This window comes from Rhodobacteraceae bacterium LMO-JJ12 (assembly GCA_021555075.1).
GTDB lineage: Bacteria > Pseudomonadota > Alphaproteobacteria > Rhodobacterales > Rhodobacteraceae > JAKGBX01.
Window position 1 is genome coordinate 1,603,612 of sequence record JAKGBX010000001.1, and the last position, 114,241, is coordinate 1,717,852.

Consider the following 114,241-nt stretch of genomic DNA (forward strand, 5'->3'; position numbering starts at 1 on the left):
TATGCGCAATCTCGCCAAGAAAGACGGCCTTGAAGCCGCTGCCTCTAAGGCTGGCGTTTCGGTGCGTATTTTGCAGCTCGACGTGCAGGACGCTGCCTCCGTTAATGCCGCTGTGGACACCGTCATCGACGCAGAGGGCCGCATCGACACGCTGGTCAACAATGCGGGCGCGGGTTTTGTACGCACGACCGAGCAAGCTAGCGAAGACGAAATTGACTGGGTGATGGACGTGAACTTTATGGGCGTAGTGCGGTGCACCAAGGCGGTCATACCCCATATGCGCAAAGCGCGCTCTGGCCATGTCATCACGATATCCTCCGTTGGTGGTTTGGTCGGGCAGCCGTTCAACGAGATCTATTGCGCCGCCAAATTCGCCGTTGAGGGATATTCCGAGGCGTTGGCGTCTTATGTTACGCCAAATTTCGGGATCAACTTTACCACCGTTGAACCCGGCGGCATCCAGTCCGAATTCGCCAACAACGTGTTGAAACAGGTGGAGGACACTGGCGGCATGCTGGAGGACGAGTATTTGCCCATCCTGCAAAAATACATCGGCGGCGCTCAGAACCGTCAGGGCGGGGAGGACATCTACCAGACTGCCGACGAAGTTGCCGCAGTGGTGATGCAGTGTATGGAAGCTGAAACCCCGCCGATCCGCACCCGCACGTCAAAATGGGGCGAGGACTTTACCCGTCTCAAGACCGGGCTTGATCCGAAGGGCGAACGGCAGCAAGCAGCGGTGATAGAACAGTTTCTGAGCTGAAGTGGCCCCTATAGGAGCTGGCCCAAAGACAGAGCCGAACAACGAGACCAGCCTTTCGGACAGAGCGCAGCGAAAGGGCGCTTTGTCCGCATACCCGACCGCCACTCCTCCCCTACCAACGCAGAATTCTGCGTTGGCAGCTTTCCAGCCACGGGGGTGTTTCAGCGTATCCATCAGAGAGACCTGCGGTGCGATACCCTCAATTCAAGCCCAAAAGCTGCGGAATTGGTGGGGTGGGTGGCCGTATTTCTTGCGGAAGCGCCGCGCGAGGTGGCTGGAGGTGGAAAAGCCGGTGGCGACGGCGATTTGCATCACGCTCATGTTGGTTTCGCGCAGAAGGGCAAAGGCGCGTGACAGGCGGATGTCGAGATAGCAATTCATCGGGCTTTGACGCATGTAGCGTTTGAAAAGCCGCTCAAGCTGACGGCGCGAAACGGCAAGTTCTTCGCAGAGTTGTTCGATGGATCGCGGCTCTTCGATTTCTTTGTGCATCAGGGTGAGGGCCGAGAGCAGATGCGGGTTGCGCGAGCCGATGGCGATGGAATGGGCGGATTTCTGGGGAGAGGAGGCGCCGATCGAGCGCATGTGCAGGCACATGTCGGCAACCAGGATGGCAAGCTCGGGGCCGTGGGATTTCTCGATCAGGGCCAGCATCATGTCGATGGCAGCATTGCCGCCACCGCAGGTCAGGATGGGGCCGTCGATTTCGAAAAGGTTGGGGGTGGGGGTGAGCATCGGGAAATGCTCGCAAAACCCGTCCTGATTTTCCCAGTGCAGGGTGAAACGGCGATTGCGCAGCAAACCGGCTTCGGCCAGCGCATAGCTGCCGGTGCAAATACCGCCGAGGTGACGCCCGAAGCGGTTCTCGCGTCTGATCCAGGCCAACACGCCGGGCGAGGCGGCGCGTTCCGGCTCGACCCCGGAGCAGACAAAGCCGATTGCCTCGGCCGGGAGGGCGCTGAGGGCTTGATCGGGGGTCACGCTCAGCCCGTTCGAGCAGACGACGGGGGCGTTGTCTTCGGTCATTGTGAACCAGCGATAGAGTTGTTGGCCGGTGAGTTGATTGGCGATGCGCAACGGTTCAATGGCGGCGGCCAGTGCCAGCATCGTGACCTTGGGGAGCAACAGGAAGTGAAATTCCTGAGGCGGGCCGGCGTAACCGATTTCGAGATGCGCCGATCCGCCTTTTTCAATGAAGCTGCGCGATGGCATTGTGATCTCCGAATATTGGGTGCGTTCCGCCGGGTGATCGGGTGGATTGATGAGCGGGCGTCGCGAAGCACATTGAGAATGGCGCATTCTAAGCGTTAATCAGCCCTGAGGAAGGTGCCAGATCAGAAAGCGGCATGTAATGCGACATTTGCGGCGGTTTATTCATTGGACGGAATAATCCTGAGGCGGGCGAAATCAACCGCACGCCCTTGCGGCTCCCGGAGCGCATGACTAAGACTCCCTTAGCAACTCGGCGTTATTGATCAGATTGAAGCAGCAGGCAGGACCAGATGAAAGATCCGTTGGACATATATATGAACACGCTCGTGCCCATGGTGGTCGAGCAGACCAGCCGCGGCGAACGCGCCTATGACATTTTCTCGCGCCTTTTGAAGGAGCGGATCATTTTCCTTTCGGGGCCGGTGCATGATGGTATGTCGAGCCTTATCGTGGCGCAGCTCTTGCACCTTGAGGCAGAGAATCCGAGCAAGGAAATCTCGATGTACATCAACTCGCCCGGTGGCGTGGTGACAAGCGGGCTGTCGATCTATGACACGATGCAATACATCAAGCCGAAGGTTTCGACGCTTGTTGTCGGTCAGGCCGCCTCGATGGGGTCGCTTTTGCTGACGGCGGGTGAGCCGGGGATGCGGTTCAGCTTGCCCAACAGCCGGATCATGGTGCACCAGCCGAGCGGCGGGTATCAGGGGCAGGCGACGGATATCATGATTCACGCTGAAGAGACGTTGAAACTGAAAAAGCGGCTCAACGAAATTTATGTGAAACATACGGGCCGCAAGCTCAAAGAAGTGGAAAATGCGCTGGAACGCGACAATTTCATGGACCCGGTCGAGGCCAAGGCCTGGGGCCTGATCGACGAGATCGTGGAAAGCCGCGCCAAGGGCGACGAGGACTGAGAGCATGTCGCCCCGTCATCAAGCGGGGCGGCGTTTTTGAGATTGTGACCTGCTTTGGCATGGCATAAGCTTGGCGTCACACGGGAAAGATACTCCAGGGGCTCGCCGCTGGGTGAGCGCGAGACAGGCCTGAAAGGACGATCATGTCGACAAATTCCGGCAACGGTGACAGCAAAAACACACTTTATTGCAGCTTTTGCGGTAAAAGCCAGCATGAGGTGCGCAAGCTGATTGCGGGGCCGACCGTGTTCATATGCGACGAATGTGTCGAGTTGTGCATGGATATCATTCGCGAGGAAACCAAGAGCGCCGGGCTGAAATCCAGCGAAGGCGTACCCACGCCGATGGATATCTGCGAAGTCCTTGACGACTATGTGATCGGTCAGGCGATGGCCAAGAGGGTTCTCTCGGTCGCGGTGCATAACCACTACAAGCGGCTTAATCATTCGCAAAAGGGTTCGGACATCGAGCTGGCGAAATCCAACATTCTGCTGATCGGTCCGACCGGCTGTGGCAAGACGTTGCTGGCGCAGACGCTGGCGCGGATTCTGGACGTGCCGTTTACCATGGCGGATGCGACCACACTGACCGAGGCGGGGTATGTTGGCGAGGATGTGGAAAATATCATCCTCAAGCTGCTGCAATCGAGCGAATACAACGTCGATCGCGCACAGCGCGGCATCGTCTATATCGACGAGGTCGACAAGATCACCCGCAAGAGCGAAAATCCCAGCATCACCCGCGATGTGAGCGGAGAAGGTGTGCAGCAGGCTTTGCTGAAGCTGATGGAGGGCACTGTGGCCTCTGTTCCGCCGCAGGGCGGGCGCAAGCATCCGCAGCAGGAATTCCTTCAGGTGGATACGACCAACATCCTGTTCATCTGTGGCGGTGCCTTTTCGGGGCTCGACAAGATTATCGCGCAGCGCGGCAAGGGGTCGGCCATGGGCTTTGGCGCCGATGTGCGCGAACAGGATGCGCGCGGCGTCGGCGAAGTGTTCAAGGATCTTGAGCCGGAAGACCTTTTGAAATTCGGGCTGATCCCGGAATTTGTCGGGCGTCTGCCGGTGATCGCGACGCTGGAAGATCTGGATGAGGATGCGCTTGTCACCATTCTGACCAAGCCGAAAAACGCGCTGATCAAGCAGTATCAGCGCCTGTTCGAGCTGGAAGATGCCAAGCTGACGTTCACGGATGATGCGCTGAGCGCGATTGCCAAGCGGGCAATTGAACGCAAGACCGGCGCGCGCGGTCTGCGATCGATCCTTGAAGAGGTGCTTTTGGATACGATGTTTGAATTGCCCGGCATGGAGAACGTCGAAGAGGTGGTGGTGAACGAGGAAGCGGTTGTGCATGCCGAAGCCAGACCGCTTATCATTTATGCCGAAGCCAAGAAGACCAAAGAAGGTGCCAGCGCGGGCTGAGACGCCGACTAAATGAACCGAGAATAATGAGAGGGCGACCTGTGAGGGCCGCCCTTTTTTCTGGCTTGGCGGTGTTGGTCTTTGAAGCGCATAATATTGCAGGCATTAAGCGCAGGCATGCCGTCCGGCAGTTTTGCGCAAATCCCAACAGCCCCGCGCGATTCCCTATTCGCGGCGCTGGACCTTTGGCACGGGATGGGGCATAGGAAAGGAAATAGCGGAGGCACGCCATGGGCATTCTCAAATCCATTCTGCGCGCGGTTACCTGGTGGGACGGCAGCACACTCAACACCCAGCTCTACACCTGGCGCAAAGGTGTGAAGGTTGGCGAAGATGAGCAGGGCAATGTCTTTTATCGCTCGCGTCAGGGTGATCGGCGCTGGGTGATCTATAACGGCGAAACCGAAGCCACACGGATCAGCGCCGATTGGCATGGCTGGCTGCATCATACATTTGACGAGATGCCCTCCGAGACGCCGCTTGTGCACAAGGCCTGGGAAAAGCCGCATCGCGAAAATCCGACCGGCTCGTTGCTGGCCTATGCTCCTGCGGGGTCGATCCGCATGGGCGAGCCCAAGAAACGCAGCGATTACGAGGCGTGGACGCCTGAATAGGGGCGGACAGTTATGGGCGAAAACACCACAGAAGTACTGGTTGGCGGGGCGGTTTTGGCCGCAGCACTTGGATTCGTGATCTATGCGGGGCAGGCGACGGGCTTTGGCGCCACTTCGGGCGGATATGGGTTGAATGCGTCTTTCCGCTCGGTCGAGGGTGTGACCGTGGGCACGGATGTGCGGCTGGCGGGTGTGAAGATCGGCACGGTGACCGGTGTGGAGTTGAATTCCGAGACATTCCGCGCCGATACGACATTCTCGGTGCTTCAAGGAATTCAGATCCCCGATGACAGCGCGGTCGTGGTCTCCTCCGAGGGGCTTCTGGGTGGTAATTTCGTGGAAATCTTCCCTGGTGGGTCGCCGTTTTACTATGAGCCGGGAAGCGAGATCGAGGATACCCAGGGATCGGTTTCTCTGATCAACCTGCTGCTGAAATATGTTGGCAGTGGTGGGGCGGAGGACGCCGGAGCGACGCAATGACGCGCCTCTTGGCCCTAATTGCGGCGCTGGTTGTGGCTGGTGTTCAGGCGCAGGCCGAGGATGTGGTTGTGGGCCGGGGCGCGATTTTGCGCGGACTCGACAGGATCACGGGCGACGTCGCTGACATCACGCTGATGAATGGCGATGTGGTGCGGATGGGGCGGTTGATGATCGCGCTGGGGGAATGCCGCTATCCCGAAAGCAACCCAACGGGCGAGGCCTATGCCTATCTCGCGATTGGCGAAGATTCGGAAGAAGAGCCTGTGTTTACCGGTTGGATGATCGCTTCGTCACCGGCGCTCAACGCGATGCAGCATCGCCGTTATGACGTTTGGGTGCTGCGCTGTATTATCGAGTGAGTGTCTAAACAGAGCGACGTTTCTAGCAGGCGACCAGTGCTGCAAAGCGCTTCCTCAAGGCGGTGGTGATAGGCCGCCCGGGAGATTTCGATCGCGCCGAGACTGGCCAGATGCGGCGTGATGAATTGAGTATCAAAGAGCGTAAACCCGGCGCGGCGTAGATGATCGACCAGATGGGCCAGCGCGAGTTTTGAGCCATCGCGGCGCAGGCTGACCATGCTTTCCCCGAAAAACGCGGCGCCAAGGGTGAGGCCGAAAACCGCGCCCCAGAGCGCGCCGTCATCGCCTCGTATCTCGAAGGAATGGGCGCGTCCCGTGGTGTTGAGCAGGCCGTAAAGGCGCGTCAGTTCCGGGTTGATCCAGGTTTCGTCACGCGCCGCACACGCCTGAACGACACCCTTGAAATCTTGATTTATAACAGGGTGGTATCCGCCGGACTTCATCTTTCGCATGAGCGATCGAGAGAGATGAAAACCATCCAGCGGGAAGATGCCGCGGCGTTTCGGGTCGACCCAGAAAAGTTCGGGATCGTCGCGGTGCTCGGCCATCGGGAAGATGCCGCGGGCATAGCCGTGCAACAGCAGTTCCGGCGTCAGGCGCATGGCACAAGAAGTCGCCCGGCGCCGACCTGCATCAGGCCGCGCCCAACTTGGCCTCGAGCCAGCGTTCGAGCCAATGGATGTTATAGTTGCCGTCGAGGATGTCTTGTTCTTCCAGCAGGGCGGCAAAGAGCGGCACCGTGGTATCCACCCCGTCAACGATCAGCTCGCCAAGGGCGCGGTTGAGCCGCGCCAGAGCCTCGGGGCGATCACGGCCATGCACGATCAGCTTGCCGATGAGCGAATCGTAATAGGGCGGGATCGAGTAGCCGTCATAAAGCGCGCTATCCATGCGCACGCCAAGGCCGCCGGGCGCATGGTATTGGGTGATGCGGCCGGGACAGGGCGAGAAATTCGGCAGCTTCTCGGCGTTGATGCGCACTTCGATGGCGTGGCCGTTGATGCTGAGATCATCCTGGGTGAACGACATCGGCAGGCCTTCGGCGACGCGAATTTGTTCGCGCACCAGATCGACGCCGAAAATCGCTTCGGTCACGGGATGTTCGACCTGAAGGCGGGTGTTCATTTCGATGAAGAAAAATTCACCATCCTCATAGAGAAATTCGATAGTGCCGGCACCGATATAGTTGATCCGGGCCACGGCATCGGCGCAGATCTTGCCGATGCGGTCGCGCTCTTCGGCGCTGATTGCGGGGCCGGGGGCTTCTTCGAACACCTTCTGGTGGCGGCGTTGCAGAGAGCAGTCACGCTCGCCCAGATGCACGGCGCTGCCCTTGCCGTCGCCAAACACCTGAATCTCGATATGGCGCGGTTTTTGCAGGTATTTCTCGATGTAGACTTCATCGTTGCCGAAGTTCGATTTGCCCTCGGCGCGGGCGGTCATGAAGGCGCGCTCCATGTCAGCGGCGGTTTGGGCCACTTTCATGCCCTTGCCGCCGCCACCGGCGGTTGCCTTGATGATGACGGGATAGCCCATCTCTTCGCCAAGGCGTTTGGCCTCGGCCAGATCGGCGACGCCGCCCTCGGAGCCGGGCACGCAAGGCACGCCGAGCGCCTTCATCGTGTCCTTGGCCGTGATCTTGTCGCCCATGATGCGGATATGTTCGGCGGTGGGGCCGATGAAAGTGAGGCCGTGATCTTCGAGCACCTGCACGAAATTGGCATTCTCGGAAAGGAAGCCATAGCCGGGATGGATCGCCTGTGCGCCCGTGATCTCGCAAGCCGCAATGATTGCGGGGATCGACAGATAGCTCTCGGAGCTGGGTGCGGGACCGATGCAGACCGATTCATCAGCCATGCGCACATGCATCGCGTCGGTGTCGGCAGTGGAATGCACGGCGACGGAACGAATGCCCATTTCGCGGGCAGCGCGGATCACCCGGAGGGCAATTTCGCCGCGATTGGCAATCAGGATTTTATCAATCATTGTCAGGGCCTTGTTGATCTGGGCCTTTGAGGGCAAAGCTTATTCGATGATCGCCAGCGGGGTGCCATATTCGACGGCATCGCCATCGGCCACCAGGATACGCTTGACGGTGCCGGCGCGGGGCGCGGGAATGTGGTTCATCGTTTTCATGGCCTCGACAATCAAAAGCGTGTCACCCTCGGCAACCTGGGTGCCGACGCTGATAAACGCGGGCGCGCCCGGTTCGGCCTGAAGATAGACGGTGCCGACCATTGGCGAGGCAACGGCGCCGGGGTGGCTGGCAGGATCTTCGGCTGTGCTGGCGGCGGGTGCGCTATCGGAGGGCGCGAAAGCGGGAGCGGCGGGCGTTGGGGCTGCGGGCGCTGTCTGAACCTGGGTCACCACTTCGGCGCGACGGCTGACGCGGACATTCAGGCTGTCATCATCGCCATATTCGCGCTTCACGCTCAGCTCGGTAAGATCGTTGTCGTTCAGGATTTCGGCCAGCGCCTTGATGAATGCTACGTCTGCGTCATTGCTGTTGGTCTGTTTCGTCATGTTCATCCTCGACCGGTCTGGCCCCGCATCGAATGGGGCGTCATGTGTTTGAGCGCCTTATAGGGCAAGGCGGCGTGGCTGAAAAGCGGGATCGCTTTGCTATCAAAATGGTGCTTCGTGCGGCGGATTGCGAGGGGAAAGTCACGCTCAGAGCGGCACGCCTGACAGCTTGGCCACCAGTTCGGACAATTTGCGGGCGCCAAATTTCTGCAACAGGCGGGCGCGGTAAACCTCGACCGTGCGGTAAGAGAGGCCGAGATCGCGGCCGATTTCCTTGGACGTGAGGCCGCGACAGGTGAGAATCGCAACATCACGCTCGCGTGGGGTGAGCGCAACGAGGGGCCGCTCGTGAGACAGATCGGAGAACGACCAGATGCCATGAGCGAAGGGGGTGTCGGGGGTAAGCGAGCGACCCTGCACCCGACACCAGAACAGCTCGCCGGAGAGGCGCCGCATGATGCGTTCGTCTTTGTAGTGGCCCGTCTGTTGCATCACGGCGAGACCGCGCGCGCCGATACTCTCGAACTCGCCCATGCTTGGATAGAGTTTGGCCATCGGGGTGCCGAGGAATGCGGCAGGCGAATCGCCGAAAATCTCACCAAATTGCAGGTTACAGCGCTGAATGATCCGGTCTTCCAGAACGGCAAGACCGATTGGCGCGTGAGTGAAAGCTAAGCTGGTGACGTTCATGGGGCGCAGTTTCGGCTCTTTCGGGGGCGATGCCAAGGCTTGCGTAGTACTGCGTAATTGCCCGATGCGGCGGCGAATGCTTTGATAATGTCATGGGTACGGGGAGTGAGGCATGAATATCGGCTTGTGGTTGCAGCGGATCGCGCAAGTGCGCGGGGAAAGCCCGGCGCTTTTCCTTGGTCGCGAGAAAGTGGCGGATTATGCCGGGTTTTATGACACTGCGATGCGGATGGCGGCGGGGCTGACCAGGCGCGGGATTGCGCCGGGGGATCGGGTGGCGATTTTCATGAAGAATCTGCCGGAGTATCTGATCGTGCAGTATGGCGTGTGGCTGGCGGGGGCCGTGGTGGTGCCGATCAATGCCAAGCTGCATGGCCGCGAGGCGGCCTGGATCATTGAGAATGCCGGGGTCGGGCTGACCCTGTCTTCGCCGGGATTGGCGGAGTCATTGGGCGAGGCGGGCGTGACGGGGGAGGTGATTTGTGTATCCTCGCCCGCATACGGCGCGCTGAAGGCGGGCGAGCCGCTGGCTCTGCCGGTGGCGCGCGCGGCGCAGGATCTGGCTTGGCTGTTTTATACTTCGGGGACAACGGGGCGGCCCAAGGGCGTGATGATCACGCATCGGATGCTGGGCGCGATGGCACTCAGCTACTTTGTGGATGTGGATAGCGTGAGCGGTGAGGATTGTGCGATCTATGCCGCGCCGCTGAGCCATGGTGCGGGGATCTACAATCTGATGCATGTGATGAAAGGCGCGCGCCATGTCTGTCCGCCCTCGGGAGGATTTGACGCGGCGGAAATATTCGATCTGGCGCGGCATTTCGGGCGGGCGCATATGTTTGCCGCGCCAACCATGGTGAAACGGCTGGTTGACGCGGCCAAGGAAAGTGGGACGCGCGGCGAAGGGCTGCGGAGCGTGATCTATGGCGGTGGGCCGATGTATATTGCCGATATTGTCGAGGCGGTGGATCTTTTCGGGCCGATCTTTGTGCAGATCTATGGGCAGGGCGAGAGTCCGATGGCGATCACCGCACTGAGCCGGGACGATGTGGCAGATCGCAGCCATCCGAGATGGCGCGCGCGGTTGGGGTCTGTCGGGCGGGCGCAATCGGTGGTCGAGGTGCAGATCGGTGATGAGAACGGCCACCCGGTTGCGCCGGATCAGCCGGGCGAGATCATGGTGCGCGGCGACACGGTGATGCCGGGCTATTGGCAGAACCCGGAGGCGAGCGCCAAGGCGCTGGTGGATGGCTGGTTGATGACCGGAGATATCGGTTCGATGGACAGCGACGGCTATGTGACCATGCGGGACCGCTCGAAGGATATGATCATCTCGGGCGGGACCAACATCTATCCCCGCGAGGTCGAGGAAGTTCTGTTGGAACATGATGATATCGAGGAGGCGAGCGTGGTCGGGCGGGCGCATCCCGAGTGGGGCGAGGATGTGGTGGCCTTCGTGGTGTTGCGCGCGGGAGGCGCGCTGAACGAGGCGGCACTGGACCGGCATTGCCTCGACAATATTGCGCGGTTCAAGCGGCCCAAGGCCTATTTTGCGCTCGAGTCGTTGCCCAAGAACAATTACGGCAAGGTATTGAAGACCGAGCTGCGAGAGATGCTAAAGGAGAAGGCAAGTGATTGACCTTAAAGGGAAAGCGGCGCTGGTGACGGGCTCGGTGCAGGGCATCGGGCTGGCCGTGGCCGAGGCATTGGCCGGGGCGGGCGCGCGCATTGCGGTGCATGGGTTGGCGAGCGCAAAGGAAGCGGCGCAGGTCTGTGCAGGGTTGAAGGCGAAAGGCGCGCCCGAGGCTGTGTTCTTCGCAGGAGACCTGCGCGATCCCGACGCGATCGAGGCGATGTTGGCAGAGGTCGCGGCGTGGGGACCGGTGGATATTCTGGTCAACAATGCCGGGATCCAGCGCACTGCGCCGCTGGACGCGGTAACGCGCGACATTTGGGATTCGATCATCGCGGTGAACCTGTCGGCGGCCTTTCACACGATGCACGCGATCATGCCGGGCATGGCGACGCGCGGCTTTGGCCGGGTGATTAATATTGCGTCGGTGCATGGGATCGTGGCCAGCAAGAACAAGGTGCCTTATGTGGCGTCGAAATTCGGGCTGGTGGGGATGAGCAAGGTGGCGGCGCTGGAATATGCCGATGCAGGGAGCAGAGAGACGGGCGGTGTGACGGTGAACTGTATCGCGCCGGGCTGGACCGAGACGGCGATCATTGCGCCACAGGTGGCCGAGCGGGCAGAGGCCTTTGGCGGCGACCGCGACAGGGGCATTGCGGATCTGTTGAGTGAAAAGCAACCCAGCAAGCGGATGAGCGATCCTGCCGAGATCGGGGCGCTGGTGCTGTGGCTCTGTGCCGACGTGGCGCATAACATCACAGGCACCGTGATTCCGGTTGATGGCGGGTGGACCGCGCAGTAGAGCGCAGCTCCTCGCACAGTGGGGAGCGGTGAATCAGGGGCGTTTGGAGTTCATTTCGTCTTGGATATCGGCCAGTTCTTGTTGCAGGCGCAACTCGTGAAGCAGAATCGCCGTCATCGGTTGGGCATGAGCCGGGTCTGGCCGGTTCAAAGCGGTGGGCGCGGATGCGTCGGTTTGCGGCGCTGGGTCGGATGACCCCGGCGCGAACGGCGCGGTAGACTCGCGCGCTGGTTGCTGCGCGCGTGGAAATTCGGGCATGATCCGCGTTTCGTCGCTGGTCTGCACCTGTGCAATGGCGTGCGTGGTTTCAACCGGGGCAGCGGCGGCCGCTGTGGTGACGCCTTGAATATCCTGAGCTTTTTGAGCACCAGATCGCGCCGCATGTGCGCCTTGGCTGGTATGTGGCGAGCCACGCGCAAGCGTGCCAGCGCCTGTCGGTTCAATTGGAAACATCCCCTCGGCCCCTCTATTCGGGAGCCCCCACCACGCAAGAGCATGGCGGCAGGACGTTAACGGCGGGTTAACGTGGTCAGGCGGAATGAATTGCATTTGAACGGTTTTTAATCAGCCCGAAAGGGAATGACCCCGGATGGAGTGGGCCATCCGGGGTCATTCGTGGTTCAGTCATGCCGCTATTGGCATCGGCCGTGCATCAGGGGCAGGGGCCGGTGCGATAGGTGCCGTCACCGTTGGAATAGGCGCAATCGCCGGTCTGTTGGTTGCGCGCGACCATCACGCCAGCGGCGGCGCCGCCAAGGGTTGTCAGAACGGTCCAGTTGGTGTTGGCGCCGAGTGCCTTGGCAGTGATCAGGCCAACCGTGCCGCCGACAAGTGCGCCGCCGAGATCGTTTTGTTCCGATGTCGACATGCAGCCGGACAGGCCAAAGCTTGCTGCCAGGGCCAAGGGGATAAGGGGTTTGAACATTATTACCTCCAGTTCAGTTTGCGCCCACGATAGGCCCCGTTTTGGGAACGGAAAGGCCCGTTTTGATGTTACGCGGCGTGGAGGCGGTTTTCCGCCTGCGCCGCGCCGCAAGACGCGATTGTAGGCAGACAACGCGCCAGCGCTGCTTGTGTTCCTTCCTGCGCGAAAAAGCCGCGGATCAGCCGCCTTCGCGGTTTGCAATCAGGTCTTCAACCACCGACGGATCGGCGAGTGTCGAGGTATCACCCAGAGCGCCGTAGTCGTTCTCGGCGATCTTGCGTAAGATTCGGCGCATGATCTTGCCGGAGCGGGTTTTCGGCAGGCCCGGCGCCCATTGAATCGCATCGGGAGAGGCGATGGGGCCGATCTCTTTGCGCACCCAGTTGCGCAGCTCGATCTTGAGGTCGTCGGTATATTCCTCGCCCGCCATCAGGGTGACATAGCAATAGATGCCCTGGCCCTTGATATCATGCGGGAATCCAACCACGGCGGCCTCGGAGACTGCGGGGTGGGCGACCAGCGCGCTTTCGACTTCGGCAGTCCCCATCCGGTGGCCCGAGACGTTGATCACATCATCGACCCGACCGGTTATCCAATAGTCGCCGTCACCATCGCGTTTGCAGCCATCGCCGGCGAAATAGTAGCCTTTGTAATCGGAGAAATAGGTTTTCACGAAGCGGTCGTGATCGCCGAAGATCGTACGCATCTGGCCGGGCCAGCTGTCCTTGATGCAGAGCACGCCCTCGGCGGGGTTGCCTTCGATTTCGATGCCGGTCGTGGCGTCGAGAACAACGGGCTGCACCCCGAAATAGGGCTTCATGGCCGCGCCGGGTTTGGTGGCGTGGGCGCCGGGCAGGGGGGTCATCATGTGGCCGCCGGTTTCGGTCTGCCACCAGGTATCGACAATCGGACGGGTGCCCTTGCCGACAACTTCGTTGTACCAGTTCCATGCCTCGGGGTTGATCGGTTCGCCGACGGTGCCGAGCACCTTGATCGACGAGAGGTCATGTTTTTCAACCGGCTCGGAGCCATGCGACATCAGGGCGCGCAGGGCTGTCGGAGCGGTGTAGAACTGATTGACCTTGTGCTTTTCACACACGGCCCAGAAGCGGCTTACATCCGGGTAGGTCGGCACGCCCTCGAACATCAGGGTGGTGGCGCCATTGGCCAGCGGACCATACACGATATAGCTGTGGCCTGTGACCCAGCCGACATCGGCGGTGCACCAGAAGACATCGCCATCGTGATAGTCAAACGTATGTTCGTGGGTCATCGCGGCATAAAGCAGATAGCCGCCGGTGGTGTGCTGCACGCCTTTCGGCGCGCCGGTGGAGCCGGAGGTGTAGAGGATGAAGAGCGGGTCTTCGGCATTCATCACCTCGGGCGCGCATTCGCTCGAAGCATCGGCCATGCGTGCCTTATAGGAATGGTCGCGCCCCTCTGTCATCGGGGTGTCGGCGCCGGTGCGTTCGACCACCAGGACCTGGGTATCACCGCAGATTGCAAGCGCCTTGTCGACATTGGACTTGAGGGGGGTGGCGCGCCCACCACGCGGCGCTTCGTCGGCGGTGACGATGAGTGCTGCTTCGCAGCCCCCCACGCGCGCCGCCAGAGCCTCGGGCGAGAACCCTGCAAAGACGATGGAGTGCACCGCACCGATGCGCGCACAGGCCAGCATGGCATAGGCCGCTTCGGGGATCATCGGCATGTAGAGCACGACGCGGTCGCCCTTGGAGATGCCGAGATCCTTCATCACATTGGCCAGCTTGTTCACCTGCTGGGACATTTCGCGATAAGTGATATTCTTGGAAACGTTGGGATCATCGCTTTCCCAGATGATCGCGGTCTGATCGCCGCGTGTCTCAAGGTGGCGGTCGATGCAATTGGCCGCGACATTCAACGTGCCATCCTCGAACCATTTGATCGAGACATCGGGGTAGGCGAATGTGGTGTTCTTGATCTTGGTCGGGGCTTTGATCCAGTTGAGCCGCTCGGCCTGCTTTGCCCAGAAACCTTCGGGGTTCTTGATCGAATCCTCGTACATCGTGCGATAGGTGTCGCGGTCGATATGGGCGTTCTTTACGAAATCGTCGGTTGGGGCGTAGGTTTTGATTTCACTCATGGGTCGGCCTTATCAGTTGAATGTCGCGGGCCAGATTAGGCACCCGCCCCGCGACATTCAACATCAGAAGAAAGGCGGGTGCCCCGGTTCAGACAGCGGATCGGAAAGCGTGATGGTCTACAACACTTTTCATCTGTGCGGTTCACTTTCCTGGTTGTCCTGATCCGCCTAAAGCGTTTCTACTTAAGCCTGAGACAGGGTTAAGTGGAAACGCAGCGCAACGTATCCATCTTGCGGGCGTTCCGAGACAAACTTGTGATTCAAGTTTATCTCGAAACGCTTTAGATCGCCAAGTATTCGGCGCGAAGAGTTTCGTTTTCAAGTACTTCGGCGGCAGAGCCGTCAAACACGATGCTGCCGGATTCAAGGATGACCGCGCGGTCGGCAAGTTCCAGCGCGCGCACGGCGTTCTGTTCGACAATCACCGTGGTCATCCCCTGTTCCTTGATCAGGCGCAGGGTTTTTTCGATTTCGTCGACGATCACGGGTGCCAGCCCCTCGTAGGGTTCGTCAAGCAACAACACCTTGATGTCGCGCGCCAGGGCACGGCCGATCGCAAGCATCTGTTGTTCGCCGCCCGAAAGGGTGACGCCTTCTTGCTTGCGACGTTCGCCAAGGCGCGGGAAGAGTTCGTAAATCCGTTCCAGCGACCAGCCAATGGGCGGGGCGATCTGGGCGAGTTGGATGTTTTCCTCGACGGTGAGACCGGGAATGATGCTGCGATCTTCCGGCACGAGGCCAATGCCCGCCTGCGCCGCCTCATAGCTTTTCATGCTGTGCAGCGGTTGGTGATCGAGCCAGATTTCGCCGTTGGTAACCTGCGGCGAATCCATTCGGGCGATTGAGCGCAGGGTTGAGGTTTTGCCCGCGCCGTTACGCCCCAGAAGGGCAAGGATTTCGCCTTCGTGCACGTTGAAGCTGATGTTTTGAACGATGTAGCTTTCGCCGTAATAGCTCTCCATGTTCCACACGGAGAGATAGGCCGGGGCGGTTTCGGCGTAGTTGTGGCCTTTGGAAAAGTCGGGTTTGACATTCATGGCTCGGGCTCTCCTTACGCGGCTTCGCCAAGATACGCTTCGCGCACCTTGGGATGGCCCTTGATGTTTTCGGGACTGTCTTCGACCAGCGGCGAACCCTGGGCCAGAACGGTGATCCGGTCCGCCAGAGAGAACACCACATGCATGTCGTGTTCGATGATCGCGATGGTGATGTCGCGCTCGTCCTTGATCTGCTTGAGGAGGTCGATCGTGTTGTTGGTGTCGGCGCGCGCCATGCCGGCCGTCGGCTCGTCAAGCAGCAAGAGGCGAGGCTCCTGCGCGAGGCACATGGCGATTTCGAGCCGCCGTTTGTTGCCACGCGACATTGAGGCGGAATGATCGTTGCGCTGATCGGCCATACCCATTTCCTCGAGCATGCGTTCGGCCTTTTCGACGATGTCCTTCTCGTTATGCATGTTGCCAATGGCATGCATGCGGAACGCCCCGTCGCGCTTGGCGAAACAGGGAATCATCATGTTTTCCAGCACCGTCAGATCGCCAAAAATCTCGGGCGTCTGGAACACGCGCGAAATACCCATCTGGTTGATCTCATAGGGCGTGCGGCCCAGCACCGATTGGCCGTCAAACATGACAGAACCGGTATCGGGGATAAGCTTGCCCACGAAACAGTTGAGCAGGGTGGATTTGCCCGCGCCGTTCGGGCCGATGATCGCGTGGCAGGTGTTTTCCGCCACGCTCAGGTTCACGTCGCCCAGGGCCTGAAGGCCACCAAAGCGCTTGTTGACGTTCTTGACTTCAAGAATACTCATGAGAGCGCTCCTTATTCCGCAGGTTTGGTTTTGGCGGCGTCAGTGTCGTCAGCCGGTTTCTTGCGACGCAAACGTGCCGCGATTTTCTGACCACCTTCGACAAGTCCGCCTGGCAGGAAGATGATGACCAGCATGAACAGCGCACCAAGCGTCAGATGCCAGCCTTCGCCGGTGAACTTGGAGATCACCCAGACCAGTGTTTCCTGGAGCCAGTGGGGCAGGAAGGCAAACCAGCTTTCCAGCAGTGTCTCGTTCATCTTGGAAAAGACGTTTTCGAGATACTTGATGGCACCCGCGCCCAGGATCGGGCCGATCAATGTGCCTGCACCGCCGAGAATGGCCATGATGACCACTTCGCCAGAGGCGGTCCATTGCATGCGCTCGGCACCGGCAAGCGGGTCCATTGCCGCCAGAAGGCCACCAGCGAGCCCGGCATACATGCCCGAAATCACGAAGGCCGCGAGCGTGTAGGGTTTGGGGTTGAGGCCGGTATAGCTCATCCGGGTCTGGTTGGATTTGATCGCGCGCAGCATCATGCCGAAGGGCGAGCGGAAGATGCGGATCGAGAGATAGAAGCTGAGAAGCATCAGGATCGCGCAGAGATAATAGCCGACCGGGAAGGTAAATTCCCAGGGGCCGACATCGACCACCGCGCGTGAGCGCATTTCCAGCCCGAAGAGATGTGGCACAGTGGGGCCGTTGCCGAGCAGGATTTGCGGATCGTCGTTATAGACCTGCAACCCGGTTTCACCATTGGTCAGCGGCGTGAGCACCGAATAGGCCAGCCGGAACGACATTTCGGCAAAGGCGAGAGTGAGGATCGAGAAGTAGATCCCTGAACGGCGCAGAGATATCCAGCCGATCACCACCGAAAACAGACCGGCCACGATGATCGAAAGCAGGATCGCGGGCACAATGTTGTAGTTCAGAAGCTTGAACATCCAGACCGCGGCATAGGAACCGACACCGAGAAAGGCGGCGTGTCCGAAGCTGAGATAGCCGGTAAGGCCAAACAGGATGTTGAACCCGATTGCGAAGATCCCGAAGATCACGAAACGCTGCATCAGGTCAGGATAGCCGCTGTTGAAGAAGGCCATCTTGGAGTCTGCAGGGAAGATATTGAAGATAACCGGGGCCGCCAGAGCGAGTATGGCCACGATGATCAGGAGGGTGGTGTCTTTGCGGTTGAGACCGAGCATGGGTTAGTCCTCCATCACGCCTTTTTTGCCCAGCAGGCCACGGGGCCGTGCGAGCAAAATGACAATGGCCACGAGATAAATGATGATCTGGTCGATCCCGGGCAACAGGTTCTTGACAACGTTCATCGAGGCGAAGCTTTCAAGAATGCCGAGCAGGAAACCGGCGGCGACAGCACCGGGCAACGACCCCATGCCGCCGACGACCACCACCACGAAACTTAGCACGAGGAAATCCATCCCCATGTGATAGTTGGGCGAGTTGATCGGGGCATACATCACCCCCGCAACACCGGCCACGGCGGCGGCAAGGCCGAACATGAAGGTGAAGCGTTTGTCGATGTTGATGCCCAAGAGGCCTACGGTTTCACGATCTGCCATGCCGGCGCGCACCACCATGCCGAAGGTGGTAAATTGCAGGAAGGCGAAAACCGCACCGATAATGACGGCCGAGAAGGCGAAATAGACCATACGCCAGTAAGGGTAGATGATGACGTTGGGATCAAAGCCGAGCATGACGCCGAAATCGAAGCTGCCCTTGAAGGCCTCGGGGGCGGGCGACTGGATCGGGTTGGCGCCGAAATAGCTGCGGATCAATTCCTGCAACACGATGGCAAGGCCGAAGGTGACGAGGATCTGATCAGCGTGGGGACGCTTGTAGAAGTGCTTGATCAACCCGCGTTCCATTATGAAACCGATCGCAACCATCACCGGGATGGCCAGCAAAATGGCAAGCGGCACCGACCAGTCGATGATGGCCGATCCCGTTTCCGGGCCGAACCAGCTTTCCAGATAGGGAGTTTGAACTTTGAGCGGATTGCCGAGGAAGTCTTTCTGGGTCGGGTCTTCGGTCACGAAGGATGTGCCGAGAATGCGTTGTAGCGCGACCGCGCAGAAGGCGCCGATCATGAACAGCGCGCCATGCGCGAAATTCACCACGCCAAGGGTGCCGAAAATCAGCGTCAGACCCAGCGCGATCAGCGCATAGGCCGAGCCTTTGTCGAGTCCGTTCAGAAGTTGCAGGATGATTGCGTCCATTGTCCCCACCTGTAAATGGATGAAAAGAGCCGCGAGGGGTCGCGCTCTGTCGGGTGGTTGGCTTGTAGGGCGGGGTTTTCCCGCCCTACGTAGGCATCAGGGGCTTACGCGCCCGAGTTGCACTTGCCGAGATCTCCACCAGCGAACATTGGGTGATCGGGGGCATATTCGACCTGAGCACGCGGCGTCACTTCGACGATTTCCAGCGTGTCATATTCGTTGGTCGGGTTTTCTTTACCCTTCATGACCAGCACGTCTTTGAAGCACTGGTGATCGTCGGCGCGATAAAGTGTCGGGCCGTTGCCAAGACCGTCGAACTCGAAGCCTTCGAGCGCTGCGGCGACGCCGCAAGGATCGAATGTGCCGGCACGTTCGCAGGCATCGGCATAGAGCATGACTTGCGCATAGCAGGTCTGGGCCGAGTTTGACGGCGGACGGCCGTATTTCTCGCCGAAGGACTTAACGAAGGCTTTGGAGCCTTCATCCTGCAACTGCCAGTTCCAGTTCATCGAACCGAACACGCCTTGCACGTTGGCGCCAGCACCGGCGGCCATCAGCTCGGAGTAGAGCGGTACGACGATTTCGAACTGCTTGCCGTTGACCATCTTGTCACGCAGGCCGAACTGAACCGCGTTGGTCAGCGAGTTCACCATGTTCCCGCCGTAGTGGTTCAGAACCAGCACATCGGCACCCGAGTTCAGAACGGGGGCGATGTAGGACGAGAAGTCGGTGCTTGCCAGCGGCGTCAGCACGTTGTTGACGGTTTCCCAGCCCATGGCTTCGGTTGCAGCCTGAATCGACTCCTGCTGGGTCCAGCCCCAGGTGTAGTCGGCGGTCAGGTGATAGGCGCGGCGGTCATTGCCATATTCCTTGGCCAGCACCGGTGCCAGAGCGGCACCCGACATGTAGGCATTGAAGAAGTGACGGAAGCCGTTGGCCTTCTTGTCCTTGCCAGTGGTGTCGTTGGAGTGGGTGAGGCCGGCCATGAAGATCACGCCAGCTTCCTGGCAGAGACCTTGAACAGCCACGGCCACGCCGGAGGACGAGCCGCCGTTGATCATGACAGCGCCGTCTTTTTCGATCATCGACTTGGCCGATGCGCGTGCCGCATCCGATTTGGTCTGGGTATCGCCGGTTACAAACTGGACCTTTTTGCCCAGAATACCGTTGCCCTTCAGCGCTTTCGAGCTGAACGTGTTCATCATGCCGCTGTCGCCCTCACCGTTGAGGTGTTGGACCGCGAGTTCCTGTGCGCGCAGCTCGTCAAGACCTTCTTCGGCATAAGGGCCGGTTTGGGGCACATTGAAGCCGAGGGTCACAGTGCCGCCGGTGGGTTCATTGGTGTAGGCGCGCGCAGAGCTGGCCGTAAAGATCGTCGGCAGCGCCACACCCGCACCGGCGATAGCGCCGGTTTTGAGCATGCCGCGACGCGTGAAATTGGATTTCGTCATCGAGTTCCTCCCGTTACATTCGAGTGTGGGGGGACCTCCTCTTATGCCTCCCCACGGGCACAATTGTGCAAAGCCAGTATCCGGCCATTTATGAAAACCATGCAACAACAGCTTGGGCCTCAACGATAATTTTGTAAAAAACTAGACAAGGTGACGTTGGGTCTAGTAAAGAAAGTTATATTGCAGCGCAGAAACATGTTGAAAATGGGGAATAATTTCAATGTCGCAATCAAGGCTGGCGGGGAGCCGTATTCGTGAAAGACGGCTGTTGCAGCAGATGCGACAGTCGGATTTGGCCGAGCGGGTTGGAATCTCGCCCTCCTATCTCAATTTGATCGAGCACAACCGACGCAGAATCGGCGGGAAGTTGCTCATCAACATCGCGGGGGCGCTGAATGTCGAACCTTCGCTTCTGGCTGAGGGCGCTGAGGCGGCGCTGATCGAGCGGCTGCGCCAAGCGGCGGCAGAGGCAGGCGAAGAGGGCGCCGAGCTTGAACAGGTGGAAGAATATGCCGGGCGTTTTCCGGGCTGGGCGCGCCTGATGGTGGCGCAGCGACGCCGCATTGCGGGGTTGGAGCGCGCGGTTGAGACATTGAACGACCGGCTGACTCATGATCCGCATCTGGCGGCGACGCTGCATGAGGTACTTGATACCGCGACTGCGATCCGCTCGACCGCGTCGATCCTTGTGGAAACCCGCGAAATCGAACCGGAATGGCGCGACCGCTTTCATCGCAACATCAACGAGGATGCGCAGCGGCTGGCAGATGGGGCGCGATCACTCGCCGGGTTTCTGGATGCTGCGGATGAGGGCGAGGGCGAGCCTGGGTCGCCCCAGGATGAAGTTGAGGCGTTCTTCACGGCAAGGCGCGGGCATTTTCAACAGTTGGAAGCGGAATCCGGCAAGGCGACGCTGGCAATTCCAAGCGACATAGTCGCGCAGGCGCCAGAACTGATTTCAGCGAGCGCACAAGTGCAGGCGTTGAGTGCGCTTAACCGCTATCAAGGGGATGCGAAAGCGATGCCTCTGAAGGAGGTGCAGGAGGTGGTTGCCGCGTCGGGGCCTGATCCGCTGATGTTGGTGGCGCATTTTGGGGTCAGTCTGGGCCGTGCCTTGCGTCGGATTGCCAGCCTGCCGGATATTCAGGCGGGGTTGGTGATCTGTGATGGATCGGGCACCATCACGTTTCGCCAACCTGTTGAGGGATTCGTCTTGCCGCGGTATGGGTCGGCCTGTCCGCTTTGGCCTCTGTTTCGCGCGTTGAGCCGGCCTATGGTTCCCCTGTTTGACTATCTGCACCAGCCAAGCCGCATTGACGAACCAACGCAACGTCGCGATTTTGCTGCCTTCGCGGTGGCCGAACCCTGTGGTGCGCCCGGTCTCAACCGCGAGCCGCTTTACGAGGCGCATATGCTCCTTTTGCCGCAAAATGGCGTGGTGCGAGAAGCCAGCGCGGCGGTGGGCGCGAATTGCCGGATCTGCGCTGTGTCGGCCTGTCCGTCGCGGCGCGAACCGTCGATCATGTCCGATGGGTTTTGACTTGGGCGTCGTGATTGGAGATAACGAAGGAAGGTGAGGTCAGGAGGGGCCGATCCAGGGGAGGAAATATACGCATGGGCAAACATGTCCTGTTGATTGAGGACGAGCCAAACATCATCGAGGCGATCAGTTTTATTCTGTCGCGGGATGGTTGGAAGGTGGACACCCATTCCAATGGCCAGACGGCGATTGAGACGGTGCGCGCGAAACGCCCGGACCTTGTGATTTTGGATGTGATGCTGCCGGGGATGAGCGGCTATGACATTCTGCGCGGGCTACGTGACACGGGTGATACTGTGGATTTGCCGGTCTTGATGCTAACTGCGCGAGGCCAGACCAAGGATCGCGAGATGGCCGAAAAGATTGGCGCCAATCGATTCATGACCAAGCCGTTCTCCAATGCCGAGGTGCTCGACGCTGTGCGCGCGCTGGTGAGCGGGTGAGTCGGTGAAGGGCGTGCCGCCCAGATCCAGCGAGGAGCGCGAGCCTGACATCGCAGCTGACCCGTCGGCGCGCGGGGCGCGTTCCGGGGTCTATTCTGCCGGGCGGTCGACAGAGCGACCGGCGCGGACAGGCCCGATCTTTCTGGAACGGTCCAACTATCGCTATCGTCGGCTGACTGATGCCGTTCGGTTCTTGCCTGTCATGGGCGCAATACTCTGGATGGTGCCGCTTTTGTGGACCCGCGGGGAAACCATGAATTCGGCGGCGTTGCTCTATGTCTTCGGCATTTGGCTGGTGTTGGTGGTGGTGGCGGCGTTGCTGGCGCGGGGGTTAGGCCCGGCGGGCTGGAGCGACGAACCGACCGACCCCCGGTTGGGGCAGCGCGCGGAGATCTCGCCCGGCGCTCCCAAAGCCGAGTCGCTTGGCACCAGGGGGGGCTGATGACAGCGCTCAACAGTCTTGTCGCGGTTTGCCTGACCTACGTAGTATTTCTTTTCCTGGTGGCCTTCATGGCGGATCGGGCCGCAATGCGCGGACGCGCGCGCTGGCTACGCTCGCCTGTGGTTTATACGCTGTCGCTGTCGATCTATTGCACCGCCTGGACGTTTTACGGTGCAGTGGGATATGCGGCGCGCTCGGGCCTTGAATATGTCACCATCTATATCGGCCCGACCCTTGTGATGGTGGGCTGGTGGTGGGGGTTGCGCAAGTTGGTGCGGGTCGGTCGTGCGCAACGCGTAACCTCGATTGCTGACCTGATTTCAAGTCGCTATGGAAAATCGACATGGCTGGCTGTGATGGTGACGACGATGGCCGTGCTGGGCTCGACGCCCTACATAGCACTTCAGTTGCAATCGGTGACGATCTCTTTCGCGGCCTTCGCCCAGTCCGGGAATCAGGCTGAGATGGCGCTCACAGCGAATGATATTCAGTCGACCGGCCTGTGGGTGGCGGCAGGGCTGGCGCTGTTTACCGTGCTGTTCGGTACCCGCAACCTTGATGCCAACGAACGCCACAGCGGCGTGGTGATGGCAATTGCGCTTGAGGCGGTGGTCAAGCTTTTTGCGCTGATGGCGGTCGGGGTTTTCGTCGTCTGGGGGCTGGGCGGTGGTGTGAATGAAACGCTGGCACGGATTGACCAGAGCGAGATTGGCCAATGGGAGGTTGCAGGCGGGCGCTGGGCCGGGCTGATCTTTTTGTCGGCGGCGGCGTTTTTGACCCTGCCACGCATGTTTCAGGTTCTGGTGGTGGAAAACGAGGATGAGGGCCACCTCAGGCTCGCGAGTTGGATGTTTCCCACCTACATGATGCTGATGAGCCTTTTTGTGCTGCCGATTGCGGTGATGGGGCTCGACCTTCTTCCCGCAGGATCGAACCCGGATCTGTTCGTTCTGACTGTTCCGCTGTCGCAGGGGCAGACCGGGCTGGCGATGCTGTCGTTCCTGGGCGGCTTCTCATCGGCCACGTCGATGGTGATCGTGGCGTCGATTGCGCTTTCTACCATGGTGTCGAACCATATTGTCGTGCCGATCTGGCTGCGGCTCGCGCATGGCGGGGCGATGGTTTCGGGCGATGTGCGCTCGCTCGTGTTGTTGTCGCGGCGGCTCTCGATTGCCGGGGTGTTGCTGCTTGGCTATCTCTATTATCGGTTTTCCGGCGGTGGTGCGGCGCTGGCGGCGATCGGGTTGATTTCCTTTGCCGGTGTGGCGCAGTTTTTGCCGGCCATGCTGGGCGGGCTCTATTGGCGCGGTGCGACGCGGGCCGGGGCGCTGATGGGGCTGGCTGTGGGCTTTGCCGTCTGGGCCTGGTCGATGCTGCTGCCGAGTTTTGGCATCGGGGTGGTGCTGAGCGAGGCGGTATGGATGCACGGCCCGTTCGGCATCGGATGGCTGCGCCCTCAGGCGCTGTTCGGGATCTCGGGGCTTGATCCGCTGGTGCATGCAATCCTGTGGTCGATGCTGCTGAACACGTTGGTTTTCGTAGTCGTTTCGCTGATGGCCTTTCCGTCGCCGCTGGAACGGTTGCAGGGGGCGCAATTCGTCGACGTGTTTCAACATTCGGCCCGGCGCCAGAGCTGGACCGGGGGCATGGCGCAGAGCGAGGATCTGCTGATCATGGCGCAGCGCATCATTGGACCCGGCGAGGCGCAGGCGCTGTTTCAGCGTGAGGCGCAACGCCATGGGCTGGCGGGATATCTGCCCGAACCCAGCCCTGATTTTCTCAACGTGCTGGAACGCGAACTGAGCGGATCGGTGGGCGCGGCGACGGCACATGCCATGGTGGGCCAGATCGTTGGCGGCGCGAGCGTCACGGTGGAAGACCTGATGGCGGTGGCCGATGAGACCGCGCAGATGATGGAATACTCCAGCCAGCTGGAGGCGAAATCGGACGAGTTAAGCCGCACCGCGCGGCAATTGCGCGAAGCCAACGAGAAGCTGACCCAGCTTAGTGTGCAAAAGGACGCGTTTTTGAGCCAGATCAGCCATGAACTCAGAACGCCGATGACCTCGATCCGTGCATTTTCGGAAATTCTGCGTGATACCAGAGGATTGGCAGAGGAAGAGAAGGGGAAATACTCTTCGATCATCCATGATGAAACGCTCCGTTTGACCCGCCTTCTGGACGATCTTCTCGATCTGAGCGTGTTGGAAAACGGGCAGGTCACCATGAATGTGCGACGCGGCAGCCTGTTGGGCGTAATTGATCACGCGGTGGCGGCGTCGGGGACCGGGCGGGGGCTGACGATCCGGCGCAATCGCGAGGCCGAGGCGGCGATGATCGAGACCGATCTCGACCGATTGGCGCAGGTGTTCATCAACCTGATCGCCAACGCGCAGAAATATTGCGATGCCGACGTTCCCGAGTTGACCGTTCTGATCAACCGGGGGGAATCCGGGCTTACCGTTGATTTCATCGACAATGGCAGCGGTGTTCCGAGGGATGCGCAAGGGATTGTTTTTGAAAAGTTCTTTCGCGTCAACGACCAGAAGGCCGGCGGTGCCGGGCTTGGTCTGGCGATCTGCCGTGAGATCATGGCGCGCCTGGGCGGCTCGATTTCCTACCTTCCGGGGCAGGGTGGCGCTGCGTTCCGTGTGAGCCTGCCCGAGAACGCGATGCGGGCTGTGCAATAGGGATGGTTGCGCCCTTTGCGCCCAGAGGCGCACAGATGAGACAGGCATATCTGCATGATGCAAAGGTTGGAGGGGGTGGTTCTTATGACCTTCCAACTGCTGAATGATATTGGCGCGATTGTCGTCCGAATGCGCGTTTTAAGCTGCGGCGATAAGGAATTGGAAACCTTTTGTCATCTAAGCTGATCCAACAGACCCGCAGAAGGCGGTGGCGGAGGCTATGGGCGAAACCGATCGATCAGACGTATTGCGGCGCAAGGCGCGCAGCGGGCGAGACGTGCATCAGGCGAGAGTGATGTCGCCGCAAAGGGCGTTGCGCCTTGCGATGGCGCGTGCCGCGGATGAACTTTTCGAGTTGGCATTGTCGGTAAACATGATCCAGCTTGAAAAGGTGACGCAGGCCGAGGCGGTGGCGGGGTTTCGCGATGATACCCTGTTGATGGTTCTTGACGGGCCGGACGGTGCGATAGGCGCGGCTTCGGTCGAGGTGTCGATCCTTGCCGGATTGATCGAAATGCAGACCATGGGGCAGGTCCTGTCGGGTGAGGCCGGTTCGCGCGCGCCGACGCAGACGGATGCGGCGCTGGTTGCGCCTTTGCTCGATGCGAGCCTTGAGGGGTTTACCGAGAATCTCGGCGGCGAGGCCGAGGCGCGTTGGGCAGACGGGGTGCGTTTTGGCGCACGTGTGGAAAGCGCGCGGATGCTGTCTCTGCTGGTCGAGGCGGCAGATTTCCATCTTTTCCGCTTGAATGTCACGTTGGGCGAAGAGGCCAGGGAGGGCGAGATCATGATCGCGCTTCCGGTGCTTTTGCCAGTCGAGCCAGAAGGGCCTTGTGAGGATGCGGCGACGTGTGAGGGAAAGCTGATGTTGGGGCAGGGCGCCCTGTTGAGTGCCGAGGCACCGCTCAACGCGGTTTTGCATCGGATCAGACTGCCGCTGGCCGAGGTATCAAAGCTGAAACCAGGCCATCAGCTTTTGGTCCCGCGCGAGGCGCTGAACGATACGCGGCTTGAGGCGGGACCGAAAAGTGTGGTGCGCAAATGTCGTCTGGGACAGATCAACAGCTTTCGTGCTGTGCGGTTGATCTCGGGCGCTGAAACCGTGCGACAAGGTAACGAGAACGACCCCCAGATGGAGGAGACGGATTGGGAGCACAGTGGTCTGGTTTCTTCGACAGGTTCGCCGGGGCGACTGAGCGATGTTTCGGGTGCGCAGAAGACGCGGAGTGTGGGCGCTGTGGCAGGGACCAAGCCCGCGTTGCCTTTACCGGATGAGTCGCATGTAACTGGCAAAACCGGTGCGATTGTCGATCAGTCTGATGCCTTGCCCGACCTGGCTGACCTGCCGGATTTGGGAGACTTGGGCGATCTGGTGGATCTGCCTGAGTTGGCGCTGGATGAATAGGGCTGGAAGGGCTGTAGCGCGAGAAGATTGAGCTTCAGCCCCAGTGCGGGGCGCTCGCCGGATTTGACGGCGACCTCGGGGGGAATGTCACCTGGGTGTTTGCTGCAGGGGTGTCCGATGCTGGGTCTGATCCGGCATTCGATTTTGAAGGGGCATCGAGGGCGCGAGTCAGGCGGTGATCTTTTGTGACAGATAGGGCGACAGCCCGCTGACGTCATACCCGGCTGCGGATGCAGCGGCGATGATGCTGTCGGGGTCCATCTCGCCTGCCTGGCCCAGTGCCCAAGCATTGGTGCAGCGCGTGCCGGTGCGGCAATAAGCCAGCACCGGTGCCTCGGCCGCGGCGATCATATCGCGCAGTTGCACGATGACTTGCGGTGTCATGGTGCTGCCATCGAAGGGAAGGTCGAGAAAGGTGATGCCTTCCTTTTCGAGCGCCACGCGCAGTTGCGCCGCATGAAGTTCAGGCGGGTTTTCGCCATCAGGGCGATTGCAGATCACGGTGCGAAACCCGGCGGCTGCGATCGCCGACGCGTCTTGTGGGGTGATCTGGGGGGCGACCGAGAGGTCCGCGGTAAGTTTGCGTATATCCATGAGGCACGGATTTAGAGCGCCGGGCGCAGTCTGTCCAGCGTTTCGATTTGCAAGAGACGCGCCGATCAGAGCTTGTTGACCGGCACTTTGAGGAAAACGTCACCCTTGTCATCGGGCGGCGGCATCTGGCCTGCACGCATGTTGACCTGCAACGAGGGCAAGATCAGCTTTGGCATGCCAAGCTTGGCATCGCGGGCATCACGCATGGCGGTAAACTCTTCCTTGGACGTGCCGCCGCCGATATGGATGTTCTTGGCCTTTTCCTCGCCCACCGTGGTTTCCCATGCGAATTCATCGCGACCGGGTGCCTTGTAGTCATGGCAGACGAAAATCCGGGTTTCATCGGGCAGAGCGAGAATTTTCTGCATCGAATCATAGAGTGTTGCCGAGGAGCCGCCGGGAAAATCGCAGCGCGCGGTGCCGTAGTCTGGCATGAAAAGCGTATCGCCGACAAACGCAGAATCGCCGGCAACATAGGTGAGGCAGGCTGGTGTGTGGCCCGGCGTATGCAGGATATCGACGCGCAATTGCCCGATCATCACGCTGTCGCCTTCGACAAAGAGTCGGTCGAATTGTGAGCCGTCGCGTTGGAATTCGCTGCCTTCGTTGAACACCTTGCCGAAGGTATCCTGAACCACGGTGATCCGCTCACCGATACCGATCTGGCCGCCGAGGCGCTCTTGAATGTAGGGCGCGGCCGACAGGTGATCGGCATGGACATGGGTTTCGAGCAGCCACTCAAGGGTCAAGCCTTCGGCCTGGATATGGGCGATGATCGCATCGGCCGAGGCGGTGTCGGTGCGCCCTGAGGCGTAATCGAAATCGAGCACGGAATCGATGATTGCACAGGATGTACCACCCGGATCGCGCAGAACATAAGAAACGGTGTTTGTGGCTTCGTCAAAGAAGGCGGTGACACTTGGCGTCATTTTGGCAGTCCTCTCTGAGGTGATCGTTTGGCTCTGGTTGCTAGAGTCTGACATATGTTGTCTGCTGCATGTGTTTCAACCCCGCCGCGCGGAGACCTGACATTTGACCTGTATCAAGGCTGCAACAGCTTAGCTGTGAAACCATCCGAGTGCTGAATGGGAGAAACCGAATGAAACAGATCGCTGAGCGCCGCGCCCAACTTCTCAATCGGCTCGCTGAACTGGATGAGCGGTTACACGATATCGAAAACGAATTCGACACCCACCAGTCGAAAGACTGGGAGGAGATGGCGACAGAACGTGAAGATGAAGAGGTTCTCGAAGGGCTCGGGCTGCGGGGGCAGGAGGAAATCACCCGCATTCGCGCCGCGCTCAAACGGATGCGCGACGGGGAATATGGTGCCTGTACGGTCTGTGGAGACGAAATTTCCGAGGCCCGGCTCGATGTTGTGCCCGATACGCCATTCTGCAAGTCCTGCGCTGCCAAACTCTGATGCAGGACCATTTGGTTTGCGCTGGCTGAGCGACCGGGCGCAAATCCGGCGCAAGGCACAGGGCCGAAAACCATGATGAGAGGGAGAAGACCATGACAGAAGACGAGTTTGCACTGGCGTTTGATGCACTTTGCTGCCGGATCGAGGCCGCCCCGGAGGAGCGTCGGCATCTTTTCCAGAGTGATCTGCATGCTTTGGTTGAACGGGCACTGCGGGGGGGTATGGCATTGCCTCCGAAGGTGCGGGAACTGGACGAGCAGTTGACCGAGGCCGCAATCGAGGCGCAGTTTGACAATATGCCGGTGTGATCGGGTCAGGTTGACCCATCACGTTGGCCTGATGCCGCTCGGTTCGAGCACTTGCGCAGCACCCGACTTTGACCGACACTTGATTCCAAGGACATGTGATGTGTTTTTTGGTTGAGGCGGGCCGGGTTGGCGGACGGAATTTTATATCAGATAGACGATGGCATTGCCGTATTGTCGGTGCCTGCCGGGGCGGATGGTGCGCCCGGGGCGCTTGGTCTTGCGACGCGGTGCGCGCTTGTCGATGCTCTGGGCCAGGCCGAACACGACAACGCAGTGACGGGCATTGTGATCACCGGGTCGGGGCATGGGTTTCCCGGACCGATCCCGATGGAGGAAATCGCCCGCGGCGAGGCGACGCCGACGCTGGCAGAGGTTTGTGGGCAAATTGCCCAATCCACCAAGCCGATTGTGGCGGCGGTGCGGGGTGAAGTGTACGATGGTGGGTTTGAGTTGGCATTGGCAGCGCAGGCGCGGCTGGCTGTGGCGGGCACGCGATTGCGTCTTGGTAATATCCGCATGGGGCTGATCCCTGGCGCCGGTGGCACGCAACGCTTGCCAAGGCTGATTGGTGCGGGCATTGCGCTTGACCTGATGCTTGGCGGGCGGGTTATTGGCGTCGAATCCGGTGCGTTGCGAGGGCTGTTTCGCAAGGTTGTTGGCAAGAACGTGGTGGGCGAGGCGGTTCAGGCGGCGCGTGCAATGCAGGGTGATCCGGTGTCGGATGCGGCGCCCGGGTTCGCCGACCCGGTCGGCTATCAGGCCGATCTGGCCGAGCGCCGTGCGAAGGCGGGGCAACTGCCACCCGAAGCTGTGGCGCTTTTTGACCTGGTCGAGGCAGCGCAGCTCTTGCCGATCGAGGCAGGGTTGGCGATGGAAGATGTGCGCCGCGCCGATCTGTGGGGCAGCGTGCGGGCGAAAGGGTTGGTCCATACCGTCGCTCTGGAGAACCGGCAGGCGCGCATGGCGACCATTGCGCTTCCTGAGCGTGTTACCGTGCTGGGCGACGGACCTCTGGCTTTCGGTTTGGTGCAGCGGTTGTTGGCGGCGGGGTTCTCTGTGCATCTGGCCGAACGGCGCGAAGGGGGCGCTGCGCAACTGATCCGCCAGATTGGTGTGGCGTTTCAGTCCGAGGTGGATCGCGGCAGGCTGGCGCAGGATCTGGTGCGGAGCCGGATGCGTGATCTCGTGGGCGGAGAATCGTCGGGGTATCTGCGACAGGCAGAATTTGTCATCGAGGCTTGCGAAGCGGGCAGCGCGGCGGTGCCTGCTTTGGTCGACCTTGTGGAGGGCGCGACCGGGCCTCAGGTGCCGGTTGTGATAACTTCGGGTATGACATTGGCGGCGGGAGATCACGCGGCGCGGCTTGGCGGTCGTATCTTGGGGCTTGCCCTGCATGCGGCGGCGCAGCAACCGGGCTTGGCCGAATTGGTTGCGCCTGATGGCGAGGCCGACGCGGTGGCGCAGGCAGCGGCTTTGATGCATCGGATGGAGCGACAGGTAGTGCGCTGCCTGCCGGAAAACGGCCTGATCGTCGGGCGGTTGAAGGCTGCGATGCTGGGCGCGGCGATCTGGTGTGTGCGACAGGGGGCTACGCCTGATGCGGTGGACCGGGCGCTGGGCTGGCCGAGGGGAGCGTTTCAGATGGCCGATGCCGAAGGTCTGCCGCGCCAGCGTGCAAGGTTCGAGACGCTGGGCATGGACCGGGTGTATGGCGGGTTTGTCGAGGCGTTTCTGGCGCAGGGCTATGAGGGTCGTGTAACCGGGCGCGGCGTGTTGAGCTATGGTGAACACGGCGCGGTGGGGGATTATGACGCCACGGCGAGCGCTATCGTTGACCGTTGGCGGAGGCCCGCGGCGGATGCGGCGCTGACGTCCGAGGCCATCCGGCGGCGGGTATGGTCGGCGCTGTTGAGTGCGGGGGTGCAGTTGATCGAGCGGGGCGTCGTGCACGATGCAGGCGATATTGATCTGGCGGCGCTGGTGGTGTTGGGTCTGCCGCGTGCCTCCGGGGGGCCGATGAAGGCGGCAGAGCTGCGCGGGCTATTGCTGGTGAAGGGCGAGCTTGGGCGCTGGCAATCCGAAGAGCCAGCGCTTTGGCAGCAGTCGGAACTGCTGAGCGAGATGGTGAAAAACGGGCACGGATTCGGGCTTTAGGGCGGATTGCCTCAGCGCAACACGATGCCGATCACCACCATCATCAGCCCGATAGCGGAGATGAAAAGCGCAGCGAGGTTGATGGGCAGTAGTTTTTGAATGCGGGCCTTGAGGGCTTCATCATCCGAGGTTTCGCGGCGCGCAGAGGCCACTTTTACGCCGACAAAGAGCAGCCCGGCAACGCCGAGAAGCGTGATTACTGCGCCGCTCCAGATCAGAAATTGCATGCGAAACCTCCGTAGCAGATGACGTCTGAGCGCCCGGCTATCGTATGAGCGCTCAAAGGGCAAGCCGCGCGCAGGCGGCGGAGCGCCGCGCCCTGGCCTGTGTTTGAGACTTGCGAGCCGGGGGACGGGGCGCTAGTTGAGGGGATCAGTCAAACAGAGTCATGCAGGAGGCCAGCAACATGGACAGCGACACCGATACCAGCGGTATTGAAACGGGCGGGCCGGATGCAAGCTATCGCGTCACGGCGGGGGAGTTGCGCCAGTTTGTGGAGCGCTACGAGCGGTTGGAAGCCGAGAAGAAAGACATCGCCGAGCAACAAAAAGAGGTGATGGCCGAAGCCAAGGGGCGTGGTTATGACACCCGCGTGCTGCGCAAGGTTATCGCTCTGCGCAAACGCGACGCCGACGATATCGCCGAGGAAGAGGCGGTGTTGGAGATGTATAAAGAGGCCTTGGGGATGTGATTGCTGTGGGCCGGGGTGAACCCCGACCTACGAAAGCCCGCGAGAGGAGTCAGGGTGCGATGAAATTCACCCCGGGAATACGGGCAATTTCAAAGACATCCTCGTCATAGGCCTCGGTGAGTTCCTCGACCAGCTCTTCGCTCCAGCCTTCGACATCAAGCTCTTCCTCGATAGCTTCGGGGCGCGCGAACTTATCCAGAAACGCCACCATGACCCGGCGTTTCTGAATTTCGGTCATTACGGGATGCTTGGCCAGATAGGCGCGGAAGCGTTTCATGCCTTCGCGTGTCATGATCTCGGACAAGAGATCAAACCCGCCCTTGATCTTGGTGCCTGGATTAAGCCCGGCCATTTCGCGAATAATCTGCCCCCAGATCAGTGGCGAATCCTCGTTGCACCAGACAGTGATAGGGATATCGGGATGAGCATTGCGCAGCCGCAAGATCAACTCGGACCAGAAAAGATCACGCGGATCAGTGCCTTGCAGCAATTCCAGCAGATCACTGGCCGCTGCTTTTTCGTATAGCGCGGGCAGAAAGGTGGCAGGATTGCGGATCGAGAGAAAAAGCTCGATCTGGTCTCCTGCAAACAGCCGCTTGAATTCGTTTAGACGACTGTCGGCTTTTTGATAGAAAGTCGCGCCGCGCACGGCGAAGGTGGCCATGCAGAACAGGTTGCGTTCTGACAATAGCATTCTGTCGGCAGTTTCGCCGTCCAGAATAGTTTCGATCAGAAGATCGCGCGCATCGGGGGCCGGATCGGATTTTTCCAGCGCCTGAACCGTCTTGCGCAACAGACGCCGATAGCGCCCGGGCGGCGGCACCGCAGTGCCAATTTCGGCGAATTCGCCCCGATTTTTCAGAAGGCACTTTAGAATGCGGTCTTCATCGGTACAATGTGCGCCCGCGTGAAGAACAACCTGCATGTTTTTGCCCTGCTTCGGATTTGCTTGCGTATTGCGGTGCAGTATAAGCCCTTTTCCGGGCTAGGAAACCGCATTAAGCAAGGGCGCGGAACGATGGCGAGCATCCGAGGGCGAAAATGAGCGATCATACAGCGATAGGGCAGACGCCACGTGAGCGACCAAGACGAGCCGCCCGGTTTGATCCGTGGTCCGTTGGGGCAGTCTTGATTGCTTTGATTGTGCTGGCTCCAATCGTCGCCGTTCTTGGCATCGCTTTGTTCCCAAAGGATAATATTTGGCCTCACCTATTGTCGACCACTCTGCCGCGCTACATGCGCAACACGCTTGTCCTGATGGGTTCGGTGGGGCTTCTGACGGCGATGGTAGGCACAGGAGCGGCCTGGATCGTGGCACGTTACCGCTTCCCGATGTCGCGCTGGATTGAATGGCTGTTGCTCTTGCCGCTGGCAGTACCGGGCTATGTCGGTGCCTATGCATTGGTCGAGTTGTTGGAATATGCCGGGCCAGTGCAGGGTGGGATGCGGGCAATTTTCGGCTGGCAGAACGCGCGCGACTACTGGTTTCCCGAAATCCGCTCGATGGGGGCGGCGATTTTGGTGCTGTCGGCGTCGCTCTATCCTTATGTTTACTTGCTGAGCCGGGCGGCATTTCGCGAGCAATCGGGCAGCTCGGAAGAGGTGGCGATGTCGCTGGGGGCAGGGGCGTTCTCGCGCTTCCGCCGCGTCGGTCTGCCGCTGGCGCGACCTGCCATTGCCGCCGGTGTGGCGATTGTGATGATGGAGACGGTGAATGATTTCGGTACGGTCGATTTCTTTGCGGTCCAAACCCTGACTACGGGCATTTTCAGCGTCTGGCTTGAAAGCAACAATGCGGGCGGTGCGGCACAGATCGCCAGCGTTGTGCTGGCCCTCGTGATCCTGTTGGTAACGTTGGAAAAGCTGTCGCGCCGTAAGGTGCGCTTCTTTAATCTGTCACGTCAGCATCGCCCGGTCGAGCGCAAGCGGCTTTCGGGCTGGGCCGGGGCGCTGGCGCTGGGGCTGTGTTTGGTGCCGTTCTCTTTCGGCTTCATTTTGCCTGCCGGGGTGATTGCAACGCATGCGCTCAAACACCCCGAAGCGTGGAGCGATCGTGGGCTTCTGGATGCGCTGTGGAATACCGTGAGTATTGGCGGAATCGCGGCGTTTCTGACCGTTCTGGCCGGTGTTTTCATGGTTTATGGTGCACGGCTCTCCGGGCGTGGGCTGCCCCGGATGCTGATGCCGATCACGACAATCGGTTATGCCGCGCCGGGCGCGGTTTTGGCGGTGGGCATCCTGATCCCCTTGGCGGTTTTGGATCACTGGGCCGCTGATGGCATCGAGGCGCTGACCGGCAGGGATATCGGGTTGATCATGACCGGCACGGGTTTCGCGCTGGTGCTGGCTTACGGCGTGCGGTTCTTTGCTATCGCCCAGGGGGCAGCGGACGCGGCGATGGGGCGGGTGTCACCCTCATTGCCACATGCGGCGCGTTCGTTGGGGCGCACCCAGGGGCAGACGCTGGCCGAGGTCTACTACCCGCTCATTCGCGGCTCGGTCGCTTCGGCGCTGTTGCTGGTGTTTGTCGATTGCGTCAAGGAGTTGCCGGCGACTCTGCTTTTGCGGCCACCCTTTGGTTTTGACACGCTGGCCACACGGGTCCATGAGCAGGCCAGCCTTGAAAACCTGGCGGGGGCTGCGCCGGGTGCCGTGCTGATCATCGGTGTCGGTCTGGTGGCTGTGGCACTTCTGGCACGGGCCAACAGATGAGAAGTGGATTCACGCTTGCAAGGTCGCGGCGCGCCGCTTAAACCGACGCCCGAGTGCCCCTATAGCTCAGCTGGTAGAGCAACTGATTTGTAATCAGTAGGTCCGCGGTTCGAGTCCGTGTGGGGGCACCATTTAACCACTTGAAAGTTAATGGAAAAATCATGATCTCCGTTCTCGGCGTTACGATATTTTCAAACGTTTTTCAAACGTGGGCGTGATTTCAAACTCATTGATTCTGTTAACGCTTTGGTAACCTCAATTGGTGGACGATTGATGAAGAAGTTCGTTTAATCGTTTCGCCTCAGAGGCTTGCCAATCGCGACCATGTTGCAGACGTTCGAAAATACGCGACCATATGCTCAACCCCTCTCGCCCATCGAAGCCAAGGGTAAACGCTATGCGCTGCCGCCGGACTTTGTGAACGGCCTCGCCGTCTTGCGACCACTGTTATCGACTAAGGGTCAACGGCTCGATACGCAAGTTCACTTACTCAAGGGCAGGCGATGCGCGATCCTTGGAAATAGTGCGAAACCGCGACAGGTCCAAGACGGGACGCTGCTCTCTCCGAGTGGCGTGGTCTCGGCGCGGCGTAGGGATAGCCTTACTGTACTCGAAGAGACGAGTTCGAATTCATCTGACAGTACCCTGTGGCGGGCGTAGGATATTTTGCTCACCAAAAAATTACCTATCAGTGAGCCGTTCGTCGAGTTGACGTGACGATGCCTCTTTAGGTTAGCAACTGTTAAGTGGCCATTTTCGGATTTCATTCCATGAGACTGCGCACGCGTGACGCATAGGCGTGTTCGCTGTAGTTGCAAACCGCGGAGACGGGGAGGGAAGCGGCGGTTTTTCTTGTTGAAATACAGCCCGGGCGCGGTTGTGAGGATGTTGCGGTGCTTCGTTTGGGTCGAGAACCGGAGCTATACAAACGTCGGTTCCCTCGAAAAGAGCACACCACTCGTCGCGCGACTTGCTAAGGAAAATTTCTGCGAATTCCTTGCGGCGCTTGGGCCAAACCGTCTTGTCGTTGCGATCGGGATAGAAATCCTCTGGCAGGCCAAGCAGCGATCGGAACTGGTCAAAAAATTGCGGCTCAAGTGGCGCCAGCGAGATCCAGCGCGCATCGGCGCATTCATAGACCCCATAGTAGGGCGCACCACCATCAAGCCGGTTTGACTGACGTTCAACGTCCCAGTCGCCCTTGTTCATCTTGTCATAGAACATGGTCATCAACAGGGCTGAGCCATCGCATATGGCGGCGTCGATGACATCGCCTTGTCCGGTACGGGTTGCGGCCAATAGCCCGGCCAGCATTCCCGCAACGAGAAACATTGCGCCCCCACCATAATCCCCAAGCAGATTGAGCGGAGCAACGGGCTTTCTGCCCGCTTCGCCGGTGGACCAGAGTGCGCCGGAAAGGGCAATGTAGTTGATGTCATGCCCTGCCGATTGCGCCAATGGACCATATTGGCCCCAACCTGTCATCCGGCCATAGACCAGACGCGGATTGAGCTTGTGGCATTCAGTGGGGCCAAGTGAAAGGCGTTCCATCACGCCGGGACGAAACCCTTCGATCAGCCCGTCTGCCTTTGAGATCAGCTCTAGTGCCGCGGTCACACCTTCGGAAGACTTCAGGTCAAGTTCTAGTATTCGCCGTCCTCGGAGTATGGGGTCTTGTGCCTTGGTTTCAGCACGGGCGGCGCCCGGACGGGTGATGCGTATAATATCTGCGCCCATGTCCGCCAACATCATTGCGGCGAACGGACCCGGACCGATACCGGCAAACTCGACGATCCGAAGGCCAGCCAGGGGACCGCCGATCATGACTCGGTGGCTTTGTTCGAACCGGCGCCGGAGTTCGTGCGAGCGTCGGGCGCAAGGTCTTGTTCAAGGCCGACCCGCAGATTTTCGCGGATCTTGAACATGGTGGCAAACATAGCGTCGAGCTCTGCTTCATCTATGCCGCTATAGGTGATGTCATTCACCAGTTTTTCGCAGCGCCGCATTGCGCGACCAATTGGCAGGGCGGCTTCAGTCAGGCCAATGCGTTTGGCCCGCTTGTCCTGACTGTCGGTGGTTCGGGTCACAAGACCTTGCGCTTCAAGGCGGTTGATCGTGCCGCCGACGGCAACGGTTCCAACATGCATGCGCGTGGCGAGTTCGGACTGTGTAAGGTTGTCTTCTATGAAGAGTTGCGTGAGCAGCCACGCCTGTGACATGGTGATGCCTTTTGGTGCAATTAGCCGGTCAAATAGCATGCCGCGCAACCGTGAGACATCGTTAAAGGCAGATCTTCTGGCGTGGTGTTCGTGATTCATTTTTCATACGCCTGAGTTAATTCGGCGCGACCATTGTCGAGCACCGTTATGTTCCGGTCAACAACACGTGCGCGGAATGAGACAATATCACCATCACGCCACATCTGGGTGCGGATCGTTTCGCCGGGGTAAACCGGGCTGGAAAAACGCAGCTTGAAAGCCTTGAGGCGCGAGGCATCATAGTCACAATATGCCCGTAGAACCGCATGACCAGCGATGCCCAGAGTGCAGAGCCCATGCAGAATGGGCGCTTTGAACCCTGCACCAGCCGCAACCGAAGGATCGGCGTGTAGTGGGTTGAGATCCCCCGATAGCCTGTAAATGAGTCCCGCCTGTGGAACCGTGGGCAAATCAATCTCGATGTCCGGTGCGCGATCGGGGATTGGGTGGGGCGCCGGTTGAGGCCCGGCTTGACCGCCAAACCCTCCGTTGCCGCGTGCAAAGGTCGTAGAGGTCAGCGTGGCAAGCTTTTCGTTTGTTGCTACGTCGATCAGATCCCGTTCTACATAGATCAGTGCGCCTTTTCCGGCCCCCTTGTCGAGTACGCGCACCACACGGGAGCGCGCACGAACATGACCGGATGCGGGCAGGGGGCGAAAGAGCTCCATCCCCTGTTCGCCGTGCAAAACCTTCTGCCATTCGATACCCGATTGCGGATCGCGGGCCCAGAAACCGGGGGCGGCCAGAACCACTGCCATAGTCGGCACAGCAGAAAAGCCGGGGGCTTCCTCAAACACGAATGGGAGTTGATTGGCATCCAGGGGGTCATAGCCAAACCCGAGACCCAATGCGTAAAGGATCGAATCTTTCTCAGTCCATTTATGTTCGATTTCAGTAAATGGAAAATTCTCGAGCCGCTTTTCAAACTCTGTATTCATTGGCTTAGACCGGATCCCAGCAGAACACATCGGGTGAGCGCTCCATCGGCGTGAGCGAACTCTCGAATGCCGGGAAGGCGTGTTCGATCAGGGTTTGCGGTGTCCAGCCTTCGGAGCGGGCCATCGAGCGGACAGGACGAGGTTGATTGAACAGTAGAACTTCGTTGGAGCGCGCTACGAAAATCTGGCCGCTGATATGCTGGGCTGCATCTGAGGCCAGCGCGACGACAAGGGGTGCGATTTTGGCCGGGGTCATACGCTGCATACGTTCTACGCGCACTTTGTCTGCTTCGGAATTTACCGGGATTGTGCCAATCAGGCGGCTCCAGGCAAACGGACCGATGCAATTTGAAGTAACGTTGTAGCGTGCCATGTCGAAGGCAATAGAGCGTGACAGCGCAGCAATGCCAAGTTTGGCGGCAGCGTAGTTGGCCTGACCAAGATTGCCGATCAGACCCGAGGTTGAAGTCATGTGGATCATCCGGCCGGATTTCTGTTCGCGAAACACTTGTGCCGCAGCGCTGGAGATGTTGAACGCGCCTTTAAGGTGAACAGAGATCACGGAATCCCAGTCTTCTTCAGTCATCTTGTGAAAAATCGCATCGCGCAGGATGCCTGCGTTGTTCACGACGATATCGAGCCGCCCGAAACTATCTATCGCCTGGGCAACCATGTCTCGCGCAGCACTGTGGCTGGCGACACTGTCGCTGTTTGCAACGGCTTTGCCGCCCGCTTGCTCGATTTCAGCTACGACTTCGGCTGCTGGCCCGTTGCTCTGTCCTTCACCGCTCGCGGCTCCGCCCAGATCGTTTACGACGATGCTCGCGCCCGCCGCCGCCAGTTGCAATGCAATATCGCGTCCAAGCCCGCGCCCCCCGCCTGTTACAATAGCGACGCGACCTTCCAGTAGCTTTTCAGTATCCAAGTTTGACATGTTTTATCCTTCGTTTTAGGGGCGCGAAATGGCGCCTGTTGAATGCGTTCTAATATAGATCTAGACAAAAGTAAACTAGTGCATTATAAGCTAGCTTATTAAATTTATGATGATGCGTCGAGCCAACGTAGACACGACGAATCAAATGGGAGGACATCAATGATCGAGCGCACGCTTTTCTCTGAAACCCATGAGGCGTTCCGTGATTCGGTCCGGAAGTTCATTGCCCAGAACGTGACGCCGTATCACGCTCAATGGGAAGAAGAGGGGCTTGTCAGCCGTGAGGTCTGGCAGCAAGCCGGCGCGCAGGGATTGTTGGGGTGTAATGTTCCTGAAGAGTATGGTGGGCCGGGTGGCGACTTCCTGTTCAGTGTGATCGTGATGGAGGAGTTTGCCCGGGCAAGTGCCTTTGGTCCGGGGTTTTCGCTTCATTCTGATATCGTGCTGCCCTATCTGATCCGGTATGGCACGGAAGAACTGAAGGCGCGCTGGGTTCCGCGTATGGTCGCAGGTGAGGTGATCGGTGCGATTGCAATGACGGAACCATCTGGCGGGTCTGATCTGCAAAATATCAAGACCACGGCGGTGCGCGATGGTGATGACTATGTGATCAGTGGTCAGAAGGTTTTTATCTCAAACGGGCAAATGGCCGATCTGGTGTTGGTGGCTTGCAAGACCGACAAGGTTGCGGGTGCCAAGGGCATCAGCCTGATCCTGGTTGAGACGGATCGTGATGGTTTTGCGCGCGGTAAGAATCTCGAAAAATTGGGATGGAAGGCGCAGGACACGTCCGAGCTTTTCTTTGATAATGTAAGGGTTCCCGCGGGCAACTTGATTGGTGAGAGCGAGGGGCGCGGATTTTATCAGATGATGGAGCAGCTCCCGCAGGAGCGGCTGATGCAGGCGGTGCGTGCGACGGCCAATCTTGAGGCTGCGCTGGAGTGGACGGTAGACTATGTCACCGACCGCAAGGCTTTTGGGCGCACGATTTCGGGATTTCAAAATACCCGCTTCAAGCTGGCGGATGTAAAGACAGAGGCGGTTACGCTGCGGGTGTTTACCGATCGCTGCATTGCATTGCACCTTGAAGGCAAGCTGGATGCAACGGACGCGGCCATGGTCAAGATGGCAACGTCTGAAGCGCTGGGTAAATGTCTCGATGAATGTCTGCAGCTCTTTGGGGGCTACGGCTACATGTCAGAATACCCGATCGCCCGGGCATGGGTCGATGCACGTATGGCACGTATTGCGGGCGGGACGTGTGAAATCATGCGCGAGATTATCGGGCGTAGCATTGTGGGGCGTAACTGATGATCCGGCTGGGAGATATGATCACGCGTTCGGCGCGACAATACGGTAGTGCCCCCGCGCTGACATGTGGTTCACAACGGTTGACGTGGCGGGATGTTGAAACGCGTGCCTGGCGGATGGCAAGGGCGCTGGCGGACCTCGGCGTTGAGGTGGGCGATAGGGTTGCCTATTACGGTGTCAATTCAAGCCGCTTTTTCGAAATGTACTATGTGCCATCACGGATTGGCGCAATCTCTGTGCCATTGAATTTTCGATTGGCGCAGGCTGAACTTGTTGAGTTGCTGCAAGATTGCACTCCTAAGGTTCTCATCGCTGACTCGCTATATTTCGAGCAGGCGCAGGCTTTGCAGAAGTTGGTGCCTGAGATTGAGCACCTGATCTGGGCGGACGATCTTCCTGCACCGGATGGCGTGGAAAGTTACGAAGACCTGGTAACCGGTGAGGAGCCGGATGATGGTGAGGGGCTCGAAAAGCTTGGTACTTCTGACAACGACACGGCAATAATTTTTTACACCGGAGGCACAACAGGCCGTGGCAAAGGTGTAATGCTGAGCCATTCCAACTTTTACGTAAACACATCGACAGCGGTGCCAACTTATGGGTTCCGCCCTCATGAAACACAGCTTCTGTCTGGGCCGATGTTTCACCTCGGCTCCGGGACGCGGGTGTTCACAGCGGCTTTGCTCTCGTCCCATACGGTGATTGTGCCGAAATTCGAGCCGGTTGCAGCGATGGAAGCGATTGAGACTCACAAAGTTGCCTCGATCCAACTCGTGCCGACAATGGTGGGGATGTTGCTGGATCACCCGAGATTTTCGGAGTTCGATTTGTCGAGCGTTCGCCTGATCACCTATGGCGCGGCAGCGATGCCGCCGGAACTGTTGCGTCGTGCGCTGAGGACACTTCCGAATGCGGGGTTTGTTCAGGCCTATGGGATGACCGAAGCCTCGCCGGTCGTCACCATTCTTACACCCGAGCAACACAACCCGGATTCAGACAAGCTCGAATCTGTTGGACAGCCGACATACCATGCGGATCTGCGCATTGTGGACGAAGAAGACAACGACGTGCCGGTTGGCACGACAGGTCAAATTCTGACGCGTGGACCGCATGTCATGAATGGCTATTGGAATCAGCCTGAAACCACTGCGCATGCATTGCGGGGGGGGTGGTATCATACCGGTGATGCCGGTTGGATGGATGCCGATGGGTTTCTATACATCGCGGGTCGCACGGCTGAGATGATCGTGAGCGGTGGCGAAAACATCTATCCTATTGAGATCGAGAACGCGTTGACGCTGCATCCGGCAGTTGCAGCTGCGGCGGTGATCGGAGTGCCGGATGACCATTGGGGATCTTCGGTGCATGCTCTCGTCACCTTCAAGCCGGGGCATGAGGCGTCATCAACTGAATTGATCGCGCACTGCCGAACACTGATCGCGGGCTACAAATGCCCCCGTGGGCTGACGGTTTGGCAGGGGCCATTGCCGCAAACCAATGTCGGAAAACTCGACAAGAAAGCGATGCGTGCTGCGGTTCTAGATGCGCGCGAGGCGGCGAAAAAATCTTGAAACATACACCCCCGGCCTTTGCGCTTACTGGCGCAGAGGATGGGTTTTCGAATGCAAAGAATACGAAGAAGGATCGTCGAATATGGAACTAGGATTGCTGGCTTACGGGGCATACTTGCCGGTCAGGCGGATGCAACGTGAAGCTGTGGCTTCAACTCATGCCTGGTTCAATCCGGGTCTTAAGGGCTTGGGCAAGGGTGAGCGCACGATCGCGAATTGGGATGAAGATGCTGTGACGATGGCAGTTGAAGCGTCACGCTCGGTTCTTGAGGGGCAGGATCGAGATTCAATCTCCGCCTTGTGGCTTGCCTCGACCAGTCTGCCATTTCAGGACCGTCAGAACGCTGGCATTGTCGGCGATGCGCTGAGGTTGGAACCTTCGGCTATGACGCTGGACGTGGCTTCATCACAGCGTGCGGGCACGACAGCATTGATGGCGGCGCTAGGTGGAAACGGTGAAGGTGCATCCCTTGTGGTTGCCTCGGAACGACGTGCGACCAAAGCGGGCAGCACGCAGGAAATGACCTATGGCGATGGCGCTGCGGCATTGCTCGTCGGGCAGGGTGATGTTGTCGCGCGGTTGATTGGTGCGCGCACTGAAGCGGTGGATTTTGTTGATCACTATCGTGGCGCTGATGGTGAGTTTGACTACGCTTGGGAGGAACGCTGGGTTCGCGATGAAGGCCACATGAAGATCGCGCCGCGCGCGATTGCTGCGCTTCTCGAAAATACCGGTGTCGCGGCGAACAGTATCACCAAGTTTTGCTATCCGGCGGCGGCGCGCGGTGTAGCGGCGAAGGTTGCCCAAGCGGCCGGCCTGCCCAACGAGTCGGTGGCTGACACCTTGCAATCGGTTGTTGGAGAAACCGGTGCGGCGCATCCGCTATTGATGCTGGCGCTGGCGCTGGAAACAGCAGAGCCGGGTGATCGGATTCTCGTGGCCAGCTTTGGTCAGGGGTGTGATGTTCTTCTTTTTGAGGCGACAGATGCCATTCGCACGAAACGCCCCGTGCACGGGATCGCTGAGCAAATAGACAAGGGGCGGAAGGATGAAAACTACGCTCGCTTTCTGACGCTGAACGGTCTTGTTACGGTAGAGCAGGGTATTCGCGCCGAACTCGACAAGGCGACCGCGCTCAGCACCCATTGGCGCAACCGGGAAATGACCCAAAGGATGATGGGCGGTCATTGCACCGCTTGTGGCACCAACCAGTTCCCCAAGAGCCGGATCTGCGTGAATCCTGAATGTGGAGCTGTTGATACGCAACGGGATGAAGCGTTTTCCGACAAGATTGGCAAGCTCAACAGCTTTACTGCCGACCGGCTGACCTATTCGCCCGATCCGCCCGCTTATTATGGGATGGTTCAGTTTGAAAGCGGCGGGCGTTTGATGTGTGATTTCACCGACATAGACCCCGATCGTCAGCCCGAAGTGGGTATGGCTATGCGCATGATGTTCCGCGTCAAGGACTATGATTCAAAACGCGGCTTTCGCCGATATTTCTGGAAGGCCATGCCGACCAAAACCGAGGAGATTTGAGAGATGCCAACAGGAATTCGTGACAAGGTAGCCATTCTGGGCATGGGGTGTTCTCGGTTTGGTGAACGCTGGGAAGACAGCGCCGATGACTTGATGGTTGAAGCGTTTGTCGAAGCGTTGGCGGACGCTGGCATCGACAAGAGCCAGATTGATGCTGCTTGGTTTGGAACCGGTATCGAAGAACAGCATGTTGGAAAGTCGTCGGTTCCGCTGGCGATGGCATTGCGGCTTCAGAATATCCCCGTGACCCGTGTGGAGAACTATTGCGCAAGCGGGACCGAGGCGTTTCGCGGTGCTGTTTATGCTGTGGCGTCTGGGGCCTGCGATATTGCATTGGCGCAGGGTGTCGAAAAGCTCAAGGATACGGGGTATGGAGGTCTGCCGCAGAGGACACGCGGCACGGCCAATGATCTCTTTTGGCCAAACGCCTCGGCGCCGGGGTCGTTTGCGCAATTGGCCTCGGCCTATCAGGCAAAGCACGATATCAACCCCGATGATATGAAGCGCGCGATGGCGCATATTTCGGTCAAGAGCCATGACAACGGAGCGCGAAACCCCAAGGCGCACCTGCGCAAGAAGATCACCATGGATCAGGTGCTTAACGCGCCGATCGTAGCCGAACCTTTGGGGCTTTTTGACTGTTGCGGTGTTTCAGATGGATCGGCGGCGGCGATTGTCACCACGCCGGAGATCGCCCGCGCATTGGGCAAGAAGGATCTGATCACAGTCAAGGCGTTGCAACTGGCGGTTTCGAGCGGATCAGAGGCGCAGCACAACTCATGGGATGGAAGCTATTTTCAGACCACACGCGCGGCGGCCGCGCGAGCTTACAAGGAAGCCGATATTGAAAAGCCACGTGATCAGGTCAGCCTGTTCGAGGTGCATGACTGTTTCTCGGTGACCGAACTGGTCACGATGGAGGATTTGTTCATCTCACCAGAGGGTGGTGCACTCAAGGATATCATGGATGGCTTCTATGATGCCGACGGTAAAGTCCCCTGCCAGATTGATGGCGGCCTGAAGTGCTTTGGTCATCCGATCGGCGCATCGGGGCTGCGGATGATTTATGAGATGTATCTGCAAATGCAGGGTCGCGCGGGAGAACGCCAGCGCCAAGAAGATCCGTCAATTGGCATGACGCATAATCTGGGCGGGTTTCCTCATCAAAACGTCTGTTCGATCACGATCGTTGGACGCGAAGGGGCCTGAGATGCCAAAGCAAACCCAAGATGATCAGTTGCTCGTGACGCGCGAGGGGGATGTGTTGCACATCCGTCTGAACCGGCCGGATCAGTTAAACGCGCTGTCGGCGCGAATGCGCGACGGCTTGGTTGAAGTGTTTCGCCAACAAGTTGAAGCACCACGCGAAGGTGCGGCGCGTGCCATTCTGATCACTGCTGCGGGGCGCGGATTTTGTTCGGGGACTGATATTGACCCTGAAGTGATCCTTGCCCGTCGCCCTACGATTCAGAAGGAAATGGAAGCCGGGATCAACCCGCTGGTGCAGTATATGCGAAGCGTTCCGGTGCCTGTAATCGCCGCGGTTCAGGGACCAGCCGCAGGCGTTGGCTTTAGCCTTGCGATCTGTGCCGATCTGTTGCTGGTGTCACCTTCAACCAAGTTGGCAATGACATTTTCGCGCATCGGGGCGGTGATGGACGGCGGCGCGAGCCATATCCTTCCGCGCAAGATCGGCGCGGCGCGGGCGGCTGCACTTGCGATGTTGGCACAGACAATTGACGCGGATCAGGCCGTTAGCCTGGGTCTCGCGCTCAAGCAATGCGAAGAAGACGCGTTGCAGGGAGAAGCCGAAAAGCTTGCCCAAAAGCTGGCATCGGGTCCGACACGGGCGTTGGGTCTTATTAAAGAAGAGTTGGAATTTGCCCAATCCGCGAGCCTTGCAGACGCGTTGGCATTTGAAGCCAGCGTTCAAGCAAAAGCTTTTGCCAGTGAGGATTTCGAAGAGGGCATTACTGCATTTTCGCAAAAACGCAAACCGCAATTTCGCGGGATGTGAACTGTAACGCCAACCCCGGCAGAGATGCCGGGCAACATCTAAATGGGAGGAAATTTGATGTTCAACAAACTGAAAACGACGGCTGTGGCGGCCGCACTGGCGGTAGGGACAGCTTCGGTTGGTCTGGCCGAAACCGTGCTGATCTATTCCGAAGGTGGCCCGAACCGGGGCACGCGCGCGGCGGCGCTTGAAAGCTTCGCTCAAAATGTGGCGGAATTTTCGAACGGTGACATGGCGATTGATATTCATTGGGCTGGCGCGCTGATGAAGCTGACCGCCACTTTGGGTGGTGTTCGTGATGGTGCTGCTGACTTGGGCACGGTTCTGACCGCCTATGAACCCAAGCGTCTGATGGCGTTTGGAATTGGCGATTTGCCGCTAACCTCGTCTGACCCTTGGGTTGGTATGCGCGCAATGTATGAGCTGATGACCACCAATGAGCAGATGGTTGAGTCACTTGCCAAGGAGAATGTGGTTTACGTGTCAAACTATACCTCCTCGGGTGTTAATCTCAATTGCGGCGGTGACAATGAGATCAATACGATCGAGGATATTCCGGGCAAGAAAATCCGCGCGAGCGGAACGTTTGGCAAGGTGCTAAATGACTTGGGCGCCAATACCGTCAATATGAGCTACACCGAAGTCTATCAGGCTCTCGATTCCGGGTTGATTGATTGCGAAGCCGGATATCTTTACACGATCGAGGGATATAAGCTTTACGAGGTGTTGAACCACGTCGCATTGGCGAATTGGGGACAGATCACCGCCTTTGGTATCGTGATCAACAAAGACGTCTATGATGGGCTTGCCGCGGATCAGCGCGATGTTCTGGCGAAATCCGGCGACAAGATGGTCGATGATTTTGCGCGTGCACAAATTGAACAGATGGATGTGATTACCGCAGGTCTCAAATCCGGTGAGATCGGTCGCAAGGTTGAGGTCGTCGATTTCCAGGGCCGCGAGCAACTTCTTGAAGCGTCGATGAAATATCGCGACGAATGGGTCAAGAATGTTTCAGCCATGGGCATGGACGGTGAAGCCATTTGGGCTGAATATCTGAGCTTGATCGCCAAATACGAAACAGAGCGTGACACCAAGGGATATCCATGGAACCGCTGAACAACAGCAATGGAGCGGCCCCTGAGGACCGCTCCAATACCAAACCAGTGCTGACCGTTTTGGGGCATGTCGAGAGCGCGATGACCGCGCTTGCGGCGCTGGCCATTTTCTCGATGGCTTGCTTCATTTGTTATGGTGTCATCGCGCGCAATATTTTGAATATTTCCGTGAGCGATGAGACGGTGATTGTCGGTGACATGATGATCGTGGCGCTGGTGCTACCTTTGGCGCGGGTCGCCGCGGAACGTGGATTTATTGTCGTGGAACTGCTCACGCAGCGGTTCAGCAAACGGCATGCGCGGGTATTGGCGATACTGACAGGAGCGGTCGGCCTGATAGCGACCTTGCCGATCACCTATGCAGGGCTGCGCGCTTTTGGCGATGCCTGGCAAAGCGGTAATTTCTATTTTGGCGTTTTGAACTGGCCGGAATGGCCAGGCAAACTCGCCTTCCTGTTGGGCTATGCGATGTTTCTTCTGAGGCTTGTGATCCTCTTGCTGTCCGATGCTACATCCCGCTCTTTGGATAGGGAGACAGCCTGATGGATCCTACACTCATTGGCACATTTGGGCTGATTGCCGTTCTGGTTCTTCTTGTACTACGCGTACCCATCGGGTTCGTGTTGGCCAGTGTCGCGACGATCTGTACCTTTTTCTATTATGCGTTCCGTTCTGGGCGCGGCTTTGATTTTGATCGCGGGTTGAATCCGACACTGTCGCTGGTTCAGTCGAACGCATTTGAATTCATGCACTCGTATTCGCTCAGCATGGTGCCGATGTTTATTGCGGCAGGTCATCTGGCGTATCATTCGCGTATTTCGACGGATATCTATGCGGCGATGCGCGTCTGGATTTCGCGTGTGCCGGGCGGTCTTGCCATTGCGTCATTGTTCGGATGTACCGGTTTTTCCGCTATTACAGGCTCCAGTATGGCCTGCGCCTCTTCTATGGGGCGCATCTGCATTCCCGAAATGCGCCGCTGGAATTATGATCCGCGGCTGGCTGCGTCGACCGTTGCCATGGGCGGCACGCTTGGCGCTTTGATTCCGCCAAGCGTTTTGTTCATCATCTATGGTTTGTTTACAGAAACATCTGTCAGCAAGCTGTTTCTCGCAGGCATTTTACCGGGTTTGTTGAGCTTGCTCGGCTTCGTGTTGACCGTGATGATTTGGGTCTGGTTCCGCCCCGAGGTTGCCCCGCGTGCAGAGGGCGGCACTACTGCTCGCGAAAAACTCCAAGCAGCTTGGTTGGCGTGGCCCGCGATGATGTTGATGTTTATCATCATTGGCGGCATCTATGGTGGCTATCTGACGGCTACTGAAGCTGCGGCAATATCATTGGTGTTCGTGTTGGGTTTTGGCATTCTAGCGCGTCGGCTGAGTTGGGCGGACATAAAGACGTCCTTTATTCAGACCGCAAGCCAATCCGCCGCCCTTTTCTTTATCGCGGCAGGCGCCAAGATTTTTGTCTCATTCATTTCACTAACGGGTGTCACCCATGCGTTTGTTGATCTGGTTTCTGCAGCCGACTTGCAGACCTGGCAATTGCTGGCTGTGATTGCCATTATGTATCTGATATTGGGAATGTTTCTCGACCCGCTTGGAACTATGCTGCTGACGTTGCCCTTTGTGATCCCGCTGATCGAAGGCTTGGGAATGGACCTGATCTGGTTCGGGGTGATCGTGATAAAGCTTCTGGAGATCGGGTTGGTCACGCCACCGATGGGGTTGAACGTGTTTGTCATTGCCTCGGTTGGAGGCAAGGAAAGCGATGCGACCACGACATTCAAAGGGGTAGCGCGGTTCCTGATCCTGGATATCGTCGTCCTGATCCTGCTGCTGGCATTTCCCGCAATTGCGCTCATAATTCCCAACTCAATGGGATAAGCCGCTCGGCACTGTCAAAAGGAACCAGCTTGAGTCGGGCAGGGGTCTTTCGTAACCTTTGGTCATGACGAAACGATGGCTCTTTCGGTACTTCTGGTCGAGCACTGAGATACTCGGCATGGCGGTGATGCTCTACGTTCGCTTCCCGCTTTCATTGCGCCCTTTGACGCTTGCCGCGGCCATGTGAACCCGCATGTAGGCTATCACTACCACGCGGTCACCGATTGCCTGTCCGGTGCGCCGACGACGTCAGGCGCGACCGAGGCGGTTAAAAAGCATGGTGGTCAGATCGGAATCGCGATGGATGGCTATGCGATCTTTGCCAACTTTCTGGCTGACGGGCAGGCCCCCGAAGGGCTGGATGCCTGCCACGGGCATGAGGCCGAAGGCCTACTTTATCACTACCATGCCGGATCCGCAGGCTCGAACCAGATTCTTGGCTGCCTCGCGGCGGAAACCGGCTGCACCCTCGTAAAAGGACAGACGGTCTGCGAGCCGAGTGCCCGACCGCCGCGTCCGTGACCTGTTGACCCAGCGATTTGAGAAAGGCCCCGAAACCAAGTGGGGAATAGGCCAAACAATGATCTTGCCTGCCCAAACTGAAACATCGGCAGTCGCGACGGCAGATGCGGGATCTCCTTGGCAGGTGGCGCGGGCGGTCGGGATCGTGGCCCTGCTCTGGGTGGTATCCAGTCAGGGGTATTATGCGCTGGTCGCGGCGCTCGGGCTGGAGAGCGGATATGACGAGGCGCCGGTACTGTTCACCACCTATTATCTTGGCTGGGCGGCGTTGGCCCTGTGGTTGTTCCGGTCCCTGATCACCGAGTCGCTCGACCCTGGCAGGCTTGCGCGTGAGGGGCTGGTGATGATGCTGATCCTCGTGGGCTTTGCCCTGTTCGTGATCTACGCCCTGCCACTGTTGCCGAAGGTCTCGGAATTGCGCGCGCCCTCCGAGCCGCCCGAATTCATGTTCGCCTCTGCCTGGTACTACCTGCCGAAATCGGCCGATATCCTGTTCCAACAGGTGCTGGCGGCGGCTATGATCCTGACGGCGGCGCGGGCGGGCTATGGATTGCGCTGCATCGCGGTCGGTATGGCCCTGGCGTTCGGCGGTTTCCACCTGCTCTTGGTGCTCGACGGCTTCACACCGACCTATGTCACCCGCTTTACCCTTTCTGCGATCTTGTTCGGGGCGCTGCTCCCTTATCTTTACCTGCGCCTGCGCACAGGGTTTCGCTGGGCTTACGGGTTGCATTGGGGCTTTTATGCCCTCGACGCGACGCTCACCCATCTCATCCTTGCCGCGCCGCCGTGGGCCTGACGCCATACCATGATTGCACCCAACACATGACCATCAAGGGCGTCAAGGGCGGCACCGGCTGCGAGAAATGCGTGAGACCCTGAGGTAGATGTTGTGAACTGGCGTACATGGATCAATATCGCTCAGGGCCGCTATTCTCTGAACCTGTTGTCTGCGCGGTTGGCGGCATGTCCCTCGACCGTGGAATACCAGAGTCCTGACGGGAGAGTCTGAGAAACCGGCTTTGTTGCCGGACAGATCAGCCGTTGTCGAGATGATCGCCGACTATGCGGCCATGCGGCGTCAGGCCCGGGCGTGCGGGTTATTTGGGGAACCATACATACCGGTGCAATCGTCAAACCTGATGGCCAGGTTCCGATCGTGATTGCCGCAGGGCGAGGCGCATCTGCTTTTCCGTCTCGATCAGTGCGAAGAAAATGGCGCCGATGCTGACGATGATTATGCCGTCCAATAGCGGCACGGCCTGTGTTCCGAAAACTGCCTGGAGGGGGGGCAGGTAGGTGATAGCGAACTGTGCGGCGGTGACGGCGATCACGCAGGTCCAGATAATGGGTGTGCCGCGTGCCGCCGCCCAGGTCAGCGATGTGCTGTAGATGTTGCGAATGAAAAACAGGTGGAAGATTTCAAGCACCACCAGCGTGTTCATCGCGATTGTCTGGGCCAGTGCCGCCGGATAGCCACGGTCGATCGCATAAAAATACATGCCGAACACCGCCGACAGGAACAGGGACGACACGAGAACGATGTGCCAGACAAGTTCGCCCGTCAGCAAGGGCTGGCTGCGGGGGCGGGGCGGGCGGCGCATGGTTCCCGGCTCGGACGGTTCGAAGGCAAGAGCGAGCCCCAGCGTGACGGCGGTAATGAGGTTGACCCAGAGGATCTGCACCGCGGTGATTGGCAGCGCCATGCCTGCGAAAAGCGCGACGACGATCGTCATAGCCTCGCCCGCATTCGTTGGCAGCGTCCAGCTGATCACCTTCTTGATGTTGTCGTAGACTGTGCGGCCTTCGCGGACCGCGGCGGCGATGGAGGCGAAGTTGTCATCGGCGAGCACGAATTCGGCGGCCTCCTTCGCAGCTTCACTGCCCTTCAGGCCCATCGCGATCCCCGCGTCGGCGCGTTTCAGCGCCGGTGCGTCGTTCACCCCGTCGCCGGTCATCGCAACCGTCAGTCCGTGCGACTGAAGCGCTGTCACCAGGCGCAGCTTGTGAGCGGGCGAAGTGCGCGCGAATATGTCGGTTTCCATTACCGCCCCGGCGAGCGTGGTATCGTCCATTGCTTCGAGATCGGCGCCAGTCAGAACGCTGTCGTGGTTCTTCAGCCCGATCTGCCCTGCGATTGCGCGCGCGGTGGCGCCATGATCGCCGGTGATCATCTTCACCCGGATTCCCGCCGCATGGCAGTCGGCCACCGCCTCAATGGCCTCGGCGCGCGGCGGGTCGATCAGCCCGACCAGCCCGATCAGCGTAAGTTTTCCCTTCAGGTCGCTGGCGGTCAGGGTTGTGTGGTCCTGCGGCACGGCCCGGGCGGCGAGAGCGATCACCCGCTGGCCATCGGCGGCGAGGGTCTCGACCATCTCGAACCAGTGCTCGGTGTCGAGTGGCTCGGCATTCCCATCGGCGCCGCGCTGGTCGGCACATAGGGCGAGCACGGTTTCGGGCGCGCCCTTGACAAGAATGCTGGTGTGGTCCGCGTCGTCATGATGCAAGGTGGCCATATAGCGATGCGCCGCGTCGAACGGGATCACGTCTGTGCGGGTCCATTCACCGAAAGGCGCGGGACCGGTGCGGGTAATCTTACCCGCAAGTGCCATCAGGGCGCCTTCCATCGGGTCGCCTTCGACGCGCCAGTCGTCGTTTGCACTGTGCAGAACCGCGTCGTTGCACAGCGCCGCAGCGCGTGCGAATTCCGTCAGTATCGCGTGTTCGTCGGGGTGAATGTCGGCGTCGCGCCAACGCACCGCGCCTTCGGGCGCGTAACCCGTGCCTTGCACCGAATAGACCTGCCCGGCAGTGGCAATTGAGGCGGCCAACATTTCGTTTCGGGTGAGCGTGCCGGTCTTGTCCGAGCAGATCACCGAGACCGACCCGAGCGTCTCGATCGCGGGCAGGCGGCGCACGATGGCGTTTCGCCGCGCCATGGCGCGCACGCCCACGGCGAGCGTGATCGTCAACACGGCCGGCAACCCTTCGGGGATAGCGGCGACCGACAGGCCCACGACGGACATGAACAGATCCGAGAAGGGCAGGTGGTCAACGAAAGAGCCATAGGCCAGCAACCCGCCGGCGACGATCAGGATGAAGACGGTCAGCCAGCGGGCGAAGCGGTCCATCTGCTCGACGAGTGGAGTTGTCATGGTCTCTACCCGGGCGAGCATACCGCTGATCGTGCCGATCTGGGTGTCCGGCCCGGTGGCGGTGACAACGCCGCGCCCTGTGCCTGCGGCGATCAGCGTGCCGGAAAAGAGCATCGAAGTACGGTCGCCGAGATCTGCGTTTTCCGCCACGGGGGCCGTGCCCTTTTCGACGGCCACGGATTCGCCCGTCAGGATCGCTTCCTCGACTTTCAGGCCACGTGCATCGATCAGCCGCAGATCGGCGGGCACCCGGTCGCCGGCTTCGACCAGCACGATGTCGCCGGGGACGAGATTGCAGGCCTCCACAGTGATCCGTTGCCGGTCGCGCAGCACGGCCGAGTGCGGTGCCAGCATGCTTCGGATCGCATCCATGGCCTGTTCTGCCCGACCTTCCTGAATGTAACCGATCACTGCATTGACGATGACCACGGCAAGGATCACGCCGGTGTCGACCCAGTGCTGCAGCGCCGCAGTAACCGCCGCAGAAGCGATCAGCACGTAGATGAGAACGTTGTGGAAATGCGACAGAAACCGCAGCAGCGGGCTGGGCTTCGGCGGTTCGGGCAGGAGGTTCGGCCCGATCGTGGCCAGGCGGCGGCTGGCTTCGTCAGAGCCAAGCCCTCCTGGCTGCGTCTGAAATGCCTCAAGCGCGGCGTCTTGCGTCATGGCGTGCGGGTCGGTGTTTTTCGTCATTTGCTCAACCTCAGCCTTTTTTGCCGGTGCGCGCGACCAACAGCTTGTCGATTCGCAAACCGTCGATATCCACGATCTCGATGCGCCAGCCGTCGATCAGGAGGCTTTGTCCGATTTCGGGAACCTCTCCGATACGTTCAAGAACCAGCCCCGCCACCGTGTCATAAGATGGCGCGCCGTCGAGAACGAGATCGAGGCGCTCGGTGAATTCGTCGATTGGCATCCTGCCTGCAACCAGCAGGGATCCGTCCTTGCGCATGACGAATTTCGGATCATCCGACTCGGTTTCGTCAAACCCGCCCGCGATAGCGCCCAGGATATCCATCGGCGTGATGATTCCCTCGAAATGTCCGTATTCGTCGTAGACCAGAAGCATGTGACACGGGGAATTGCGCAAACGCTCGATCACGTCGAGCGCCGGCAGGTTATCCTGGATTACCGGCGCGGGACGTGTCAGCGCCATTGCATCGAAGTCGTCACCCGTTGTCGCCAGAAGGTCGCGGCTGTGAATGACGCCGACAATATCATCCGGGCCACCCTGGCGCAGCGGAAGACGGGAGTGACCCGACATGTCGAACCGCGCCATAACCTCTGTGCGGGTTTCGCCTGCCTTTGCGATCTCGACATCATGGCGCGGTGTCATCAGGCCACGGGCGCGCCGATCCGAGAAGCGCATCACGCCGCCGATCAATTCCCTTTCGGCCCGGTGAATGACGCCAGCCCCGGCCGCTTCGGAGAGTATCATCCGGATATCTTCATCGCTGACCGAAGTGTCCTTCTGTCCCGACTGACCGAGCAGGCGCAGCACGATCTTGCCTGAGCGGTCCAGTATCCAGACCACCGGCGCGGCGATCCTTGACAGCGCCAGCATCATCGGGGCCACGCGCGCGGCCACACGTTCAGGTGCGGCCAGCGCGATCTGCTTGGGCACCAGTTCCCCTACGATCAGCGACAGATAGGTGATGACGATCACGACAAGCCCGACGCCGACCTCGTGCGCCAGCCTCTCGGGCACCCCGAATTCGGGTAGGGCAACGGCCAGCCGCGCGCCGATGGTGGCACCGGAAAACGCCCCCGCCAGAACGCCCACCAGCGTGATGCCGATTTGCACCGTGGACAGGAAACGCCCCGGATCGTCGGCAAGGATCAGGGCCTTGCGTGCGCCGACGCTGCCGCGTTCCGCCTGCGCGCGCAATCGAGCCGGACGCGCCGATACGATGGCCAGTTCTGACATCGCCAGAAGTCCGTTGATGCAAATCAGGGACAGTACGAGGGCGACTTCGATGATCATTGCCTGTGGTTCCTAGCTTGCCTGTTTGTCTTCTGTGTCGATGGGCGGAATCTCGGTTCGTTCTTCCTCCTGCGCGCCGCAGAGAAGGTCGACGGCGCGGTCGGCTGCATCCTGGAAGGGCTCCAGCACCATGTCTGCGCCTGAGGCGATGAGTTCCTCGGTGTCTTTTGGATGATGGGAGGTGACTGCGACACGACCGCGGAAGCCCGACGTTCGCGTGAGTTGTATCAGCGTCGTGCGCGTATCCTCGTGGCTAAGGTCGGTCGGCAAGGTCGGAACGGTCGAGACGACCCATTCGGCCCGCGCAAGCGGTAGCTCGGCCACGAATTCGGGGTCGGTGGCGTCGCCGAACTCGGTTTCAAGGCCAAGCGCGCGCCAACGCCGAACCGCCAGCGGGTTGAAATCGACCCCCAGTACCTTGATGCCCCTTTTCTGCAGTCGCATCCCGATCGCCGTGCCAAAGCGCCCGAGCCCGAAGATGATCACCTTGTATCCCTCGTCACAATGCGCTGCGGCCTCGGACGGCTCGCGTGGGGTACCGTTGCGCTCGAAAAAACCGAGAAGCGGTTCGAAAATGGAATACAGCCGGTGCGAATAGGTGATCATGTAGGTCGAAGCCGCAATGGTCACCAGCCCGACCATTGTGACAAGGCCGAGCGCGTCCTCTTGCACGTGCCCGAGCGAAACGCCCATCGCCACGAAGATCAGGGAAAACTCGCTGATCTGGGCTACCGTGAGGCCGGCGAGGAAACCCGTGCGCATGCGATAGCCCATGGCTCCCATGATCGCGAGAACGATCAGCGGGTTGCCGATCAAGACGAATAGGGAGAAAATGATGGCGCCGCTTACATGTGTCCCCAGTAGCGACAGATCGAGTGCCGAGCCGAGCGCGATGAAGAAGAAGAGCAGCAGGAAATCCCGCAGCGGCGCCAGCCGGGCCGCGATCGTCTCGCGGTAGGGGCTCGAAGCAAGTGCGACACCGGCCAACAGCCCGCCTACCTCCTTGCCGAGGCCGGCGAGATCGCCAGCCGCGGCGAACATTGCAGCCATGGCGATGGCAAAGATCACCAGGAGTTCGGGGGCACGCGCCAGCCGTTCGGTCAACGGATTGGCAACATAGCGCACGAACAGGACGACCACCGCCACCATGGCGACGCCCGCGCCCAACACCATGGGCACCGAACCGCCGCCATGTCCGTCATCCCCGGCCGCGCCGATCCCGATGGCGGACAACACGATCATCGCCAGAACGACGACAAGATCCTGAACGATCAGGAAGCCAAGCGCGATCTGGCCGTGCAGGCTGTCGATTTCGCGCTTGTCCGACAGAAGTTTCACGATGATGATGGTTGATGAAAAGGTCAGCGCCACGGCGACATAAAGGCTGGTGACATGCCCCAGCCCCAGCGCAAGCCCGATCAGGTAGCCAAAGATCGAGGTGAAGGCGACCTGTCCCAATCCCGTCAGCAGAGAGACGGCCCCGAGCGAGCGGATGAGCTTCACGTCAAGCTTGATGCCGACGAGGAACAGCAGCACGGCGATGCCGAGCTCGGACAGCAGATCAATCTGGGCGTCGGAACGCACGACATCAAGAGCGGATGGCCCGGCGATCAGGCCGACGGCAATGAAACTCACGATCAGCGGCTGGCGCAGCAGGATGCCGAGCAGGCCGATGGCCGCTGCCATCACGAGCAGGATGGCAACCTCGGCAAAAGGGGTGTGGAGCAGGGCATCAGTCATGAGTTGCTTTCGTGTTCGGAATCTTGGATCTGGACGATTTCGTTCTCTTGCGCACCGGGCGTCTTGGCGCGTGTGGAATGGTTGGACAGGAAAGTCTCCAGATCGCTGTCGGCGATCCGCCACCCCTTGCCAATCTCGAATGCGTGCAACTCGCCATTCTTGATCCAGCCGCGTACCGTGGCTTCGCTCACCTTGAGGAGGTCTGCGACTTCCTTTACCGTTTGATATTGTTCACGTTTCATCGCAAATATCGCTAATGCCTGTTTGGTGCAATATAGTCCAGTATATGGATGTTTGGTTCATTTGGGTTGATTTGCGTCAAATGCAATTTCAACATGACATGATTGAGTGAACCTTCAGAATCGACCCTGCAATTGGGAGGCCGACATGAAGAAGATCATGCTTGCTACGGACTTTTCGGAGAGGTCGGACCGTGCGCTCAGGCGTGCGACGTTGCTTGCCCGGCAATTTGAGGCCGCGCTTTTGATCGTCCATGTCGTCGACGACGACCAGCCGCGCCGCATCGTCGAAAGCGAGCGTGACGTGGCCTCCACTCTCCTGCGAGAGTTGCGGGACACGGTGCAGGATATCGATGGGATCCCCTGCGAGACCCGCGTCGTGCTGGCTGATCCCTTTGCTGGCATCGCGCGAGCAGCTGAAGAGGTGGCGCCCGACCTCCTTGTCATCGGCCCGCATCGCCGCCAGGCGCTGCGCGACGTGTTCGTCGGCACCACCGCGGAACGCACGATCCGTTCCGTGGCCTGTCCCGTTCTCATGGTCAATGCGCCACCCGTCGGGCCCTATGGCCACGTCATGTTGACCACGGATTTTTCGGAGGGTTCCACGCGTGCGGCTAAAACCTGTATCGGCCTTGGGATCGCCCGCGACGCCAGGGCCACCATGCTGCATGTCTTTGACGCCCCGGCAGTCCATCTGGCGATGAGTCACACGGTACCAGTCGACGAGCGACAGGCCTATATCGACGACGAACGAAGAGAGGCATCCCGCAACCTTGCAGCTTTCATGAAATCGCTCGATTGGCAATCGCTTCGCCCCGATGTTCGCCAGGTGCGGAAATCTAGGGTGGAGGATATTCTCGCGGCGGCACGGGAAGCATCGGCGGACCTGGTAGTTATTGGAACCCACGGAAGAGGGAACCTTGCCAAGCTCATTCTCGGGAGTGTCGCCGAAGCCGTGTTGCGCAGGGCTGATCGCGATGTTCTTGCCATTCCTCCGGTGATCAGGGACTGATTGGCCCCGACGCGCGTGTGCCGATGCGACGCGGATTCCTCTATCTGGTTGCGATCGTTCCCCGACGAGGCATTATCGTGACTGATCACGCCGTCACCAACTTTTGGGCATAGCTCATTGAGGTCTGACACCACCGAAAAACTGTCTATAATTCTGGCGGCACAGCCGTGTTCCCTCAGCAGGAGGCTTTCTAATGCATTTTGGTCTGACCGAAGAACAAGAAATGATCGTTTCAACCGTGCGTTCGTTTGTGGAAAACGAAATTTACCCGCATGAGGCAGCGGTTGAACGGACAGGTGAAGTCCCCAAAGAAATTGCCGCTGCGATCAAGCAAAAGACGCTCGATCTTGGGTTTTATGCCTGTAATTTCCCGGAAGAGGTTGGTGGAGCTGGTCTGTCGCATCTTGAATTTGCGCTTGTGGAACGCGAATTGGGGCGTGGTTCTATGGCGTTGAACCATTTTTTCGGGCGGCCGCAAAACATCCTGATGGCTTGCGTGGGCGATCAGATCGAACGCTATCTTGCTCCGGCGGTTCGCGGCGAAAAAATGGATGCGCTTGCGATGACCGAACCTGATGCTGGTTCGGACGTGCGCGGCATGAAATGTTCGGCCAAACGTGACGGCGGAGACTGGGTTGTGAACGGGACAAAGCACTTTATCTCGGGCGCTGATCACGCTGATTTCATTATCGTTTTTGTCGCAACCGGCGAAGACGACACGCCGCGAGGCCCGAAAAAACGGATCACGACATTCCTGGTCGATCGGGGCACGCCCGGCTTTACTATCCGAGATGGCTATAAGTCTGTTTCCCACCGTGGCTACAAGAACATGATCCTCGAATTCGACAATTGCCGTCTGCCAGATGCGCAAGTGCTGGGCGAAGTCGATGGAGGTTTTGCCGTCATGAATGAATGGCTTTACGCCACACGGATTACGGTTGCCACAATGTCTGTTGGACGTGCGCGGCGTTGTTTTGACATGGCGTTGAACTATGCGGCTGAACGCAAGCAGTTCGGCCAGCAGATAGGCAAGAATCAGGGGGTCAGCTTTCAAATTGCCGATATGATTACGGAAATTGACGCGGCTGATTATCTAACACTTGCCGCTGCGTGGCGGTTGGATCAGGGTTTACCGGCTAATCGCGAAATCGCCAGTGCGAAGCTTTACGCGTCTGAAATGTTAGCGCGCGTCACGGATACTTCGCTACAGATCTTTGGCGGCATGGGCCTGATGGATGATTTCCCGATTGAGCGTTTCTGGCGTGATGCGCGGGTCGAACGTATTTGGGATGGGACATCTGAAATTCAGCGTCATATCATCAGCCGCGAGTTGTTACGTCCGCTTGGCGCATAGGGCTGCACGATGAGCGATCTCGAACGTCTTCTTCGCCCGAAGTCGATTGCCGTCGTTGGCGGCGGTGCTTGGTGCGAAGCCGTTGTTGGGCAAAATCAAAAGATTGGGTTTGGCGGTGAAATTTGGCCCGTGCATCCCAATAAGGAAATGGTCCTGGGATTGCCTGCGTTCAAAAGCCTCGCGCATCTGCCAGGCGCGCCTGATGCGACCTTTATCGGGGTGAACCGCAACGCGACGATTGACCTCGTGGGCGAACTGCAGGCGATGGGGGCGGGTGGTGCTGTATGCTTTGCCAGCGGCTTCAAAGAAACCGGTGATGGTGAGGTCTTGAACGATCAATTGCTGGCAGCGGCGGGGGACATGCCCATTCTTGGGCCAAATTGCTATGGTGTTCTGAATGCGGTTGATCATGTGGCGCTGTGGCCGGACCAACATGGTCTCGTGCCTGTTGAAAGCGGGGTCGCTATCCTCACGCAGTCGTCGAACATTGCGATCAATCTGACGATGCAGCAACGCGGCCTTCCGATTGCCTATGTCGTCACAGCAGGCAATCAGGCGCAACAGGGGCTTGCGCAAATTGCGCAGACCGTCATCCGCGATGATCGGGTGACAGCTCTTGGGCTTTACATCGAAAGCTTTGGGGATACTCGGGCGTTTGAAAAGCTCGCGCAGTTATCCAAGGATCTGGGCAAACCGATTGTGGCGCTTAAGGTCGGCCGGTCGAAAGAATCGCAATTGGCGACGATATCGCATACTGCGTCTTTGGCGGGAAGCAGTGCGGGATCGGATGCTTTGCTGGCCCGCCTGAATATTGCCAGCGTGGCATCGCCGGTTGCTTTGCTTGAAGCGCTCAAGATTTTTCACTGCCATGGGCGTTTGCCCAGCCGCAGGATCGCATCGCTGAGCTGTTCAGGAGGCGAAGCAAGCGTGATGGCTGATATTGCCGCCCAATTTGGGTTGACGTTTCCGGACTTGAAGCAGGACCAGATCGCGGAATTGAGCTTACATCTCAGTTCTTTGGTGACTATGGCGAACCCGCTAGATTATCACACACAAATCTGGCGAAATAGGACGGCGATGACTGCTGTTTTCGCCGCCATGACTTCCCCTGATATTGATCTGACGCTCGTCGTTCTTGATTTTCCGCGTTTGGATACCTGCGACGCCGAAGACTGGATCGTTGTGATTGAGGCGATTGAAGACGCGGCCAAGCAAACGGGCAGTCCGTTTGGGCTAATTGCGTCCATGGTCGAAAACCTGCCTGAAGCGATTGCAAAACGGTTGCTGGCTTGCGGGATTGTTCCGCTGTGCGACTTTACATCGGCGTGCGAAGCCATCAGTGCAGCCAGCGTCACAGGCGTTGAAGACCATCAACCGCTGCTGCGTGCAAAAAGCTTTGCAACCAGGGTTACCCTTAGCGAAGGCGATGCCAAGCTCGCTCTCGCTGCATGCGGCATGGATATTCCGAAAAGTTTCGCGGTTGTTTCCATGGCCAACCTTGCGCAGCGCGCCACCGAAATCGGCTTTCCTGTCGTTCTCAAAGGCGAGGGGGTCGCACATAAGACCGAGGCCGGCGCAGTGTCGCTGAATCTTGAGGATGCGGCAGAGGTCATTGAGGCGGCGGAAACGATGGAGGCAACCAGTTTCCTTGTCGAAGAAATGATCACTGGCACGGTTGCAGAGCTTCTGGTGGGGGTTATCGCAGACCCTGCGCATGGTTTTGTTCTAACCTTGGGGACGGGCGGGACGTTGACCGAATTATTGCAAGATCGACAATCCTTGCTGCTGCCCGCGAGCGAAGCCAGTATTCGCGATGCCTTGAAGCGGTTGAAAATCAACCGCCTTTTGGTAGGCTTTCGCGGCGGCGACGCCGCTTGTATTAGCGCCATCATCGACGCAGTGATGCAGTTGCAAGACTACGTCACGACCCACGCCGATAAGATTGTCGAGATCGAGATCAATCCACTTATTTGCACAAAGGCGCGCGCAATTGTTGCCGACGCGCTTCTGGTGAAAGGAGCATCATGACCAGCCCTGTCAAAACGCGTCGCGAAGGAGGGGTTTTGGAAATCACTTTGGATCGTCCAAAAGCCAACGCCATTGACCTGATCACCAGCCGTCTTATGGGCGCCGCCTTTGCGGCGTTTCGCGATGACCCTGACTTGCGCGTTGCGATCATCACGGGTGCCGGGGCGAAGTTCTTTTGTCCGGGATGGGATTTGAAAGCGGCGGCCGATGGTGACGAAGTCGATGGCGATTATGGCGTTGGCGGTTTCGGCGGTCTGCAAGAACTGCGCGACATGAATAAACCTGTCATCGCAGCGGTGAACGGCATTTGTTGTGGGGGAGGGCTTGAATTGGCGCTATCGGCGGACATTATCTTGGCGGCGGATCATGCGGGTTTTGCCTTGCCAGAAATCACGTCCGGGACGGTTGCGGATGCCGCATCAATCAAGTTGCCGAAGCGTATTCCCTATCATATCGCTATGGAAATGTTGTTTACAGGCAGATGGTTAGATGCAGAAGAGGCCCATCGCTGGGGCTTTGTAAATCATATCCATCCGGCAGATCATCTTATGGCGCAGGCATGGGAAATGGCGCGCGTTTTGGCATCAGGTCCGCCGCTGGTCTATGCAGCGATCAAGGAAATCGTTCGCGATGCCGAAGATAGCAAATTCCAGGATTCCATGAACCGTATCACCAAACGCCAGCTCAGAACGGTGGATGTGCTTTATGGGTCTGAAGACAATGCTGAAGGGGCGCGTGCCTTTGCCGAAAAGCGCGATCCGGTCTGGAAAGGGCGCTGAGTCCAGCTTGAGGGGTGCCGCGTGCCGTGGGCAGCCACGCGCAACGCTGTAAGGTGCGGTTTTCATGGGACATCCGATCTGTTGAGTATGGTTGTTCGATAAATCCCGTTTGGTGCGGGGTTCTTGGTCTCGCCGTATCAATGATTTGGAGAGCCGTGCCTCTGTCGCTAAATTTGCATGGGATTGGGACCTACACTCGGCGGGGCGTGGGCCTATGACGACATAAGCGACTGCGCTGGATGGTCCTATTGAGTGCAGTGCAGAATCGGTGCAGACACCCGAGCATGATGCGAGAAAATAGGATAAAACGCTGGCTGCGCAGGGGTTTGCCCCTCGTCCTGTCGTTCCTTCTTGCCATTGAGATGGGCGTTGCCTTCATGCCGCATGCAGTAAGTGCGGCGGAGGGAGATGCGCTTCAGATTTGTACCGATGACGGGGTGCAAACAGTTGTCATTGATCCTGTAACGGGCAAGCCTATCTCATCGAAGCCCATACCAGAGCGGCACTGCCCGCTTTGTGTCGTCGGCGCAGCGTTGATTGTTGATGAGCCTTCTATCGTGCTCGTCAATTTTCGTTTTGAACGCGTGCGTGTCGCGTTTGTGAAAATAATTCCGCGTTTGGATGACCCGGTTCGAACCGGCCCAATCCGCGCCCCTCCACAAACAGTCTGAGACACATAAAACTGCCGCTTCGGCGGCCAATTCGCGGCCGCGTTCCAAGAGGGATGCGAGAACCGCCTGTGCAATCTCTACTGTTTCTTGAGGGACCAAATGACCTATAAACACACGCTGCGCCTTTGCGTCAGCAGCTTTGCTATTGCAGCATTCTCAACTTTCGCAACGGCGCAAACGGCCGATACTGACGAAGCAATCGAACTCCTGCCGATAGAGGTGACGGATCTACCGCTGCTTCATCCTATGGCCTTGCCGAATCAGAGCGTGGTTGATCCGGCGGCCGTAAACGGTGCGCCTGCTGCTGATCTGGGTGATCTGTTGCGCAGGACACCCGGCATCACCGCCGGGCGTATGGGCGGGCACGCGCTTGAGGTGTCGATCCGTGGTCAGTCACAAAACCAGATTGCGGTGATCGATGCCGGTTCAGTAACCTATGGCGGTTGCCCCAGCCGAATGGACCCGCCGTCGAGCATGGCCGCTGATTACCGGGCTGACCGGATCGTGGTGCAGCGTGGCTATGCCTCGGTTGCCAATGGGCCGGGGGCAACGGGTGGTGCCGTGATCCTCGAACGCGACGCGCCCGAGCTTGACGATGCCAAGCGCTGGAGCGGGCAGGTTTCGCTTGGTGGCACCAGCAATTCAAGAACGATCGAGGCCACGGGGCGCTTAACCTACAACCTCGGCAACGGCTTTTATGTTCAGGGAGGTGTCTCTGCCGGGAAGGCCGATGACTATGAGAACGGGAATGGCGTCTCGGTGCGCAGTGGATACGAGCAGAAGGGCGGCGGCCTGACTTTTGGCTATGCTGGCAACGGCGTAGAGCTGGCCTTTGATTACGAGCGCGAGAAGATTGAGGATGCGAAATTTGCGGGCGCAGGTATGGACGGTATCCTCGTCGACAATACCATCTATCGGCTGCGCGGTGGCGTCGATCTTGATGCTGGTGCGTTGACGCGGATCGAGGGCAATCTCTTCCTCAGTGAAGTTGACCATATCATGGACAATTACTCCCTGCGCGGCGGTGGCCCGATGGGGATGCTTGCTCCAACAACCTCTGACACTTACGGCGGCAAGATCGAGGCACGGTTCGAGTTTGCCAACACACGCGCCAAGGTGGGGATTGATCACCAATCCAACAACCGCATGGCCGAGGGATATATGGGGCCGATCGCCTTGATCGAAGCCCGTAACCCTGCGCGACAAACCGCCATTAGCTGGCCTGATGTGACCATTGCGCAAACCGGTCTCTATGTCGAAACCGAAACCGATCTGAGCGAAAAGACCATGCTTAAGTTTGGCCTGCGCTATGACCACGTACGCGCCAAGGCCGGTTTGGTCGGGGTTGCGCCCGGAGCGGGCGGCATGTCAGCCAACGGGCATTACACGGCGCAATACGCCACCACGTTCAATAGCCCGCGGACCGAGGATAACTTCAGCGGTCTTGTGCGTCTCGAGCATGAGATCAATCCCGGTAGTACCGTTTTTGTGGGGCTCTCACGTGCCGTGCGTACAGCCGATGCAAATGAACGGGCGATGGCGCGGATGAACTGGGTCGGTAACCCTGATATCAGCCCGGAAAAGCACCATCAGCTTGATATTGGTTACACAGTGGAGCGCAGCAACTGGAACTTTGCCGGGTCGGCCTATATCGACCGTGTGGATGACTACATCCTGCGTGATGCCTTCAGCGTGCCGGGCGTGACCACCTATCGCAATGTGAGTGCGCAACTGGCTGGCTTGGAACTTGCGGGCGCGTGGGAACAGGACGGCCTGCTGTTAGAAGGTGACATGGCCTATACCCGTGGCAAGAACCTGACTGATGGGCGTAATCTGGCGCAGATTTCGCCGCTTAATGGGTCAATTTCACTCAGCTATGGTCGCGATGAATGGCGTGCTGGCGGTCGGTTGAACTGGGCTGCGACCCAAAATAACATCGACCCCGCGCGCGATCCGGGAAAAACCAAGGGTTGGGCGACGCTTGATGTTTTCGGCAGCTATGCATTGAACGACAGCGCCGTTTTGCGTGTTGGCGTCGATAACGTCACAAACAAAACCTATGCCAACCACCTGAGCCGTTCGGATGTGTTCAATCCGGCGCTGTTTCAGGTCGATGAACCCGGTCGGACTTTCTATGTGAAACTGGAAGCCCGGTTCTGAGTTCATATGCGCGGCCCGCGCGGGCCGCGCGTTTATCCTTTGCGATTTAGAGGCTCCCGCCCCATGCCCGACAAACTTAATTTCAGCCTGCGCTGCATAATTGTGGCCAGTGCGTTGCTATTGGTCCTCGCGCTTCCGCTTGGCGCACAGCAAGAAAACGAACACCACATGCACGATGGTGTGACGCCAATGACCACGGCGCCCGAGGCCATGGCAGTGCCGTCCACCAGCGAGAGCGCATCGCCGGTGATGGATCATTCCCATATGGGCCATGACCCACAACCTCGTGCGCAAAGCGTGCTGCAAACTCCGCCTCTCTCTTCGGTGTCAGTGACCCGGTTGCCCAGCAGCACCGGCGTGGTTGCCGTGTCCGAGACCGGGCCAGAAAATGGAACCGAGATCGAGACCGTGAGTGAGACGGCCACACAAAATCCGGCACGAAAGGTTTTGCTCTATCTTGAACAGGGTGGTCCGGCAATTTGGGCCATTACGACGCTTTCAGTATTGGCGTTGGCTGTCATTCTTTGGAAAATTTGGCGTTTTCTGCTGATCGGGGCGTGGGCGCGCGGGCGTGCGCGCGGTGCCGTCGAACAGTGGGTACGGGGCGAGCATGACAGCGCCCGCGCGCGCGTGGCGCGTTCGCGCACTCTTCGCTCGCGCGTTTTGCGCGCCGCCTTTGCTGCCCGCACCGACCTTACCGAAGAGCGGGCCCGCGAAGAGACTGCCCGCGTGGCGCGCAATGCCTTGGGCGATGCAACAGGCGGACTGCGTGCGCTTGAACTGATTGCGACCATTGCGCCGCTTCTGGGTCTTCTCGGCACGGTGTTGGGCATGATCGCTGCTTTCCAGACATTGCAGCAAAGTGGCAACCGCGCCGATCCCGCGATGCTTGCCGGGGGCATCTGGGAGGCACTTCTGACCACTGCCGCCGGGATGGCCGTGGCCATTCCTGCGTCCGCGGCGCTGACGTGGTTTGAGGCCGTGATCGAGCGTATGCGCCGCGATGTCGAGGATGCGGCCACGCGTATCTTCATTGCGCCCGCACCAATACAGATCCAAGCGAGGCCCCGTTGAAGAGCGATTTCACCCTGCCGCAACGCCGCCGACGACGGCCCAGCTTGACCCCGATGATTGATGTGGTTTTTCTACTGCTGGTTTTCTTCATGCTGGCCTCGCGATTTGGAATGGGGGACGTGATGCCGCTGCCGCTGGCCAGCGGTGGGCCGAACCTTTCGCGCGATCTTCCGCGTCTGGTTGATGTCTTGCCGGTGGGTTATCGGCTTAACGGCATTCCTTGCGAGGGCGAAACCCTTGTTGAATGGCTGTCTGAGCAAGGCGCACAGGCGTCTCTAACCGTGGTCCTGCGCGCTGATCCGCAATCGGATGTGCAGCGGTTGGTCGATGCGGCAACGCTTTTGCGTGGTGCTGGTTTTGCCTCGCTTGCGGTCACGGAATAGCGCGATGGACATCACCCTCCCCAAGACGAAACCCCGCGCAGAGGCAATCTTGCCAATGATCAACGTCGTCTTCTTGCTGTTGATCTTCTTCCTGATGAGCGCCCAGTTGAGCGCGCCAGAACCGGTTGAAATCGCTCCACCTCACTCTGAGGCGGGTGATCCATCAGAAGCGGCAATCAAAGCGTTTCTGGATCGTGAGGGGGTACTCTATTTCAACGCACTCAAGGGCGAGGCGGCGCATCAGGCGCTTGCCGACGCACTGGCCAGCGCCAAAGAGAAACGGGTTGAACTCAGGGCCGATGCCCTTGCCCCGGCCATCATGCTGACCCGCACGGTGGCGCGTGCAACGGCGGCGGGTGCGGCGCAGGTCGATATTGCTGTGGAGATGCCATGAAGCGCGCGCTGGAATTTGCAGGCTTTACCGCGTTGGCAATCGGGGCGCATTTGGCGGTTTTCCTCTATAGCCCGCTGACAGAAGGCGAGGCCATGGCCAGCGGCGCGGGTGGCCAGGAGGAAGTGACCCTTTATGCGGTTGCCGGGGATCTGAACGCTATTGTCGAAGACTGGATGGCGCCACCCGAGGTCGAAACCGCGCTCGACGAGATAGTAGCACCGCCAGAACAGGAACCAACACTTCGAGATCGCCTGCGTGAGGTGCAAGCCGAGTTCTCTCGCCCCATTCAACCGCCAATTCCTACTCTTGCTGTGCCTAGTAAACCTGCCCTGCCGAGCATCGACAATCAGAGTTTTGAACGCCCCAAGCCCGCGCCGAAACCAAAAGCCGCACCAAAGCCCAAACCCACGACCCCTGTAAAACCGCAGGTAAGGAAGAAACCGGCAAGCCCCGCATCACGTCAGGGGCAACGCGCTGCTGGATCGGGGGGAGGGCAGAAGGCCGGGCAAAGTGGCAATTCGCGCGCGCCATCTCTGAGCAAGGGCGCAGAGAAGCGTCTTGTTGCGAAATGGGGCAGCAAGGTGCGCGCCCGTATCCTGCGCAAGAAAAGCTTCCCGCGTGGTGCAAGCGGAAGTGGTACGGTACGTTTGCGGATCATTGTTGCACAATCCGGGCAGCTTGTTGGTGTATCGGTGGTGCGCTCGTCAGGATCGGCGGCTTTTGACAAAGCCGCATTACGGGCCGTGCGCGCTGCTGGTCGTTTCCCTGGCGCTCCGAAAGGTCTGAGCAAGGCGCGCTATACCTTTACCCTGAACATGCAGTTTGGTTGATGAAGTCGGCCATTTTGTAGGTTTTGAACAGGGTATCCGCTTACCCAAATCCGAGTTGGTTGGATTTATCAGGTTGTCTCAGACTCCGATTCAAAATGATCTGAGGTTCTTTCATTCTCGTGCGATGCGTCATGCGCAGGAGATGTGCGATGAGAAGTTATGCTTGCGCTGTCACGCCGCAGTGTCGAGGGTCTGCTGCGTGAACAAAGAATGCTTCGTGAAATGTCGCGCTCAGGTCTTTGCACCCCCGTGTCAATCTGCAGCGATTGTGGGCGTTCACATCCCGCTGCATTTGCCCTAAACACCTCTCTTGTTCCAACATTCCGGCCTCTCATGACACAACACCGATCCGAACTGCTGATGCCTGCGGGAAATCTGCGCAAGCTGAAAATGGCGATCCTTTATGGCGCTGATGCTGTCTATCTCGGTACTCCCGACATGTCGCTGCGCACCAAGTCCGAGTTCTCGCTGGAGGAGATAATCGAAGGGGTCGCGTTCTGTCATGCGCATGGACGGCGCGCCTATCTGACGCTGAACCTGTTCTCGCACAACAAGGACATCCCCAAGCTGGATGAATACATCGAGACCGTGCGCCGGGTGAAACCGGACGGGCTGATCATCGCCGATCCCGGCGTCTTTCAATACGTGCGGGAACGCGCACCGGAAATCCCGCTGCATATCTCGACACAGTCCAACATCTGCTCCTGGCTGTCGGTCAAGTTCTGGCAGGAACAGGGGGCTGATCTGTGTGTGTTGGCGCGCGAAGTCTCCTTCGCAGAACTGACTGAGATTCGTGAGAAATGCCCGGATATCAAGCTTGAGGCCTTTGTGCACGGTGCCATGTGCATGACCTATTCGGGCCGCTGCCTGCTCTCTAATTTCATGGCCGAACGGGGGGCCAACCAAGGCAACTGCGCCAATTCCTGTCGCTGGAATTACAAGATGAAGATGCGCCTGAAAGATGGCTCAGTCGCAGAGTTGGATATTAATGACGCCAATAAGGACATGTTCGAGTTTCTGCTGGAAGAAGGCTGCCGCCCCGGCGAGCTGATGCCGATCGAGGAAGACGCCCGCGGCTCCTATATCCTCAATTCACGCGACTTAAGCATTATGCCCAAGCTGAACGACTACTTGTCGATCGGCGTCGACAGTCTGAAGGTCGAAGGGCGCGGCAAGTCGGAATACTATTGCGCCATCGTGGCGCGCGCCTATCGCATGGCAATCGACGACTATTACGCCGATCCCGAAGGCTGGAACCCGAAACCCTACATGCGCGAGCTGGAAGCGGTGGGCAATCGCGGCTACACGCTGGCCTTCCACGAGGGTCGGCTGACCAATTACGCGCATGATTACGAACATACCGCTTCGTTGGCGCAATGGGAATATGCCGGAGTGGTGACCGAAGTGACAGACGATGCCTTTCTGGTGCAGGTGAAGAACAAACTGGAGGCCGGCGAGGTGCTGGAATTTGTCTCTCCCATCGCGCGCGAGACCGTATTGCTGCGGATGTATGACTTTGAGAATGCCAAGGACGGGAAGCGGCTGAAAGTGGTCCAGGGCAGCACCCAGACCGTGATCCGCATTCCGTTCTTGCTGTTTGACCATGAAAACCTGAACGACCTGCGCGCCCGCTTTCCCGCCTATAGCGTGCTGCGCAAGGAGCGCGCCCTTAGTGAAGAGCAATGGAACCGCATCCGTTTTGACAAGCTGACGCAAGTTTTGGAAGTCTCGGGCCGTTCCGAGCCCGCGGCCTATGCCCGCCGCCGTGATGCGCTGGCGGAAAGCATCGCGCAGGACAGCAATGAAAAGCGTTTCAAGACCAACCGTGTCGGCACCGAGGGGTGTTGCGGCAAAGGCTGCAACGGCTGCATGATCTTCTGGCATGATGATCAATACGCCCACGGCCGCGAAGTACTCTTGCGGCGAAAACAGGGCGAACAGCTGAGCCGCGCCGAAGCCAGGACTCTTAAGATCCCCAGCGCCTGAAACTGCGCCTTGAGCAGGAAGGTCTACCCGATACGACTTGGGGTCTCGGCAAGCTGCCTTTCAAAGTCGCGCGCCAAAACGACTGGCAAAATACTGGCATACAATACCCCTTTGCTTTATTGCGGCTTTGGCGGTTTTTAATCTGCAAAAAGGACGGTGTCCGTATCCATGCAGAGACTGGTTCGAAATTGCCTGACAGTATCTGGATTGGGGCCGAGCGTGGCTATCAGGCTGGTGTTGTCAGGATATCCCGGACCAGGTCATGCGTTGGTATGCCGATTTGAGCGCCGAGGCGTTCGGCGGTGGGGTTGACTGCGGAAACAATACCGTCCTGCCACGTCGAACGTGCATCCCCGATACGCGCCGAGTTTGCGGCGACCGTCGCGGCGGCTATTCCCCTTGCTTCGAGTGCAGGCAGCCGCGTGGTGCCGATGCCGCCGCCGGCGTCATTGAAGATGGCAAGCAAGGCGTCTGCTTTTAGCGCATTCGCCGGATCTTCGCCAAAGAGCGCCCCGTGAGAGCCGGTAATGATCACCAGACCTTTATCGTTTGGCTGCACAAGACTTGCGGAATCGACCAGTATCAGCTGACGCGTCGCATCCGGCAGCGTCAGAACCTCACGCCCTTCCTTGATCACAGGGCAGGGGCCGTGTGGCATATCAGCGGTGAGGAGCAGATTGGCGGCTTGCGCGCAGGACATTCCGGGCGAGAGGCCCAGCAGTTGCGCGGCTGCGTTGGCGTGAGATATCTGTCCCTTCGCGAGCATCTGTGTGGCGTTGCCGATCTCAGCGCTGGCATGATCGACTGTTGCCGCCGCCATGCCTTGCGGGTCAAGCCACGCTAACCCACCAATACCTGCGTCATCCAGCCCAACGCCCGCATCGTTGAAGATGGCGGCGCGACATCCGGCGCGACGTGCGAGAAATGCAGCGTAAACGCCCCCATGCGAGCCTGTAACAACGACGCGCCCAGCGGAGGTCTCGTCAAGTTTCGTGACGCTGTCGGCCAGTATCGGTGGCAGGTCAGGCAATCCGATCGCCTTTCTTGACCTTTACCGCGCGGCTGTCGGCGGCGGGCAGCATTTTGCCCGGATCGCGGGTTACCACCACATCCAATACGGTGGGCCGCCCGGTTTCTGCCAGCGCCTGCTTTAACGCACCCGCCAGCGCATCTGGGGTTTGTACGCGCAGGCCAAGGCAGCCCATAGCGTCCGCGATTTTTGCGTAATCGGTTTCTGCCAAATCGCTGGATTGGTAGGCATCTGCCCCGTACATCAGATGTTGCAGCGCTTTTACATAGCCGGAGGCGGCATTGTTGACGACGATGATTGTCGGTGACAGCCCCATGCGGCGGGCGGTTTCGATCTCGCCTAACACCATGTTGAACCCGCCATCTCCGGTCAGCGCCAGCACCGGACGGTCGGGGGCTGCCATGCAGGCACCGATCGCTCCCGGCAGGCCATAGCCGATTGAGGCAAAGCCGCGATCTGGCACAAACCCGCGCCCTGCCATCTTGCTGTCATAGAGCAACCCGCCCCAATGCGCGGCGAATCCACCGTCTGCTATCAGGATTGCGTTGTCGGGCAGGTGTTGGTTCAATTCCCCCATCAGGCGGCCCATGGATACGGGTATTTCCTCGCTTTCCAGGCGTTCGCGGGCCATGTCGCGCCAGGCGTCCATTTTGGTGACGACATTGGCGCACCAGTCTTTGCGCGCGTTGGGTGCTTGGTGTTCTTTCAGTGCCGTGTTCAGATCACGCAACCCCTCGCGGGCATCGCCCCAGAGCGGCAGGGTGGGGGTATAGGTGCGCCCCATTTCCTCGGCCACGCAATCGAGATGGATCACCGTCTTGCCGGGGGCGGGGACGGTATAGCGTTTGGTGGCAATTTCGCCCAGTTTGCAGCCGACCACGAGCAAGCAATCGCTGGCGTCGATCAGATCGTTGGCAATGCGATCGTAGCGCCCGAACAGCCCCGCCGATAGCGGGCTGGTGCAGGCAATCGCGCCCTTGCCGCTCATTGTGTGGGCGACGGGGATCTGCGCCGTTTCGGCCAGTTTTGTCAGTTCGTCGGAGGCTTGAGAGATATGCACGCCGCCCCCCGCGAGGATCAGCGGGCGCTTGGCAGTGGCGAGCAATTCGGCGGCTTTGGCCAAGCTTTCTGCGTCGGGGCGACAGCGCAGGGCAGGAGCGGATTGATAGCGCGGATCACATTCGAAATCACCATCATTGAACCCGTGGGTGCCGTGGCAGACATCTTCGGGCACGATCAGCACGACAGGACCGGGGCGGCCAGAGGTTGCGACCTGAAAGGCGCGCGCCAGAAGTTCCGGAATGCGATGGACCGCTTCGACACGGATCACTTCCTTGGCGGCGGGGCGCAGGATTTCGGCCTGATGGGTTTCCTGCGTCATGTTCTTCCAGGAATGGTCCCGGTGGGTATCGCCGACGATTGCGACGATGGGTGAGCCAGCGTTCAGCGCCTCGACCAGCCCGGTCACCAGGTTCGTGGCTCCCGGCCCCAGCGTCGCATCGACCAGTCCTACGCGACCAGACACTTTGGCATAGGCATCGGCGGCAAAGGTGCCGCAGCGCTCGTCGTTGATCAGGTGATGGTTCAGTCCAAGACGGCGCGCGGCATCATAGAACGGCAAGAGTTGAAACCCGCCCATGCCAAAGATTGGTCCGGCGTCATGGGCCAGAAGGGTTCGGGCCAGAGCTTCGCCGCCGGTCATTTCATTGGTGTCGGTCATGGGTGCCTCATGTGATGCGGTAGCCCAGCAGCCGTGGCAGCCAGAGGGCGATTTCGGGAAAGATGATGATAAGGGCCAACGCCACCGCCATTGCAAAGAGCAGCCAGCCGACCCAGCGGAATGTTGATTCCAGTGGTATATTGGCAATTTTGGCCGTCACCATCAGATTGACGGCGACGGGTGGGGTGAATTGGCCCATGGCGATATTGATCGCCATGACCACGCCGAACCAGACATAGGACCAGCCAAATGCGTCGACGATCGGGATCAGCAGCGGCAAGGTGATCAGATAGATCGACACGCCGTCCAGCACCATACCGGCCAATAGCATGACGATCATTACCAGCAGCAGAATGACCCATTGGTTATCGCTGAATCCAAGGATCAACTCGGCGGTGGCGGAAAACGCGCCCATTGTCGATCCGGCCCAGGCGAAAAGCCCCGCCAGCGAGAGAATGATCATCAGCACGCCGGAGATACGAGCACTTTCGGCCAGCACGTTGTAGACATCGCGCCAACCCATCGTGCGATAGAGAACGGTGCCGACGAACAGCCCGTAGAACACTGCGACGACTGCGGTTTCGGTCGGGGTAAACAGGCCCGAACGCAAACCGCCAAGAATGATCACCGGCGCCATTAGGCCGGGTGCGGCGCGGCGCAGGCTGGGCCAGAACGGCGGGCGTTCGGGTTGTTCGTCGGCACCAAAATCATATTTGCGCGACAGGAGCATCGTCGGCACCGCAATGGCGACACCCAGAAGAAGCCCCGGAATCATGCCCGCCGCAAACAGTGCGCGCAGGTCCATGCCTGGAATGATCACCGAATAGACGATCATCGCGATGGACGGCGGGATAAGGATCGCGGTGGAGGCACTTGCCGCGATGATAGAGGCGGTGAACGGTTTGGGGTATCCGGCCTTGACCATTGACGGCAACATGACAGTTGCGACGGCGGCAGCATCGGCCGGGCCGGAACCGGACATACCGCCCATTATCATGCAGACAAGGATTGCCACCAGTGCCAGACCGCCCCGGCGCGGCCCGATCAGCGCCTGCGCGAATTCAACAAGCCGTGCCGCCACGCCCGAGCGTTCGAACACTGCCCCGGTCAGGATGAACAGCGGGATCGCGATCAGTGGATATTTGGCGACGGCGGCATAGGTATTCGGCCCAATCATGCCCAGCGACACCAGATCCAAGCCGAGCCAGACCCCCACTGCGGCGGCCAACCCCAGTGCCACGGCAATCGGTGTCCCCAACAGCATCAGCACCACGAAGACCGTCAGCAGCATCACATTGGCAAGGATCATAGGAGGCGACCTTGACGAAGATGCGCCCAGCCGCGCCCCAGCACGCGGCCGAGGATGGCGAGGCACAGGATGGGCAGCCAGATGGTATAGATCCACGAGGGATTGCCCAGACCGGGCGTCGTTTCCTCCCAATACCACTCAGCATAGGTGACACGCGCGCCATAATAGACGATCAGCGAGAACATTGTGGTGGTGGCCAACAGGCTGATGATGCCGCAGGCTTGGCCGAGCGGACGCGGTAAACGCTGAACGAAAAAGGTAATGCGGATGTGTTCGTTGGTCGCAAATGCGGCGGATGCGCCTATGAAAGTCATGAACACCAACAGAAAAACGGAATATTCCTCGGTAAAGGCGAAGGAGACGTTGGTGGCATAGCGCGCTACAACATTGGCGAAAGAAATCAAACAGATCAACGCCATCGCCGCCGCGCCCAATGCTTCCTCGATGCGGATGGGAACGACCGTGTGATCGTTGCCTGTATCGGCGTTGTGCTCTGGTTCGGGCGTAGCCATGAGCTGTCCTCAAGTTTGGTGGCCGGAAGTTTGGAGGCCGGGCCCATGACAGGCCCGGCAGATCGCCATCACCGGTTGGCGATGGATTCTTCGGCCATATTGACCAGATCAGCACCGATCTTTTCTTTCCAGGCATCATAGACCGGGCGGGTCACATCGACGAACGCCTGACGCTCTTCTTCGGTCAGCGAGATCACTTCGACGCCGTGGCCCTTGATCTCGTCAATCAGCGCAGTGTCGCCATCGGTCAGCCCCTTGCGCGCCACGTCGATCCCATGTGCGCCCGCATCAATTGCGGCCTGACGCAGAATCTCCTGATCTTCGGGTGTGAAGCTGTCCCATACCTGCTGGTTTACCGCAAAGATCAGCGGGTCGGCGACGTAATGCCAGAGGGTTACGTTGCTCTGACCCAATTCATGCATGTTCAGCACCGAGTAGATGGTCAACGGGTTTTCCTGCCCGTCAACGGCACCGGTGGTAAGGGCCGGTTGTGCATCTGCCCAGCTCATCTGAGTAGGGTTGGCCCCCATCGCGCTGAACATATCGCTGAAGATTGGCGAGCCGACGACACGCAATTTCAGACCCGCCATATCCTCGGGCTTGCGGATCGGGTGTTTGGAGTTGGTCACTTCGCGGAAGCCGTTTTCAGCCCATGCTAGCGGTACGGCACCTTTGGCCTGCACGATCTCGAAAATCTTTTCGCCCACCGGCCCCTGTGTCAGTGCGTCCAAAGCCGCGTAATCTGGCATCAGGAACGGCAAAGAAAACAGGTTTAGTTCGGTGATTTGCGGTGACCAGTTGATGGTCGATCCGACCGCCATGTCGATCACGCCCTGACGCATCGCGGTAAATTCGCGGGTCTGATCGCCCTGCACAAGCTGCACACCGGGATAGACCTTGAGTTTGATGCGGCCATCGGTTCGTTCTGCGGTCAGTTCGGCCCACTTTTCTGCGGCGATGCCCCAGGGAAAAGGCGCAGGCACGACGGTCGAGACGCGGTATTCGTCTTTGTAATCCTGAGCAATAGCGGCGCCTACGCCCAGACAGGCAACGGCTGCCCCGGTAGCGATAATGGTTTTGAAAATTTGCATTGATACTTCCTCCCTTGGTATGTCGTAGCGGCTATTGCCGCCGGTTCAGGCAGCGGTGCGCGGGGTGACAAGGCCCTGCACAGCATCGATAATAGCGGTATCGCTGACCCGTGCGCAGTCTTCCAGCGCGGGTGCATAAGCGATGGGGATGCGGGGCGCGCCCAGCCGACGGACCGGCGCCTTGAGGTCATGGTGCAGCGCCTCGGCTACACTGGCCGCGATCTCGGCGCCAAAGCCAGCGACGCTGACCGCTTCGTGGACCACCAAAAGCCGACCGGTGCGGCGGACCGAGGCAAACACCGCATCGCGGTCCCACGGCCAGAGCGTGCGCAGGTCGATAACCTCAACCTCGATGCCGGTTTGCGCCAGTGTATCGGCGGCACGCAGACAGGCGTGGCGCATTGCTGACCATGTGACGATTGTGACCGTATCGCCCGGGCGGGCGATGTCGGCCTTGCCCAGCTCCACCAGATGGTCACCCTCGGGCAAATCGCCTTCCAATGCCCAGAGGTTCTTGTGCTCCATATAGACCACGGGGTCGTCGCAGCGGATTGCGGATTTCAACAGTCCGAGGTTGTCGGCGGGGGTCGAAGGTGCAACCACTACCAGTCCCGGAATATGGGCATACCATGCTTCAAGCGATTGCGAGTGTTGCGCGGCTGATGAGCGCCAGATGCCGATGGGTTCGCGAACCACCATTGGCACACGCATCTGCCCTCCGAACATGTAGCGCGCCTTGGCCGCCTGATTGACCAATTCATCAACAGCACATAGTGCGAAGTCGGAAAACCGCATTTCAACAACGGGGCGCGTGCCGGTCATTGCGGCACCGACGGCGGCGCCCATGATGCACGCCTCGGAAATGGGGGTGTCGCAAATTCGCGCGGTGCCGAACATCTCCTGCAGGCCACTATACTGGCCGAATACTCCGCCCCGGCCCAGATCTTCGCCCAATGCCCAGACCGCATCGTCGCGCTTCATTTCCTCGATCACGGCGCGGCGGCCTGCGTTCAGATAAGTGTCGGGTGCCATCAGAATGCCCTTTCGCTCGGATCGCCAATGTCCTGAACATCCGCATAGGCCAGCGCGGCGTCGGGCCAGTCGGTCGCTTGTGCTTGAGCGGCGATGTCGTTCATTTCGCGTGCGGCCTCGGCGTGCAGTTTTGCCAGGTCGTCATCTGAAACGTCTGCCAGCCGTAGCGTCGATTCCAGCCGCGCGATGGGGCAGGTGGCGCGCGCTGCCTCAACTTCTTCGGCAGGCCGATAAGAGGCGGGATCGACGGCAGTATGACCGGTGATGCGGTAGGTTTTCGCATGCAGCAGCATTGGTCCCTTGCCCGCACGAATGTCGCTGATTGCTGCGCGCGCTGCGGCATCAAGTTCGAGCAAATCGTTTCCATCGACCTCGATTGCGGGGATGCCGATACTCTCGGCTCGCGCGCCTGCACCCGCTCCGCCGATCATTTCGGCAGTGCGCGTAGTGGCGGAAAATCCGTTATCCTCGCAGACGAACAGCACCGGCAGATCGAAGACGCGGGCCCAGTTCAGCCCTTCCAGAAACGGGCCGCGGTTGATCGCCCCGTCTCCAAAAATGCAGGCAACGATTTGTTGCGTGCCTTGCAGTTTCAGCCCATGTGCCGCCCCTGTCGCGATCGGGATGTTGGCCCCGACGACGCCGTTCGCGCCCAGCATCCCGACACCGAAATCGGCGATGTGCATTGATCCGCCCTTGCCGCCGCAGGTGCCCCCGGCGCGCCCGAAAAGTTCGCGCATCATGGCCAGAGGGTCTGCGCCCTTGGCCAATGTATGACCATGGCCGCGGTGGGTCGAGAGCATCAGATCGGCCTTTTGCAAATTGGCACAGATGCCGGCCGCCACGGCCTCCTGCCCGATGGAGGGATGGATCGCGCCGAGCACCAGACCATCCTTCTGCGCGCCGATCGCCGCCTCTTCAAAGGCGCGGATGCGATGCATCAAACGCAGCAGTCCCAGAAACCTATCGCGATCGATGTTGGTCATGTTTGTCATTACACTCTTTCTCCATCACGGGCGGGGGCGGTTGCCGCGAAGGTTCGGTTTCGTTCATCCAAGAGGCCGCGCAGTATCTTCGCCTCCTGCGTAAGCAGATCCGCGATCCACTGCCGCCGCTCGGGTGTCATGCGTTCTTGAATGGCGGCGACAGACAGAGCGGCCGCGACGCGTCCGCCCGCGTCAAGCACCGGCACGCCGACGGCGTTCATTGCGGTGACGATTCGCCCGTCGTTGTAGGCATGTCCGCTTTTTCGGGTCGCAGAGATCATCGCGTGCAGGTCGGCATCGCCGAACCTTTCAAAGGCGCGACGTTCGGCGCTGTTGGCGCCCAGAATCGAGGCGATTTCTGCATCGTCCTCGAACGCCAGCAGCGCGAGCGATCCGGCGCCCACGCCAAGCGGGCGTTTGTCACCAACCGACAGCGTCAGCGTGCGGATCGGATAGGATCCGGTGCGCCGATCGACGCAATGTGCCATGGTGCCGTCGCGTACCGACAGAAACACGGTGTCGCCGGTTTCTGCAGCTATCCGATCCAATCCGGGCCGCGCCAGTTCGATAATATGAAAACGCCGCGCAGATTGCCCTAGCAGAAACAGGTCGTAGCCCAGTCGGTAAAGTTTGGCTTTATGGTCGAATTCGACGTAACCCACCTCGATCAGTGCTTTGAGCAGGCGCAGCACAGTGGATTTTCCCAGGCCCGTTGCATCGGCCACACGGGCAAGGCGCGTGCCTTCGCTGGCGCCATCAGCCAACGCGCGCAGCATCATCGACGTTCGTCCGATAGTCTGCACCGATACTGTCTTTTGTTGTTCCATACACCCTGACACGCCTTGCATAATCGAAACGTTCCACTCAACGAAACCAAATGCAATAGAAAATGGCACGAACTGGAATGGTTTACTGGAAGTACCGTGCGCGATTTATCATTTCAGGAATGTCCGAAGGAACAGGTCAGAAGAAATCGCCTTGAGGCGGGCAGGCGTGTTGGTGCGCATTTGACGTAATTTTGTTTCGCGCTCTTACTGCGCAGCGTCGATGGTCTTCTGCAGGTGTGCGAGATCAATATCTGCCACGAAACGGTTTGATTTTGGTAAGGACGATTCGGTCTAAGCTTCGCCGCCGCTCACGCCGTGGTCCGCAGCTTGTTCAACCTGGAGCGTTCGCTAAATCGAGGGTCGAATTTCAGCTGGAGGGAGAATTCCAAGCTCACCCGTGCTGCTGCTCGTGTCGGGCGATGTCAGCTTGGTACGGCCTGGGATCAGTGTTGTTGTCCTGGTCGAGGCTGGTTGGCATTCCATGACATCATCGGTTGGAAGAATATAAGAAAGATATCGCCTATGGATTGTACGACCCACCGGTTCGCCTCGGCGCTACCCCTCTGTCGTGACTCACCGAAAGCATGCCACGAATTGCGCCGGTGGGCTCTTTGTTGAGCCGAGTTTAAATGGCACTGATAATATGGTAGTATGGCGGCGTTTCACTTGCTGACGGGATTTCAGAAACCAGGTAAAGTCATATATATACAGTATATTACATGGTTTTGGTAGACCATGTTTAGAAGGTCATACCGCTGCTCTCGATTGATCGGATGAGGTGTTGCGGTGTCGTATGCAAACCGGTGTGCGGTAAATTCCGGTTCGTGTTCTGCATCGGTGATCAGTTCGAAGAACGTGATCGTGACAGCGGCACACTGCTGCTACAACCGCTCTGGGGGCAGTTGGATTGGCGGGTTTCAATTTGCGCCAGCTTATGACAGCGGCAATGCGCCATACGGTTTGTTCAACTGGTCAAGCGCGACGGTCCTGAGCCGTTGGATCAGCGTTGGCGACCGTAAGTCGGATGTCTGCGTGATCAAGCTTCGCGACAACGCCAGTAACCACCCGGTGACATTCTATACCGGGTGGCTTGGGCGGTCGTGGAATCATGGCACGACGCAGTCGCTGGACGCACTTGGCTATCCCGGCAATATCCGTGGCGGCAACAAAATGGAGTTGTGCACGACCGAGAGCTTCAACCCGTCCTTGGGCTGTGGCGGTGCGTCTGTGCTGAACATGGGCTGCTCGATGACCTATGGCGCGAGCGGTGGCCCGTGGCTGCGCGGCTGGCGCGGTGGCAATTGGGTCAACACCGTGGTCAGTCGCTATGACAGCACCAGCTGTACCGGAAGTTCCGGCAAGACGTTCAACGGCCCGCGTTTCACGTCTGACAATATCGTCGCACTCTGCAACTCGATTGGTTGTTGAGCGGGCCAAGAAGGGGGGCGCCGATTTGGCGGCTCTGCTCATTAATCTGAATACACTTTTCTTAAGAAAAGGGGAAGTTCGATGAGACTTCGTATTGTAGTCTCCATTTCCGCTGTCGTTTTGTCCCTGGCTGGTATGGCTCACGCTCAGGAAGCGACATTTCAATCTCAAACTGAGGCCGAAATCGTTCCCGGCCAGTTCATCGTCAAGACAACGCCCGGTACGGATGTCGCGCAGTTCGTCATACAGAGTCTTTCGGATGACGTGCGCATGATCGATGTGCTGCCGGAAGTCGGCATGTTGGTGATCGAAGCGGAGGGCGCCGATTTCGCTGAGCTGACAATGCAGACACTGAACATGCCTGTTATCGCCTATATCGAGCCAGTCTATGTCGTGCGGATCGATGCAACACCCAATGATCCGTCTTATGGCCAATAATGGGGATTCCCCAAGATCAATGCTCCGGTGGTCTGGGATATGCACACGGATTCAGCCAATCTGGTGGTGGCGGTGATCAATACGGGTGTGGACTATCGTCACCCGGATCTGGCCGCGAACATGTGGACCAATCCGGGTGAGATCCCCGCCAATGGCATTGACGATGACGGCAATGGCGCGACCGACGATGTGTGCGGCGCCAATTTCGTTGATGCAGCGGTCACTGGTAATCCGATGGATGACAATCGCCACGGCACACATGTCGCGGGCACAATCGGCGCTGTTACCAACAATGCTCTCGGTGTGTCCGGTGTAAACTGGACGACCCAGATCATGGCGCTGAAGTCTCTCTCCGGGTCGGGTGGCGGCACCACGGCTGGCGCCATCCGGGCGATTGATTACGGCATTAAGATGGATGTCGACATCATGAACAACAGCTGGGGTGGCGGCGGGTTCAGCCGCGCTCTGGAAGATGCGATCCGTGCGGCCGATGCAGAAGGTATACTCTTCGTGGCCGCGGCGGGGAACAGCAATTCGGACAATGATGCCAACCCGCATTACCCGTCGACCTAAGATGTTCCCAACGTGTTGGCCGTGATGGCAACCGACCAGAACGATGCCAGGGCGGGGTTCTCGAGTTTCGGGGCAACCAGCGTCGATATGGGCGCGCCGGGGGTCGATATCCTGTCGACAATTCCTGGTGCTCAGTATGATTCCTTTAACGGCACCTCGATGGCGACTCCCCATGTCGCGGGGGCTGCGGCACTGGTCTGGGCGCAGAGCCCGGCGTTGAGCTACATTGAATTGAAAGAGTGGTTGATGAACACGGCCGAGGTCATTGCGGGCCTGTCCGGCACCAGCCTGACTGGAGCGCGGCTTGATCTTGGTAATGCAATGAAAGGGGGGGCGATGAGCCACCGCCCGAAAAGCCCGAGGTCTGCAAATCCAAGGCCCACACCCAAATCGCCTATGACGAGTTCATGTGGCCAGATCAACTTCAGGTGAAGGAGAACAGCAATATTCTGAGCGTGAGCTTCAAAAAAGCGTTGATTTACGACGCGTTCTTAAAACCGTATCAAATGCGCAGAAGTTGGCTCCAATCATCATGACCCACATGTGCACTTTCGCAATTGCACTCGTACTTGCCACCACCGGGGTGGCGGCTTTTGTAGGCTCAGCCAGGCCCAACATTACCGATTCAGAAGCCAGGGAAGCCCAGATGGAAAAGGTAACCGGGCAAATTCTCATACGCTTTGAAGTTGACGTAAGCGAAACCGAGGCGTCCGGGATTATCGCGCGCATCGGCGCGCGGGAGATCGACCGGATGATGGATGGCAAGATCTATCTTGTCGGATTTCCTTATCCTTCAAGCCAGAGCGATATTATCGATGCGTTCTTGGCGACAGAGGGCATCGTCTATGTCGAACCCAACCATAGCGTGCGCATTCCCGAGCAGCCACGGGAAAGCGGGGCCGACGACGGGCAGAGCAATCTTATCCCGTTGCCATAGGTAGACTGATCTTTGGGTTGCGGATCGCCCAGCGTTCTTGCCGCATTTCCGGGCATGCGGGACAATTGATTGCACGACCATTTGCTTGCGCCATACCCCGTTATGGGTGGCGTGTCGGACTGCCGGGCGGTATCCGATGTTTACGGAGCCTGAGACGCTGCTATCTAATCCTGTGACGGATTTAAGTGGATACGCCGCGCAGCTCATCAATGTTGTAGGCGTTTGAGGCAAACGCGTAAGTGATGGTTAACTCGATACACAATACCGGGCTTAATAAGATCAGGGTTGGGTAGGGAGTTCCGCACTCAATTTATGCGGGAAACCGTGTCAACCTGGAGTAACGGGAAGTCTTTGCGTTTCCTGCAAGCCAATCCCGAGTGTTCTTAAACCAATTCATATCTCAGCGACTTTAAGTATCTTAATTTTGACTGGAAGGACAAATGGCTAACCGGCGCTTCGTAATAGGTGGATTAGGCGGCTTGATGCTTTCCAGCAGTCTGGACGGTTGCGGTTTCCTCAAGGAGTGGTGGCAGCCAGACCTAGCAAATGCGACGATTGATGTTCACGCGCATTTCTTCAACGGTCGCGACGCCCCTGCGGTTGGTTTTTTGCAACAGACATTCTTACGTGACCCGCATGGCCCGGTTGATCCAGACATGAGCAGCACCGCTTTTCTTAAGCTGCTAAAGACCATTCTGCTGTCCAACACGCCGACGACGAAGCAGGAACTTGCCGACGTGACGAGCGGTACGCCGGTCACACCGCCGTATGTGATCGAGCAGCGTGACCAAGAGAATGTGGCCTCTGCCTTGTCCGAATATGCCGCCGGGGCCGTGCCAGATTTTTCCGGATTGCGTGTGACCCGCACCGACGAAAGCAGGATCCTCGACCGGATTGCGCAGGAAGTGGGTTTGAATTCGGTGCGCACCGGCCTTCAGACTCCGCGCCAGCAGGTAAGCACGTTGGTCGCCGAGATCTATGCCAAGGGCGCGCCGAGCGCATTAGGTACTGGTACGCAAAAGAAATATCGTCATCTCTCGCCCTTTTTTGCAATCGATCCGCTGGGCCGGGCTGTTGACCCGTGCACGCCTCGACATTTTGGCAGTACTGCAACGACTATATGGTGGCAATACGCAGGTGCGGGTGTTTTGGCCCTAGTTTGTCGATTTTACCTATTGGTTCAAAACTATCGAAACCGATGTTGAAACGGTGGCGGATCAGATTGAGGTCGTGTCAGCTATCGCGAAGCGGTTTCAAAGCGCGCTGGTGTTGCCTTTTGTTCCGTTCTGCCCCTTGCGCGCAGCCTTGGAAAGGGAGACGCACCGCGGACTGGGATTCTTTACGCCATGTGAAATATGCCATTCTTGAACGCGGCTTTGCCGGGGTCAAAATTTACCCGCCCATGGGGTTCAAACCTATCGCCAACAGCGTCGATGTGTCGAAATGGGCTAAGCGTGCGTCGAAAGGCGGCGGCGGCGCGCTCGACCGCGAGCTTGAGCACCTTTATGCATAGTGTGTCGAGAACGACGCCCCGATCAAGGCCCATGGCACGAATTCGATGGGCGCGGGTAAGATTACCGGGCTGTTTGCTGCACCTGAAGGCTGGCGGCAGGTATTGTTGTGCCCTGAATTCAACAAGCTGCGGGTGAACCTTGCCCATTTTGGCCGGTTCAAGGAAACAGCGCCGAACGCTGCGATGGCCACAAAAACCGATTGGGAAGACACTATTGCCGGGATGCTTAGCGATTTCACCAGTCTCTATTTTGATCTTGGATTTTGTCTGGTGGCGACCGACCCGGACAACGAGGACCATGAATTAATGATGGAACGAATGGGGGATTTGATTGCCCGGTTTCCACTGATCAAAGAGCGTATGATGTATGGCTCAGATTGGTCGATGACCGGCCGGATACCCGGGCATCAGACCTATTCGGCCCGAGTTGTCGGCGCGCTCGGGGAACTGGGCTTTTCCGGAAGCCATTTGAAGGCCGTCATGGGCGGCAATGCCGCCAGATTTCTTGGTCTGTCGGATGAAGGTGACCAACACGCGCGACTCGCGGTGTTCTATGAGGGGCACCCGATTTTTGAGGAGCTGTTTTTATCCTGACGGCTTGAACGGAGGATTGTACATGAGACAATTCTTACTTACCGCAATTATCGCAGAGCCGATGTTTTCCTATGGTATTGCACAGGAACTCGACCCCGAAGAGGGCAATAATGCGCTTGGCAAACTCGCCGAAGAAGCGCGCGAAATTTCTAGCAGCATGAGTTTCGAGGAATTCCGCGACAACACGCATTATGTCGTACAGACCGGAAAATACTATTTCAACGGTGACACCTCGATCCGCAATGAAAAACTGCTGCGTGAATTCTGGCTGCGAAATGTGGCCAGTGCACCGCCCGTTCAAGAGGGTGAAATACCAGAATTCGCCATTATCACTGTCAGAGGGCTGGACCAAGTCTGGTCGCTGAGCCAGCGCCGCGCGCTGACCTATTGCGTCAGTTCCAGATTTGCCAGCCGCCACGGTGCAGTTGTCGCCGATATGCAGGCGGCAACTGCATCCTGGGAGGCCGCTGCTGATCTGAAATTCCATTACATCCAATGCGAGGATCAGAATTGCGACGCTGCGAACACGCGGGTGCTGTTTAATGTGCGCCTGGTGAATGCCGCCGGTCTGTTTCTGGCCGCAGCGTTCTTTCGCCATGATCCGCGGGCCAAGCGCAGCCTGGTGATCGACCACTCGTCATTTAATCTCGATCCCAATCAAGCCCTCACGTTGCGCGGCATCCTGCGACATGAGCTTGGCCATGTTCTGGGCGGACGGCACGAACACACACGGCCAGAGGCAGGCGCGTGCTTTGAGGATCAGAACTGGCGCGGGGTCACAAACTATGATGCATTTTCAGTGATGCACTACCCGCAAAGCAATGAGCTCGGGGATTGGACGCTGCGGCTTACCAAATCTGACAAGAACGGCATCGCTTGCATTTGCGGGGCGGCTGCCGGGTTCGGGATAGATCCGACGATCTGCAAGCCTTCCTAAGGTCTGAACGCGGCAAAGCGCGAGGAGCTTGGGCCGTTCGAATTGACCGGCGATCAGATCGTTTCGATCGGCAGTTTCGAAGTGGTACCGGGAACCAGCTTTAGCGCCGAGATGACCGGCACGGGCGATCCGGATCTCTATGTGCGCTTCGACAATCCAGTCACACTCGCCGGGTTCGATTGTCGACCCTACACTGAAGGCGCGGATGAAACATGCGCTTTCGAGGTGCCTGCGGGCAAATCGCTAGCCAACGGCATGGTGCATGGCTTTGGCGTCGGCACGGCCAATGTGACCATCTAGAGGACTGCGCCATGAATGACCTTCAAATTAGCCGAGGGATGATGAAATCGATTGTCTTGGCAACAATCTTTGCGCTGGGTGCAACTGGCATCGCGGCCCAGTCGACAGTCCCTGAACTTGTGCTCGAATGGCGCTCGACAAGCGAAAATGCAGTTGAACTTTCGACGGAGCTGGAAACGCTTTATCTAACGCTCTTCAACTCAGGCAATCTAACGTTGCGCGAGATAAAAATGAGCGAAAGTCCTTTTGTCGAGCGCGTCCTGCGCGACGAGAAGCTGTTTTTCGGCGCCCATTTTCCGCAAAGCATTGATGCAATGATGTGCAATCTCAATCCGGATCTCTGTCAGCGCAATCGCACGGTCGCATCTGAGCGGCAGTTGCGCAGCCTGACCAGTCATGTCGGTGGCTACGCCATTAGCCAGGGCCGGTGGCGCACCAGCCTGGGCGATACGATCGTGGTGCCAGACTACAGTTTTCGCGCAATCACCACGTTGAGCCGTCAGCAAGTGCCGGGCGGTTTGCAGATCTCGGATTTTGCGGTCAGCCCGGACATGGATTGTTCGGCCTTCAAGGGCTCCCGCGAAGATGTCATCGCGCGCTTCAATCTGCCGGTCATCAAGGCGCCCGATGGTCTAAGGAGCGTGACTCTGCCATAGCTGCAACTGCAGGCGGCGGCCACACTCCGCGCCGATCCGCGTTCGAAACTGGTCCGAAGTCTGTCTGGCTCGCTGGTAACATTCGACCGGACCTAGGTTTTTGTCGATCCCGCGGCGGTCTTTTCGCCGACTTGGCAAAGACAGTTTGCCAGCAGTTCCCTCAATGATCTTGCTTTGGAAACCCTGCAGCCTTACCTGCGCACAACTGGTAGCGTGCAGGAATATGGGTTCGGCAATGAGCCGCTGGTGACCAACCAGATCGGCCTTTTCAAACTGATCCACTATCCATTCGCCAATCTCGAACCGTTGTCGGCGCAGTATCACCATCCGGTGGATGTGATAGTGATCGACAGCGCGGTGACGAAATGGCACTGTGATCTTCCGCCTCTGATGCTGAGCGATGGCAACGTGCTCGGCCCGTCCGAGGAGGCGGAGGAGGCGGAGGAGGCGGATGGCGCCACCCACGCAGAGGTTACGCTTGCTTCTGTCACGGGCATGTCTTCGGCGCTGGTATATTGCAGCGAGATTGATCCGCTGGCGCTGAGCCAATCGGAGCACGGCGCTGCCGTCGCGGGCGTGATCGCCTCGCCTCAGAACGGCAAGGGCATGGTGGGCATCAATCCCTATGCGCGACTACACATGATCTCTTTTGACATGACCCTTTCGCGTGCCGCGAAGCTCTACGTGTTTTCGGAATTGGAAACCGAGTTTGAGATCCCTCTCGCCGATATTCCAGAGACCGGCTATTGGACGGGGCTGAGTCCAAACGGGCAAGCCACGATAGCGCTCTATAGCGCCGATTTGCTGGCCGAGGACACGACTGTGATCATCTCGAACCTGTCGGTCCAGCAGGATGAGGTGCTGCTCTATTCAGTGCATGGTGAAAACCAGCTTTGGCCGATCGCCTGCCCCGGTGGCCAGCGGAGGTGCAGGCGCTTGCCGGTCCGGTTGCGTTTCTGTCGTTCTTCGATGCCGGCCTGCCACGAACCTGTACCGGGTTTCTGATCGAGCCCGATCTGTTGCTGCCCAACGAGCATTGTATCCGGTCGCTTGAAACCTGCAGCACAATGGCAGCCGTTTTCGGGTATCAGCGCAACGCTGCAGGCGGGCTGGCGATGGGGCCACAGCTCAGATGCAAAGGATATGAGCCCCATCAATCGAGTCTTGATCTCGACGTGACGGCAGTGCGCCTGTCGGCCCCTCCGGGCGAGGCATTCGGCGTCATCAACGTGCCCGAAGAGCTAGTCGATCCCGTCGGATCGCTGATTACTATGCAACATCCCGGAGACCTTCCCAAACAGGTTTCGATTTCGGAGTGTGCAATGATCGAAAGCCCGGTGTCGGGGCGTGTGCCGGACAGTGACTTCACCCATACTTGTGACACTGCAAACGGGTCATCCGGTGCACCCATTCTCAACACAGAGGGTCAACTGGTGAGCATTCACCATTTTGGTTTCAATGAGGCGTCAGACAGTGCATGGCGCGAAAACCGCGGCGTACTGGCGACACTGATCATCGGCTGGATGGAAGAAATTTCCGGACTGCAATAGCAGTAAAACAACCCAGAAAGAAATGTTTAGGTATTTGGTTTTCTAGACTGAGACCAATGCCAGAAGAAGTGAGATTGAGCCGGGTAAGGGGTATTGTCGGATAAAAGCGGCAAGAGGCGGGCAGGGCGGCTGGGTTGCGGCTGATGATGGAAAATGCCCCGTTCAAGTGTTTGCAAGGAAGTCCGAGGTTATCTGACTGGCGGCTGGGCTGTGGCTTGGTTTTCCGCTCTCACTGCGCGACGTTGTATGTTGTCTGTTCTCGCAGGGGATGTTTGATGCGCCGCTAGTCTCTTGGTCACCTGCCTTCTTCAGTCTGCGCTGTCTTTCGTTGATGACGAGGGGCGATAGCCTGCCATGAAGGGTAGTCTCCTTGCGCTTGCAGAGACTGGTTCGAAAGTGTTGGGCACCACCATCCATATTCACCATCCACATTCATAAGTGTCGCACACAGATAGAAATATTATCCAACTTGAGAACTGGCCCTTTACATGCGTGATTCCAGTACGTTTTCTTTGTATGCAGTCATAAGCTTTGTAGCCCGCGCGAAAGGTAGTGGAATTGAAACCGACAGATGCCACCAACCCCGAGTATTTTCACAAAGTTGTCGATTGCCAGTTTGCCTGTCCGGCGCATACACCGGTACCGCTCTATATTCGACTGATAGCCCAACAAAATTATACCGATGCCTATCTGGTCAATTGGGAGAGTAATGTCTTTCCCGGTGTGTTGGGCCGGACCTGTGACCGCCCTTGTGAGCCCGCATGCCGCCGGGGGCGAATTGACGAAGAGCCGGTTGCAATCTGCCGTCTGAAACGGGTTGCCGCTGATTTCAAGGATGATGTTGCCGAGCGCCTGCCCAAGGCTGGGCCAGCGAATGGCAAGAAGATCGCCCTGATCGGCGGTGGGCCGTCCTCGTTGACCGTGGCGCGTGATCTCGCGCCGCTCGGGTACGAGCTGCATCTTTACGACGGCGAGGCGAGGGCTGGTGGATTTATGCGCTCGCAAATCCCGTCATTTCGCCTGCCCGACAGCGTTCTGGACGAGGAAGTGGGTTATGTGCTGGACATGGGGGTCACGACCCATTTCAACACCTATGTAGACAGCATGGCCGATATGCTGACCAAGGGCTATGACGCCATCTATGTCGGCTGTGGCGCCCCAAAGGGCCGCGATTTGCCGAATCTTCCCGGGCGCGAGCAAGCCGATGCTAATATCCATATCGGAATCAACTGGTTGGCTAATGTCGCTTTTGACCATACCGAAACGATCGGCAAAAGGGTGATCGTTTTAGGCGGCGGCAATACAGCGATGGATTGTTGCCGCACCGCGCGCCGCCTGGGCGGCGCGGACGTCAAGGTTATCGTGCGCAGTCCCAACGCCGAGATGAAGGCCTCGCCCTGGGAAAAGGAAGATGCCGTTCACGAAGGAATTCCGATCATCGACAACCACGTGCCCAAGGAATTCGTGCTGAAAAAGGGCAAGCTGGTCGGCATGAATTTCGAAAAGGTCAAAGCCGTTTATCATAACGATGGTCGCCGTGAACTGGTGTCCACCGGCGAGGAGCCCGTGTTTTTTCCCTGCGACGACGTGCTGATCGCAATCGGTCAGGAAAATGCTTTCCCCTGGATCGAAAAGAGCACTGGCATCAGGTTCACCAGCTGGGGAACGCCGATCCTGAATGATGATGAGACGCTGCAATCCACCCGCAAGGAGGTCTTCTTTGGCGGTGATGCGGCGTTCGGCCCCAGAAACATCATCACTGCCGTGGCACACGGCCACAAGGCGGCCGTATCGATCGATTTGTTCTGCCGTGGCAAGGATCTGAGTAAACGCCCGGCACCCCATGTCAACCTAGTCAGCCAGAAGATGGGCATCCATGAGTGGAGCTATGCCAACGCGCCAATTGTCGATAAGCGCGAGGCGGTGCCTTTGGTAAAATTGGAACGCGCGCTGAACGATCGCGCGCTTGAAGTCGAGCTTGGCTTTGATCTGGAGACCGCATTCGTCCAGGCCGAACGCTGTCTCAATTGCGATGCGCAGACCGTTTTCAGCCCCCCCCTTTGCATCGAATGCGATGCCTGCGCCGATATCTGCCCGACCGGGTGCATCAGTTTTGTGAAGAACGGCCCCGAGGAGGATCTGCGCAGCCGCTTGACCGTTCCCGCGCTCAACACCGAACAGGACATCTTCGTTTCGGCAACGCTCGAAACGGGCAAGGTTTTGGTCAAGGATGAAGATGTCTGTCTGCACTGCGGATTATGCGCCGAACGATGCCCGACAGCTGCTTGGGACATGCAGATGTTCTTTTACAATACGGCGAAAGCGTCGCCTGACCTGGTGGAGGTCGAATGAAACAGATCAGTGGCATAAACGACTTCGTGGTGAAGTTCGCGAACGTAAACGGCTCTGGATCAGCCAGCGCCAACCACTTGTTCGCAAAAGCGATTTTTCGTATGGGCATTCCGGTTAGCCCGCGCAATATCTTTCCGTCTAACATCCAGGGGCTGCCGACCTGGTATGAGGTGAGGGTCAGTTCCAAAGGCTATCTGGGTCGTCGTGGCGGTGTTGATCTGATGGTAAGTGTCAATCCGCAAAGCATGGAAAAGGATATTGCTGATATCGAGCCCGGTGGCTATTTTGTCTATGATTCCACCAAACCCCTCGAGTCGCATCTCAGGCACGACGACATCACTTATTTCGGTATCCCGATGACCGAAATTTGCATGCGCGAATTCAAGAACCCGCGGCTCCAGCAACTGCTCAAGAACGTTGTCTATGTCGGGGCGTTGGCGGCACTTTTGAAGATAGATTTCACGATCCTCAAGGACTTGCTGAACGATCAGTTCAAGGGCAAGGAAAAGCTGATCTCGTCAAATGCGCATGCGCTTGATCTGGGGTATCAGTTTGCGCTCGAGACTTTCAATTGTCCGCTTGCGATCCGGCTGCAAAAGGGCGGAAATGACGCGCCGCATATCCTGGAAAGCAAGCATATCCTGATGAACGGCAACACCGCCGCAGCGCTGGGTGCTATCTATGGCGGTGCTACGGTCGCGGCATGGTATCCGATCACGCCGTCAACCTCGGTGGTGGATGCTTTTGCGCAATATGCGGAACGGCTGCGCATCGACGCCGGCACTGGCAAGAAAAATTTTGCCATTGTTCAGGCCGAAGACGAGCTTGCTGCCATCGGCATGGTTGTCGGGGCGAGCTGGAACGGCGCGCGGGCCTTTACGGCTACCTCTGGCCCCGGTTTGTCGCTGATGAGCGAATTTCTGGGGCTGGCCTATTTCGCCGAAGTGCCGGTGGTACTGATCGACGTTCAGCGCTCGGGGCCGTCAACCGGCATGCCCACCCGGTCGCAGCAGTCCGATATACTGGCAGCCGCTTACGCCAGCCACGGTGACACCAAGCAGGTGCTGCTGTTTCCCGCCACCCCACGTGAATGTTTCGACATGACGGTTCAGGCATTTGACCTTGCGGAACGGTTGCAGACTCCGGTGATCATCATGTCGGATCTCGATCTCGGGATGAATGACTGGATGTCACCACCGTTGGAATGGGATGACGATTATCAGATGGACCGCGGCAAGGTTCTGGATGCCGAGGCTCTGGACAAGACCGAAAAATGGGGGCGCTATTTGGATGTGGATGGCGATGGCATCTGCTATCGCACATTGCCGGGTGCGCATCCTGACAAGGGCGCGTTTTTCACCCGTGGTTCGTCAAAGAACGAGATGGCGGTCTACTCCGAAAGCGGTGACGACTATGTTCAGAACGTAGACCGGCTGTTGCGCAAGTTTGAAACGGCCAAGAGCCATGTGCCGACGCCCAAGACCCATCCACCAATTGCGGTAAAGGCTCCTAAGACCACATTGAAACTCGGGGCGCTGTTTTTCGGCACCTCGGCATCGCCCGCCTACGAGGCGGTCGAAATGCTGGCGGAGGAAGGGTATCCCATTGACACCATACGTATCCGCGCGTTCCCGTTCCATGAAAGCCTGGACCAGTTCATTCATGACCACGATCTGGTTTTCGTCATCGAGCAGAACCGCGACGGGCAAATGCGCAGGCTGGTCATCAATGAATGTGAAATCCCGCCGGGCAAGCTGATCCCGGTTCTGAACTATTCGGGAACGCCGATCACGGCGCGCAAGATCGCCCGCAAGATCCGTGAAACCCTGAGTACCAAAAGCGCCGATGTCGTTCCGCTGCACCCGGAGACCGCCTGATGTCTTATATCAAACCAAAGTTCCGCCACCCGAGCCTGCCAAAGAATGCGTTGGGCGTTACCATCGCAGATTATGACGGTGCGATTTCAACCCTTTGCGCGGGCTGTGGACATGACAGTATTTCGGCAGCAATCCGCAGTGCCTGCTTTTTGTCCTCCATTCCGCCGCACAGGATTGCCAAACTGTCCGGCATCGGATGCTCCTCGAAGATGCCGACCTATTTTTTGGGCAAGAGCCATGGCTTTAATTCTGTGCACGGGCGAATGCCGTCGGTGGCCACCGGCGCCAGTCTGGCGAACCGCGAGCTTACTTATATCGGTATCTCCGGTGACGGAGATACGGCCTCGATTGGCATGGGTCAGTTCATTCACCTGATCCGGCGCAATGTGAATATGACCTATATCGTGGCCAACAATGGCTGTTATGGGCTGACCAAGGGCCAGGACAGTGCAACCGCCGATCTGGGGTCGATCAGCAAGAACGGCGGCACCAATCCCTTTGATGGAATCGACCTTGCCAGCCTCGCGCTGTTGCAAGGCGCAAGCTTTGTCGCCCGCAGCTTTTCCGGCGACAAGGAGCAGCTGGAGCCATTGATCCGCGCCGCCATGGCGCATAATGGCTTCGCGTTTATCGACGTGGTATCTCCCTGCGTGACGTTCAACAATCAGGCCGGTTCAACCAAGAGCTATGCCCATACTCGTGAGCATCTGGATGCCATGCCGCTTGATTATGTTCCCTTGCGCGATGAGATCCGCACCCAATACGAACCCGGCACAATCCAGAGTGTGACATTGCACGACGGTTCGGTCATCCATCTGCACAAGGCCGGCGCCGATTATCGGACCGATGACCGCAATGCAGCGATTGCTGCGGCCAGAGCCGCACACGACGAGGGCCGAATACTGACCGGGCTGTTGTTCCTTGATCCCAATAGCCAGGATCTGAACCAGAACCTCAAACTTGCCAGCAAGCCGCTGAACGCGCTTGGCAAAGATGAACTGTGCCCGGGGAGCAAGGTTCTGAGCAGCATCAACGAAGGCCTGCGGTAAGGCTGTTGGTCTGCATCAGCATTGAGTAATTCGCCTGCCAAGCCGGTTCGTTTCGATCACTTAGTGTGGTGTCCGGCCCGGCTTTGCAGGAGTCCTGCCAACAAATGCGTGGAAATGCTGCGCCTTCGGCAGAATCGTCAGAGTATTCCAACCAGAGGCGGGCAGAGTGACTCTGTCCGGTTCCCGCGCGCTAATATCACCTTGGACTTGGCGGCGCCTGATTGCGGGGTTATCACGGTCGTCTGACCACCTCAGGGAGCCAAAATGACCACCGTTGACGAACGCATCGCCCGAAAAATTGCTGCTGATATCGGCGCACGCGCTGATCAGGTCATTGCCACGATCACGTTGTTGGATGGGGGTGATACCGTTCCCTTTGTCGCGCGTTATCGAAAAGAGGCGACCGGCGGGTTGGACGACGCGCAGTTGCGGCGATTGGCAGAACGGTTAAGCTATCTGCGCGATCTGGAAAAACGGCGGGCCAGCATCCTTGGTGAAATTTCCGGGCAGGGCAAATTGACCGACACGCTGGCCCGTTCCATTGCTGCCGCTGACACCAAGGCGGTGCTGGAGGATCTCTATCTGCCGTTTAAGCCCAAGCGGCGGACCAAAGCGATGATTGCCCGCGAAAACGGATTGGAACCACTGTTGCGCAGTATCCTTGCCGAGCGCGCTTTTGATCCGACCGAGTTGGCGCGCGCGTATTTGTGCGACGCTGTGCCAACGCAGAAGGACGCGCTAACAGGTGCGCGAGATATTCTTGCCGAAGAACTTGGTGAAAATGCGCGGCTTTTGGGGCGTTTGCGCGAGATCATGCAGAAAGAAGCCTTGATTACTGCGCGAGTTATCGCGGGCAAAGAAGAGATCGGGGTGAAATTCTCGGACTATTTCGACCACAGTGAAAAGTGGGCGACGATCCCATCGCACCGTGCACTTGCCATCCTGCGGGCCTCGAAAGAGGAAATCGTGACAATAGATATAGGCCCTGAACCAGAGACAGGGCGCGCGCGCATCATCGCCATAATTGCTGCAGAGATCGGGATATCCGGGCAGGCTCCGGGTGATCTGTGGTTGCAAGAGGCCGCCGCGTGGACCTGGAAGGTCAAACTGAGCCTGTCGATGTTTATCGACCTGATGACCGAAATGCGCCGCCGTGCCCATGATGGCGCGATTGATGTGTTTGCCCGCAATTTGCGCGATCTGCTGCTGGCCGCTCCCGCAGGTGCGCGCGCGACGCTGGGGCTTGATCCAGGTATTCGGACTGGCTGTAAGATTGCTGTCGTCGATGAGACAGGCAAGCTACTGGATACCGCGACGATCTATCCCTTTCAGCCGCGTAATGATCTGCGGGGTGCCGAAGAAAAGCTGCTTCAGCTGATTGACCGCCACGGCATTGCCCTGATCGCCATTGGCAACGGGACGGCCAGCCGCGAATCCGAACGGCTTGTCTCTGATGTTATCAAGCGTCTGCCCAAAGGTGCAGCGCGCCCCACGCCGGTTATCGTGTCAGAAGCTGGAGCCTCAGTCTATTCTGCGTCTGAACTTGCCTCGAATGAGTTTCCCGACATTGATGTTTCGCTGCGCGGGGCCGTTTCGATTGCACGTCGGTTGCAAGACCCTCTGGCAGAATTGGTCAAGATCGAGCCGCAGGCCATCGGTGTCGGCCAATACCAGCACGACGTCGATCAGCGCCGCCTGGCGCAATCTCTTGCGGCGGTGGTCGAAGATGCGGTGAACGCCGTAGGGGTCAATCTGAACATGGCTTCGGCGCCACTTCTGTCGCATATCGCGGGCCTGGGGCCGTCTTTGGCCCAGTCGATTGTCGCGCACCGCGATGCGAATGGCGCCTTTGCCACACGAAGGGCGCTGCTCAAAGTACCTGGTCTGGGGCCAAAGGCCTATCAACAAAGCGCCGGCTTCTTGCGCATTACCGATGGCAGTGAGCCGCTGGACGCCTCATCTGTGCACCCCGAGGCTTATGGGGTCGCGCGCAAGATCGTGCAGGCTTGCGGGCGCGACATACGCGAGATCATGGGCAACGGCGGCGCGCTGGCAGATCTGCGGGCAGAGCAGTTTGTCGATGACAATTTTGGCCTGCCGACCGTGCGCGATATCCTTGCCGAATTGGAAAAACCGGGACGCGATCCGCGTCCGACCTTCAAAACCGCCAGTTTCGCCGAAGGCGTCGAGAATATTACCGATCTCAAGCCGGGCATGTCGCTGGAAGGTACCGTGACGAATGTCGCCGCGTTCGGTGCTTTCGTCGATATCGGCGTGCATCAGGACGGGTTGGTGCATGTGAGCGAACTGGCCGATCGTTTTGTGAAAGACCCGCATGAGGTTGTCAAAACCGGCGACGTGGTTCGTGTTCGGGTGGTGGAGGTCGATGTGGCACGCAAACGCATTGGTCTGAGCATGCGCAAAGACGGTGGTGACGCAGCTTCAAAAAATACGCGGGCCCCAGCAAAACCAAAACCCGACCGTAGCCCCCGAACCACGCCAGCGCCACGAACGACAGGTGGCAAAGAAGGTGCCCTCGGGTCTGCGCTGGCGGAAGCGTTGCAGCGTTCAAGCGCCCCTGAAAAGGGCGGGTCGAAAACGCCCAAGCGCTGAACAACACTGGCAGAAATGTCCGCACTGGCCCACTATGTGATTAAGGAAGTACCACTATATTGCGTTGCGGATTATGCCTGCAGGGACAAGGGGAGATTGAACAATAATGAATGAAATCAACAGTGAACAGGCGCAGACAAGCTGGCGCCCCGACCGTCTGGAACGTCTTGGGCAACTTGAGCGCCAGAAGAAGGGGGTGATCGAGGCGGCGCTGTTGTGTCTTGTCGCTGCGGCGAAACGAGCAGGAGGCAAGACACATGTCTGACCAGTTGGTTGTAACCTTCAATGCGGGATCATCGAGCCTACGCTGTGCCGTTTATCGGCTTTCGGACGATGGACCGCTTCAGATCCGCAATCTCAGCATTCGCGGCTTGCCCGACAACATGATACTGACCGAAAAGGACCCGGCCACGGGCGCGCGGACGGAAACCGATCTGGGCACCCCTGACAGCGCCGAGAGTGCCCACCCCGAAGCGTTGAAGCATATGTTTGCGCGGCTGGACGGGCTGTCGGGTCTCGGCAAAATCTGCGCGTTTTCGCACCGGGTTGTCCATGGCGGGCCCAACCATGCGGCGCCGGTTCAGGTCGACGACGATTTGGTGGATTGGCTTATGAAGCTGCAACCGTTGGCGCCCAGCCATCAGGCACACAATCTTCGCCCGATGCAAAGGATCAAGGAGCATTTTCCCGACGTCCCGCAAGTGGCGTGTTTTGATACCGCGTTTCATCGGACACAGCCGCGTCTTGCGCAGATTTTCGGCTTGCCGCGCGAACTGACCGATGACGGTGTGCTGCGCTACGGGTTTCATGGGCTGTCCTATGACTATATCGCGCACGAACTCAAACGCAGCGATCCAGATCTCGCGGCGAAGCGGATCATCGTGGCGCATCTGGGGCGGGGCGTCAGCATGTGTGCCATGAAGAACGGACAGAGCATCGCCACGACGATGGGTCTGACCGCGCTGGACGGTCTGCCGATGGGGCGGCGTAGTGGCGGGCTTGACCCCGGCGTCGTGTTGCATCTGATTATTGATCGCGGCTATAGCGCCGAGGAGGTGCGCGAAATGCTTTATGACCGCTCGGGGCTTTTGGGGGTGTCGGGGATCAGCGGTGAAATGAACGACCTGCTTGCCAGCGGTCGTGCCGAAGCCGCCGAAGCGGTGGATTTCTTCGTCTATCAATGCGGTCGGCACTTTGGGTCTCTTGCTGCGGCATTGGGTGGAGTCGACGGTGTGATTCTGACCGGTGGCATGGGTGAACATATTGCGCCATTGCGCGCGCGGTTGGTTCAGCAATTGGGATGGCTGGGGGCAGATCTGGACGACGCGGCAAATCAACTGGGCGGGCCATATCTGACCACGAAGACCAGCCGTCTGCCCGTTCTGGCACTGCCCACGGACGAAGAGCGGGTTCTGGCACGAAGTGCTTATGAGTTGCTGGCAAATTCAGAGGCGTAGATAGATCCTGAACCCGGACCGGGGGGACGAATTCGTCTGCGCGTTGTTGGCCTGCGCACAATTCCTGCGTTGGGGTTTTTTGCCTGTCCAGAAACACCCACCTGATTTATCGGTCAGACCGGTGTGGATTTGCTGGTTTTTGCCGACTTCTGCGTGGCCTCGGCCGTTTCTTCGATTGCCTCGACCTCGTTTTGAACAAACGCGCCTGTGCAATTCGTCATCATTTCTGTGCAAGCCTTGGCATCTTCTGCCAGACGTTCCATCGAATGGGTCTGCCATTCGGTGATTTTCTTGATTGCGCCCGCCGGATCTGTCTGACCTTCTGACAGGATTTTTCGACCAGCTTCGATCATGGAACGTGTTGCTTCTTGACGGCGCTGAAACCAGTTCGACGAGAATTTCTCCATTTCACCGAGAAAACGCTCTTGTGCCTGCAGGAAGTGCTTTGCCTGCGGCGCTAAGAAACGCGGAATTGCGCTAAATTCAACCTGAGCGGCATTTAGGGCATCGACTTCCGAAGGCTTCATGTTTTCGCGATTTGCCATACTGAGTTCCTTTTCGATTCAGCTTCTATGGCTCACTATCGGGCAAATCCGGGGCATTTGCATTGACCCGGATCAATACCATCGCAAATACCGCGCGATGTCTAAACCGTCTCAGATGGTTTGACCGGACATAATTGGGGCTGATGTTGTCGTGTCGTGTCGCGCCGTATCGCTGAGCCATTTTTCTGAATCGTTAACGTCGGTTAATGCGAAGCCTCGCAACATCGCTCAGAATTGACAGACAACTTGACTGCGGATTTGATCGAAGGGCGATGGCCCGGCGCGATCCGGCGGTTTGAAGGCGTTCCGTCAGTCTCTCACGAGACGGTTGGAACCCGGTGCCACGCGATAATGTATTGGAGATGATCAATGAAACGTTTGAAAGACAAGATTGCACTTATCACTGGCGGCGCGGCGGGAATTGGTCTGGAAACGGCACGCCTGTTTCTCGCCGAGGGTGCGAAGGTTGCTCTGGTCGATCTTAACAAGAACGATCTGCAAAAGGCATCTGCCGATCTCGGTAAGGGGGATGATGTCTTGACCATCACCGCCGACGTGTCCTCAGCCGAGGATGTTGCCCGCTATGTCGAGGCCACGGTTGAGCGGTTCGGGCGCATCGATGTTTTCTTCAACAATGCCGGTATTGAGGGCAAGGTTGCCCCGCTGGTCGATCAGGATATCGCGGATTTCGACCGGGTGATCGCGGTGAACGTGCGCGGGGCTTTCCTTGGGTTGCAGCATGTTTTGCCGGTGATGATGCGCCAGAAATCGGGCAGCGTGATCAACATGTCGTCGATTGCGGGGCTGCAGGGCAGTCCGAACGTCGCGCCTTACATTACCTCGAAACACGCCGTAGTCGGTATGACCCGCGCCGCCGCGATCGAAGCTGCTGGCGCAAATGTGCGTGTAAATTCGGTGCATCCGTCGCCAGTTAACACCCGAATGATGCGTTCGCTGGAAGATGGGTTCAGCCCCGGCCATGCCCAAGAGGTAAAGAAACAGCTTGAGACAACGATACCTCTTGCGCGCTATGGCGAAACTCTGGACGTCGCCAATCTGGTGCTGTTTCTCGCCTCGGATGAGGCGGGTTTCATCACGGGCGGACAATATCCCGTCGATGGTGGCATGAGCGCCGGATAATCCATGAAAGACGCGCGCGAAATTGGGGCAAAGCAATTGGCGGACGGAAGGATCGTCGCCGTGCGTGGCGGCGTTGTCGATGTCGTCTTCGCAGGGGATGGCCCGCTGATTGACGAATTGCTCTTCGCGGGCGAAATCCCGATGCAAGTCATGACTTTCGTCGAAAACGGTGCTGCGCGTTGTATTGCGCTGGCCCCGGCCAACGGGCTTGGGATTGGCGTGCCGGTTCGGGCCACGGGCGGGCCGATCAAGGTTCCGGTGGGGGAGGCGGTGCTGGGACGAATGCTCGATCTGTTCGGCGCCCCGATAGACCGATTGCCGCCGCCCGTGACCGATGAAACCAGATCTATTCATCGCGCGCCGCCGCCGCTGTCAGAGCGGGTCTTGCGCGCAGAAGTGTTGGAGACCGGGATCAAGGCAATTGATCTGCTGGCGCCGATCGAACGAGGTGGCAAGACCGGTCTGTTCGGCGGTGCTGGGGTCGGCAAGACCGTTCTTCTCAGTGAGCTCATTCACAACACGCTTGAGCATCATCACGGTGTCAGCCTGTTCTGTGGTATCGGCGAGCGCTCGCGTGAGGCCGAAGAGCTTTGGCGTGAGATGGGCGAGGCGGGTGTGCGCGACAAGATGGTCATGCTGTTCGGGCAGATGAACGCGCCGCCCGGTGTGCGTTTTCTGGTCGGTAAGGCGGCGCTGACCATGGCCGAATGGTTTCGTGACGACCGTGAACAAGATGTGCTCTTGCTGATCGACAACATCTTTCGTTTTGTGCAAGCGGGGTCGGAAGTGTCGGGCCTGATGGGGCGGATGCCAAGCCGTGTGGGCTATCAGCCGACGCTGGCGACCGAATTGGCCAGCCTGCAAGAGCGCATCGCCTCGACCCGCAAGGGGGCGATTACCTCGATTCAAGCGGTATATGTGCCGGCCGACGATTTCACCGATCCGGCTGCGGCGCATATCTTTTCGCATTTATCGGCTTCGGTCGTGCTGTCGCGCAAGCGGGCGAGCGAAGGGCTTTACCCGGCGGTGGATCCGTTGGTGTCGAACTCGGTCATGCTAACGCCGAACGTGGTCGGACAGCGGCATTACGACATTGCTCGTGGTGTGCGCCGAACGCTGGCGGAATACGAAGATCTTCGCGATATCATCGCCATGCTGGGTATTGAGGAGTTGTCGGCGCATGACCGTGCCATCGTTGCGCGCGCGCGGCGATTGGAGCGGTTCCTGACACAACCCTTTGCCACGGTAAGTGCCTCCAGCGGCACGTCAGGGCGGTTGGTTCCGATGGAGGTGACATTGCAGGGGTGCGAAGAGATCCTGGCGCAGGACACATTCGAGCAGCCAGAAAGCGCCTATTACATGATTGGGGCGCTGTCCGAGATTGGGGGCGCTCGATGAACACGGATGGACCAATGCGGATTCGGATCGGGCTTCCGGGTGCTTCGCTGTTCGAGGGGCCGGCGGTGGGGCTGAATGCGGTGGGTGAAAACGGCGCGTTCGGGATATTGCCGGGCCATATCGACTTCGTCACTGCGCTGGTGCCGTCGGTGCTGTTGATCGATCAGCCAAACGGCATAGAGAGGGTTTTCGGAATTGATGAGGGCTTGCTGGTCAAGATAGGTCGAAAGGTAGATATCGCGGTGCGGCGCGGTGTCGAGAGCGCCGATCTGGAGTCGCTTCGTGAAACAGTGGGCGCGTTCTATGACACAGTTGAAGATGAAGAGCGTGTCGCACGTGTCGCGCTCTCGCGTCTCGAGGCAGATCTGGTGCGCCGCTTTGCCGGGCTGAGAACCAAGGCATGAGCGAAAAACGAAACAACCAGGCCGAGGAGATCGGGCGCGGCGCTGCCCGCAAGAAGGCGGCGCGCGACCATCCGGGGCCAAGCCCGCTGCGTGGCATCAGCACTTTCGGAATGGTCGGCTGGTCAGTTGCTGTGCCGACGGTGGGTGGGGCTTTCCTTGGGCTATGGCTGGAGCGGGCATATCCGCAGAGCTTTTCGTGGACCATCGCGTTGATCCTGGGCGGGGTGGCGATTGGCGTGATGATTGCCTGGGTCTGGATCGACAAGGAGAAGGGCGGATGATTATTGAAATCGACTGGACTGCTTTTGTATTTGGAGCGGGGGCGGGTTTGGTGGTGGGAACGCTGTTTTTCGCCGGGCTGGCCCTGGGCATGCGGCTGGCATTGCGGGTAGCGCGACCGATGGCTGTTTTGCTGCCAAGTTCGGTCATCCGGATTGCGCTGCTGCTTGCAGCGGGTTGGTGGATCGCGGGGCAAGGCGCCACGGCGCTGGCAGGTTTCGCGTTGGCATTTATTGCGTTGCGCTTTGTTCTGCTCGCGTCTCTTAGGCCGAAGACTGTCGAAAGGAGTGCGCTATGGAGCTGACTCCTGACAACACGATTGTTTTCACGATTTACGGTCTGCCGCTCAACGCAACGATCCTGTTCACCTGGATCGTCATGGCTCTGTTGACGGTGGCGTCGATCTTGATCACCCGCAACCTGCGCCCCGATGTGCCGCCCGACCGCTGGCGTACCGTTCTGGAAGAAATCGTGTTGACAATCCAGGGGCAGATTGACGAGATCAGCGCGCGGCCCGATCGCCGGTTGCTCTATTTCTCGGGTACGTTGTTTCTGTTCATAGTCACGTCCAACCTGCTGATGGTCGTGCCCGGCTGGCATTCGCCAACGGCGTCGCTTTCGACCACCGTGGCGCTGGCGCTGGCGGTGCTGGTCGCGGTGCCGATATTCGGGGTCGCCAGCAGGGGGGTGGGTGGCTATCTGCATGGCTATATCGAACCCAATATCATCATGCTGCCCTTCAACATCATCGGCGAAGCGTCGCGCGGGGTGTCTCTTGCGATCCGGCTCTATGGCAATGTCATGAGCGGGGCTGTCATAGCCGCGATCCTGCTGGGTGTCGCGCCGTTCTTCTTTCCGGTGGTGATGGACATGCTGGGCCTGCTGACCGGCGTTATCCAGGCCTATATTTTTGCCATTCTTGCCACCGTTTATATCTCGTCGGCCACCGCACCGCCCGACACGACAAACGAAACTCCAAAGGAGCAGACATGACCGATCTTTCCATCATCGCCGCAATTTCGATTTTCACAGCAGGACTGACCGTTTCGTTTGGCGCACTCGGCCCGGCGTTAGGTGAAGGGCGCGCCGCAGCCACCGCTCTCAGTTCCATCGCGCAGCAACCGGATGCGGCATCGACGTTGTCGCGCACGCTGTTCGTCAGCCTTGCCATGATCGAATCCACCGCCATTTACTGTTTTGTCGTTGCGATGATCCTGCTGTTTGCCAATCCGTTCTGGAATGCGGCGCTGGAGGCAGCGGCGCAAGGTACGGGTGGCTGACGATGTCTATCGATTGGATCACCGTTGCGGCCCAGATTGCCAATTTCCTGGTGCTGGTCTGGTTGCTGAAACGGTTCCTCTACCGGCCTATCCTTGACGGGATTGATGCGCGCGAACGTGAGATCGCAGCGCGCATGGCGGAGGCTGCAACACTGTGTGAAGCGGCCGAGGCCGCCAAGGCTGAACACAAGGCCGAAATCGAGGGCCTCCAGTCGGGTCGCGAAGATTTGCTGGCACAAGCGCGTGAAGCGGCGGAAGCTGAACGCGACGCCGTATTGCGTCAGGCGCGTGAGCGGCTTGAGCGCGAACGCTTGGCGCGAGAGGAAGAACGCATTGCCGAGACCCGCCGCTTTCGCGCTGATTTGCAACATAAGGGGGCGACTGCGCTCGTGGCGTTGACCCGCAAGGCGCTGAACGATCTCGCAGGTGAGACGCTTGAGGAACGCATCGTTGCACGCGCGGCTACGCGTCTTTCGCAGATGACGGGGGATCTGACTGCGGCGGCCGGGGACGGTCGGGAGGCAGTGATCACGACGCGCGATACACTGCGTCCGCAGAACCGCAGGCAGTTAGAAGATCAGCTTAAAAAGGCGATGCCTGCAATCGAGGTCACATTCAAGACCGATCCAGGCCAGTCACCCGGTCTCAACCTTCGATTGGGCGGGGCGCAACTTGGCTGGAGCGTGGACAGCTATGTCGAAGGGCTTCAGGACATTCTTGATGAGCAGGCAGAGCGCAAGGAGCACGCCAATGCCGCGTAGTCAGGTTGACGAAGAGTTTGGCGCTCTGCTTCAGGCAGTGCTGGATGCGCCTCCACCTGAGCCGCGGTTGAGCGAAATCGGACGTGTCGCCGAGATTGGTGACGGTATTGCTGTTGTGACAGGTCTGGCGCGTGCGCTGGTGGATGAACTATTGGAATTTGAAGGCGGGCTGTCGGGCGTGGTGTTCGATCTTGAGCCAAACCGTTTGGGCGTGGTGCTTCTAGGGCCGTCTGGCTCGGTTGTTCCGGGCACGGATGTGCGCCGCACGGGGCGGGTGGTCAGCGTTGCCGTCGGTGCGTCTTTGCTTGGCCGGGTTGTCGATGCGCTGGGGCGACCGCGTGATGGGCGCGGACCGGTTACAAGCGTTCGGCGGCGGCCCATCGAGATTGAAGCACCTGATATTCTGAGCCGTGCGCCGGTTTCACGCCCTCTTGCTACTGGGCTGAAAGCAGTCGATGCTGCGGTTCCGGTGGGGCTGGGGCAGCGCGAGTTGATCATTGGCGACAGGCAAACTGGCAAGACGTCAATCGCCATCGACACAATCCTAAATCAGAAGAATACTGGCGTCCTGTGCATCTATTGCGCCATCGGGCAACGTGGCGATGCTGTGGCCAAGGCGATTGGGGCCATTCGCGATGGCGCGATGTTGGAAAATACGATCATCATGGTCGCGGGCGACGAAGAGGCTCCGGGCCTAGCATTTGTTGCGCCCTACGGCGCGATGACGATGGCCGAAGTTCTGGCCGCAGACGGGCGCGATGTGCTGATCGTGTTTGACGATCTCACGCACCATGCCCAATCCTATCGCGAATTGTCTCTACTCTTGCGTCGCCCGCCGGGGCGCGAGGCGTTTCCCGGCGATATCTTTTTTGTACACGCGCGGCTTTTGGAGCGCTCTGGCCAGTTTGTGCCGAGCGCCGGTGGCGGCTCGATCACCGCGCTGCCGGTGGTCGAGACCCAGGCCGAGAACTTGTCGGCCTATATCCCGACCAACCTGATTTCGATCACCGATGGCCAGATCTATCTCTCACCACGTCTGGTGCGCCGAAACCAGTTTCCTGCAGTTGACCTGGGGGTTTCGGTGTCGCGGGTAGGGGGCAAGGCGCAGGCGCGCGCGTTTCGCGATGTTGCGGGCAACCTGCGTGTGACGCTGTCTCAGTTCGAGGAACTGGAGGAGTTTGCCGGCTTTGGCACTCGCCTTGATGACGATACCCGCAAACGGCTGGTGCGTGGCGCGGCGGTGCGCGCCGCGCTGCGCCAACCGGAACGCGACCCGATGTCGGGCGACGAACAACTGGCAGTGCTGCTATCGGCGATGGATGGTGTCTTTGACGGTATGACCGAAGCCCGGATAGCCACGGCGATGGATGCGGTAAGGGCGGTTGTGCGGCGCGATGATGACGAGACGGGCGAGATTATTCGTTCGGATCACAGGCTGGACGACAACGATCGCGCGCGTATTGTCGATGCCGCCCGCTCGGCTGTGTCGGAGGTTTGAAATGGCGCAGACGCTTGAACGGCTTATACGGCGCACCGATACGATGCAGAGCATCCGGGGAATCGTGCGCACGATGAAGACCATGTCGGCGATCAATGCCGCGCCCTATGAACAGGCGGCACGATCTATCGATGCCTGGCGCGATACGGTGCTGGATGCTTTACATGCCTTCTTGCATTGCAACGGCCCTCTGGTTCAGGATCGACCGGGGGGCATGAAAGACGTAATCGTCGTGATGGGGTCGGATCACGGGCTTTGCGGGAACTACAACGAATTGTTGGCTGCTGAGGCTGCGCGTCACGTTGCACCAGATGGGTCTACGCGAATAGTCTGTGTCGGGGCGCAGATGCAGGATGCGCTGAGCGGCGAACACATGGTTCCCGAGGCAGTGATGTTGCCACCCGCCAATGCGGACGGGTTGAACCGGTTGGCGGGCGAATTGGTCACTTGGCTGGAGCGGATCCGCGTAGAGGCCGGTGCATACGACATCGCGGTTATGCTGGTCTACAGTCAGCGTGGCTTGCATGGCCGCCAGGGGCCGGTTTCGCAAGTACTCTTGCCGCTGGATACGGGCCTGCTTGACGAGCTTGCGCGGCGCCCCTGGCCCGCGCGAAGCCTGCCGCAATTCTCGCTGCCTGCGCCGGTTCTTCTCGCCGCGCTGATCCGCAACTTTCTGTTTGCCACGCTCTATCGCGCCTGCGCCGAGGCTTTGGTAACCGAGAATGCCGCGCGTCTGGCGCGGATGAGCCAGGCCGAGCAATCTGTCGATGAAAAGCTGGAAGAGTTGCGCGGCGAGACGCGCCAGGTTCGGCAAAGCGAAATAACAACTGAACTTTTGGATGTGATTGTCGGATTTGAGGCTATCAGGGCGCGCGACAGGCGCAGGCGGGCAGGCGAGGAGGCAGACCGATGAACTTTGGCGAGAACAGAATGTTGGTTCATAACGTCATGCGGGCGAAGGTATCAAGTGTGGGGCCAAACACGTCGGTGCGCGCGGCGGCTGCGCTGATGATGGACCGAGATATCGGGATGTTGCCTGTGTGTGAAGGAGGTCGCCCGATTGGCGTGGTGACAGATCGTGATCTGGTGATCAGAATGCTGGCAGACATCACCCCAAGTGCCGATCTTCCGGTCAGCGCGGTGATGACGCCACGCGTTCATACCTGTCGCGCGGATCAAGACGTCGTGAGCATTGCACAGCTCATGGGGGACACGCAGGTCAGGCGCCTTGTGGTGTGTGACAACAGTGGCCGTCTGGTGGGCGTAGTTTCGCTGGGTGATATCGCAAGGGATGCCAGTGAGGAACTGGCCGGTCAGGCACTGGGCGAGATCGTTGAAACACGTTAGTCGTGTATGGCGTGAACCGGTCGATTGATCAGGATCTCCTTGCGAAAGAGATCGAGGTCTATGTCCGCGAGGGCGCAGAGCGCGTTCATATCTTTCAGTTCGATCATGTCGGGTGCTGGATGCGCGATGATCCCGTCGCGTTCCAATCGGCGCATGGTGCGGCAAACGTGAACATTCGTCAGGCCGGTAAATTCGCCGAACTTATGCTGAGTGATCGGGAATTCGAAAACTGCGCCGTTGGTAAGCCCAACCGCTTGCAGCCTCGTGTGAAACTCAAGGAGTGCATAGGCAATTCTGTTTACCGCATTGCTGCGCCCCAGACGCAGCAACAATTCGGAGAAGCGCGCCTGTGTCGTCAGGATGGACGCGGCCAGAACCTCGCGCAGGTTGGCGGAGGCCGCATCTGGGCCGTTGGCTCTGTCGGGCCGGATTATGATGTATTCGACTTTGCTCAGAGCCTCGACTGTGCAGGCGGCAACCGGAACGATCCTTGTGCCGATCAACGCAAAATCCCCCGGCAGCATTACGTCGATGATCTCGGTATCACCAGCCATCAGTGTCTTGGAGAGGGCGATCCAGCCGTTCAGCACTAACAGGGCATGATCAGCATGTGCGCTTTCGTGGGTCAGAATCTGTCCTTGAGCCGCCTGGCAGACCGGCATGCGCCCGCCTGCAAGAAATGCTTCGGTAAGTGCGGTGCGAATACGTCTGCCACTGGGCGCGGCGATGGGGGCCGGACTGGTTTGGATTGACATGTTCAAAGCCCTATCGTCAAAGATTCAGAAACCGGGCAGGGGTGCTGCGTCGGAAGAGTGTCATGCGAGCACCAAATGGTCCACGCTGCATGTCGCGCAAGCACAAACGCGCCGAGGCAGGTGTGCCGGGCCGATGAATCAGCAGTATTGCTAGGACGTCTAGAGTTCAAATTGTGGTTCAACATGAGTCCGCAAAACTTCTTTGGTGGCACGGATCAGCCAGCTTTGAGAGGCGGTCGGTCGTCTTCGGTTTCTTCGATAATGTCGCGGCGAGAAATATATGTGTAAAACATTGGCACCACAAACAACGTGAAAATCGTGCCGACCATGATACCGGAAAAGATCACAAGACCCATCGAATACCGCGCGGCTGCACCGGCACCGCTGGCAAGGATTAGCGGCACCACGCCAAGGCCCATCGCCGCCGTGGTCATCAGGATCGGGCGTAGTCGGGTCTTGGCCGCGGCAGTGATCGCCTCGCGACGGTTTGAACCGTGTTCGTGGCGATGTTGGTTGGCAAACTCGACCATCAGGATGCCGTGCTTTGTGATCAGCCCGATCAGGGTGATCAATCCGACTTGGGTGTAGATGTTGAGCGTTGACAGGCCAAAGAACAGCGGCACCATCGCCCCGAACATGGACAACGGCACCGACATCATGATGATGAAGGGATCGCGGAAGCTCTCAAACTGTGCGGCCAGAACCAGATAGATCACCGTAAGCGCCAGCACAAAGGCTATGGCGATCGTATTGCCTTCCTCAACCTCGAGCCGCGACTGACCGGTATAGTCGATGAAAAAACCGTCGGGCATTTCCTCGCGCGCGATGTCCACCAGAGTCTGCAACGCGGTGCCCGTGGTTACGCCCAGCATTGGCATCGCCGATAAGGTCGATGAATTCAATTGGTCGAACTGTTCGATAGCCGAGGCGGTCACATCGGTTGAGATATTCACCACGGCGGACAACGGAACCATGTCACCGGTGACGGAACGCACAAAGAATTCGCCCAACTTTTCGGGATTATTGCGGAAACGTTGTGGCACCTGCACGATGATGTCGTAGCTGTTACTCTCGCGGTCGAATTGAGCGATGGCTCCATCGCTCACCAGCAGGCCCAGCGTTGTGCCGATGTCACGGATCGACAGGTTCAGCGCCGCGGCGCGGTCGCGGTCGATGGTCACAATCACCTGCTGTTGATTGAAGGCGAGTGAATTCTGCACGACGATGAACTGGCCTGTGGCCATCGCTCGTTTTTTGATGCTCTCGGTCACCTCGGATACACGATCGGGGGTGCCGGTTGATTGGATCACCATCGAGATCGGCAACCCGCCGCCCGCGCCGGGGAGCGAAGGAGGCGCGAAGACCAATGGTTCGACGCCGGAAACCGGTGCCAACCGGGCCTGAATGTCGCTCTGAAGTTGCTTTTGCGAACGGTCGCGTTGCGCCCAGTCCTTGAACGCCCAGAGCGCAAAAGCGGAGTTGGTTTGCCCGCCCATGCCAATGACAGAAAAATTTGCCTCCAACTCGGGGATGTCTTTAGTTAGCGCGCGTATCTGGTTGGTATAGAGTGAAGTATAGTCTGCGGTTGCATAGCTGGGCGCATTGACCAGCGAAAACAGTGCGCCGCGGTCTTCTTCCGGCGCCAGTTCGCTGGACGTGTGCAGGAACATGAAACCGGTCAAGCCCGCAAGTCCGGCGACCAGGATCAAGGTCACAGGACGATAGTCCAGCGACGAACGGACGCGACGTTCATACCATCCCGCCAGACGTTCGAAGCTGTTGTCGACCGCCTTTTGGAAGCGGCTGTGACCACCCTTCTTGAGCAATCGCGAGGTCATCATCGGCGTAATTGTCAGGGCGACAATCCCGGAAATGATCACCGCCCCGGCCAGCGTCATGGCAAATTCCGAGAATAGTGCGCCCGTTAGCCCGCCGGTGAACAGAAGCGGAGTGAACACGGCGGCCAGCGTGATGGTCATGGCGATTACCGGCCCGGTGATTTCGGACATGCCCTTGAACGCCGCCTGTTTCGGCGACATGCCGTCTTCAATATGCCGGTGGATGTTTTCGACCACGACAATAGCGTCATCGACCACCAATCCGATGGCCAGAACCATCGCAAGAAGTGACAGCAGGTTGATAGAGTAACCCAACATGTAGAGGACGAAATTCACCCCGATCAGAGACAGCGGGATGGTGACGATCGGCATCAGGACCGAGCGGAACGACCCAAGGAACAGCAGGATGACCAGCACGACGATACCGACCGCTTCGGCGATGGTTTTGAAGACCTCGTCAATCGAGGCCCCGATGGCTTCGGTTGCGTCATACATCAGCGTCAGCTGCATGCCTTCAGGCAGGCTGTTGCGGATCGCGGGCAGATCTTTGATCACTGCGCTTGCGGTGTTCAGCGGGTTGGCCGAAGGTGTTGGAAATACGCCGATGAACACGCCGCGTTCACCGTTGAAATTGACGATGGTGCTGGTGCTGGCGGCGGCCAACTCGACCTCTGCCACCTCACGAAGCCGCACTACGCCCTCAGGCGACGACTTTAGCGGTAGCGCGCCGAAAGCTTCGGGCGTTTGCAAGGTGGATTGTACCGAAATTGGATACGCGACATAGGCGTTTTGGGTCTTGCCCGGTGCCGCCAGAAAGTTCGAGGCGTTGATTGCCCCCATCACTTCGGCCGCGGTAACACCGCGTGAGGCCAGTTTCACCGGGTCGACCCATACTCGCATCGAATAGTCCGAAGCGCCCATGATCTGAATTTCGGCTACGCCCTCAATGGTTGACATGCGCGGGCGGATCACCCGGTCAATATATTCGGTCAACTGCTCAGAGCTCATGTTCGGGTTTTGCATCGCCAGATACATGGTGGCAAAACTGCGCCCGGTGCCCTTGACGATGGTCGGATCCTCGGCCCCTTGGGGCAGTTTTCCGCGCACCTGTTGGACCTTGGACATAACCTCGGTGAGGGCGATATCGGGATTGGCGCCCAGCTTCATTCGCACCGTCACGACGCTGGCCGAGGGGCGGCTTGTAGCGCTGACATAGTCGATGTTTTCAGTGGTCGATACAGCGCCTGAGATTGGTGCGCTGATAAAACCCTGGATCAGATCCGCACTTGCTCCGGGATAGATCGTGGTGACAGTGATCACTGTCTCTTCGACTTCGGGGTATTCACGTACGGGCAGGTTGAACAGGCCCTGGAACCCCAGAAGCAGAATCAACGCGCCCAACACTGTGGACAAGACCGGCCGCCGGATGAAGGTGTTCGAGGGGCTCATTGAGATGCTGCCTTGTCGGAATTAGTGGACTCATTCTCCATCAGGGGCGCCACGGTATTGTCCGGGTTTACGGGCGAGCCGTTGGACAGCCGGTTTTGCCCCGCGATTACTACCCTGTCGCCCGGCGCAATGCCCTTGACAATCTCGACGATGTCGTCTGAGCGGCGCCCGGCGGTCACGAAAACCTGCCGCGCCTCGAATTTGCCCGCGTCATTTTCGACGGGACGCAAAACAAAAACGTGGTCGCCATATAGGCTGGTGACGATGGCGGTGTGAGGCACGGCCAGCACGTTGGTCTGCGTTGGCAGTTGGACTTCGACCTGAACAAACTGACCTGGAATCAGCGGTATATCACCGGCTACAACTTCGGCCCGGACCGATCCGAGCCGCGTTGCGGCGTCGATTTTTGGGTCGATGCCTGCGATCCTACCCTCCAGAGCGGGCGCGCCATCCTTGACCATGACCCGAACCTTCTGACCATTGGACACAAGGCCGAATTGTTGTTCGGCAACTTTGAAATCGACGTAGAGCGAGTTGAGATCCTGCAAAGTTGCAATGATTGTACCCGGCGCCACATAGCTGCCCACATCCACGCGCGGAATGCCGATGGTGCCATCGAACGGTGCGAGCAGGCGCTTGGTTGCCACGACAGCCTGTAGCTTGGCTACCTGAGCGCGCGAGGTTTCGGCCCGTGCTTCAGCCTCGTCCAGCGATACACCTGAGCGGATGCCCCTTCCTTGCAATTCACGTGTGCGCTCAAGTGCCTGCTCATCGAGCCGCGCCTGAGTGCGCTGCGCCTCAAGATCTGCGATCTGCACAGTATCATCCAGGCGTATCAGCAAGGAATCCTTTTTAACGTTATCGTTGGCGGCAAAATTCAGTGCCTTGATGATGCCGGCAGCCTCAACTGTAAGTTCGACGCCATGCTTCGCATCAATGGTACCGATGGCGGAAATCACTGGTGTCCAGTCGCGGGGTTTGACCTCATAGACTGGGGCTGTGACCGGCGGGATCTGCCGATTGGCGAAGAATTCCGAGATCATGGTGCTACGGAAACTGTCGAATCCGATGATCCCGACAGCCATAGCCGTTAGCAGGACAATAACGAGGAAAATGCGTTTTTTCATGGGTCAGGTCTTTTCTGTCGGCGTTTTGGCACAATGCACCCCGCGGCGTGGCAGTCAATCCGCACGCGGTGTAATCATCGAACGCCCCGCGGGCGGTCCGCTGATTGCACCTTGTCGTGGTTCAGGTTCGGCAAGATGCGGATGCAGTCGATAAAAGAGGTAGGACAGGCAGGCCAGCGCCCCCATCAACGGGATCAGCAGCGCCAGCGCAACCACGGGATCGGAAAAAAGTGCTGCCAGCGATCCGACAAACAGCCCGGCTCCCATCTGCATGAACCCCATGAGCGAAGAGGCGGCTCCGGCAATATGTGGAAATGGTGCCAGAGCGGCGGTTGTCATCGCGGGCATCACAAAGGCGATGCCGAAGGTATAGACCGCGACGGGGGCCATCACGCGCAGGAACGAGGGTTCTCCGATCAACAACGTCAGGATCAACCCACTTCCCAAGGCGATGAATGCCAGCCCCGGAGGTACCAAGCGATAGGCGCTGAAGCGTTTCATAAGTTGGCGCAACACCAACGACCCGGCAAGAAAACTGCCCGATTGCATCAGCATACCCATTCCAAATTCGGTCGGGCTCAGTCCGAGTTCTTGCATAAGGATGAAAGGCAGGATCGTCGCTTGCGCATAAATCGCGCCGATTGCCCCGGCGATGGTCAACGACGTGGTCATGAAATGCCGGTTCGCCGCCAGCGTGACATAGGAACTCGCCAGACTGCGCAGGTTCAGGCGGCGACGATCGGGAATCACGGTTTCGCGCAGCCCCCACAGCGTTACGGCGATCACCATCACTCCAAACAAGGTCATTGCGAGGAAAACCGACCGCCACCCCGCATGCGTCACCAAAAGCCCGCCCAGGGTCGGGGCCAGCGCGGGTGCAACGGCAAGGATGATTCCCATCAGGTTCATGATGCGCGAGGATTCGTCGCCTTGATACATGTCGCGCACAATGGCGCGCGAAATCGCGACACCGGCGCTGGCGCCGATACCCTGCACGAACCGCGCCGCAATCAGCGTTTCGATGGAAGGCGCAATGAGCGCCAGCAGGCTAGCGGCGAGAAATATTGCCATGAAACCTATGATAACAGGTCGGCGACCCAACGCGTCTGATATCGGCCCTGCAATGAGTTGCGCGGTGGCAAAACCGGCAAAATACAGCGTCAATGTCATCTTGGCCATGGCGTTCGTCGTACCAAAGTCGGCGACAACTTCGGCCATTGCCGGGGTATATAACGCCATGGCAATCGGACCGGTGGCAATAAATAGTGCGCCGATCAGGCTGACGCGGCGAATGGACATGCTAGGCTGAACTGGAATCGACGATGCGGGGGGGGAAGTGTCGGCCATGTTTATGCTGCCCCTGATGCGCGCTGGCTGCGATGGGCGGCAAGATGGTTGTCGCGCGCAACTTTCAGCAAATTGCGAAAGCAATCCCAATCATCGGTCGCGATGGTGCCGCGTGTGATACTGCGCACCTCGTCTCCGATACCTCGCAACTGCGCCAAAAGCGGCGCCGCGTTGTCTGTCACGCGGACCAACTTGGCCCGGCGATCGTGGGGATCGCAATCGCGGCGGATCAAACCAGCCGTTTCCAACCGATCCAGAACCGTTGTGACGCTCATCGCGCCAAGACCGGTTTGGTCAGCCAGATCGTGCTGACGCAACGGCCCGAACCGCGCCACAGTAGCCAATGTCCGCGCTTCACTCGGGGTTACGCCAAGTTCGGCTTCGCCCACACGGCGTTCAAATTCGGCGCGCAACAGGCGCGCGATGTCGAGGATCAGAAAGGAGGTGGTGTCGACGTCGATTGGCTTGGGCATGGAGTTGTTCCGAATATGATAAGCTGAGCAGATAGTATGGGAGGCTTACGATGGCAAGTCCGCCAGATTGTAAATTGAGTGGGGAAGTGTGTGAGCGGCGACAGCTGTCGGTGGTGTCAACGATGGCCATGAACTGATGCGGTAGTTGGGCCGGGCCAAGAGCATAGGTTACGCCATAAGGAGGCCGGTACCTGACCCGACAAGATGGCGACTGATCCATTGAGCGTGAGAACGAATGCATGTCTTTCCACTCAAGCGGGCTTGGTGGGGATTGAGATCAGCTTGATGGTGATCCGTTTCGGGAGGCAATTCTTGTGAGCGCTGGGCTGCCTCTGCAGATTTTTTGGAGCCGGGTTTTGCGTGGCGATGGTCGCAGATGACCGGTAGCCTGGCGGGCGGAACGAGGTCCGCGGCGAGCGGGGGCTTCGAGGGCTCTTGCGGATGGTGCAGCCAGCGGCATGATGGAGCAACCCTTCGCAAAGGATCAGGCATGAAGTTTCTTCACGTTGCAGACCTCCATCTCGACTCGCCATTGAAAACGCAGGCCGTGCGCAATCCGGCAATGTCCGATAGTCTGCGTGCGGCTTCGCGTCAGGTGCTTGGCCGGTTGGTTGATGCGGCAATCGCGCAATCGGTAGATGCGGTTCTGTTTGCGGGCGACACGTTTGACAACGGTGTGGCGGATGTCGCCAGCCGCGCAGCGCTGGCGGCGGAAGTGACGCGGCTTTCGCGCGCCGGAATCCCGGCGGTGCTGATCCAGGGCAATCATGATGCGCTTCTCGATCTTGACCGCTATGGGCCGATTTCGGATGCGCTTACGGTATTGAAACCCGAGACGCCAACCTTTCGGATCGGCGAAGCGTCGATTCACGGCATCGGGTTTACCGCCGCACGTGTTGCAGAAAGCCTGTTGCCGCTTTACCCGCCGCCCGAGGCAGGTCGCTGGAATATCGGGTTGATGCACACCTCGCTCGACGGGGGGCCAGGGCATGATCCCTATGCGCCCTGCGCGTTATCGGACCTGATGGCGCATGGTTACGACTATTGGGGGTTGGGCCACATTCACAAGCGGGCTGTCTATGAAAGCGAGGGACGGATAGCGGTGATGCCGGGGATACCACAGGGGCGCAGTGTGAGAGAGATGGAGGGCGGATCGGCCACGCTTGTTGACCTCGATCTTCAGGGTGTGCGGGTGCGCGCGGTTCCGCTGGAACTGTTACGGTTCGTACGCGTGCCGGTAGATTTCGCCGGAGTTGACGATCAGGCGAGGCGTGATGAACGGTTGCGCATGGCGTTGGCTGGGGCACTTGCGAAAGATGTGTTGATTGCGGCGCGGGTTGGAGCCACTGGCACACCCGCAGAACTGGGCGACCCGATCATGCTTGAGGCGCAGTTGCGTGAAGCGGCGGACAGGGTTGAAGGGGCATTTGTCGAAAGTCTTCGGCTTCATGTTGCTGAACGGGCCAGCAGCGAAGAGTCGGCTGATGATCTTGCGGCACTTATGCGAGCAGACGCAGCCACGCCGGGGTTTCGCGACGAGGTGCAAGTAGTTCTGAGCGAATTGCGCACCGCGCTGCCGTCAGAGATCCGTGACGTGTTGGACGAGAGTGAATTGGATGAATTGATCGACGCTGGAGTCGAAACGATGACACTGCGCCTTGGCACGGGGAGGGCGGGGGAATGAGGCTGCGCAAGCTTGATCTGCTCCGCTATGGCCGCTTCACCGACTGCTCGCTCGATTTCGGAAATGGCGGCGGCGAGACCGATGTGACTATTGTCTATGGTGAGAACGAGGCTGGCAAGAGTACCGCCTTTTCGGCCTGGCTCGACCTTCTCTTTGGCTTGCCGCTCCAACACGCCTATGACTTTGTGCACGCGCGCAAGGAGCTTCTTGTCGGAGCGACGATTGAAACCGATGATGGGCCGCTCACATTGCGCCGCACGGGGCAGCGAAGCGGATCGCTGAGCGACGAGAACGGGCGCGTTGTCGATGACCGGCGGCTGGAGCTGATGCTTTATGGTCTCGACCGCGACAGCTATCGCACGCGATTCTCGCTCGATGACGAAGTGCTGCGACGGGGCGGTGACGAGATCGCGCAGGCGAAGGGTGATCTGGGGCAACTTCTGCATGCCGGATCATCGGGTCTTTCGGGCTTTGCTGAGCTTTTGAAGCGCGCGCAGGAGGAAGTTGACGCCTTCCACAAGCCGCGTGGCCGCACAACGGTAGTGGCCGAGGGGCGCAACAGCCTGAAGGCGATGGACGAGGCCATTACAAACGCGCGCCTCGATCCACGGCGTTTTGATGAACTTCGTCGTCTGGTTGAGGATGCGGAGGAGGCTTGTCAAAAGGCTGGCGCGACGCGCGACGATGCGAAGCGCAGACTTGTTATGCGCGAAGCCGCTGATGCGCGGCGCGCGTTGGCGCGTGAAATCGCCGGAGCGCGCGACCGTCTCTTGAAATATACGGGCGGTCCGGATCTCGTGGAAGGCGCGCTGACCCGGGTCAGTGTGGCGGCAGACGCGATCACCCGAGCCAAGGAATCCGAGGCGGAGGCTGAAGAAAGCATCAATGACGCCAATAGGCGCCTTGAAGCGCTAAGTCCGGATCCGGAGGGATTGAAAATTGGCCAGTTACTAGCCGAACTTGATGCAGCCGAATTTGACGAAGGTGAACCGCTTGTTGCTCGCGCGAGCGCCGCAGGGGCAGATATCGACCGCCGCAGGGCAGAGCGGGATGCGGCATGGAAAAAGGCGCGCCAACTTGCAGAGAGCTTTGCAGGTGAAGGCGCCGACCCGAGCAGGGTCGTCTTGCCGCGCGATGTGTTGAGCGGCATTCGTGAGGCTGCCACCGAAGTGCGTGAAGCGGCGCGCGACTGTGACGATGCGCGTTGCAGGCTGGCTGAGACGCGTGCGGAAATGGGGCAGGTTGAAGAGATGCCCGACGGCGCCGACGCATTGGCGGATGCGCTTTGCGCGTTTGAGGCCTTGCCGCTTGATCCCCAACCCCTCGTGCGGGTCTTGCACGAACGCGAGGCCGAGGCATTCCAACGTGCTGCCGGATTACCGCAGGGGTGGCGTGCGTTAACCGATGCAGGGCTTGCGACGCAGGCCGAGCTGCGCGCATTGGAGCGCGATGTGAAGACAGCCGATGATGCCGTGGCGCTGGCTGCGAACCGCTTGCGCGAGGCCGAGGAAGCGGCTGCGCAATGTGAGGCAGAACGCGACGCCACAGTGCAGGCGGGAGTAGTTGTTACCGATGACGAGATCATCGCGAGCCGTTCGAGGCGCGACCGGCTATGGTCTGCGCATCGTAACCGGCTTGAATCCGAGACCGCTGAAACCTTCGAAGCGGCCATGCACGACGATGACGCAGCGCACGACACATACGGACGAACGGTCGAGGCACGCACCCGCGTATTGCAGCTTGGGGGTGAGCTTTTGAAACTTCGCAAGTTTGCCGAACGTCGACGCGCCGATCTGATCCAAGCGCGGGGCGCCCGCAAGGCGCCATTGGAAGCCAAGCGGCAACTGGCCGCGCGGCTTGGGCTTGGGGCGGACGTCGACCTCGCCAGCTTTTTCG

108 protein-coding genes, 1 tRNA gene and 2 pseudogenes (2 of these 111 running past the window's edge) are annotated in these 114,241 nt (G+C 58.8%); 72 read left to right on the top strand and 39 right to left on the bottom strand.

The window, feature by feature from the left end; all coding sequences use genetic code 11:
• Positions 1-763, top strand: the 3' portion of a protein-coding gene (locus LZG00_07685) for an SDR family oxidoreductase (GenBank protein MCF3593879.1). 95 nt of this gene lie to the left of the window's left edge; the window shows 763 of its 858 coding nt (coding positions 96-858); the start codon falls outside the window, past its left edge; its stop codon occupies positions 761-763.
• 204 nt (positions 764-967) lie between these two features.
• Here the strand turns inward: LZG00_07685 and LZG00_07690 are convergent, their stop codons facing one another.
• Positions 968-1,975, bottom strand: coding sequence for a GlxA family transcriptional regulator (locus LZG00_07690; protein ID MCF3593880.1), 1,008 nt, complete (start codon positions 1,973-1,975; stop codon positions 968-970).
• A 290-nt stretch (positions 1,976-2,265) separates the two neighbouring features.
• Between LZG00_07690 and LZG00_07695 the strand changes: the two genes are divergently transcribed.
• The 5 genes from LZG00_07695 to LZG00_07715 all read left to right on the top strand — a co-directional run bounded on the left by LZG00_07695 (position 2,266) and on the right by LZG00_07715 (position 5,766).
• Complete coding sequence (locus LZG00_07695) at positions 2,266-2,892, top strand: ATP-dependent Clp protease proteolytic subunit (GenBank protein ID MCF3593881.1); 627 nt, start codon at positions 2,266-2,268, stop codon at positions 2,890-2,892.
• A gap of 143 nt (positions 2,893-3,035) precedes the next feature.
• Positions 3,036-4,313 (top strand): ATP-dependent Clp protease ATP-binding subunit ClpX, encoded by a 1,278-nt coding sequence (gene clpX / locus LZG00_07700; GenBank protein ID MCF3593882.1) that lies wholly within the window; start codon positions 3,036-3,038, stop codon positions 4,311-4,313.
• Positions 4,314-4,543: 230 nt separating this feature from the next.
• Entirely contained in the window at positions 4,544-4,927 is a 384-nt protein-coding gene (locus LZG00_07705; GenBank protein ID MCF3593883.1) for an NADH:ubiquinone oxidoreductase subunit NDUFA12, read from the top strand.
• A gap of 12 nt (positions 4,928-4,939) precedes the next feature.
• The gene (gene mlaD / locus LZG00_07710) at positions 4,940-5,407 is read left to right on the top strand and encodes an outer membrane lipid asymmetry maintenance protein MlaD (protein MCF3593884.1); all 468 of its coding nucleotides are present in this window, start codon (positions 4,940-4,942) and stop codon (positions 5,405-5,407) included.
• Positions 5,404-5,766 carry a DUF2155 domain-containing protein gene (locus tag LZG00_07715; protein ID MCF3593885.1) on the top strand — a complete coding sequence of 121 codons (363 nt, stop codon included), beginning with the start codon at positions 5,404-5,406 and terminating at the stop codon, positions 5,764-5,766. The genes mlaD and LZG00_07715 overlap by 4 nt, the downstream gene beginning before the upstream one ends.
• Here LZG00_07715 and aat read toward each other — a convergent pair.
• The 4 genes from aat to LZG00_07735 all read right to left on the bottom strand — a co-directional run bounded on the left by aat (position 5,730) and on the right by LZG00_07735 (position 8,979).
• Complete coding sequence (gene aat / locus LZG00_07720; protein ID MCF3593886.1) at positions 5,730-6,368, bottom strand: leucyl/phenylalanyl-tRNA--protein transferase; 639 nt, start codon at positions 6,366-6,368, stop codon at positions 5,730-5,732. The genes LZG00_07715 and aat overlap by 37 nt on opposite strands.
• A 31-nt stretch (positions 6,369-6,399) precedes the next feature.
• Positions 6,400-7,752, bottom strand: coding sequence for an acetyl-CoA carboxylase biotin carboxylase subunit (gene accC / locus LZG00_07725; GenBank protein MCF3593887.1), 1,353 nt, complete (start codon positions 7,750-7,752; stop codon positions 6,400-6,402).
• A 39-nt stretch (positions 7,753-7,791) separates the two neighbouring features.
• Positions 7,792-8,289, bottom strand: a complete 498-nt coding sequence (gene accB, locus LZG00_07730; GenBank protein MCF3593888.1) for an acetyl-CoA carboxylase biotin carboxyl carrier protein — start codon at positions 8,287-8,289, stop codon at positions 7,792-7,794.
• A gap of 147 nt (positions 8,290-8,436) precedes the next feature.
• Positions 8,437-8,979 carry a PAS and helix-turn-helix domain-containing protein gene (locus LZG00_07735; GenBank protein MCF3593889.1) on the bottom strand — a complete coding sequence of 181 codons (543 nt, stop codon included), beginning with the start codon at positions 8,977-8,979 and terminating at the stop codon, positions 8,437-8,439.
• A 112-nt stretch (positions 8,980-9,091) separates the two neighbouring features.
• Here LZG00_07735 and LZG00_07740 point away from each other — a divergent pair, with 112 nt between their 5' ends.
• Together LZG00_07740 and LZG00_07745 are read left to right on the top strand one after the other, a co-directional pair.
• Entirely contained in the window at positions 9,092-10,618 is a 1,527-nt protein-coding gene (locus tag LZG00_07740; GenBank protein MCF3593890.1) for an AMP-binding protein, read from the top strand.
• Positions 10,611-11,414 (top strand): SDR family NAD(P)-dependent oxidoreductase, encoded by an 804-nt coding sequence (locus LZG00_07745; protein MCF3593891.1) that lies wholly within the window; start codon positions 10,611-10,613, stop codon positions 11,412-11,414. Before LZG00_07740 ends, LZG00_07745 begins: the two co-directional genes overlap by 8 nt.
• Before the next feature lie 33 nt (positions 11,415-11,447).
• Here LZG00_07745 and LZG00_07750 read toward each other — a convergent pair whose 3' ends face one another.
• The 8 genes from LZG00_07750 to LZG00_07785 all read right to left on the bottom strand — a co-directional run bounded on the left by LZG00_07750 (position 11,448) and on the right by LZG00_07785 (position 19,953).
• Positions 11,448-11,867, bottom strand: coding sequence for a hypothetical protein (locus LZG00_07750; GenBank protein ID MCF3593892.1), 420 nt, complete (start codon positions 11,865-11,867; stop codon positions 11,448-11,450).
• Positions 11,868-12,066: 199 nt separating this feature from the next.
• Complete coding sequence (locus tag LZG00_07755; protein ID MCF3593893.1) at positions 12,067-12,339, bottom strand: glucose-6-phosphate isomerase; 273 nt, start codon at positions 12,337-12,339, stop codon at positions 12,067-12,069.
• A 178-nt stretch (positions 12,340-12,517) separates the two neighbouring features.
• On the bottom strand, positions 12,518-14,461 hold the full coding sequence (gene acs, locus LZG00_07760; protein ID MCF3593894.1) for an acetate--CoA ligase: 1,944 nt from the start codon (positions 14,459-14,461) through the stop codon (positions 12,518-12,520).
• Positions 14,462-14,742: 281 nt separating this feature from the next.
• Positions 14,743-15,498 carry an ABC transporter ATP-binding protein gene (locus tag LZG00_07765; protein ID MCF3593895.1) on the bottom strand — a complete coding sequence of 252 codons (756 nt, stop codon included), beginning with the start codon at positions 15,496-15,498 and terminating at the stop codon, positions 14,743-14,745.
• 14 nt (positions 15,499-15,512) lie between these two features.
• Positions 15,513-16,268 carry an ABC transporter ATP-binding protein gene (locus tag LZG00_07770; GenBank protein MCF3593896.1) on the bottom strand — a complete coding sequence of 252 codons (756 nt, stop codon included), beginning with the start codon at positions 16,266-16,268 and terminating at the stop codon, positions 15,513-15,515.
• Positions 16,269-16,279: 11 nt separating this feature from the next.
• Positions 16,280-17,467, bottom strand: a complete 1,188-nt coding sequence (locus LZG00_07775) for a branched-chain amino acid ABC transporter permease (protein ID MCF3593897.1) — start codon at positions 17,465-17,467, stop codon at positions 16,280-16,282.
• A 3-nt stretch (positions 17,468-17,470) separates the two neighbouring features.
• Positions 17,471-18,502, bottom strand: a complete 1,032-nt coding sequence (locus LZG00_07780) for a branched-chain amino acid ABC transporter permease (protein ID MCF3593898.1) — start codon at positions 18,500-18,502, stop codon at positions 17,471-17,473.
• Positions 18,503-18,606: 104 nt separating this feature from the next.
• Positions 18,607-19,953, bottom strand: coding sequence for a substrate-binding protein (locus LZG00_07785; protein MCF3593899.1), 1,347 nt, complete (start codon positions 19,951-19,953; stop codon positions 18,607-18,609).
• A gap of 220 nt (positions 19,954-20,173) precedes the next feature.
• Here LZG00_07785 and LZG00_07790 point away from each other — a divergent pair, with 220 nt between their 5' ends.
• The 5 genes from LZG00_07790 to LZG00_07810 all read left to right on the top strand — a co-directional run bounded on the left by LZG00_07790 (position 20,174) and on the right by LZG00_07810 (position 26,473).
• Positions 20,174-21,493, top strand: a complete 1,320-nt coding sequence (locus tag LZG00_07790; GenBank protein MCF3593900.1) for a helix-turn-helix domain-containing protein — start codon at positions 20,174-20,176, stop codon at positions 21,491-21,493.
• 74 nt (positions 21,494-21,567) lie between these two features.
• The gene (locus tag LZG00_07795; protein ID MCF3593901.1) at positions 21,568-21,936 is read left to right on the top strand and encodes a response regulator; all 369 of its coding nucleotides are present in this window, start codon (positions 21,568-21,570) and stop codon (positions 21,934-21,936) included.
• 13 nt (positions 21,937-21,949) lie between these two features.
• A complete protein-coding gene (locus LZG00_07800; protein MCF3593902.1) occupies positions 21,950-22,378 on the top strand; it encodes a hypothetical protein in 429 nt (142 codons plus the stop codon).
• On the top strand, positions 22,378-25,068 hold the full coding sequence (locus tag LZG00_07805) for an ATP-binding protein (GenBank protein MCF3593903.1): 2,691 nt from the start codon (positions 22,378-22,380) through the stop codon (positions 25,066-25,068). Before LZG00_07800 ends, LZG00_07805 begins: the two co-directional genes overlap by 1 nt.
• Positions 25,069-25,288: 220 nt before the next feature.
• Positions 25,289-26,473, top strand: a complete 1,185-nt coding sequence (locus tag LZG00_07810; protein MCF3593904.1) for a FliM/FliN family flagellar motor C-terminal domain-containing protein — start codon at positions 25,289-25,291, stop codon at positions 26,471-26,473.
• A 168-nt stretch (positions 26,474-26,641) separates the two neighbouring features.
• Here the strand turns inward: LZG00_07810 and LZG00_07815 are convergent, their stop codons facing one another.
• Entirely contained in the window at positions 26,642-27,067 is a 426-nt protein-coding gene (locus LZG00_07815; protein ID MCF3593905.1) for a TIGR01244 family sulfur transferase, read from the bottom strand.
• Positions 27,068-27,132: 65 nt separating this feature from the next.
• Positions 27,133-27,996, bottom strand: coding sequence for an MBL fold metallo-hydrolase (locus LZG00_07820; protein MCF3593906.1), 864 nt, complete (start codon positions 27,994-27,996; stop codon positions 27,133-27,135).
• 170 nt (positions 27,997-28,166) lie between these two features.
• Between LZG00_07820 and LZG00_07825 the strand changes: the two genes are divergently transcribed.
• From LZG00_07825 to LZG00_07835, 3 genes are all read left to right on the top strand, one after another.
• Positions 28,167-28,490: a TraR/DksA C4-type zinc finger protein gene (locus LZG00_07825; protein ID MCF3593907.1), complete on the top strand. Its 324-nt coding sequence runs from the start codon at positions 28,167-28,169 to the stop codon at positions 28,488-28,490.
• Between the two features lie 92 nt (positions 28,491-28,582).
• Positions 28,583-28,798, top strand: coding sequence for a hypothetical protein (locus tag LZG00_07830; protein ID MCF3593908.1), 216 nt, complete (start codon positions 28,583-28,585; stop codon positions 28,796-28,798).
• Positions 28,799-28,924: 126 nt separating this feature from the next.
• Positions 28,925-30,952 (top strand): enoyl-CoA hydratase-related protein, encoded by a 2,028-nt coding sequence (locus LZG00_07835; GenBank protein ID MCF3593909.1) that lies wholly within the window; start codon positions 28,925-28,927, stop codon positions 30,950-30,952.
• An 11-nt stretch (positions 30,953-30,963) separates the two neighbouring features.
• Here the strand turns inward: LZG00_07835 and LZG00_07840 are convergent, their stop codons facing one another.
• On the bottom strand, positions 30,964-31,179 hold the full coding sequence (locus LZG00_07840) for a hypothetical protein (protein MCF3593910.1): 216 nt from the start codon (positions 31,177-31,179) through the stop codon (positions 30,964-30,966).
• 179 nt (positions 31,180-31,358) lie between these two features.
• On the opposite strand from LZG00_07840, the gene LZG00_07845 reads away from it, so the two are divergent.
• Positions 31,359-31,643, top strand: a complete 285-nt coding sequence (locus tag LZG00_07845) for a DUF2312 domain-containing protein (GenBank protein MCF3593911.1) — start codon at positions 31,359-31,361, stop codon at positions 31,641-31,643.
• A gap of 49 nt (positions 31,644-31,692) precedes the next feature.
• On the opposite strand, the gene LZG00_07850 is transcribed toward LZG00_07845, so the two are convergent.
• Complete coding sequence (locus LZG00_07850) at positions 31,693-32,568, bottom strand: hypothetical protein (protein ID MCF3593912.1); 876 nt, start codon at positions 32,566-32,568, stop codon at positions 31,693-31,695.
• 116 nt (positions 32,569-32,684) lie between these two features.
• Between LZG00_07850 and LZG00_07855 the strand changes: the two genes are divergently transcribed.
• Positions 32,685-34,355: an iron ABC transporter permease gene (locus tag LZG00_07855; protein MCF3593913.1), complete on the top strand. Its 1,671-nt coding sequence runs from the start codon at positions 32,685-32,687 to the stop codon at positions 34,353-34,355.
• 55 nt (positions 34,356-34,410) lie between these two features.
• Positions 34,411-34,486, top strand: a tRNA-Thr gene (locus LZG00_07860).
• A gap of 601 nt (positions 34,487-35,087) precedes the next feature.
• On the opposite strand, the gene LZG00_07865 is transcribed toward LZG00_07860, so the two are convergent.
• The 4 genes from LZG00_07865 to LZG00_07880 are packed head-to-tail and all read right to left on the bottom strand — an operon-like array spanning position 35,088 to position 38,485.
• Positions 35,088-36,179, bottom strand: coding sequence for a CoA transferase (locus LZG00_07865; GenBank protein ID MCF3593914.1), 1,092 nt, complete (start codon positions 36,177-36,179; stop codon positions 35,088-35,090).
• Positions 36,176-36,673, bottom strand: a complete 498-nt coding sequence (locus LZG00_07870; GenBank protein MCF3593915.1) for a MarR family transcriptional regulator — start codon at positions 36,671-36,673, stop codon at positions 36,176-36,178. Before LZG00_07870 ends, LZG00_07865 begins: the two co-directional genes overlap by 4 nt.
• Entirely contained in the window at positions 36,670-37,551 is an 882-nt protein-coding gene (locus LZG00_07875) for a 3-alpha,7-alpha,12-alpha-trihydroxy-5-beta-cholest-24-enoyl-CoA hydratase (protein ID MCF3593916.1), read from the bottom strand. Before LZG00_07875 ends, LZG00_07870 begins: the two co-directional genes overlap by 4 nt.
• A 4-nt stretch (positions 37,552-37,555) precedes the next feature.
• On the bottom strand, positions 37,556-38,485 hold the full coding sequence (locus tag LZG00_07880; protein ID MCF3593917.1) for an SDR family NAD(P)-dependent oxidoreductase: 930 nt from the start codon (positions 38,483-38,485) through the stop codon (positions 37,556-37,558).
• 159 nt (positions 38,486-38,644) lie between these two features.
• Here LZG00_07880 and LZG00_07885 point away from each other — a divergent pair, with 159 nt between their 5' ends.
• From LZG00_07885 to LZG00_07935, 11 genes and pseudogenes are all read left to right on the top strand, one after another.
• On the top strand, positions 38,645-39,796 hold the full coding sequence (locus LZG00_07885; protein ID MCF3593918.1) for an acyl-CoA dehydrogenase family protein: 1,152 nt from the start codon (positions 38,645-38,647) through the stop codon (positions 39,794-39,796).
• On the top strand, positions 39,796-41,367 hold the full coding sequence (locus LZG00_07890; protein ID MCF3593919.1) for a long-chain-fatty-acid--CoA ligase: 1,572 nt from the start codon (positions 39,796-39,798) through the stop codon (positions 41,365-41,367). Before LZG00_07885 ends, LZG00_07890 begins: the two co-directional genes overlap by 1 nt.
• An 82-nt stretch (positions 41,368-41,449) precedes the next feature.
• The gene (locus LZG00_07895; protein ID MCF3593920.1) at positions 41,450-42,907 is read left to right on the top strand and encodes an OB-fold domain-containing protein; all 1,458 of its coding nucleotides are present in this window, start codon (positions 41,450-41,452) and stop codon (positions 42,905-42,907) included.
• A gap of 3 nt (positions 42,908-42,910) precedes the next feature.
• Positions 42,911-44,116 (top strand): acetyl-CoA acetyltransferase, encoded by a 1,206-nt coding sequence (locus tag LZG00_07900; protein MCF3593921.1) that lies wholly within the window; start codon positions 42,911-42,913, stop codon positions 44,114-44,116.
• Between the two features lies 1 nt (position 44,117).
• Positions 44,118-44,924, top strand: coding sequence for an enoyl-CoA hydratase-related protein (locus LZG00_07905; GenBank protein MCF3593922.1), 807 nt, complete (start codon positions 44,118-44,120; stop codon positions 44,922-44,924).
• A gap of 57 nt (positions 44,925-44,981) precedes the next feature.
• Positions 44,982-46,043, top strand: a complete 1,062-nt coding sequence (locus tag LZG00_07910; GenBank protein ID MCF3593923.1) for a C4-dicarboxylate TRAP transporter substrate-binding protein — start codon at positions 44,982-44,984, stop codon at positions 46,041-46,043.
• Positions 46,031-46,585: a TRAP transporter small permease subunit gene (locus tag LZG00_07915; GenBank protein MCF3593924.1), complete on the top strand. Its 555-nt coding sequence runs from the start codon at positions 46,031-46,033 to the stop codon at positions 46,583-46,585. Before LZG00_07910 ends, LZG00_07915 begins: the two co-directional genes overlap by 13 nt.
• Positions 46,585-47,928 (top strand): TRAP transporter large permease, encoded by a 1,344-nt coding sequence (locus tag LZG00_07920; protein MCF3593925.1) that lies wholly within the window; start codon positions 46,585-46,587, stop codon positions 47,926-47,928. The genes LZG00_07915 and LZG00_07920 overlap by 1 nt, the downstream gene beginning before the upstream one ends.
• 64 nt (positions 47,929-47,992) lie before the next feature.
• A pseudogene (locus tag LZG00_07925) lies at positions 47,993-48,088 on the top strand (IS6 family transposase).
• 23 nt (positions 48,089-48,111) lie between these two features.
• The gene (locus tag LZG00_07930) at positions 48,112-48,450 is read left to right on the top strand and encodes a hypothetical protein (protein ID MCF3593926.1); all 339 of its coding nucleotides are present in this window, start codon (positions 48,112-48,114) and stop codon (positions 48,448-48,450) included.
• 58 nt (positions 48,451-48,508) lie between these two features.
• The gene (locus LZG00_07935) at positions 48,509-49,249 is read left to right on the top strand and encodes a hypothetical protein (protein ID MCF3593927.1); all 741 of its coding nucleotides are present in this window, start codon (positions 48,509-48,511) and stop codon (positions 49,247-49,249) included.
• 334 nt (positions 49,250-49,583) lie between these two features.
• On the opposite strand, the gene LZG00_07940 is transcribed toward LZG00_07935, so the two are convergent.
• Genes LZG00_07940 through LZG00_07955 form a run of 4 tightly spaced genes read right to left on the bottom strand, consistent with a single transcriptional unit; the run spans position 49,584 to position 55,571 of the window.
• Positions 49,584-52,271 carry a cation-transporting P-type ATPase gene (locus LZG00_07940; GenBank protein ID MCF3593928.1) on the bottom strand — a complete coding sequence of 896 codons (2,688 nt, stop codon included), beginning with the start codon at positions 52,269-52,271 and terminating at the stop codon, positions 49,584-49,586.
• A gap of 37 nt (positions 52,272-52,308) precedes the next feature.
• Positions 52,309-53,589, bottom strand: coding sequence for a hemolysin family protein (locus LZG00_07945; GenBank protein MCF3593929.1), 1,281 nt, complete (start codon positions 53,587-53,589; stop codon positions 52,309-52,311).
• A 12-nt stretch (positions 53,590-53,601) separates the two neighbouring features.
• Positions 53,602-55,329: a cation:proton antiporter gene (locus LZG00_07950; protein ID MCF3593930.1), complete on the bottom strand. Its 1,728-nt coding sequence runs from the start codon at positions 55,327-55,329 to the stop codon at positions 53,602-53,604.
• Positions 55,326-55,571 (bottom strand): helix-turn-helix domain-containing protein, encoded by a 246-nt coding sequence (locus LZG00_07955; protein MCF3593931.1) that lies wholly within the window; start codon positions 55,569-55,571, stop codon positions 55,326-55,328. Before LZG00_07955 ends, LZG00_07950 begins: the two co-directional genes overlap by 4 nt.
• 145 nt (positions 55,572-55,716) lie before the next feature.
• Between LZG00_07955 and LZG00_07960 the strand changes: the two genes are divergently transcribed.
• From LZG00_07960 to LZG00_08010, 11 genes are all read left to right on the top strand, one after another.
• Complete coding sequence (locus LZG00_07960; GenBank protein ID MCF3593932.1) at positions 55,717-56,580, top strand: universal stress protein; 864 nt, start codon at positions 55,717-55,719, stop codon at positions 56,578-56,580.
• Between the two features lie 193 nt (positions 56,581-56,773).
• Positions 56,774-57,934 carry an acyl-CoA dehydrogenase family protein gene (locus LZG00_07965; GenBank protein MCF3593933.1) on the top strand — a complete coding sequence of 387 codons (1,161 nt, stop codon included), beginning with the start codon at positions 56,774-56,776 and terminating at the stop codon, positions 57,932-57,934.
• A gap of 9 nt (positions 57,935-57,943) precedes the next feature.
• Positions 57,944-59,962, top strand: a complete 2,019-nt coding sequence (locus tag LZG00_07970) for an acetate--CoA ligase family protein (GenBank protein MCF3593934.1) — start codon at positions 57,944-57,946, stop codon at positions 59,960-59,962.
• Positions 59,959-60,741 (top strand): crotonobetainyl-CoA hydratase, encoded by a 783-nt coding sequence (gene caiD, locus LZG00_07975; GenBank protein ID MCF3593935.1) that lies wholly within the window; start codon positions 59,959-59,961, stop codon positions 60,739-60,741. The genes LZG00_07970 and caiD overlap by 4 nt, the downstream gene beginning before the upstream one ends.
• A 284-nt stretch (positions 60,742-61,025) precedes the next feature.
• A complete protein-coding gene (locus LZG00_07980; GenBank protein MCF3593936.1) occupies positions 61,026-61,412 on the top strand; it encodes a hypothetical protein in 387 nt (128 codons plus the stop codon).
• A gap of 99 nt (positions 61,413-61,511) precedes the next feature.
• Positions 61,512-63,572 (top strand): TonB-dependent receptor, encoded by a 2,061-nt coding sequence (locus LZG00_07985; protein MCF3593937.1) that lies wholly within the window; start codon positions 61,512-61,514, stop codon positions 63,570-63,572.
• 63 nt (positions 63,573-63,635) lie between these two features.
• On the top strand, positions 63,636-64,646 hold the full coding sequence (locus LZG00_07990; protein ID MCF3593938.1) for a MotA/TolQ/ExbB proton channel family protein: 1,011 nt from the start codon (positions 63,636-63,638) through the stop codon (positions 64,644-64,646).
• A 53-nt stretch (positions 64,647-64,699) separates the two neighbouring features.
• A complete protein-coding gene (locus LZG00_07995; GenBank protein ID MCF3593939.1) occupies positions 64,700-65,029 on the top strand; it encodes a biopolymer transporter ExbD in 330 nt (109 codons plus the stop codon).
• Between the two features lie 4 nt (positions 65,030-65,033).
• Complete coding sequence (locus LZG00_08000) at positions 65,034-65,423, top strand: biopolymer transporter ExbD (GenBank protein MCF3593940.1); 390 nt, start codon at positions 65,034-65,036, stop codon at positions 65,421-65,423.
• On the top strand, positions 65,420-66,253 hold the full coding sequence (locus LZG00_08005; GenBank protein MCF3593941.1) for a TonB family protein: 834 nt from the start codon (positions 65,420-65,422) through the stop codon (positions 66,251-66,253). Before LZG00_08000 ends, LZG00_08005 begins: the two co-directional genes overlap by 4 nt.
• Positions 66,254-66,586: 333 nt before the next feature.
• A complete protein-coding gene (locus LZG00_08010) occupies positions 66,587-68,239 on the top strand; it encodes a U32 family peptidase C-terminal domain-containing protein (GenBank protein MCF3593942.1) in 1,653 nt (550 codons plus the stop codon).
• 226 nt (positions 68,240-68,465) lie between these two features.
• Here the strand turns inward: LZG00_08010 and LZG00_08015 are convergent, their stop codons facing one another.
• The 8 genes from LZG00_08015 to LZG00_08050 form a co-directional block, all read right to left on the bottom strand.
• A complete protein-coding gene (locus LZG00_08015) occupies positions 68,466-69,269 on the bottom strand; it encodes a hypothetical protein (GenBank protein MCF3593943.1) in 804 nt (267 codons plus the stop codon).
• On the bottom strand, positions 69,262-70,989 hold the full coding sequence (locus LZG00_08020; GenBank protein ID MCF3593944.1) for a thiamine pyrophosphate-binding protein: 1,728 nt from the start codon (positions 70,987-70,989) through the stop codon (positions 69,262-69,264). Before LZG00_08020 ends, LZG00_08015 begins: the two co-directional genes overlap by 8 nt.
• A gap of 7 nt (positions 70,990-70,996) precedes the next feature.
• Positions 70,997-72,298: a TRAP transporter large permease gene (locus tag LZG00_08025; protein ID MCF3593945.1), complete on the bottom strand. Its 1,302-nt coding sequence runs from the start codon at positions 72,296-72,298 to the stop codon at positions 70,997-70,999.
• Positions 72,295-72,810, bottom strand: coding sequence for a TRAP transporter small permease (locus tag LZG00_08030; protein ID MCF3593946.1), 516 nt, complete (start codon positions 72,808-72,810; stop codon positions 72,295-72,297). Before LZG00_08030 ends, LZG00_08025 begins: the two co-directional genes overlap by 4 nt.
• Positions 72,811-72,878: 68 nt before the next feature.
• Positions 72,879-73,901 (bottom strand): DctP family TRAP transporter solute-binding subunit, encoded by a 1,023-nt coding sequence (locus LZG00_08035; GenBank protein ID MCF3593947.1) that lies wholly within the window; start codon positions 73,899-73,901, stop codon positions 72,879-72,881.
• Positions 73,902-73,946: 45 nt separating this feature from the next.
• Positions 73,947-74,933, bottom strand: coding sequence for an alpha-ketoacid dehydrogenase subunit beta (locus LZG00_08040; protein MCF3593948.1), 987 nt, complete (start codon positions 74,931-74,933; stop codon positions 73,947-73,949).
• Positions 74,933-75,928, bottom strand: a complete 996-nt coding sequence (locus LZG00_08045) for a thiamine pyrophosphate-dependent dehydrogenase E1 component subunit alpha (GenBank protein MCF3593949.1) — start codon at positions 75,926-75,928, stop codon at positions 74,933-74,935. Before LZG00_08045 ends, LZG00_08040 begins: the two co-directional genes overlap by 1 nt.
• Positions 75,928-76,698, bottom strand: coding sequence for an IclR family transcriptional regulator (locus LZG00_08050; GenBank protein ID MCF3593950.1), 771 nt, complete (start codon positions 76,696-76,698; stop codon positions 75,928-75,930). Before LZG00_08050 ends, LZG00_08045 begins: the two co-directional genes overlap by 1 nt.
• A 909-nt stretch (positions 76,699-77,607) precedes the next feature.
• Here LZG00_08050 and LZG00_08055 point away from each other — a divergent pair.
• The 18 genes and pseudogenes from LZG00_08055 (at position 77,608) to LZG00_08140 (ending at position 95,020) form a co-directional block, all read left to right on the top strand.
• Positions 77,608-78,174: a hypothetical protein gene (locus LZG00_08055; GenBank protein ID MCF3593951.1), complete on the top strand. Its 567-nt coding sequence runs from the start codon at positions 77,608-77,610 to the stop codon at positions 78,172-78,174.
• Between the two features lie 81 nt (positions 78,175-78,255).
• Positions 78,256-78,612, top strand: a complete 357-nt coding sequence (locus LZG00_08060) for a hypothetical protein (GenBank protein MCF3593952.1) — start codon at positions 78,256-78,258, stop codon at positions 78,610-78,612.
• Positions 78,613-78,651: 39 nt separating this feature from the next.
• Positions 78,652-79,617: pseudogene (locus tag LZG00_08065) on the top strand (S8 family serine peptidase).
• The gene (locus LZG00_08070) at positions 79,595-80,122 is read left to right on the top strand and encodes a hypothetical protein (GenBank protein ID MCF3593953.1); all 528 of its coding nucleotides are present in this window, start codon (positions 79,595-79,597) and stop codon (positions 80,120-80,122) included. Before LZG00_08065 ends, LZG00_08070 begins: the two are co-directional and overlap by 23 nt.
• A gap of 440 nt (positions 80,123-80,562) precedes the next feature.
• Positions 80,563-81,327 (top strand): hypothetical protein, encoded by a 765-nt coding sequence (locus LZG00_08075; protein MCF3593954.1) that lies wholly within the window; start codon positions 80,563-80,565, stop codon positions 81,325-81,327.
• Between the two features lie 143 nt (positions 81,328-81,470).
• The gene (locus LZG00_08080) at positions 81,471-81,635 is read left to right on the top strand and encodes a hypothetical protein (protein MCF3593955.1); all 165 of its coding nucleotides are present in this window, start codon (positions 81,471-81,473) and stop codon (positions 81,633-81,635) included.
• Between the two features lie 45 nt (positions 81,636-81,680).
• Positions 81,681-82,229 (top strand): amidohydrolase, encoded by a 549-nt coding sequence (locus LZG00_08085; GenBank protein MCF3593956.1) that lies wholly within the window; start codon positions 81,681-81,683, stop codon positions 82,227-82,229.
• Positions 82,230-82,251: 22 nt separating this feature from the next.
• Positions 82,252-83,166, top strand: a complete 915-nt coding sequence (locus tag LZG00_08090) for a hypothetical protein (GenBank protein MCF3593957.1) — start codon at positions 82,252-82,254, stop codon at positions 83,164-83,166.
• A 42-nt stretch (positions 83,167-83,208) separates the two neighbouring features.
• A complete protein-coding gene (locus LZG00_08095) occupies positions 83,209-83,466 on the top strand; it encodes a PPC domain-containing protein (GenBank protein MCF3593958.1) in 258 nt (85 codons plus the stop codon).
• 11 nt (positions 83,467-83,477) lie between these two features.
• Positions 83,478-84,122, top strand: coding sequence for a hypothetical protein (locus tag LZG00_08100; protein ID MCF3593959.1), 645 nt, complete (start codon positions 83,478-83,480; stop codon positions 84,120-84,122).
• A gap of 174 nt (positions 84,123-84,296) precedes the next feature.
• On the top strand, positions 84,297-85,127 hold the full coding sequence (locus LZG00_08105; protein MCF3593960.1) for a hypothetical protein: 831 nt from the start codon (positions 84,297-84,299) through the stop codon (positions 85,125-85,127).
• Positions 85,049-85,672: a serine protease gene (locus tag LZG00_08110; protein ID MCF3593961.1), complete on the top strand. Its 624-nt coding sequence runs from the start codon at positions 85,049-85,051 to the stop codon at positions 85,670-85,672. Before LZG00_08105 ends, LZG00_08110 begins: the two co-directional genes overlap by 79 nt.
• 558 nt (positions 85,673-86,230) lie before the next feature.
• Positions 86,231-88,024 carry an FAD-dependent oxidoreductase gene (locus LZG00_08115; GenBank protein MCF3593962.1) on the top strand — a complete coding sequence of 598 codons (1,794 nt, stop codon included), beginning with the start codon at positions 86,231-86,233 and terminating at the stop codon, positions 88,022-88,024.
• Positions 88,021-89,901, top strand: a complete 1,881-nt coding sequence (locus tag LZG00_08120) for a 2-oxoacid:acceptor oxidoreductase subunit alpha (GenBank protein ID MCF3593963.1) — start codon at positions 88,021-88,023, stop codon at positions 89,899-89,901. The genes LZG00_08115 and LZG00_08120 overlap by 4 nt, the downstream gene beginning before the upstream one ends.
• Positions 89,901-90,950, top strand: coding sequence for a 2-oxoacid:ferredoxin oxidoreductase subunit beta (locus LZG00_08125; GenBank protein ID MCF3593964.1), 1,050 nt, complete (start codon positions 89,901-89,903; stop codon positions 90,948-90,950). The genes LZG00_08120 and LZG00_08125 overlap by 1 nt, the downstream gene beginning before the upstream one ends.
• A 264-nt stretch (positions 90,951-91,214) precedes the next feature.
• Complete coding sequence (locus LZG00_08130) at positions 91,215-93,563, top strand: RNA-binding transcriptional accessory protein (GenBank protein MCF3593965.1); 2,349 nt, start codon at positions 91,215-91,217, stop codon at positions 93,561-93,563.
• Positions 93,564-93,669: 106 nt separating this feature from the next.
• Positions 93,670-93,828, top strand: a complete 159-nt coding sequence (locus tag LZG00_08135; protein MCF3593966.1) for a hypothetical protein — start codon at positions 93,670-93,672, stop codon at positions 93,826-93,828.
• Positions 93,821-95,020: an acetate kinase gene (locus tag LZG00_08140; protein MCF3593967.1), complete on the top strand. Its 1,200-nt coding sequence runs from the start codon at positions 93,821-93,823 to the stop codon at positions 95,018-95,020. Before LZG00_08135 ends, LZG00_08140 begins: the two co-directional genes overlap by 8 nt.
• A 113-nt stretch (positions 95,021-95,133) precedes the next feature.
• Here LZG00_08140 and LZG00_08145 read toward each other — a convergent pair whose 3' ends face one another.
• Entirely contained in the window at positions 95,134-95,565 is a 432-nt protein-coding gene (locus tag LZG00_08145) for a hypothetical protein (protein ID MCF3593968.1), read from the bottom strand.
• Positions 95,566-95,934: 369 nt separating this feature from the next.
• On the opposite strand from LZG00_08145, the gene LZG00_08150 reads away from it, so the two are divergent.
• The 11 genes from LZG00_08150 to LZG00_08200 are packed head-to-tail and all read left to right on the top strand — an operon-like array spanning position 95,935 to position 103,672.
• Positions 95,935-96,705 (top strand): SDR family oxidoreductase, encoded by a 771-nt coding sequence (locus LZG00_08150; protein MCF3593969.1) that lies wholly within the window; start codon positions 95,935-95,937, stop codon positions 96,703-96,705.
• A 3-nt stretch (positions 96,706-96,708) separates the two neighbouring features.
• Positions 96,709-98,103: a F0F1 ATP synthase subunit beta gene (atpD, locus tag LZG00_08155; protein ID MCF3593970.1), complete on the top strand. Its 1,395-nt coding sequence runs from the start codon at positions 96,709-96,711 to the stop codon at positions 98,101-98,103.
• Complete coding sequence (locus tag LZG00_08160; GenBank protein ID MCF3593971.1) at positions 98,100-98,507, top strand: ATPase; 408 nt, start codon at positions 98,100-98,102, stop codon at positions 98,505-98,507. Before atpD ends, LZG00_08160 begins: the two co-directional genes overlap by 4 nt.
• The gene (locus LZG00_08165) at positions 98,504-98,788 is read left to right on the top strand and encodes an AtpZ/AtpI family protein (protein MCF3593972.1); all 285 of its coding nucleotides are present in this window, start codon (positions 98,504-98,506) and stop codon (positions 98,786-98,788) included. The genes LZG00_08160 and LZG00_08165 overlap by 4 nt, the downstream gene beginning before the upstream one ends.
• Entirely contained in the window at positions 98,785-99,090 is a 306-nt protein-coding gene (locus LZG00_08170; protein MCF3593973.1) for an ATP synthase subunit AtpR, read from the top strand. Before LZG00_08165 ends, LZG00_08170 begins: the two co-directional genes overlap by 4 nt.
• Positions 99,081-99,779 (top strand): F0F1 ATP synthase subunit A, encoded by a 699-nt coding sequence (locus LZG00_08175; protein MCF3593974.1) that lies wholly within the window; start codon positions 99,081-99,083, stop codon positions 99,777-99,779. Before LZG00_08170 ends, LZG00_08175 begins: the two co-directional genes overlap by 10 nt.
• Positions 99,776-100,066, top strand: a complete 291-nt coding sequence (locus LZG00_08180) for a F0F1 ATP synthase subunit C (GenBank protein ID MCF3593975.1) — start codon at positions 99,776-99,778, stop codon at positions 100,064-100,066. The genes LZG00_08175 and LZG00_08180 overlap by 4 nt, the downstream gene beginning before the upstream one ends.
• Positions 100,067-100,068: 2 nt before the next feature.
• Positions 100,069-100,827 carry a F0F1 ATP synthase subunit B gene (locus tag LZG00_08185; GenBank protein MCF3593976.1) on the top strand — a complete coding sequence of 253 codons (759 nt, stop codon included), beginning with the start codon at positions 100,069-100,071 and terminating at the stop codon, positions 100,825-100,827.
• Positions 100,817-102,325, top strand: coding sequence for a F0F1 ATP synthase subunit alpha (locus LZG00_08190; protein MCF3593977.1), 1,509 nt, complete (start codon positions 100,817-100,819; stop codon positions 102,323-102,325). The genes LZG00_08185 and LZG00_08190 overlap by 11 nt, the downstream gene beginning before the upstream one ends.
• Before the next feature lies 1 nt (position 102,326).
• Entirely contained in the window at positions 102,327-103,238 is a 912-nt protein-coding gene (locus tag LZG00_08195; GenBank protein ID MCF3593978.1) for a F0F1 ATP synthase subunit gamma, read from the top strand.
• Positions 103,235-103,672, top strand: coding sequence for a CBS domain-containing protein (locus LZG00_08200; protein MCF3593979.1), 438 nt, complete (start codon positions 103,235-103,237; stop codon positions 103,670-103,672). The genes LZG00_08195 and LZG00_08200 overlap by 4 nt, the downstream gene beginning before the upstream one ends.
• On the opposite strand, the gene LZG00_08205 is transcribed toward LZG00_08200, so the two are convergent.
• From LZG00_08205 to LZG00_08225, 5 genes are all read right to left on the bottom strand, one after another.
• Entirely contained in the window at positions 103,669-104,427 is a 759-nt protein-coding gene (locus LZG00_08205) for a Crp/Fnr family transcriptional regulator (GenBank protein ID MCF3593980.1), read from the bottom strand. The genes LZG00_08200 and LZG00_08205 overlap by 4 nt on opposite strands.
• Positions 104,428-104,642: 215 nt before the next feature.
• Positions 104,643-107,714, bottom strand: coding sequence for an efflux RND transporter permease subunit (locus LZG00_08210; protein ID MCF3593981.1), 3,072 nt, complete (start codon positions 107,712-107,714; stop codon positions 104,643-104,645).
• A complete protein-coding gene (locus LZG00_08215) occupies positions 107,711-108,841 on the bottom strand; it encodes an efflux RND transporter periplasmic adaptor subunit (protein ID MCF3593982.1) in 1,131 nt (376 codons plus the stop codon). Before LZG00_08215 ends, LZG00_08210 begins: the two co-directional genes overlap by 4 nt.
• Positions 108,842-108,895: 54 nt before the next feature.
• A complete protein-coding gene (locus LZG00_08220) occupies positions 108,896-110,188 on the bottom strand; it encodes a multidrug effflux MFS transporter (protein ID MCF3593983.1) in 1,293 nt (430 codons plus the stop codon).
• A 2-nt stretch (positions 110,189-110,190) separates the two neighbouring features.
• On the bottom strand, positions 110,191-110,661 hold the full coding sequence (locus tag LZG00_08225) for a MarR family transcriptional regulator (protein ID MCF3593984.1): 471 nt from the start codon (positions 110,659-110,661) through the stop codon (positions 110,191-110,193).
• Between the two features lie 490 nt (positions 110,662-111,151).
• On the opposite strand from LZG00_08225, the gene LZG00_08230 reads away from it, so the two are divergent.
• Both LZG00_08230 and LZG00_08235 read left to right on the top strand, forming a co-directional pair.
• Complete coding sequence (locus LZG00_08230) at positions 111,152-112,345, top strand: DNA repair exonuclease (GenBank protein ID MCF3593985.1); 1,194 nt, start codon at positions 111,152-111,154, stop codon at positions 112,343-112,345.
• Positions 112,342-114,241, top strand: partial view of an AAA family ATPase gene (locus tag LZG00_08235; GenBank protein ID MCF3593986.1) — the 5' portion only. Its footprint extends 1,493 nt past the window's final position; only the first 1,900 of its 3,393 coding nucleotides appear in the window; its start codon is at positions 112,342-112,344; its stop codon lies off the right edge, out of view. Before LZG00_08230 ends, LZG00_08235 begins: the two co-directional genes overlap by 4 nt.

What these genes read in the sequence shown, in the direction of transcription:
- LZG00_07690 (MCF3593880.1), bottom strand. Translation starts at nt 1,975, where the DNA reads ATGCCATCGCGCAGCTTCATTGAAAAAGGCGGATCGGCGCATCTCGAA.
- LZG00_07695 (MCF3593881.1), top strand. Translation starts at nt 2,266, where the DNA reads ATGAAAGATCCGTTGGACATATATATGAACACGCTCGTGCCCATGGTG.
- clpX (MCF3593882.1), top strand. Translation starts at nt 3,036, where the DNA reads ATGTCGACAAATTCCGGCAACGGTGACAGCAAAAACACACTTTATTGC.
- LZG00_07705 (MCF3593883.1), top strand. Translation starts at nt 4,544, where the DNA reads ATGGGCATTCTCAAATCCATTCTGCGCGCGGTTACCTGGTGGGACGGC.
- mlaD (MCF3593884.1), top strand. Translation starts at nt 4,940, where the DNA reads ATGGGCGAAAACACCACAGAAGTACTGGTTGGCGGGGCGGTTTTGGCC.
- LZG00_07715 (MCF3593885.1), top strand. Translation starts at nt 5,404, where the DNA reads ATGACGCGCCTCTTGGCCCTAATTGCGGCGCTGGTTGTGGCTGGTGTT.
- aat (MCF3593886.1), bottom strand. Translation starts at nt 6,368, where the DNA reads ATGCGCCTGACGCCGGAACTGCTGTTGCACGGCTATGCCCGCGGCATC.
- accC (MCF3593887.1), bottom strand. Translation starts at nt 7,752, where the DNA reads ATGATTGATAAAATCCTGATTGCCAATCGCGGCGAAATTGCCCTCCGG.
- accB (MCF3593888.1), bottom strand. Translation starts at nt 8,289, where the DNA reads ATGACGAAACAGACCAACAGCAATGACGCAGACGTAGCATTCATCAAG.
- LZG00_07735 (MCF3593889.1), bottom strand. Translation starts at nt 8,979, where the DNA reads ATGAACGTCACCAGCTTAGCTTTCACTCACGCGCCAATCGGTCTTGCC.
- LZG00_07740 (MCF3593890.1), top strand. Translation starts at nt 9,092, where the DNA reads ATGAATATCGGCTTGTGGTTGCAGCGGATCGCGCAAGTGCGCGGGGAA.
- LZG00_07750 (MCF3593892.1), bottom strand. Translation starts at nt 11,867, where the DNA reads ATGTTTCCAATTGAACCGACAGGCGCTGGCACGCTTGCGCGTGGCTCG.
- LZG00_07755 (MCF3593893.1), bottom strand. Translation starts at nt 12,339, where the DNA reads ATGTTCAAACCCCTTATCCCCTTGGCCCTGGCAGCAAGCTTTGGCCTG.
- acs (MCF3593894.1), bottom strand. Translation starts at nt 14,461, where the DNA reads ATGAGTGAAATCAAAACCTACGCCCCAACCGACGATTTCGTAAAGAAC.
- LZG00_07765 (MCF3593895.1), bottom strand. Translation starts at nt 15,498, where the DNA reads ATGAATGTCAAACCCGACTTTTCCAAAGGCCACAACTACGCCGAAACC.
- LZG00_07770 (MCF3593896.1), bottom strand. Translation starts at nt 16,268, where the DNA reads ATGAGTATTCTTGAAGTCAAGAACGTCAACAAGCGCTTTGGTGGCCTT.
- LZG00_07775 (MCF3593897.1), bottom strand. Translation starts at nt 17,467, where the DNA reads ATGCTCGGTCTCAACCGCAAAGACACCACCCTCCTGATCATCGTGGCC.
- LZG00_07780 (MCF3593898.1), bottom strand. Translation starts at nt 18,502, where the DNA reads ATGGACGCAATCATCCTGCAACTTCTGAACGGACTCGACAAAGGCTCG.
- LZG00_07785 (MCF3593899.1), bottom strand. Translation starts at nt 19,953, where the DNA reads ATGACGAAATCCAATTTCACGCGTCGCGGCATGCTCAAAACCGGCGCT.
- LZG00_07790 (MCF3593900.1), top strand. Translation starts at nt 20,174, where the DNA reads ATGTCGCAATCAAGGCTGGCGGGGAGCCGTATTCGTGAAAGACGGCTG.
- LZG00_07795 (MCF3593901.1), top strand. Translation starts at nt 21,568, where the DNA reads ATGGGCAAACATGTCCTGTTGATTGAGGACGAGCCAAACATCATCGAG.
- LZG00_07805 (MCF3593903.1), top strand. Translation starts at nt 22,378, where the DNA reads ATGACAGCGCTCAACAGTCTTGTCGCGGTTTGCCTGACCTACGTAGTA.
- LZG00_07810 (MCF3593904.1), top strand. Translation starts at nt 25,289, where the DNA reads ATGGGCGAAACCGATCGATCAGACGTATTGCGGCGCAAGGCGCGCAGC.
- LZG00_07815 (MCF3593905.1), bottom strand. Translation starts at nt 27,067, where the DNA reads ATGGATATACGCAAACTTACCGCGGACCTCTCGGTCGCCCCCCAGATC.
- LZG00_07820 (MCF3593906.1), bottom strand. Translation starts at nt 27,996, where the DNA reads ATGACGCCAAGTGTCACCGCCTTCTTTGACGAAGCCACAAACACCGTT.
- LZG00_07825 (MCF3593907.1), top strand. Translation starts at nt 28,167, where the DNA reads ATGAAACAGATCGCTGAGCGCCGCGCCCAACTTCTCAATCGGCTCGCT.
- LZG00_07830 (MCF3593908.1), top strand. Translation starts at nt 28,583, where the DNA reads ATGACAGAAGACGAGTTTGCACTGGCGTTTGATGCACTTTGCTGCCGG.
- LZG00_07840 (MCF3593910.1), bottom strand. Translation starts at nt 31,179, where the DNA reads ATGCAATTTCTGATCTGGAGCGGCGCAGTAATCACGCTTCTCGGCGTT.
- LZG00_07845 (MCF3593911.1), top strand. Translation starts at nt 31,359, where the DNA reads ATGGACAGCGACACCGATACCAGCGGTATTGAAACGGGCGGGCCGGAT.
- LZG00_07850 (MCF3593912.1), bottom strand. Translation starts at nt 32,568, where the DNA reads ATGCAGGTTGTTCTTCACGCGGGCGCACATTGTACCGATGAAGACCGC.
- LZG00_07855 (MCF3593913.1), top strand. Translation starts at nt 32,685, where the DNA reads ATGAGCGATCATACAGCGATAGGGCAGACGCCACGTGAGCGACCAAGA.
- LZG00_07865 (MCF3593914.1), bottom strand. Translation starts at nt 36,179, where the DNA reads ATGATCGGCGGTCCCCTGGCTGGCCTTCGGATCGTCGAGTTTGCCGGT.
- LZG00_07870 (MCF3593915.1), bottom strand. Translation starts at nt 36,673, where the DNA reads ATGAATCACGAACACCACGCCAGAAGATCTGCCTTTAACGATGTCTCA.
- LZG00_07875 (MCF3593916.1), bottom strand. Translation starts at nt 37,551, where the DNA reads ATGAATACAGAGTTTGAAAAGCGGCTCGAGAATTTTCCATTTACTGAA.
- LZG00_07880 (MCF3593917.1), bottom strand. Translation starts at nt 38,485, where the DNA reads ATGTCAAACTTGGATACTGAAAAGCTACTGGAAGGTCGCGTCGCTATT.
- LZG00_07885 (MCF3593918.1), top strand. Translation starts at nt 38,645, where the DNA reads ATGATCGAGCGCACGCTTTTCTCTGAAACCCATGAGGCGTTCCGTGAT.
- LZG00_07890 (MCF3593919.1), top strand. Translation starts at nt 39,796, where the DNA reads ATGATCCGGCTGGGAGATATGATCACGCGTTCGGCGCGACAATACGGT.
- LZG00_07895 (MCF3593920.1), top strand. Translation starts at nt 41,450, where the DNA reads ATGGAACTAGGATTGCTGGCTTACGGGGCATACTTGCCGGTCAGGCGG.
- LZG00_07900 (MCF3593921.1), top strand. Translation starts at nt 42,911, where the DNA reads ATGCCAACAGGAATTCGTGACAAGGTAGCCATTCTGGGCATGGGGTGT.
- LZG00_07905 (MCF3593922.1), top strand. Translation starts at nt 44,118, where the DNA reads ATGCCAAAGCAAACCCAAGATGATCAGTTGCTCGTGACGCGCGAGGGG.
- LZG00_07910 (MCF3593923.1), top strand. Translation starts at nt 44,982, where the DNA reads ATGTTCAACAAACTGAAAACGACGGCTGTGGCGGCCGCACTGGCGGTA.
- LZG00_07915 (MCF3593924.1), top strand. Translation starts at nt 46,031, where the DNA reads ATGGAACCGCTGAACAACAGCAATGGAGCGGCCCCTGAGGACCGCTCC.
- LZG00_07920 (MCF3593925.1), top strand. Translation starts at nt 46,585, where the DNA reads ATGGATCCTACACTCATTGGCACATTTGGGCTGATTGCCGTTCTGGTT.
- LZG00_07935 (MCF3593927.1), top strand. Translation starts at nt 48,509, where the DNA reads ATGATCTTGCCTGCCCAAACTGAAACATCGGCAGTCGCGACGGCAGAT.
- LZG00_07940 (MCF3593928.1), bottom strand. Translation starts at nt 52,271, where the DNA reads ATGACGCAAGACGCCGCGCTTGAGGCATTTCAGACGCAGCCAGGAGGG.
- LZG00_07945 (MCF3593929.1), bottom strand. Translation starts at nt 53,589, where the DNA reads ATGATCATCGAAGTCGCCCTCGTACTGTCCCTGATTTGCATCAACGGA.
- LZG00_07950 (MCF3593930.1), bottom strand. Translation starts at nt 55,329, where the DNA reads ATGACTGATGCCCTGCTCCACACCCCTTTTGCCGAGGTTGCCATCCTG.
- LZG00_07955 (MCF3593931.1), bottom strand. Translation starts at nt 55,571, where the DNA reads ATGAAACGTGAACAATATCAAACGGTAAAGGAAGTCGCAGACCTCCTC.
- LZG00_07960 (MCF3593932.1), top strand. Translation starts at nt 55,717, where the DNA reads ATGAAGAAGATCATGCTTGCTACGGACTTTTCGGAGAGGTCGGACCGT.
- LZG00_07965 (MCF3593933.1), top strand. Translation starts at nt 56,774, where the DNA reads ATGCATTTTGGTCTGACCGAAGAACAAGAAATGATCGTTTCAACCGTG.
- LZG00_07970 (MCF3593934.1), top strand. Translation starts at nt 57,944, where the DNA reads ATGAGCGATCTCGAACGTCTTCTTCGCCCGAAGTCGATTGCCGTCGTT.
- caiD (MCF3593935.1), top strand. Translation starts at nt 59,959, where the DNA reads ATGACCAGCCCTGTCAAAACGCGTCGCGAAGGAGGGGTTTTGGAAATC.
- LZG00_07980 (MCF3593936.1), top strand. Translation starts at nt 61,026, where the DNA reads ATGATGCGAGAAAATAGGATAAAACGCTGGCTGCGCAGGGGTTTGCCC.
- LZG00_07985 (MCF3593937.1), top strand. Translation starts at nt 61,512, where the DNA reads ATGACCTATAAACACACGCTGCGCCTTTGCGTCAGCAGCTTTGCTATT.
- LZG00_07990 (MCF3593938.1), top strand. Translation starts at nt 63,636, where the DNA reads ATGCCCGACAAACTTAATTTCAGCCTGCGCTGCATAATTGTGGCCAGT.
- LZG00_07995 (MCF3593939.1), top strand. Translation starts at nt 64,700, where the DNA reads ATGATTGATGTGGTTTTTCTACTGCTGGTTTTCTTCATGCTGGCCTCG.
- LZG00_08000 (MCF3593940.1), top strand. Translation starts at nt 65,034, where the DNA reads ATGGACATCACCCTCCCCAAGACGAAACCCCGCGCAGAGGCAATCTTG.
- LZG00_08005 (MCF3593941.1), top strand. Translation starts at nt 65,420, where the DNA reads ATGAAGCGCGCGCTGGAATTTGCAGGCTTTACCGCGTTGGCAATCGGG.
- LZG00_08010 (MCF3593942.1), top strand. Translation starts at nt 66,587, where the DNA reads ATGACACAACACCGATCCGAACTGCTGATGCCTGCGGGAAATCTGCGC.
- LZG00_08020 (MCF3593944.1), bottom strand. Translation starts at nt 70,989, where the DNA reads ATGACCGACACCAATGAAATGACCGGCGGCGAAGCTCTGGCCCGAACC.
- LZG00_08025 (MCF3593945.1), bottom strand. Translation starts at nt 72,298, where the DNA reads ATGATCCTTGCCAATGTGATGCTGCTGACGGTCTTCGTGGTGCTGATG.
- LZG00_08030 (MCF3593946.1), bottom strand. Translation starts at nt 72,810, where the DNA reads ATGGCTACGCCCGAACCAGAGCACAACGCCGATACAGGCAACGATCAC.
- LZG00_08035 (MCF3593947.1), bottom strand. Translation starts at nt 73,901, where the DNA reads ATGCAAATTTTCAAAACCATTATCGCTACCGGGGCAGCCGTTGCCTGT.
- LZG00_08040 (MCF3593948.1), bottom strand. Translation starts at nt 74,933, where the DNA reads ATGGCACCCGACACTTATCTGAACGCAGGCCGCCGCGCCGTGATCGAG.
- LZG00_08045 (MCF3593949.1), bottom strand. Translation starts at nt 75,928, where the DNA reads ATGACAAACATGACCAACATCGATCGCGATAGGTTTCTGGGACTGCTG.
- LZG00_08050 (MCF3593950.1), bottom strand. Translation starts at nt 76,698, where the DNA reads ATGATGCTGCGCGCGTTGGCTGATGGCGCCAGCGAAGGCACGCGCCTT.
- LZG00_08060 (MCF3593952.1), top strand. Translation starts at nt 78,256, where the DNA reads ATGAGACTTCGTATTGTAGTCTCCATTTCCGCTGTCGTTTTGTCCCTG.
- LZG00_08075 (MCF3593954.1), top strand. Translation starts at nt 80,563, where the DNA reads ATGGCTAACCGGCGCTTCGTAATAGGTGGATTAGGCGGCTTGATGCTT.
- LZG00_08085 (MCF3593956.1), top strand. Translation starts at nt 81,681, where the DNA reads ATGGGCGCGGGTAAGATTACCGGGCTGTTTGCTGCACCTGAAGGCTGG.
- LZG00_08090 (MCF3593957.1), top strand. Translation starts at nt 82,252, where the DNA reads ATGAGACAATTCTTACTTACCGCAATTATCGCAGAGCCGATGTTTTCC.
- LZG00_08100 (MCF3593959.1), top strand. Translation starts at nt 83,478, where the DNA reads ATGAATGACCTTCAAATTAGCCGAGGGATGATGAAATCGATTGTCTTG.
- LZG00_08120 (MCF3593963.1), top strand. Translation starts at nt 88,021, where the DNA reads ATGAAACAGATCAGTGGCATAAACGACTTCGTGGTGAAGTTCGCGAAC.
- LZG00_08125 (MCF3593964.1), top strand. Translation starts at nt 89,901, where the DNA reads ATGTCTTATATCAAACCAAAGTTCCGCCACCCGAGCCTGCCAAAGAAT.
- LZG00_08130 (MCF3593965.1), top strand. Translation starts at nt 91,215, where the DNA reads ATGACCACCGTTGACGAACGCATCGCCCGAAAAATTGCTGCTGATATC.
- LZG00_08135 (MCF3593966.1), top strand. Translation starts at nt 93,670, where the DNA reads ATGAATGAAATCAACAGTGAACAGGCGCAGACAAGCTGGCGCCCCGAC.
- LZG00_08140 (MCF3593967.1), top strand. Translation starts at nt 93,821, where the DNA reads ATGTCTGACCAGTTGGTTGTAACCTTCAATGCGGGATCATCGAGCCTA.
- LZG00_08145 (MCF3593968.1), bottom strand. Translation starts at nt 95,565, where the DNA reads ATGGCAAATCGCGAAAACATGAAGCCTTCGGAAGTCGATGCCCTAAAT.
- LZG00_08150 (MCF3593969.1), top strand. Translation starts at nt 95,935, where the DNA reads ATGAAACGTTTGAAAGACAAGATTGCACTTATCACTGGCGGCGCGGCG.
- atpD (MCF3593970.1), top strand. Translation starts at nt 96,709, where the DNA reads ATGAAAGACGCGCGCGAAATTGGGGCAAAGCAATTGGCGGACGGAAGG.
- LZG00_08160 (MCF3593971.1), top strand. Translation starts at nt 98,100, where the DNA reads ATGAACACGGATGGACCAATGCGGATTCGGATCGGGCTTCCGGGTGCT.
- LZG00_08165 (MCF3593972.1), top strand. Translation starts at nt 98,504, where the DNA reads ATGAGCGAAAAACGAAACAACCAGGCCGAGGAGATCGGGCGCGGCGCT.
- LZG00_08170 (MCF3593973.1), top strand. Translation starts at nt 98,785, where the DNA reads ATGATTATTGAAATCGACTGGACTGCTTTTGTATTTGGAGCGGGGGCG.
- LZG00_08175 (MCF3593974.1), top strand. Translation starts at nt 99,081, where the DNA reads ATGGAGCTGACTCCTGACAACACGATTGTTTTCACGATTTACGGTCTG.
- LZG00_08180 (MCF3593975.1), top strand. Translation starts at nt 99,776, where the DNA reads ATGACCGATCTTTCCATCATCGCCGCAATTTCGATTTTCACAGCAGGA.
- LZG00_08185 (MCF3593976.1), top strand. Translation starts at nt 100,069, where the DNA reads ATGTCTATCGATTGGATCACCGTTGCGGCCCAGATTGCCAATTTCCTG.
- LZG00_08190 (MCF3593977.1), top strand. Translation starts at nt 100,817, where the DNA reads ATGCCGCGTAGTCAGGTTGACGAAGAGTTTGGCGCTCTGCTTCAGGCA.
- LZG00_08195 (MCF3593978.1), top strand. Translation starts at nt 102,327, where the DNA reads ATGGCGCAGACGCTTGAACGGCTTATACGGCGCACCGATACGATGCAG.
- LZG00_08200 (MCF3593979.1), top strand. Translation starts at nt 103,235, where the DNA reads ATGAACTTTGGCGAGAACAGAATGTTGGTTCATAACGTCATGCGGGCG.
- LZG00_08205 (MCF3593980.1), bottom strand. Translation starts at nt 104,427, where the DNA reads ATGTCAATCCAAACCAGTCCGGCCCCCATCGCCGCGCCCAGTGGCAGA.
- LZG00_08210 (MCF3593981.1), bottom strand. Translation starts at nt 107,714, where the DNA reads ATGAGCCCCTCGAACACCTTCATCCGGCGGCCGGTCTTGTCCACAGTG.
- LZG00_08215 (MCF3593982.1), bottom strand. Translation starts at nt 108,841, where the DNA reads ATGAAAAAACGCATTTTCCTCGTTATTGTCCTGCTAACGGCTATGGCT.
- LZG00_08220 (MCF3593983.1), bottom strand. Translation starts at nt 110,188, where the DNA reads ATGGCCGACACTTCCCCCCCCGCATCGTCGATTCCAGTTCAGCCTAGC.
- LZG00_08225 (MCF3593984.1), bottom strand. Translation starts at nt 110,661, where the DNA reads ATGCCCAAGCCAATCGACGTCGACACCACCTCCTTTCTGATCCTCGAC.
- LZG00_08230 (MCF3593985.1), top strand. Translation starts at nt 111,152, where the DNA reads ATGAAGTTTCTTCACGTTGCAGACCTCCATCTCGACTCGCCATTGAAA.